The 115,015-nt window shown below is 72.6% G+C and carries 104 protein-coding genes and 1 tRNA gene (1 of these 105 cut by a window edge); 26 read left to right on the forward strand and 79 right to left on the reverse strand.

What is annotated here, in order from left to right; genetic code table 11:
* Positions 1-20: 20 nt before the first annotated feature.
* The 24 genes from CCO02nite_RS10445 to CCO02nite_RS10555 all read right to left on the reverse strand — a co-directional run bounded on the left by CCO02nite_RS10445 (position 21) and on the right by CCO02nite_RS10555 (position 21,615).
* Entirely contained in the window at positions 21-884 is an 864-nt protein-coding gene (locus CCO02nite_RS10445; protein ID WP_146843085.1) for a hypothetical protein, read from the reverse strand.
* Between the two features lie 177 nt (positions 885-1,061).
* A complete protein-coding gene (locus CCO02nite_RS10450) occupies positions 1,062-2,213 on the reverse strand; it encodes a site-specific integrase (protein WP_186812666.1) in 1,152 nt (383 codons plus the stop codon).
* Between the two features lie 116 nt (positions 2,214-2,329).
* A complete protein-coding gene (locus CCO02nite_RS10455; RefSeq protein ID WP_146843087.1) occupies positions 2,330-2,560 on the reverse strand; it encodes a helix-turn-helix transcriptional regulator in 231 nt (76 codons plus the stop codon).
* Between the two features lie 159 nt (positions 2,561-2,719).
* Positions 2,720-2,792, reverse strand: a tRNA-Ala gene (locus CCO02nite_RS10460).
* A gap of 116 nt (positions 2,793-2,908) precedes the next feature.
* On the reverse strand, positions 2,909-3,613 hold the full coding sequence (locus CCO02nite_RS10465) for a histidine phosphatase family protein (RefSeq protein WP_146843088.1): 705 nt from the start codon (positions 3,611-3,613) through the stop codon (positions 2,909-2,911).
* The gene (rsfS, locus tag CCO02nite_RS10470) at positions 3,610-4,002 is read right to left on the reverse strand and encodes a ribosome silencing factor (protein ID WP_146843089.1); all 393 of its coding nucleotides are present in this window, start codon (positions 4,000-4,002) and stop codon (positions 3,610-3,612) included. Before rsfS ends, CCO02nite_RS10465 begins: the two co-directional genes overlap by 4 nt.
* Before the next feature lie 142 nt (positions 4,003-4,144).
* Positions 4,145-5,689 (reverse strand): hypothetical protein, encoded by a 1,545-nt coding sequence (locus CCO02nite_RS10475; RefSeq protein WP_146843090.1) that lies wholly within the window; start codon positions 5,687-5,689, stop codon positions 4,145-4,147.
* Positions 5,686-6,273 (reverse strand): nicotinate-nucleotide adenylyltransferase, encoded by a 588-nt coding sequence (nadD, locus tag CCO02nite_RS10480; protein ID WP_146843091.1) that lies wholly within the window; start codon positions 6,271-6,273, stop codon positions 5,686-5,688. The genes CCO02nite_RS10475 and nadD overlap by 4 nt, the downstream gene beginning before the upstream one ends.
* 24 nt (positions 6,274-6,297) lie before the next feature.
* Positions 6,298-6,453, reverse strand: coding sequence for a hypothetical protein (locus CCO02nite_RS15740; RefSeq protein WP_186812667.1), 156 nt, complete (start codon positions 6,451-6,453; stop codon positions 6,298-6,300).
* Between the two features lie 76 nt (positions 6,454-6,529).
* On the reverse strand, positions 6,530-7,849 hold the full coding sequence (locus CCO02nite_RS10485; RefSeq protein ID WP_146843092.1) for a glutamate-5-semialdehyde dehydrogenase: 1,320 nt from the start codon (positions 7,847-7,849) through the stop codon (positions 6,530-6,532).
* Positions 7,850-7,961: 112 nt separating this feature from the next.
* A complete protein-coding gene (gene proB / locus CCO02nite_RS10490) occupies positions 7,962-9,119 on the reverse strand; it encodes a glutamate 5-kinase (protein WP_146843093.1) in 1,158 nt (385 codons plus the stop codon).
* Positions 9,120-9,250: 131 nt separating this feature from the next.
* Positions 9,251-9,991, reverse strand: coding sequence for an ATP-binding cassette domain-containing protein (locus CCO02nite_RS10495; RefSeq protein ID WP_146843210.1), 741 nt, complete (start codon positions 9,989-9,991; stop codon positions 9,251-9,253).
* 95 nt (positions 9,992-10,086) lie between these two features.
* Entirely contained in the window at positions 10,087-11,304 is a 1,218-nt protein-coding gene (locus CCO02nite_RS10500) for an ROK family transcriptional regulator (RefSeq protein ID WP_146843094.1), read from the reverse strand.
* Positions 11,305-11,341: 37 nt separating this feature from the next.
* The gene (gene mmsB / locus CCO02nite_RS10505) at positions 11,342-12,574 is read right to left on the reverse strand and encodes a multiple monosaccharide ABC transporter permease (RefSeq protein WP_146843095.1); all 1,233 of its coding nucleotides are present in this window, start codon (positions 12,572-12,574) and stop codon (positions 11,342-11,344) included.
* Positions 12,571-14,130, reverse strand: a complete 1,560-nt coding sequence (gene mmsA, locus CCO02nite_RS10510; RefSeq protein ID WP_146843096.1) for a multiple monosaccharide ABC transporter ATP-binding protein — start codon at positions 14,128-14,130, stop codon at positions 12,571-12,573. Before mmsA ends, mmsB begins: the two co-directional genes overlap by 4 nt.
* Before the next feature lie 120 nt (positions 14,131-14,250).
* Entirely contained in the window at positions 14,251-15,399 is a 1,149-nt protein-coding gene (chvE, locus tag CCO02nite_RS10515; RefSeq protein ID WP_146843097.1) for a multiple monosaccharide ABC transporter substrate-binding protein, read from the reverse strand.
* A 347-nt stretch (positions 15,400-15,746) separates the two neighbouring features.
* Positions 15,747-16,856: a peptide chain release factor 2 gene (prfB, locus tag CCO02nite_RS10520; RefSeq protein WP_146843098.1), complete on the reverse strand. Its 1,110-nt coding sequence runs from the start codon at positions 16,854-16,856 to the stop codon at positions 15,747-15,749.
* Positions 16,857-16,867: 11 nt separating this feature from the next.
* Positions 16,868-17,338: a hypothetical protein gene (locus tag CCO02nite_RS10525; protein WP_146843099.1), complete on the reverse strand. Its 471-nt coding sequence runs from the start codon at positions 17,336-17,338 to the stop codon at positions 16,868-16,870.
* A complete protein-coding gene (locus tag CCO02nite_RS10530; protein ID WP_246117484.1) occupies positions 17,335-17,805 on the reverse strand; it encodes a pilus assembly protein in 471 nt (156 codons plus the stop codon). Before CCO02nite_RS10530 ends, CCO02nite_RS10525 begins: the two co-directional genes overlap by 4 nt.
* Positions 17,802-18,200, reverse strand: a complete 399-nt coding sequence (locus tag CCO02nite_RS10535) for a TadE/TadG family type IV pilus assembly protein (RefSeq protein ID WP_281284595.1) — start codon at positions 18,198-18,200, stop codon at positions 17,802-17,804. The genes CCO02nite_RS10530 and CCO02nite_RS10535 overlap by 4 nt, the downstream gene beginning before the upstream one ends.
* Positions 18,197-18,499: a hypothetical protein gene (locus tag CCO02nite_RS10540; RefSeq protein WP_146843101.1), complete on the reverse strand. Its 303-nt coding sequence runs from the start codon at positions 18,497-18,499 to the stop codon at positions 18,197-18,199. Before CCO02nite_RS10540 ends, CCO02nite_RS10535 begins: the two co-directional genes overlap by 4 nt.
* Positions 18,500-18,583: 84 nt before the next feature.
* Complete coding sequence (locus CCO02nite_RS10545) at positions 18,584-19,528, reverse strand: type II secretion system F family protein (protein WP_146843102.1); 945 nt, start codon at positions 19,526-19,528, stop codon at positions 18,584-18,586.
* The gene (locus tag CCO02nite_RS10550; protein ID WP_146843103.1) at positions 19,525-20,385 is read right to left on the reverse strand and encodes a type II secretion system F family protein; all 861 of its coding nucleotides are present in this window, start codon (positions 20,383-20,385) and stop codon (positions 19,525-19,527) included. The genes CCO02nite_RS10545 and CCO02nite_RS10550 overlap by 4 nt, the downstream gene beginning before the upstream one ends.
* 3 nt (positions 20,386-20,388) lie before the next feature.
* On the reverse strand, positions 20,389-21,615 hold the full coding sequence (locus CCO02nite_RS10555; RefSeq protein ID WP_146843104.1) for a TadA family conjugal transfer-associated ATPase: 1,227 nt from the start codon (positions 21,613-21,615) through the stop codon (positions 20,389-20,391).
* A gap of 241 nt (positions 21,616-21,856) precedes the next feature.
* Between CCO02nite_RS10555 and CCO02nite_RS10560 the strand changes: the two genes are divergently transcribed.
* Positions 21,857-22,825 (forward strand): aldose 1-epimerase family protein, encoded by a 969-nt coding sequence (locus tag CCO02nite_RS10560; protein WP_246117486.1) that lies wholly within the window; start codon positions 21,857-21,859, stop codon positions 22,823-22,825.
* Between the two features lie 39 nt (positions 22,826-22,864).
* Here CCO02nite_RS10560 and CCO02nite_RS15745 read toward each other — a convergent pair whose 3' ends face one another.
* The 3 genes from CCO02nite_RS15745 to CCO02nite_RS10580 form a co-directional block, all read right to left on the reverse strand.
* The gene (locus tag CCO02nite_RS15745; RefSeq protein WP_186812668.1) at positions 22,865-24,484 is read right to left on the reverse strand and encodes a M15 family metallopeptidase; all 1,620 of its coding nucleotides are present in this window, start codon (positions 24,482-24,484) and stop codon (positions 22,865-22,867) included.
* A gap of 369 nt (positions 24,485-24,853) precedes the next feature.
* Complete coding sequence (locus tag CCO02nite_RS10575) at positions 24,854-25,897, reverse strand: hemolysin family protein (RefSeq protein ID WP_146843108.1); 1,044 nt, start codon at positions 25,895-25,897, stop codon at positions 24,854-24,856.
* Complete coding sequence (locus tag CCO02nite_RS10580; RefSeq protein ID WP_146843212.1) at positions 25,894-27,231, reverse strand: hemolysin family protein; 1,338 nt, start codon at positions 27,229-27,231, stop codon at positions 25,894-25,896. Before CCO02nite_RS10580 ends, CCO02nite_RS10575 begins: the two co-directional genes overlap by 4 nt.
* Positions 27,232-27,402: 171 nt before the next feature.
* On the opposite strand from CCO02nite_RS10580, the gene CCO02nite_RS10585 reads away from it, so the two are divergent.
* From CCO02nite_RS10585 to CCO02nite_RS10605, 5 genes are all read left to right on the forward strand, one after another.
* Positions 27,403-28,170, forward strand: a complete 768-nt coding sequence (locus CCO02nite_RS10585; protein WP_146843109.1) for a response regulator transcription factor — start codon at positions 27,403-27,405, stop codon at positions 28,168-28,170.
* Positions 28,171-28,181: 11 nt separating this feature from the next.
* On the forward strand, positions 28,182-29,294 hold the full coding sequence (locus CCO02nite_RS10590; RefSeq protein ID WP_146843111.1) for a sensor histidine kinase: 1,113 nt from the start codon (positions 28,182-28,184) through the stop codon (positions 29,292-29,294).
* 67 nt (positions 29,295-29,361) lie between these two features.
* On the forward strand, positions 29,362-30,312 hold the full coding sequence (locus CCO02nite_RS10595) for an ATP-binding cassette domain-containing protein (RefSeq protein WP_146843112.1): 951 nt from the start codon (positions 29,362-29,364) through the stop codon (positions 30,310-30,312).
* On the forward strand, positions 30,312-31,124 hold the full coding sequence (locus CCO02nite_RS10600) for an ABC transporter permease (protein ID WP_146843113.1): 813 nt from the start codon (positions 30,312-30,314) through the stop codon (positions 31,122-31,124). Before CCO02nite_RS10595 ends, CCO02nite_RS10600 begins: the two co-directional genes overlap by 1 nt.
* Positions 31,125-31,359: 235 nt before the next feature.
* Positions 31,360-35,208 carry a multifunctional oxoglutarate decarboxylase/oxoglutarate dehydrogenase thiamine pyrophosphate-binding subunit/dihydrolipoyllysine-residue succinyltransferase subunit gene (locus tag CCO02nite_RS10605; RefSeq protein WP_146843114.1) on the forward strand — a complete coding sequence of 1,283 codons (3,849 nt, stop codon included), beginning with the start codon at positions 31,360-31,362 and terminating at the stop codon, positions 35,206-35,208.
* Between the two features lie 55 nt (positions 35,209-35,263).
* Here the strand turns inward: CCO02nite_RS10605 and CCO02nite_RS10610 are convergent, their stop codons facing one another.
* Positions 35,264-36,226, reverse strand: coding sequence for a GlxA family transcriptional regulator (locus CCO02nite_RS10610; protein ID WP_146843115.1), 963 nt, complete (start codon positions 36,224-36,226; stop codon positions 35,264-35,266).
* Positions 36,227-36,319: 93 nt separating this feature from the next.
* Here CCO02nite_RS10610 and CCO02nite_RS15750 point away from each other — a divergent pair, with 93 nt between their 5' ends.
* The gene (locus tag CCO02nite_RS15750; RefSeq protein WP_186812669.1) at positions 36,320-36,478 is read left to right on the forward strand and encodes a hypothetical protein; all 159 of its coding nucleotides are present in this window, start codon (positions 36,320-36,322) and stop codon (positions 36,476-36,478) included.
* A 132-nt stretch (positions 36,479-36,610) separates the two neighbouring features.
* The gene (locus tag CCO02nite_RS10615; protein WP_146843116.1) at positions 36,611-37,204 is read left to right on the forward strand and encodes a GDSL-type esterase/lipase family protein; all 594 of its coding nucleotides are present in this window, start codon (positions 36,611-36,613) and stop codon (positions 37,202-37,204) included.
* A gap of 105 nt (positions 37,205-37,309) precedes the next feature.
* Here the strand turns inward: CCO02nite_RS10615 and CCO02nite_RS10620 are convergent, their stop codons facing one another.
* The 3 genes from CCO02nite_RS10620 to CCO02nite_RS10630 form a co-directional block, all read right to left on the reverse strand.
* Positions 37,310-37,912: a PadR family transcriptional regulator gene (locus CCO02nite_RS10620; RefSeq protein WP_146843117.1), complete on the reverse strand. Its 603-nt coding sequence runs from the start codon at positions 37,910-37,912 to the stop codon at positions 37,310-37,312.
* A complete protein-coding gene (locus CCO02nite_RS10625) occupies positions 37,912-38,721 on the reverse strand; it encodes a DUF4097 family beta strand repeat-containing protein (protein ID WP_146843118.1) in 810 nt (269 codons plus the stop codon). The genes CCO02nite_RS10620 and CCO02nite_RS10625 overlap by 1 nt, the downstream gene beginning before the upstream one ends.
* A 197-nt stretch (positions 38,722-38,918) precedes the next feature.
* Positions 38,919-40,007, reverse strand: coding sequence for a type IV pilus twitching motility protein PilT (locus tag CCO02nite_RS10630; RefSeq protein ID WP_146843120.1), 1,089 nt, complete (start codon positions 40,005-40,007; stop codon positions 38,919-38,921).
* 181 nt (positions 40,008-40,188) lie between these two features.
* Between CCO02nite_RS10630 and CCO02nite_RS16350 the strand changes: the two genes are divergently transcribed.
* Positions 40,189-40,263 (forward strand): 50S ribosomal protein bL37, encoded by a 75-nt coding sequence (locus tag CCO02nite_RS16350; RefSeq protein ID WP_118766687.1) that lies wholly within the window; start codon positions 40,189-40,191, stop codon positions 40,261-40,263.
* 126 nt (positions 40,264-40,389) lie between these two features.
* On the opposite strand, the gene rsrA is transcribed toward CCO02nite_RS16350, so the two are convergent.
* Together rsrA and CCO02nite_RS10645 are read right to left on the reverse strand one after the other, a co-directional pair.
* Positions 40,390-40,689, reverse strand: coding sequence for a mycothiol system anti-sigma-R factor (gene rsrA, locus CCO02nite_RS10640; RefSeq protein WP_146843122.1), 300 nt, complete (start codon positions 40,687-40,689; stop codon positions 40,390-40,392).
* Entirely contained in the window at positions 40,686-41,393 is a 708-nt protein-coding gene (locus CCO02nite_RS10645) for a sigma-70 family RNA polymerase sigma factor (RefSeq protein WP_371862501.1), read from the reverse strand. The genes rsrA and CCO02nite_RS10645 overlap by 4 nt, the downstream gene beginning before the upstream one ends.
* A gap of 153 nt (positions 41,394-41,546) precedes the next feature.
* On the opposite strand from CCO02nite_RS10645, the gene CCO02nite_RS10650 reads away from it, so the two are divergent.
* The 4 genes from CCO02nite_RS10650 (at position 41,547) to hisN (ending at position 45,373) form a co-directional block, all read left to right on the forward strand.
* Positions 41,547-42,056, forward strand: coding sequence for a DoxX family membrane protein (locus CCO02nite_RS10650; protein WP_146843124.1), 510 nt, complete (start codon positions 41,547-41,549; stop codon positions 42,054-42,056).
* A gap of 22 nt (positions 42,057-42,078) precedes the next feature.
* Positions 42,079-43,371 carry a 3-phosphoshikimate 1-carboxyvinyltransferase gene (gene aroA / locus CCO02nite_RS10655; protein WP_146843125.1) on the forward strand — a complete coding sequence of 431 codons (1,293 nt, stop codon included), beginning with the start codon at positions 42,079-42,081 and terminating at the stop codon, positions 43,369-43,371.
* A 46-nt stretch (positions 43,372-43,417) separates the two neighbouring features.
* The gene (gene rsgA / locus CCO02nite_RS10660) at positions 43,418-44,503 is read left to right on the forward strand and encodes a ribosome small subunit-dependent GTPase A (RefSeq protein WP_146843126.1); all 1,086 of its coding nucleotides are present in this window, start codon (positions 43,418-43,420) and stop codon (positions 44,501-44,503) included.
* Positions 44,504-44,572: 69 nt separating this feature from the next.
* The gene (hisN, locus tag CCO02nite_RS10665; protein WP_146843127.1) at positions 44,573-45,373 is read left to right on the forward strand and encodes a histidinol-phosphatase; all 801 of its coding nucleotides are present in this window, start codon (positions 44,573-44,575) and stop codon (positions 45,371-45,373) included.
* A gap of 26 nt (positions 45,374-45,399) precedes the next feature.
* Here hisN and CCO02nite_RS10670 read toward each other — a convergent pair whose 3' ends face one another.
* The 5 genes from CCO02nite_RS10670 to CCO02nite_RS10690 all read right to left on the reverse strand — a co-directional run bounded on the left by CCO02nite_RS10670 (position 45,400) and on the right by CCO02nite_RS10690 (position 51,501).
* Entirely contained in the window at positions 45,400-46,158 is a 759-nt protein-coding gene (locus CCO02nite_RS10670) for an HAD family hydrolase (RefSeq protein WP_146843128.1), read from the reverse strand.
* Positions 46,155-48,236, reverse strand: coding sequence for an acyltransferase family protein (locus CCO02nite_RS10675; RefSeq protein ID WP_186812670.1), 2,082 nt, complete (start codon positions 48,234-48,236; stop codon positions 46,155-46,157). The genes CCO02nite_RS10670 and CCO02nite_RS10675 overlap by 4 nt, the downstream gene beginning before the upstream one ends.
* Positions 48,237-48,302: 66 nt before the next feature.
* On the reverse strand, positions 48,303-49,814 hold the full coding sequence (gltX, locus tag CCO02nite_RS10680; protein WP_146843130.1) for a glutamate--tRNA ligase: 1,512 nt from the start codon (positions 49,812-49,814) through the stop codon (positions 48,303-48,305).
* A 44-nt stretch (positions 49,815-49,858) separates the two neighbouring features.
* Entirely contained in the window at positions 49,859-50,641 is a 783-nt protein-coding gene (locus CCO02nite_RS10685) for a fumarylacetoacetate hydrolase family protein (RefSeq protein ID WP_146843132.1), read from the reverse strand.
* Between the two features lie 44 nt (positions 50,642-50,685).
* Positions 50,686-51,501 (reverse strand): methyltransferase domain-containing protein, encoded by an 816-nt coding sequence (locus CCO02nite_RS10690; protein WP_246117487.1) that lies wholly within the window; start codon positions 51,499-51,501, stop codon positions 50,686-50,688.
* Positions 51,502-51,622: 121 nt separating this feature from the next.
* Here CCO02nite_RS10690 and CCO02nite_RS10695 point away from each other — a divergent pair, with 121 nt between their 5' ends.
* A complete protein-coding gene (locus CCO02nite_RS10695) occupies positions 51,623-52,651 on the forward strand; it encodes an acyltransferase family protein (RefSeq protein ID WP_146843135.1) in 1,029 nt (342 codons plus the stop codon).
* Here CCO02nite_RS10695 and CCO02nite_RS10700 read toward each other — a convergent pair.
* The gene (locus CCO02nite_RS10700) at positions 52,641-53,042 is read right to left on the reverse strand and encodes a DUF1304 family protein (protein WP_146843136.1); all 402 of its coding nucleotides are present in this window, start codon (positions 53,040-53,042) and stop codon (positions 52,641-52,643) included. The genes CCO02nite_RS10695 and CCO02nite_RS10700 overlap by 11 nt on opposite strands.
* Positions 53,043-53,149: 107 nt before the next feature.
* Here CCO02nite_RS10700 and CCO02nite_RS10705 point away from each other — a divergent pair, with 107 nt between their 5' ends.
* A complete protein-coding gene (locus CCO02nite_RS10705) occupies positions 53,150-54,094 on the forward strand; it encodes a 3-methyladenine DNA glycosylase (protein WP_146843137.1) in 945 nt (314 codons plus the stop codon).
* 429 nt (positions 54,095-54,523) lie between these two features.
* Here CCO02nite_RS10705 and rnhA read toward each other — a convergent pair whose 3' ends face one another.
* The 3 genes from rnhA to CCO02nite_RS10720 are packed head-to-tail and all read right to left on the reverse strand — an operon-like array spanning position 54,524 to position 56,872.
* Positions 54,524-54,958, reverse strand: coding sequence for a ribonuclease HI (gene rnhA / locus CCO02nite_RS10710; RefSeq protein WP_146843213.1), 435 nt, complete (start codon positions 54,956-54,958; stop codon positions 54,524-54,526).
* Positions 54,959-55,012: 54 nt separating this feature from the next.
* Positions 55,013-55,906 carry an oxygenase MpaB family protein gene (locus tag CCO02nite_RS10715; protein WP_146843138.1) on the reverse strand — a complete coding sequence of 298 codons (894 nt, stop codon included), beginning with the start codon at positions 55,904-55,906 and terminating at the stop codon, positions 55,013-55,015.
* A gap of 51 nt (positions 55,907-55,957) precedes the next feature.
* Positions 55,958-56,872, reverse strand: coding sequence for a LysR family transcriptional regulator (locus CCO02nite_RS10720; RefSeq protein ID WP_146843139.1), 915 nt, complete (start codon positions 56,870-56,872; stop codon positions 55,958-55,960).
* A 101-nt stretch (positions 56,873-56,973) separates the two neighbouring features.
* Here CCO02nite_RS10720 and CCO02nite_RS10725 point away from each other — a divergent pair, with 101 nt between their 5' ends.
* Entirely contained in the window at positions 56,974-58,167 is a 1,194-nt protein-coding gene (locus tag CCO02nite_RS10725; RefSeq protein ID WP_146843141.1) for a TDT family transporter, read from the forward strand.
* Here CCO02nite_RS10725 and CCO02nite_RS10730 read toward each other — a convergent pair.
* Positions 58,059-58,787: a glutamine amidotransferase gene (locus tag CCO02nite_RS10730; protein ID WP_146843143.1), complete on the reverse strand. Its 729-nt coding sequence runs from the start codon at positions 58,785-58,787 to the stop codon at positions 58,059-58,061. The genes CCO02nite_RS10725 and CCO02nite_RS10730 overlap by 109 nt on opposite strands.
* Positions 58,788-58,878: 91 nt before the next feature.
* Between CCO02nite_RS10730 and CCO02nite_RS10735 the strand changes: the two genes are divergently transcribed.
* The 4 genes from CCO02nite_RS10735 (at position 58,879) to CCO02nite_RS10750 (ending at position 63,526) form a co-directional block, all read left to right on the forward strand.
* A complete protein-coding gene (locus CCO02nite_RS10735; protein ID WP_246117488.1) occupies positions 58,879-61,437 on the forward strand; it encodes a DEAD/DEAH box helicase in 2,559 nt (852 codons plus the stop codon).
* Between the two features lie 103 nt (positions 61,438-61,540).
* Positions 61,541-62,101 (forward strand): VIT1/CCC1 transporter family protein, encoded by a 561-nt coding sequence (locus tag CCO02nite_RS10740; protein ID WP_246117489.1) that lies wholly within the window; start codon positions 61,541-61,543, stop codon positions 62,099-62,101.
* 43 nt (positions 62,102-62,144) lie between these two features.
* Positions 62,145-62,645, forward strand: a complete 501-nt coding sequence (ybaK, locus tag CCO02nite_RS10745; RefSeq protein ID WP_146843147.1) for a Cys-tRNA(Pro) deacylase — start codon at positions 62,145-62,147, stop codon at positions 62,643-62,645.
* A 182-nt stretch (positions 62,646-62,827) separates the two neighbouring features.
* Positions 62,828-63,526, forward strand: a complete 699-nt coding sequence (locus CCO02nite_RS10750; RefSeq protein WP_246117490.1) for a YggS family pyridoxal phosphate-dependent enzyme — start codon at positions 62,828-62,830, stop codon at positions 63,524-63,526.
* 238 nt (positions 63,527-63,764) lie between these two features.
* On the opposite strand, the gene lplB is transcribed toward CCO02nite_RS10750, so the two are convergent.
* The 3 genes from lplB to cimA form a co-directional block, all read right to left on the reverse strand.
* Positions 63,765-64,859 carry a lipoate-protein ligase small subunit gene (gene lplB / locus CCO02nite_RS10755; protein WP_146843148.1) on the reverse strand — a complete coding sequence of 365 codons (1,095 nt, stop codon included), beginning with the start codon at positions 64,857-64,859 and terminating at the stop codon, positions 63,765-63,767.
* Positions 64,860-64,898: 39 nt separating this feature from the next.
* Complete coding sequence (locus CCO02nite_RS10760; protein WP_146843149.1) at positions 64,899-65,786, reverse strand: sensor domain-containing protein; 888 nt, start codon at positions 65,784-65,786, stop codon at positions 64,899-64,901.
* Between the two features lie 123 nt (positions 65,787-65,909).
* On the reverse strand, positions 65,910-67,550 hold the full coding sequence (gene cimA, locus CCO02nite_RS10765) for a citramalate synthase (RefSeq protein ID WP_146843150.1): 1,641 nt from the start codon (positions 67,548-67,550) through the stop codon (positions 65,910-65,912).
* A gap of 302 nt (positions 67,551-67,852) precedes the next feature.
* Between cimA and CCO02nite_RS10770 the strand changes: the two genes are divergently transcribed.
* A complete protein-coding gene (locus tag CCO02nite_RS10770; RefSeq protein WP_222593191.1) occupies positions 67,853-68,425 on the forward strand; it encodes a DUF6069 family protein in 573 nt (190 codons plus the stop codon).
* A 33-nt stretch (positions 68,426-68,458) separates the two neighbouring features.
* On the opposite strand, the gene CCO02nite_RS10775 is transcribed toward CCO02nite_RS10770, so the two are convergent.
* From CCO02nite_RS10775 to CCO02nite_RS10830, 12 genes are all read right to left on the reverse strand, one after another.
* Positions 68,459-69,568 carry a branched-chain amino acid aminotransferase gene (locus tag CCO02nite_RS10775; protein WP_146843151.1) on the reverse strand — a complete coding sequence of 370 codons (1,110 nt, stop codon included), beginning with the start codon at positions 69,566-69,568 and terminating at the stop codon, positions 68,459-68,461.
* 108 nt (positions 69,569-69,676) lie between these two features.
* Entirely contained in the window at positions 69,677-70,735 is a 1,059-nt protein-coding gene (locus CCO02nite_RS10780; protein ID WP_146843152.1) for a 3-isopropylmalate dehydrogenase, read from the reverse strand.
* A gap of 76 nt (positions 70,736-70,811) precedes the next feature.
* Positions 70,812-71,222: an ASCH domain-containing protein gene (locus CCO02nite_RS10785; protein ID WP_146843153.1), complete on the reverse strand. Its 411-nt coding sequence runs from the start codon at positions 71,220-71,222 to the stop codon at positions 70,812-70,814.
* Between the two features lie 113 nt (positions 71,223-71,335).
* The gene (gene ilvC / locus CCO02nite_RS10790) at positions 71,336-72,364 is read right to left on the reverse strand and encodes a ketol-acid reductoisomerase (RefSeq protein WP_146843154.1); all 1,029 of its coding nucleotides are present in this window, start codon (positions 72,362-72,364) and stop codon (positions 71,336-71,338) included.
* Positions 72,365-72,439: 75 nt separating this feature from the next.
* Entirely contained in the window at positions 72,440-72,964 is a 525-nt protein-coding gene (gene ilvN, locus CCO02nite_RS10795) for an acetolactate synthase small subunit (protein ID WP_146843155.1), read from the reverse strand.
* A gap of 1 nt (position 72,965) precedes the next feature.
* On the reverse strand, positions 72,966-74,819 hold the full coding sequence (locus CCO02nite_RS10800; protein ID WP_146843156.1) for an acetolactate synthase large subunit: 1,854 nt from the start codon (positions 74,817-74,819) through the stop codon (positions 72,966-72,968).
* 250 nt (positions 74,820-75,069) lie between these two features.
* Positions 75,070-76,083, reverse strand: a complete 1,014-nt coding sequence (locus tag CCO02nite_RS10805) for an ABC transporter permease subunit (RefSeq protein ID WP_146843157.1) — start codon at positions 76,081-76,083, stop codon at positions 75,070-75,072.
* On the reverse strand, positions 76,080-77,066 hold the full coding sequence (locus CCO02nite_RS10810; RefSeq protein ID WP_146843158.1) for an ABC transporter ATP-binding protein: 987 nt from the start codon (positions 77,064-77,066) through the stop codon (positions 76,080-76,082). Before CCO02nite_RS10810 ends, CCO02nite_RS10805 begins: the two co-directional genes overlap by 4 nt.
* A 116-nt stretch (positions 77,067-77,182) precedes the next feature.
* Positions 77,183-78,178 carry a hypothetical protein gene (locus CCO02nite_RS10815; RefSeq protein WP_146843159.1) on the reverse strand — a complete coding sequence of 332 codons (996 nt, stop codon included), beginning with the start codon at positions 78,176-78,178 and terminating at the stop codon, positions 77,183-77,185.
* Positions 78,175-79,080: an ABC transporter ATP-binding protein gene (locus CCO02nite_RS10820; RefSeq protein WP_146843160.1), complete on the reverse strand. Its 906-nt coding sequence runs from the start codon at positions 79,078-79,080 to the stop codon at positions 78,175-78,177. The genes CCO02nite_RS10815 and CCO02nite_RS10820 overlap by 4 nt, the downstream gene beginning before the upstream one ends.
* Before the next feature lie 141 nt (positions 79,081-79,221).
* Positions 79,222-79,815, reverse strand: a complete 594-nt coding sequence (locus CCO02nite_RS10825) for a pyridoxamine 5'-phosphate oxidase family protein (protein WP_146843161.1) — start codon at positions 79,813-79,815, stop codon at positions 79,222-79,224.
* Positions 79,816-79,852: 37 nt separating this feature from the next.
* Positions 79,853-81,583: a glycoside hydrolase family 13 protein gene (locus CCO02nite_RS10830; RefSeq protein ID WP_146843162.1), complete on the reverse strand. Its 1,731-nt coding sequence runs from the start codon at positions 81,581-81,583 to the stop codon at positions 79,853-79,855.
* 193 nt (positions 81,584-81,776) lie between these two features.
* Between CCO02nite_RS10830 and CCO02nite_RS10835 the strand changes: the two genes are divergently transcribed.
* Positions 81,777-83,165 carry an HNH endonuclease signature motif containing protein gene (locus CCO02nite_RS10835; protein ID WP_186812671.1) on the forward strand — a complete coding sequence of 463 codons (1,389 nt, stop codon included), beginning with the start codon at positions 81,777-81,779 and terminating at the stop codon, positions 83,163-83,165.
* 239 nt (positions 83,166-83,404) lie between these two features.
* Here the strand turns inward: CCO02nite_RS10835 and ilvD (CCO02nite_RS10840) are convergent, their stop codons facing one another.
* The 10 genes from ilvD (CCO02nite_RS10840) to CCO02nite_RS10885 all read right to left on the reverse strand — a co-directional run bounded on the left by ilvD (CCO02nite_RS10840) (position 83,405) and on the right by CCO02nite_RS10885 (position 95,974).
* Positions 83,405-85,123, reverse strand: coding sequence for a dihydroxy-acid dehydratase (gene ilvD / locus CCO02nite_RS10840; RefSeq protein ID WP_146843164.1), 1,719 nt, complete (start codon positions 85,121-85,123; stop codon positions 83,405-83,407).
* A gap of 36 nt (positions 85,124-85,159) precedes the next feature.
* Positions 85,160-85,501 carry a type II toxin-antitoxin system PemK/MazF family toxin gene (locus tag CCO02nite_RS10845; RefSeq protein ID WP_281284593.1) on the reverse strand — a complete coding sequence of 114 codons (342 nt, stop codon included), beginning with the start codon at positions 85,499-85,501 and terminating at the stop codon, positions 85,160-85,162.
* Positions 85,498-85,746 (reverse strand): ribbon-helix-helix protein, CopG family, encoded by a 249-nt coding sequence (locus tag CCO02nite_RS10850; RefSeq protein ID WP_146843165.1) that lies wholly within the window; start codon positions 85,744-85,746, stop codon positions 85,498-85,500. Before CCO02nite_RS10850 ends, CCO02nite_RS10845 begins: the two co-directional genes overlap by 4 nt.
* 87 nt (positions 85,747-85,833) lie before the next feature.
* On the reverse strand, positions 85,834-86,826 hold the full coding sequence (locus tag CCO02nite_RS10855) for a glycerophosphodiester phosphodiesterase (RefSeq protein WP_146843166.1): 993 nt from the start codon (positions 86,824-86,826) through the stop codon (positions 85,834-85,836).
* Between the two features lie 30 nt (positions 86,827-86,856).
* Positions 86,857-88,719, reverse strand: a complete 1,863-nt coding sequence (gene ilvD / locus CCO02nite_RS10860) for a dihydroxy-acid dehydratase (protein ID WP_146843217.1) — start codon at positions 88,717-88,719, stop codon at positions 86,857-86,859.
* A 57-nt stretch (positions 88,720-88,776) separates the two neighbouring features.
* A complete protein-coding gene (locus CCO02nite_RS10865) occupies positions 88,777-90,366 on the reverse strand; it encodes a glycoside hydrolase family 43 protein (protein ID WP_146843167.1) in 1,590 nt (529 codons plus the stop codon).
* A gap of 1 nt (position 90,367) precedes the next feature.
* Entirely contained in the window at positions 90,368-92,641 is a 2,274-nt protein-coding gene (locus CCO02nite_RS10870) for a beta-xylosidase/alpha-l-arabinosidase (RefSeq protein ID WP_371862502.1), read from the reverse strand.
* 65 nt (positions 92,642-92,706) lie between these two features.
* Positions 92,707-93,612 (reverse strand): carbohydrate ABC transporter permease, encoded by a 906-nt coding sequence (locus CCO02nite_RS10875; RefSeq protein WP_146843169.1) that lies wholly within the window; start codon positions 93,610-93,612, stop codon positions 92,707-92,709.
* On the reverse strand, positions 93,609-94,646 hold the full coding sequence (locus tag CCO02nite_RS10880) for a carbohydrate ABC transporter permease (protein ID WP_246117491.1): 1,038 nt from the start codon (positions 94,644-94,646) through the stop codon (positions 93,609-93,611). The genes CCO02nite_RS10875 and CCO02nite_RS10880 overlap by 4 nt, the downstream gene beginning before the upstream one ends.
* A gap of 5 nt (positions 94,647-94,651) precedes the next feature.
* A complete protein-coding gene (locus CCO02nite_RS10885; RefSeq protein ID WP_146843171.1) occupies positions 94,652-95,974 on the reverse strand; it encodes an ABC transporter substrate-binding protein in 1,323 nt (440 codons plus the stop codon).
* A gap of 111 nt (positions 95,975-96,085) precedes the next feature.
* On the opposite strand from CCO02nite_RS10885, the gene CCO02nite_RS10890 reads away from it, so the two are divergent.
* Positions 96,086-97,117, forward strand: a complete 1,032-nt coding sequence (locus CCO02nite_RS10890; RefSeq protein WP_246117492.1) for a LacI family DNA-binding transcriptional regulator — start codon at positions 96,086-96,088, stop codon at positions 97,115-97,117.
* 257 nt (positions 97,118-97,374) lie between these two features.
* A complete protein-coding gene (locus tag CCO02nite_RS10895) occupies positions 97,375-97,959 on the forward strand; it encodes a DoxX family protein (RefSeq protein ID WP_146843172.1) in 585 nt (194 codons plus the stop codon).
* Between the two features lie 111 nt (positions 97,960-98,070).
* Here CCO02nite_RS10895 and CCO02nite_RS10900 read toward each other — a convergent pair whose 3' ends face one another.
* The 6 genes from CCO02nite_RS10900 to CCO02nite_RS10925 form a co-directional block, all read right to left on the reverse strand.
* Positions 98,071-98,616 (reverse strand): GNAT family N-acetyltransferase, encoded by a 546-nt coding sequence (locus CCO02nite_RS10900; protein ID WP_146843173.1) that lies wholly within the window; start codon positions 98,614-98,616, stop codon positions 98,071-98,073.
* Positions 98,617-98,765: 149 nt separating this feature from the next.
* The gene (locus CCO02nite_RS10905) at positions 98,766-103,184 is read right to left on the reverse strand and encodes an endo-1,4-beta-xylanase (protein ID WP_146843174.1); all 4,419 of its coding nucleotides are present in this window, start codon (positions 103,182-103,184) and stop codon (positions 98,766-98,768) included.
* Between the two features lie 259 nt (positions 103,185-103,443).
* Positions 103,444-104,952: an Asp-tRNA(Asn)/Glu-tRNA(Gln) amidotransferase subunit GatB gene (gatB, locus tag CCO02nite_RS10910; RefSeq protein ID WP_146843175.1), complete on the reverse strand. Its 1,509-nt coding sequence runs from the start codon at positions 104,950-104,952 to the stop codon at positions 103,444-103,446.
* Positions 104,949-106,463: an Asp-tRNA(Asn)/Glu-tRNA(Gln) amidotransferase subunit GatA gene (gene gatA / locus CCO02nite_RS10915; protein ID WP_146843176.1), complete on the reverse strand. Its 1,515-nt coding sequence runs from the start codon at positions 106,461-106,463 to the stop codon at positions 104,949-104,951. Before gatA ends, gatB begins: the two co-directional genes overlap by 4 nt.
* Complete coding sequence (gatC, locus tag CCO02nite_RS10920; RefSeq protein ID WP_146843177.1) at positions 106,460-106,759, reverse strand: Asp-tRNA(Asn)/Glu-tRNA(Gln) amidotransferase subunit GatC; 300 nt, start codon at positions 106,757-106,759, stop codon at positions 106,460-106,462. The genes gatA and gatC overlap by 4 nt, the downstream gene beginning before the upstream one ends.
* 81 nt (positions 106,760-106,840) lie before the next feature.
* Entirely contained in the window at positions 106,841-107,263 is a 423-nt protein-coding gene (locus tag CCO02nite_RS10925; protein WP_146843178.1) for a pilus assembly protein CpaE, read from the reverse strand.
* A 71-nt stretch (positions 107,264-107,334) separates the two neighbouring features.
* On the opposite strand from CCO02nite_RS10925, the gene CCO02nite_RS10930 reads away from it, so the two are divergent.
* Positions 107,335-107,676 carry a DUF2200 domain-containing protein gene (locus CCO02nite_RS10930; protein ID WP_146843219.1) on the forward strand — a complete coding sequence of 114 codons (342 nt, stop codon included), beginning with the start codon at positions 107,335-107,337 and terminating at the stop codon, positions 107,674-107,676.
* Between the two features lie 9 nt (positions 107,677-107,685).
* Here CCO02nite_RS10930 and CCO02nite_RS10935 read toward each other — a convergent pair whose 3' ends face one another.
* The 5 genes from CCO02nite_RS10935 to CCO02nite_RS10955 form a co-directional block, all read right to left on the reverse strand.
* Positions 107,686-108,687, reverse strand: a complete 1,002-nt coding sequence (locus CCO02nite_RS10935; protein ID WP_146843179.1) for a sugar phosphate isomerase/epimerase family protein — start codon at positions 108,685-108,687, stop codon at positions 107,686-107,688.
* Positions 108,688-108,689: 2 nt separating this feature from the next.
* Positions 108,690-109,844: a Gfo/Idh/MocA family protein gene (locus CCO02nite_RS10940; RefSeq protein ID WP_146843220.1), complete on the reverse strand. Its 1,155-nt coding sequence runs from the start codon at positions 109,842-109,844 to the stop codon at positions 108,690-108,692.
* Between the two features lie 161 nt (positions 109,845-110,005).
* Complete coding sequence (locus CCO02nite_RS10945) at positions 110,006-111,067, reverse strand: substrate-binding domain-containing protein (RefSeq protein ID WP_146843180.1); 1,062 nt, start codon at positions 111,065-111,067, stop codon at positions 110,006-110,008.
* Between the two features lie 87 nt (positions 111,068-111,154).
* Positions 111,155-112,159, reverse strand: coding sequence for an ABC transporter permease (locus CCO02nite_RS10950; protein ID WP_146843221.1), 1,005 nt, complete (start codon positions 112,157-112,159; stop codon positions 111,155-111,157).
* Positions 112,160-112,218: 59 nt separating this feature from the next.
* Positions 112,219-113,781 carry a sugar ABC transporter ATP-binding protein gene (locus CCO02nite_RS10955; RefSeq protein ID WP_146843181.1) on the reverse strand — a complete coding sequence of 521 codons (1,563 nt, stop codon included), beginning with the start codon at positions 113,779-113,781 and terminating at the stop codon, positions 112,219-112,221.
* A 126-nt stretch (positions 113,782-113,907) separates the two neighbouring features.
* Between CCO02nite_RS10955 and CCO02nite_RS10960 the strand changes: the two genes are divergently transcribed.
* Positions 113,908-115,015: the 5' portion of an ROK family protein gene (locus CCO02nite_RS10960; RefSeq protein ID WP_146843182.1), read on the forward strand. The gene runs 74 nt beyond the window's last position; only the first 1,108 of its 1,182 coding nucleotides appear in the window; the start codon lies at positions 113,908-113,910; its stop codon lies off the right edge, out of view.

A 115,015-nucleotide genomic window follows, 5' to 3' on the forward strand; every position in this document is an offset into this window, starting at 1 on the left:
ACCAGATCTGTGGACAACCACTACGCCGCCTCCGCCTGTGGACGGTCGGCGCCACCGAGCTCCGCGAGCCTCGCCGCGAGCGCCGGCGACCGGTGCCGGTGCACCTTCGTCGCCCGCAACGCTGCCCGCATCGGCAGGCTGTCCGCCGCCCTCGGACCGTCGGCCAGCACACAGGCGAACAGTCCCCTCCAGTCGCTCGAACCACGCAGCGCGACGCAGAGCCGGCGCGCCTGCCACGGCGGCAGCCCGAACTGCCGGGCCATCCGTCGCCACCCGAGCGCGCCGCTGCGAGGGTCGTTGCTCGGGTGTGGCAGCTCGATCACGGCGTCGACGACCCGAGCGGCGAGTTCGGGTGCCCAGCCGGCGGCGACGAGGGCACCAACGGCGACGCGTGTCAGGTCGGGGAGCGCGTGCTCGAAGGCTCGACCGTCGACAGAGGTGGGTTCCCATCCGCCGTCGACGAGCACGTCGAGGCTGATCGGGATCGGCATCGGGTCGCTGCCGTCCGTCGATCGTCGAAGACTCCACGCCCGACGGGGTTCGGTCCCGTAGCGTGCGGCGACAACCTCGGCGAGCACCGCTCGTCTCGCGGTCTGCCAGAGGATGCCCCACGGTGACTGTGCGCGCCGCAGGGCCGGCTTCGTCATCGACATCCACATCGCCTGCCACGCGGTCGCCTCGGCCTGAGCCGCTGCGGCGCCTCGCAGCCCGGCGTCGACGGCGAGGGGTCGCGCGATCTGCTCTCGCGCGAATCGGAGCAGTGCGCGGGCGCTGACGCCGTCCCATCCCTCGTCGTCGATCGCCTCAAGAAGCGCCAGGAGGCACGAGGCATCGCGAGTCACCACAGGCTCCTCGCCGAGCCGCACGTCGTCAGTCGTGGCCATGGCACGCTCCATCTCTCGGATGCGTGCCAAGGTCGCCGTTCGCGATCTACCGCCCGGTCACCGTGGCGGGTGAGCGCTACGGTGACCGGCTGGTGCGACGCGTCATCGACCGCGGTGACGCGTTGGTGACTGGCCGGAGCTCGCCGACAGCGATTTCGGCCGTGCCGTCGCGGGAACTCACGCCGCGTCGTCGTCGGCGGCGTCGATCCCTTCGAGCAGGTCCTCCTCGACCTCGCTCGCCGAGTCGGCGAGCAGGCGACCATCCGGCTTGACCGGCCGGAGCGTCCGGTCGAGGATCCGCGCCGGTGAGAGATCGACGGACGTATCCGGCTCGACGTAGTGCCCCTCGGTGACCGCCGTGCTCGTATGTCCGAGGAACGCCGCCGCGGCATCGATCCCCAGACCGCGGGCGAGCACCGTGGCGCCCGTCCGCCGGTACCAGCGCGGAGTGATCCCTGAGTCCTCTAGGCCGGCATCCTTCAGGAACTCACGAAACGTGCGGCGCAGGTTGTGCAGCGTGATCACGCCTCCGTCGCGGTTGTGGAAGATCGTCGTCTCGGCCTCCTCGAGAGCCATCTCACCGACACGGGCGCGGATCACTTGTGCGGCAAAGTCGGGCACCGCGATCCGCCGGGTCGACGCGTCGGTCTTGGGGTGGTCCTGCCGAAAGTCGGCGACACCCTTGCGCCGGACGACCGTCCCGCGCACGTGGACCACCATCCCGCCGGGCGGGTCGCTGACATCACACGGACGCAACGCCAGCACCTCTCCCGGTCGCATCGACGTCCCGAGCAGGACCTCGCAGATGTCCCGGACCTTGCCGTCCGGCCTCGGCCCCTTCACGTTCGGTCCAGTCCGCCATGCTGCTGCCGCCGCCCGGATCGCCTGGACCTGCTCCAGCGTCATCGCGTGGATGTCGTGCCTCGGGCGCGTCAGCTGCGAGGTCCCTTCGACCGGGTTGCGTGCCAGTGCGTCGTGACGCAGGGCGAACGAGAACATCTGGTTCAGCAGAGTGCGGGAGTGCTTGGCACGCGAGTAGGACACCGCGGCCTGTCGCTTGAGAAACAGCTCCACGCGTCCGGTCGTGATCTCCCCGAGGCAGTAGGGCTCGAACGCCGGGCGCACATGCAGTCGCAACTCGTCTCGATAGTTCTGCTTCGTGCCCTCGGAGATGTCGCGCAGGTCGAGGTCCTGCGACCACAACTCGCACAGTTCACCGAACGAGCTCGCGACGCTCAACAGTCCGCCGCTGCCGTAGCCCGCGCGGTCGACCAAGCGGGCCTTGAGGAGCGTCTGCGCCGCGCGGGCGCTCCGTGCGACCGCGGTCACACGGCGTAGTCGGCCGTCGAGATCTCGGAAGCGGGTGCTCGCCCTGTAGCGGCCCCCAAGGTCAGCGACTCCGATCTCGCCGAACGTCCCGATGGGGGTTCTCGGCCGGCCGCGTGTCATGTGCCACCCCCGGACGGGTGGCGCGTCCCATCGGCGGCCTCTAGTCGCGCGATCCACGCCTCGATCTCGCTGACCCGGAATCGCAGCTCGCGCCCGACCCTGAAGCCACGCGGGCCGCGGCCCTTGGAGCGCAGGTCGTACAGCGCTTGGTTGCTCACCGACAGGTAGGCGGCGAGCTCAGAGAGTGTCATCGTCGGCCCAGTGACGGGCATCAGGTTGCTGTCCATACCAGCAGGTGTGCGCCCAACGACCAGACGCGACGAGACATGCCCAGAGAGGGCGGCTCTGGCTCGATACCGGGCGAATATCTGGCTACTAAATGGCTAGTGGCCACGTGAGATCCTTACATTCAGGATCTCGACGTGGCCTCTGACCTGCGAAAACGGTGGAGCTGAGGGGACTCGAACCCCTGACCCCCTGCATGCCATGCAGGTGCGCTACCAGCTGCGCCACAGCCCCGTGTTCAGTTTGCCGACCCGCCGGAGCGGATCTCTCGCCCCTGCGGGCGCTCGGAGATTCTAGGCCGACGACGGCCTTCGACGCCAATCCGCTGCCCTGGGGTGGGTCAGGCTGGGTCAACGCGGGTCGCGCGTCTCCTCGTCGGCGTCACGGTCCTGCTCGGTGGGGTGGTCGGGTCCGGCGTTCCAGTCCGACGAGGCTCCGACCGGACCGAGGTTGTAGCCCGCGAGGCGCCAGCGCGGCTCGGTGCCCGCCGCCGAGGGGACGAGCTCGGCCCAGTGCGCGTTGTGCATGCCGGTGATCCAGCGCCAGTTGGCGGGCATGCCGAGCAGCTCGGCGACGGCCGACCCGATCGCGGCGCCGTGGGAGACGACGACGAGCAGGTCCGAGCGGTCGAGTGCGGCGGCGTGCTCCTCGATCGCCTCGCCCGTGCGGGCGGCCACGTCGGCGCGCGACTCGGCACCCACGCGCTGCGGCTCGCCGCCGGCGGTCCACACCGCGTAGTCGTCGGGCCAGCGCTCGTGGATCTCCGCGCCGGTCAGACCTTCCCACTCACCGAAGGCGCGCTCCTTGAGCCGGGCGTCGAACGTGACCACGAGCCCGGCGGCCTGCGCCAGGATCCGGGCCGTGTCGGCGGCGCGGCCGAGGTCGGAGCTGACGACGTGCGTCGGCGTGTGGGCCGCGAGCAGGGTCGTCGCCGCGACGCGCGCCTGCCAGCGGCCGACGTCGTCGAGCGGGATGTCGACCTGGCCCTGCAGCCGCGCGGACGCGTTGTAGGCCGTCCGGCCGTGCCGCCACAGGACGAGGCGACCCGCCGTCACTCCTCGTCGCCCTCGCCACGGCCGCCGCGCGCGTCCGGCGGGAGCTCGATGAGCGGGCAGTCCTTCCAGAGTCGCTCGAGCGCGTAGTACACCCGGTCCTCCGCGTGCTGGACGTGCACGACGACGTCTCCGAAGTCGATGAGCACCCAGCGGCCCTGCGCCTTGCCCTCGCGGCGGATCGGCTTGGCGCCCAGGTGGAACAACGCCTCCTCGACCGCGTCGACGATCGCGCCGACCTGGCGCTCGTTGGTGCCGGACGCGATCAGGAAGACGTCCGTGAGCACGAGCTGCTCCGAGACGTCGAGCGCGATGATCTCCTCGGCCTTGCGGTCGGACGCGGCGTGAGCCGCGGCCACGGCGAGCTCGATGGCTCGTTCGGTGGCGGGCACGGTCCTCCTCGGAACGTCAGGGGCACGACGAGCGTGCGGCCCCGTGGGTCGATGTCTCGGGTCTAGTCGCAGCCTGCCACAGCCGCGCGCCGTGGGCGTACGGAATCGGCGCCGCCGGACACGGCCCCGGCGGGGTGGACGGCTACGCGGACCAGCCCGGCGGGGTCGCGACGCCCGTGAGCGCCGAGACGTGCGAGAGCGCCGCACCCGTCGCCGTGTCGTCGCCGGACTTGCTGAGCAGCAGCACGATGAGGAACCCGAGCACGAAGGCCACGAGCGCGAGCACGATCAGGTGCAGCCACGTGTACGGGTGGCGCGGGCGCTGCGCGGGCTCGCCCTGCACGCCGTCGAGCTCGTCCTGGCTCTCCTCCGTCCCCGGGACCGGGTCGAACTGTGCGTGGCCGGCCCACGGGGCGTCGGTGACAGGGACCGCCTGGGCGTCGGCGATCGCCGCGGCGGGCCAGGCTCCCTGGGGCGTGGTGCCCGGCTGGATCGCGGGAGGGCCGGCAACGGGCGCCGGGCGGGGCGCTGCAACCGGGGCGGCAGCAGCCGGGGCGGCAGCAGCCGGGGCGGCCGCTGCTGTGGGCGTCCATCCCCCGGAGGGCTGCCACTGTCCCGTCGTGGGCGACGCCGCCTGGGCCGCCGGCTGCGGCGGGGCGGCGGGCTGAGCCGCCGGCTGCGGCGCGACCGTGGGCCGGACCTGCGGATGGGCGGGCGTGCCGAAGCCCGGCTGCTGCTGCCCGACCCCGGCGGGCGCGCCGAACTGACCAGAGGCCGGAGCCGTCGGAGCAGGGCGTGCGGAGGGGACGACGCCGGAGGCGCCGGCCGTCGCGGTGCTCGTCGGAGCCTGACCGGTCGAGGCGACCGCCTGCTCACCCGGGCGAGGTGTGTAGCGCGGGCCCCAGCCGGAGCGCGCCGCAGCGTCGGCGGAGGCCTGCCCGGCGCTGGGTGACGCGGCGGCGGCGCCCGCAACAGGTGCGACGGGCGACGACGGCCGCGGCCGCGCTGCAGAAGTCGCGGGAGCGCCCGGCGGCGTGATCGCGGACGCGCGCACGGGTGCGGCCGGTGCGGCGGGCGTCGGGTTCGGCGCGGCGGCGGACGCTGCGGTCGGCCAGGCCGACGGCGCACGGACCGGGGCAGATGCGGCAGAGCCGTTCGTCGGAGCCACCGGCCGGGCACCCTCGGACGGTGCGCCGGTCGCACGCGTGGGGATCCACGCGGGTGCAGGCGGGGGTGTCGACCGCGTGCTCGTCGGATCGAGCGCGACGTCGCGGGCCGAGCGCCGCGAGGGCGCCGCAGCGGGCTGCGGCTGCGCGGCGGCGGGGCGTGCGGACACGGGGGCCGCCGACGGGGTCGACGAGGGTGCGACGGACGGACGCTGCGGCTGGGGTGCCACCGCGGGCGCGGGTCGGGCTGCGGCCGGCGGCGCCGAGACGGAGCGCGGCGCCGGCGAGGCGGCGGGGGCGACGACGGGTACGTCCGCGACCGACCGCGCGCCCTGGGCCGGTGCGACCACCGGCGCGGACCCTGTCGCCTGTGCGCGCATCGCGCGCCGCGAACCGGGTGCGGGCGAGTCGCCCTCGCCGGGCGGTGGTGCGACCGACTGCGCCCCGGTGAGGGCGCTCGCACCGGACTCCTCGGCCCGGTGGATGTCGCGGCGGCGGGGCCGCGCTCCGGGTTCCGTCATGACATACCTCGATACAGCTGATGCTTCGCGATGTACTGGACTACGCCGTCGGGTACCAGGTACCAGACGGGCTTTCCGGCCCGGGAACGTGCCCGCACGTCTGTCGACGAGATGGCCAGGGCCGGGATCTCCACGACCTTCACCCTCTCCTCCGGCAGTCCCTCGACCGACAACGTGTGCCCCGGGCGGGTGACCGCCACGAACTGCGCCATCGAGAACAGCTCCTCCGCATCCTTCCACGTGAGGATCTGCTCGATCGCGTCCGCACCGGTGATGAAGAAGAGTTCGGCTCCCGGGCGGCTCACCTTGAGGTCCCGCAGGGTGTCGACCGTGTAGGTCAACCCCTCGCGGTCGATGTCGACGCGGCTCACGGTGAACTGCGGGTTGGACGCCGTGGCGATCACCGTCATCAGGTAGCGGTCCTCCGCGCGCGTGACGTCCTGGCCCTGCTTGAACGTCGGCTGGCCCGTCGGGACGAACACGACCTCGTCGAGCCCGAACGTCGCGGCGACCTCGCTGGCGGCCACCAGGTGTCCGTGGTGGACGGGATCGAAGGTCCCCCCCATCACCCCAAGGCGCGTCATCGGATCACCGGTTCCCGGGACGGATCAGTGCCGCGTCCCGACGCTGCGGAACGCGTAGGTGAACAGGAGCAGCGCGACGAGCCCGGCGAACGCGCCGAGGCCGAAGGCCCACGGCTCGACGGGGAGCTCGTGCGCCTTCTCGGCGGTCTCCTCGGCTGCGGCGATCAGGGCAGCGTGCACGTCGTCTCCTCCTGGGATGTCCGGGGTCTCGCCGGGATGGCCGGCGGGCTCGATTGTCGCACGCCAGGGTGTGGATTCATGGGCGCACGTGCCCATCACCGTGGACGACCCACTTGGTCGTCGTGAGCTCCGCGAGGCCCATCGGGCCGCGCGCATGCAGCTTCTGGGTCGAGATGCCGATCTCCGCACCGAGGCCGAGCTGACCGCCGTCGGTGAAGCGCGTGGACGCGTTGACCATCACCGCGGCCGAGTCGACCTCCGCGACGAACCGCTCGGACGCTGCAAGGTCGCGCGTCACGATCGCCTCGGTGTGCCCCGAGCTCCACTCGCGGATGTGCTCGATCGCCTCGTCGAGGTCGTCGACCACACGGACCGCCAGGTCGAGCGAGAGGTACTCGGTCGCCCAGTCGTCGTCGGTCGCCGCGACCACGTCCGCCTCCTCGGGCGCCAGGCGCCGCGTCGCGGCGTCACCGTGGATCGTCACGCCGCAGTCCGCGAGCGCCGCGATCGCCGCGGGCAGGAACTCGTCGGCGACCGCGCGGTGCACGAGCAGCGTCTCCGCCGCGTTGCACACGCCGACGCGCTGCGTCTTCGCATTGAGGATGATCGGCAGGGCCATCGCGAGGTCGGCGGTCTCGTCGACGTACACGTGCACGTTGCCGACCCCGGTCTCGATCACCGGGACGGTCGCCTCGCGCACCACCGTACGGATCAGGTCCGCGCCGCCGCGGGGCACGAGCACGTCGACGAGCCCGCGCAGCTGCATGAGCTCGACCGCACCCTCGCGCCCCCACGCGTCGATCGACTGGACGAGCGCCCCGGGCAGCCCCCGCTTCTCGAGCGCCTCGCCGAGCACCTCGACGATCACCGCGTTGCTGCTCGCCGCGGCCGAGCCGCCGCGCAGGATCACGGCGTTGCCGCTCTTGAGCGCGAGGCCGGCGGCGTCCACCGTGACGTTCGGACGGGCCTCGTAGATCATCCCGACGACGCCCATCGGCACCCGGAGCTGGCGCAGGCGCAGGCCGTTGGGCAGGGTCTGGCCACGCACGACCTCACCGACGGGGTCGGGCAGACCCGCGAGCTCGCGCAGCGCGTCGGCGATCGCGGCGATGCGCGCGTCCGTCAGCGTGAGCCGGTCGAGCAGTCCGGGCGTCAGTCCCGCCGCGTGACCGCGCGCCACGTCCTGCGCGTTCGCGGCCACGATGCGGTCGGCCTGCGCGACGAGCGCGTCCGCCATCGCGAGCAGCGCCGCGTCCTTCGTCGCCCGGTTCGCGTTCGCGAGCCGGCGCGAGGCGGCCTTCGCGCGCTGCGCGACCCGGGTCACCTGCTCGCGGACATCCGGCTGCGCACCCTCGTCGGGACCCGTGACGACCGTGGGCTCGAGTGACGTGGTCATCGACCCAGGCTACCCCGCGGCCTGTGGCCCGAACCGGCGCGCCCGACTTCGCTCCGGACGCGGCTCCGTACCCGGCTCCGGACCTGGCTCCGGACCTGGCTCCGGATCGGGCTCAGGGTGCGGGACGGCGGCGCCGGACGAGCACGAGGTCGTCGCGGTGCACCAGCGCGCGGTCGTAGCCCGGTCCGAGCTCCTCACGCAGCGCGCCCGTCGACCGGCCCAGCAGGTTGGGCACCTCGTCCGACGAGTACGCCACGAGACCGCGCCCGACGACGACGCCGTCCGGTCCGACCAGCTCGATCGGGTCGCCCGCCTCGAACTCGCCCTCGACGCCCACGACCCCCGCGGGCAGCAACGAGGTCCGCCGTTCGACGACGGCCCGCACGGCACCCTCGTCGAGCACGAGACGTCCGTGTGCGCGCGCGGCGTGCGCGAGCCACAGCAACCTGATCGACGTGCGCCGCCCCGTCGCCGCGAACCACGTGCCGACGTCCCGACCGGCGAGCGCGTCCGCCGCCTGCGCCGCGGACGTGAGCACCACCGGGATGCCGGACTGCGTCGCGATCGCGACCGACTCGAGCTTGGTGACCATCCCGCCCGTGCCGATCGCGCTCCCGCGCGAGCTCACGTCGATGCCGTCCAGCTCGCGCGGCGAGCCCACGTGCGAGATGCGGCGCGCACCGGGGCGCGAGGGCGGACCCGTGTAGAGCGCGTCGACGTCGGTGAGCAGCACGAGCGCGTCGGCGTGCACCAGGTGGGAGACGAGCGCGGCGAGCCGGTCGTTGTCGCCGAACCGGATCTCCTCGGTCGCGACCGCGTCGTTCTCGTTGATGACGGGGATCACACCGAGGTCGAGCAGCCGTGTCAGCGCGCGGTGCGCGTTGCGGTAGTGACCGCGGCGCACGGTGTCGTCCGCCGTGAGCAGCACCTGGCCGACGCGCAGCCCGTGGTCCGCGAACGCCTTCGTGTAGTGCGCGACGAGCAGGCCCTGGCCCACCGACGCGGCCGCCTGCTGGGTCGCGAGGTCGCGGGGCCGGGCGTTCAGGCCCAGGGGTCCGATCGCCGCCGCGATCGCGCCCGACGAGACGAGCACGACCTGACCTCCGTCGGCCCGCCGCGCGGCGAGCACGTCGACGAGAGCGCGCAGCCGGTCCGGGTCCAGACGGCCGTTCGCACTCGTGAGCGACGACGAGCCGACCTTGACGACGATGCGCGCGGCGGCGGCAAGCTCGGTGCGCGAGCCCAGCGCGGCGGCGGTCATGCAGCGCATTGTGCCGCGCCGGGGGTCGTGTCGGGGCGCGCGGACCAACCCTCGGGCATCGTTCGTCGGCTGCGGTGCCGCAGCGCAGCGGTGCGGTGGTGCGAGGGCGCCGGCGGTGCGGCGGTGCGGGGCGCGCGGGCTCAGCGCAGCGCGTGCATCCGGGACTGGCGTCGCGACGTCGCACCGGTGATCGCCGCGAGGATCTGCTCGTGCGACGTCGTCGCCGCGTCGAACACCCCGTTGTTGCGGCCGTGCCGCAGCACGACGATCCGGTCCGCGACCGCGAGCACGTCCATCATGTTGTGGCTGATGAGGATGACCCCGAGACCCATCTCGCGCAGCCGCTCGATGTGCGTGAGCACCTCGGCCGTGGCCGCGACCGACAACGCCGCGGTCGGCTCGTCGAGCACCACGAGGCGCGGGTCCCCGATCAGGGTCCGGGCGATCGCGACCGTCTGGCGCTGACCGGCCGAGAGCGTCGAGAGCTGCGAGCGCACCGACGGGATGCGGCTGGTGAGCGAGTCGAGCACCCGCCGCGCCGTGGCCTCCATGTAGCCGTCGTCGCGCAACGGCCCGACCCTGGCCTCACGGCCGAGGAACAGGTTGCTCGTCACGTCGAGGTTGTCGCACAGCGCGAGGTCCTGGAACACCGTCGCGACGCCGAGCGCATGCGCCGCGCCGGGGGTCGGGATCACCGTCGGCTCGCCGTCGATCTCGATCAGGCCCGTGTCCGGCGTGATGGCGCCGGCGACCATCTTCGCCAGCGTCGACTTGCCCGCTCCGTTGTCCCCGACGAGCGCGACGACCTCGTGCGCGTGGACGTCGAGGTCGACTCCGACGAGCGCCTCGACCGCCCCGAAGTTCTTGCTGATCCCGCGCATCGACAGCAGCGGCGGCGGCGGAACAGGGGTGGTCACGTCCTGGGCTCCTCTCGTCGTCGGCGTCGCGTGCACCGAGTCTCCCACCCCGACGGCGATCACAGGAGTCCTCCCACGTCCATGGTCTCCTCCACGGTCTCCTCGACGCTGAGCGGGACGTCGGTGGACTGGAGCGCGAGCACCAGCGCACCGACCATCTCCGCACGCAGGCCCAGACCCGCCCTGACCACGTCGAGCGGGGCGATGGTGTTCGGCAGCAGGCCGCGCAGCACCGCGGCACGCAGGGGTGCGAGGAACGTCTCGCCGGTCTCGGCCAGCTCCCCGCCGACGACCACGACCTGCGGGTTCACCGCCAGCCCGAGGCCCGCGACGACGGAGCCGATCGTCGTCCCGGCGTGCGCGACCACGTCGCCGAACCGTTCGTCGCCCTGGTTGGTGCGCTGCACCACGTCGCGCAGGTTGCCGAGGCCCGGCGTCGGGCCGAGCTGTTCGAGCAGGCCCGCGGCGCCGACGATCGTGTCGAGGCAGCCGCGCGCGCCGCAGCGGCACTCGGCACCCTCCGGATCGACGATGAAGTGGCCGATCTCGCCGGCGGTCCCCGCGAACCCGCGCAGCACCTGGCCGCCGACGATGATGCCCGCGCCGACCCCGTAGGACGCGCGGACGAAGATCGAGTCGGTGAACTCGCGCGCGGCGCCCAGCGTGCTCTCCGCGATCGCGCCGAGGTTGGCGTCGTTGTCGACGTAGACCGGCAGGTTCAACCGCTTGGAGAGCACCTGGCCCACGTGGACGTCGTCCCAGCCCGGCATCACGCCGTGCACCGAGATCATCCCGGTCGCGAGGTCGACGGGTGCGGGGACGCCGACGCCCATGCCCACCACGTCGTCGAGCGAGGCACCGACGCGCTCGAGGAGGTCGACGACGAGAAGCGCGACCCGGTCGAGCGTGGTGTCGACGCGATGCTCGATCGGCAGCGGCAGCGACTGCTCCACGAGGATCTCGTGGCTGAAGTCGCCGAGCGCCACCCGCAGGTGGCGGTGGCCCACCTGCACGCCGACCGCCAGCCCCACCCGGCGGGCGAGCGTGACCATCTGGGCACGCCGCCCGCTGCGGGTGGTGCTGGCGGTGTCGACGACGCCGGCCGCGAGCAGCTCGCGGACGATCGTCGAGACGGTCGCCTGGGACAGGCCCGTGGCGTCCGCGAGCTCGATCTGGGTCAGGCCCCCGTACCGCTTGACCGTCTCGACGACGAGCTGGCGGTTGGCTTCGCGGAGGGACGACTGAGAGCCGGCAGCTGCCGCTGCTCGTCTGCTCATCGGAGCACCCCGGGGACGACTGTCGTCAGTGGCTGCGTCAGCTCGTGCCGGCGCGCCGCTTGTTGATCAGGTCGAACGCGACGGCGAACAGGAGCACCAGGCCCTTGATCGCCTGCTGCCACGACGGGTCGACCGACAGGATCGACAGGCCCATGTTCAGTACGCCCATGATGAGAGCACCGACGATGGCCCCGGAGATCCGGCCGATACCGCCCGTGACCGCCGCGCCGCCGATGAAGCACGCCGCGATCGCGTCGAGCTCGAAGCCGTTGCCCGCCGCCGCCAGTGCTGCACCCGTACGGGCCGTCGTGACGATCGCCGCAGCACCGGAGAGCAGCCCGATGTTGACGAAGATGAGGAAGTCGACGCGCTTGGTGTTCACACCGGACAGCGCTGCCGCCGGACGGTTGCCACCGATCGCGTAGATGTGCCGGCCGAAGACCGTGCGCCCCATCAGGAACGAGTACGCGACGATGAGGACGCCGCAGATGATGAGGACGATCGGCATGCCGCCGGCCGACATCGACAGGATGACCGACAGGAAGCCGATCGCGACCCCGACACCGACGATCTTCGCGACGAAGGCGCCGGTCGGCTCGACCTGCAACGCGTGCTTGCGCATCGAGGCCCGCGCCCGGAACTGGGCGATGGCGAACGCGGCGATCGCGAGCCCGCCGATGACCAACGTGACGACGTCCATCTTCCCGATGAACCCCAGCCAGTTCGGGACCGAGCCCGTCGCGATCTTGATGAACGAGTTCGGCAGGCCCGCGATCGTCTCGGAGACGACGACGAGCGCCAGCCCACGGAAGATCAGCATGCCTGCCAATGTCACGATGAACGCTGGTACGCCTACATAGGCCACCCAGTAGCCCTGCCACGCGCCGACCAACGCCCCGAGGGCGAGGCCGATCAGCACGGCGACCACCCAGTTCAGGCCCCAGTCACGCATCGAGACCGCGACGACGCCACCGACGAACGCGACGACCGAGCCGACCGACAGGTCGATGTGCCCGGCCACGATGACCATCACCATGCCGATGGCGAGGATCATCACGTAGGCGTTCTGCTGGAACAGCGCGACGACGTTGTTCGGCTTGAGCAGCTTGCCGTCGGTGAGGATCTGGAAGAGCAGGACGATCAGGACGAGGGCGCCGAAGATGCCGTACTCGCGGGCGTTGCCCCCCAGGCCCGACAGGCGCCGGCCCATGGCGGAACGCTCGTTGTCGGCCGGCGGCAGCGCGGGGTCGAGCTTGATGTCGGTACTCATCGGGAGGTCACGTCCTTCTCCATGGTCATGTACTGCATGAGTCGCTCCTGGGTTGCGTCCTCACGGGCTACCTCGCCCGTGACACGGCCCTGCGACAGGGCGTAGATGCGGTCGCAGATTCCGAGCAGCTCCGGCAGCTCGGAGGAGATGACGATGACGGCCTTCCCCTCGTCCGCGAGCCGGTTGATGATCGTGTAGATCTCGTACTTCGCGCCGACGTCGATCCCGCGCGTCGGCTCGTCGAGGATCAGGACGTCCGGATCCGCGTAGATCCACTTGCTCAGGACGACCTTCTGCTGGTTGCCTCCGGAGAGCTTGCCGGCGAGGACGGCGACCGTCGGCGTCTTGATGTTCAGGTCACGTCGGTACAGCTCGGCAACCTTGAGCTCCTCGTTGCGGTCGATCACACCCATGCGCGCGACCTTGTCGAGCGCGACGCCCGAGATGTTCGCCTGGATCGTCGCGATGAGGTTGAGTCCGTAGTGCTTGCGATCCTCGGTGGCATAGGCCAGTCCGTGCCGGATCGCGTCGTGCACGGTGCGCAGCTGCACCTCCTGGCCGCTCTTGAACACCTGTCCGGAGATGTGCGAACCGTAGGAACGGCCGAACACCGACATGGCCAGCTCGGTGCGTCCGGCTCCCATCAGGCCCGCGAGCCCGACGATCTCGCCACGCCGCACGTTGATCGAGGCGTTCTCGACGACCGCGCGTGCCTGGTCGATGGGGTGGTGGACCGTCCAGTTCTCGATGCGCAGGACCTCTTCGCCGATGACCGACTCGTGGTCCGGGAAGCGCTGGTCGAGCGAGCGCCCGACCATGCCGCGGATGATCCGCTCCTCGGTGACCGGCTCGTCGCCGTGCATGTCGAACGTCTCGATCGTCTTGCCGTCGCGGATGACGGTCGTCGTGTCGGCGATCGACTCGATCTCGTTGAGCTTGTGGCTGATCATGATCGACGTGATGCCGTGATCGCGCAGGCCAGAGATCAGGCCGAGCAGGTGAGCGCTGTCCTCGTCGTTCAGGGCCGCGGTCGGCTCGTCGAGGATCAGCAGCTTGACGTCCTTGGAGAGCGCCTTGGCGATCTCGACGAGCTGCTGCTTACCGACGCCGATGTCGATGACGCGGGTGTCGGGTCGCTCGGACAGGCCGACGCGCTCGAGCAGCTTCGCTGCCTCGGAGTTCGTGGCGTTCCAGTTCACGAGTCCGCGCTTGGCGCGCTCGTTGCCCAGGAAGATGTTCTCGGCGATCGACAGGAACGGGGAGAGCGCGAGCTCCTGGTGGATGATGACGATGCCCAGGTGCTCCGAGTCACGCGTCGTCCTGAACTCGGCGGGCTGGCCCTCGAAGACGATGTCGCCCTCGTAGGTGCCGTGCGGGTAGACACCCGAGAGCACCTTCATGAGGGTGGACTTGCCGGCGCCGTTCTCACCGCAGATCGCGTGGACCTGCCCGCGCCGGACCTTCAGGTTGACGTCGGAGAGCGCGAGCACACCGGGGAAGCGCTTGGTGATGCCGTGCATCTCGAGGATGTAGTCGGGTGATGCGGTGGTGTCCATCTCGACCTCGGTTCTGTGTCCGCTGCACCGGCGACGGCGCGGCGGGCCGCCGGCGCGCACGGGGAGCGTGTCCCACGTGCGCGCCGACGGCTGCTGCTGTTGCGAACCTCGCGGGCTAGGTCAGAGACCCAGGTCCTCGGCCGAGTAGAAGCCCGACTCCACCAGGGCCGACTCGACGGTGTCGGGGGTGACGACCAGCGGGTCGAGCAGGAGGGTCGGAACGTTCTTGACACCGTTGTTGTAGGTGTCGGTGTCGTTCACGGTCACCTCGGCGCCGGTCACGATCTCGTCGACCATCTTGGCAACCGCGTCACCGAGGGCGCGGGTGTCCTTCCACACGGTCATCGACTGCTTGCCGGCGAGCATGTTCAGCACGTTCGCCTGGTCGGCGTCCTGACCGGTCAGCACCGGCCAGTCGCCACCCTCGCCGGGCGTGTAGCCGGCGCTCTCGAGGGCCTGGGCGATACCCAGGGCCAGCGAGTCGTTCGGCGACAGCACGACCTGGACCTTGGAGTCCGTGTAGAACGAGTTCAGGCGGTTCTCCATCTCGGCCTGGGCGTCGTCCGTGCCCCAGCCGAGGATGCCGATGCTCTGCCAGTCGTCGTTCGTGGCCGGGGCCTTGCCCGACTGCACGACGAGCTTGCCGCTCTGGACGTACTGGTTGAGGATGTCCCAGGCGCCCGAGAAGAAGAACTTGGCGTTGTTGTCGTCCGGCGAACCGGCGAAGGGCTCGAAGTTGTACGGGCCACCGTCGCCCTCGAGGTCGAGCGCGTCGCGGATGAACTCACCCTGCAGCTGGCCGACCTTGTAGTTGTCGAACGTCGCGTAGTAGTCGACGTTCGCCGTGTCGTTGATCAGGCGGTCGTACGCGATGACCTTGATGCCCGCGTCAGCGGCGGTCTGCAGCACCGGGCCGAGAGCCGTACCGTCGATCGACGCGATGACGAGCACCTTGGCGCCGTCGTTGATCATGTTCTGGATCTGGCTGACCTGCTGGTCGACCTTGTTGTCCGCGAACTGCAGCGACGTCTTGTAGCCCGCCTCCTTCAGCAGCTCGTCGAGGTGCGCCCCGTCACGGTTCCACCGCTCCAGCGACTTCGTCGGCATCGCGATGCCGATGAGCTCGCCACCGCCACCGCCGGTGCCGTCGGTCGCCTGGTTCGTCGGCGTGTCGTCGCCCTCGCGCTCGTCCGAGCACGCCGCCAGCGCGCCGGCGAGCAGGCCGGCCGTCGCCACGGCCACACCCAGCTTCTTCCACGTGAATGACATCGTCGTCAGCTCCTCTTGTCCCACTGTCCGGGTGGCGTCGCGCCGGCATCGATGCCGACGCGAGGGGGCTCGGACCGTCCGTGGCCCGCCTCCCGGTGTGACGATTGAATTCAAGACTCAAAGTCATGCCGAGCGCAAGCGGCGTTACCAAAGCGTGTCCTGAACGCGACCGCCGCGACATGGGACCCGAATCGGATGGCCATCGGGCAGGTCGCTGACTTCGCTTCGCGATGCGAAGTCAAGACTCGCCCGCGGTGTGTCGCAGCTCACACCAGGCTGCAGGCAGCCGCGTCCCCGTCGTCGACCGGGCGACCGAGCGGAACCGCAGGCCGACCGGGCGGAACCTCTCAGCCCACCGACTGCGTCCGACGCCAGCGGACGCCGGCCTCGATGAAGGCGTCGATGTCGCCGTCGAACACCGCGGCGGGATTGCCGACCTCGTGCTCGGTGCGCAGGTCCTTGACCATCTGGTACGGCTGCAGCACGTAGGAGCGCATCTGCTCGCCCCAGCTCGCCTTGATGTCCCCCGCGAGCTCCTTCTTGGCGGCCCGCTCCTCCTCCTGGCGCACCAGCAGGAGTCGGGACTGCAGCACGCGCAGCGCCGCGGCCCGGTTCTGGATCTGGGACTTCTCGTTCTGCATCGACACGACGATGCCCGTGGGGATGTGCGTCATGCGCACCGCGGAGTCGGTGGTGTTGACCGACTGGCCGCCCGGCCCGGAGGACCGGAACACGTCGACCTTGATCTCAGACTCGGGGATCTCGATGCTGTCGGTCTGCTCGATGAGCGGGATGACCTCGACCGCCGCGAAGGACGTCTGGCGCCGGCCCTGGTTGTCGAACGGGGAGATCCGCACCAGCCGGTGCGTGCCCGCCTCGACGGACAGGTGCCCGTACGCGTAGGGCGCCTTGACCTCGAACGTCGCGGACTTCAGGCCGGCCTCCTCCGCGTAGGAGGTGTCGAGCACGCTCGTCGGGTAGTTGTGACGCTCGGCCCAGCGCAGGTACATCCGCAGCAGCATCTCCGCGAAGTCCGCGGCGTCCACGCCGCCCGCGCCGGAGCGGATCGTCACGACCGCCTCGCGCTGGTCGTACTCGCCGTTGAGCAGCGTGCGGACCTCGAGCTCGCCCAGGTCCTTGCGGATCCCCGTCAGCTCGACCTCCGCCTCGGCGAGGCTGTCCTCGTCCTCCATCTCGGTGCCCAGCTCGACGAGCGTCTCGAGGTCGTCGATGCGCGCCCGCAGCCTGCTCACGCGGTCCAGCTCGGCCTGCGTCGCCGAGAGCGCGCTCGTGATCTTCTGCGCCGCCTCGGGGTCGTCCCACAGGTCGGGGACGGAGGCCTGCTCGGAGAGCACCGCGATCTTCTTCTCGAGCGCGGTCGGGTCGCTCACCGACTCGATGGAACCCAGCGTGGTGCGCAGGTCGCGGATCTCGGCGGGGAAGTCGGTGGTGGCCACAACCGTCCAGGCTACCTGGCCCGTGCCGTGGCGACCGCCGAGATCGTCACGCCGTCCGACCACGGCGCCACGAGCCAGCCCGCCGGCCCCGCCGGCAGGCACACCGCCACGAGCTCGACCCGTGCGACGTCCGCCTCCGGCACGTCCGCCGCGGCGCCGAAGTCCGACCAGTCGCCGACAGCCTCCGGATGCGCAGCGAGGTACTCGTCGACCGACGCACGCACGGACGCGTCCGTCAGCGCGATCCGCTGCGGTGCGCGCGGGTCGTAGTACACGTCGTCGGCCACCGCGTCCGACGCGTCGAGCGCGAGCACGTCCGCGAGCGCGAGCAACCGCTTGCGCTCGAGGTGCACCTGGGCCGCGGCCCCGACGACGGCGATCAGCGCGAGCGCGACCACCACGCACCCGATCGTGAGCACCGTGACGTACCCGTCGTCCCCGCGCGCCCGCAACCGGCCTCGCCACCACGAGGTCGTCCTCACCCGTCTCCCCCGGTCTCGCGGTACCGATCGACCACCGCGGTGCGCGACGAGCTCACCGGGACCTCGAGCGGGACCACCGAGCGGACGAACGACGGGACGAACGGCAGCGGGACGCGCACCTGGACGACGGCGGTCACGGCCGCGTCCGGCGTCACGCACGGATCGGCCTCGCACGTCACGCGCAACGCGTCGGCCCCGTCGCCGAAACCCTGGTCCTCGAGCGCGAGCCCCGTCACGACCTGCGCCCGCGCCAGCCCGCTGTCGTCGTCGTCGGCCGCGGACAGCACGCGGGCCGACTCCCGCGCCGCACCCTCGACCGCGAATGTCGCCGCCTCGAGCCGCCCGAGGACGAGCACGAGGTACACCAGCGGCACGAGCAGCACGAGGACGAGACCGAGGAACTCGATCACGGCGCTGCCGGCTTCCGGGTCGTCGGCCGTGATCCTCCTGATCAGCGCGTGGCTCACGGGAGCGCATCCTCGGCGACCGCGTGCCCGGTGACCGTCAGTCGCCCGCCCGGGCCCAGCAGCCCGACGAGCGGCAGCGGGGCCGACATCGTCACCTCGACGAGCTCCACGCCCCCGCGCTCGACGCGCCGGGCGGTCACCTCACCCGCGTACGCCGCCGAGAGCGACTGCTCGGCGAGCTCTGCCGCGCGGGCGGCCCCGTCCGAGGCGTCGTTGCCGTCGAGCGCGCCGTACCGGGCTCCCTCCGATGCACAGTCGGTCAAGGTGTTGCGCACGTGCAGCACGAGCGTGAGCTGCAGCAGCCCCATCGTGAGCAGCACGACGAGCCCGCCGACGAGCACGAAGTCGACGACCGCCGACCCGCGCTCGTTCCCGTGCCGACGATGCCGGGTCAGGAGTCCGGGCCGACCGAGTTGATCGCGTCCTCGAACATCGCGGACAGCTGGGGCTCGGCGATGAGCCACAGCGCGGCCACGACCGCGGCGGTCATCAACGTGACGAGCACCCATCCGGGCACGTCTCCCCGCTCGGAGGTGAGCGCTTCGGCCATGCGTGACCGCCAGTGCCAGGCGGCTCCCCACCCCCGGTCGACGGTGCGCCGGCCTCGCGCAGGCACCCCGCCCGGCGGCCGCCGTTGCTCGACCGGCACCTCGCTCGACCGCGCCGCCGTGTCCTGCCCGTGGTCCTGCAGCATCCGTGCCTCCTCGTCGGTGCCCGCGTGCGGGCGGAGCACCCTCGTCGTGCCGGCCGCTCGGCCGGTCGTCCATCTCCGTGCCGGTCACAGCCCCACCTGAAGCACGACCGAGCTCGGGAACACCGCGAAGACGACGGTCACCGGCAGGATCAGGAAGACCACCGGGACCATCATCAGCACCTCCTTGCGTCCGCCGGTCTCCATGAGCTCCCGGCGGCCCTCGTCGCGCACGTCCTGCGCCTGCGCGCGCAGCACGTCGGCGAGCGGGGACCCCCGCTCCATCGCGACCGCGACACCCTCGGCGAACCGCGCGAGCGCGGGCACGCCGGTCCGATCGGCGAGGTGGTCGAGCGCCGTCGTCAACGGCGCCCCGGCCCGGGCCTCGGACAGGGTGCGCGCCAGCTCCCCGGACAGCTCGCCGTGCGTGGTGCGCACCACTCGCTCGAGCGCCCCGACGACCCCCTCACCCGCGCCGACCGCGAGCGCGAGCAGCTCGGCAAGCGTCGGTAGCTCCGCGGCGATCCGCGTCTCGCGCTCGCGAACCCGCCTGGACAGGAGCCAGTCCGGCCCGACGAGCCCGAGGAAGCCGCCCACCAGCACGAGCACGACGAGCGCCGGCAGTCGCGTGCCGCGCGTCGTCGCCAGCACGAGCGCGAGCGCGAGCCCGCCCGCCGTCGCGAGGGACGCCGTGACCACCTGCCCGGCGCGGAACTGCTCGACGGTGCGCGCGCTGCCCGCCCGGCTCAGTCGACGGCGCAGCTCGACCGTCGGGGAGCCGACGCGCGCCGCGAGCGCCATCCCGTCGTTCATCAGCGGCGCGAGCACTCGTTCGAGCACGGCCAACGGGCCGCGTACGTCGGCGACGTGCAGCAACGTCGACGACGTACGCCGGGGACGAAGGTACGGCGCGAGACGTTGGTCGAGGGTGGTGCGCCTGCCGCGCAGCCGCGCGACCACGAGCCAGACCCCCAGGCCGACGAGCAGTCCGGCGCACGCCCCCAGGACCACGGGGTTCGGTGCGGCGCTCATCGCAGCACCCGCGGGTCCTCGGGCAGCCGCGCGATGCGCAGCATGAGCACGTAGGCGATCGCGGAGCACGCCGCGCCCGTGAGCAGCACGACGAACCCGGCCGCCGAGTCGTACGCGCGAGCCGCCTGCGGCCGGCTCGACAGCAGCGCGAGCACGAGCCACGGCGCCGCGACCGCGAGCCGCGCCGCGTACACGGTCCAGCTCTGCCGCGCCTCGAGCTCGTTGCGCGTGCGCACGTCGTCGCGCAGGAACCCGGACAGCGTCCGCAGCAGTCGTCCGAGGTCCGTGCCACCGACGTCACGGGTCAGGCGCAACGCCTCGACGATCCGGTCCGCGACGGGGTCCGCGAGCCGCGCCTTGAGCGCGTCGAGGCTCTCGCCGAACCGTCCGGTCGCGCGGTAGTCCTCGCCGAACGCACGAAAGGGCGCGCGCAGCTCGACCGGCCCGCGCTCGCCGATCTGGGCCACGGACTCGGGCAACGAGAGCCCCGCTCGGATCCCCGAGGCCAGGTGGTCGACCACCTCGGGCCACAGCTGTCGCAGCCTGGCCCGCCGCCGACGAGCACGCCCCCGCACCACCGCGGCGGGTGCGACCGCCGCGAACACCGCGAAGAACAGCGCGATCGTCGGGACCCTCGTCAGCGCCGCGCCCAGCACGAGCACCGCGAGTCCGAGCAGCACCGAGGCGAGCATCAGCCCGCCCGGACTCACCCCGAGCACCCCCGCCTGGACCAGCTCGTCCTGCAGCCGCTGCGACCACGCGGACCCGGACCGGCCGGCATCCGCCGCGCTCGGCCAGAACGACCACCACACGCACGCGAGCCCGGCCCCCAGCAGCAACCCCACGACGACGCCCACGCCTCACCCCCGCGCGCGCAGCAGCGCGGCCACGTCGATGCCGACCCGGGCGAAGCGATCCACGTGCGGCGGGAACCCCTCGAGACGCACGAGCCGCTCGCCGCGCCAGCCGTACAGGTCCGCCGTCTCGACGACCCCCTGCTCGACGCGGCCCGGCACGGCCACGATCTCCCGCACGCGGCGGCGCCCCCCGGCGTCGTGACCGAGGTGCACGACGACGTCGATGCACGACGCCACGGTGGGCACCACGAACCGGTCGGTCACGTTCTCGCCGGCGAGCAGCGGCAGCGTGCACAGCTTGGTCACCGCCTCACGCGCGGAGTTGGCGTGCAGCGTCGCCATCGCCGGGACTCCGGCGTTCAGCGCGATCAGCAGGTCGAGCGCCTCCGCCTCCCGGACCTCACCCACCAAGATGCGGTCCGGGCGCATCCGCAGCGCCTCCTTGACGAGCCGCCGCAGCGGGATCTCCCCCGTGCCCTCGAGGTTCGCCTGCCGGCACTGCATCGCGACCCAGTCCCGTGCGGCGAGCCGCAGCTCGAAGACCTCCTCGCACGTGATGACCCGCTCCCGCACCGGGATCGCCCCCGCGAGCGCGTTGAGCATGGTCGTCTTGCCCGCCTGCGTCGCGCCCGAGACCAGCACGTTCAGGCCCGCGCGCACCGCCGCCGCCAGGAACGCCGCCGCGTCCGGCGGCAACGAACCCAGCGCGACGAGGTCCTCGAGGTGGTCGGCGCGCACGACGTACTTGCGGATGTTGACCGACCAGTCGCGGCGCGTGACGTCGGGGATGACGGCGTGGAGCCGCTCCCCTCCCGGCAGCGTCGCGTCGACGAACGGGCTCGACAGGTCCAGGCGGCGACCGGACACCTTGAGCATCCGCTCGACGAGGTCGCGGACCGCGTCGGCCGTCAGGATCGTCGGCGTGAGCTCGGCCTCGCCGCCGCGCGCGATGAACACCTCGGTCGGTGAGTTGACCCAGATCTCCTCGATCGCCGGGTCGTCCAGGTAGCGCTGCAGGGGGCCCAACCCCGCGACCGCGTCGAGCACCGCCTTGTGCGCCGCGGCCTCGTCGGCGATCGGCGGCACGGCCCCGACGACCGACCGCGCCTCGTAGTCGGCCATCGCCGCGTCCACGAGCGCCGCGATCGCCGACCGGTCCCGCAGCGGGTCGACACCGCGGCGGCGGATGAGCTCGCGGACCTCCCGCTCCAGGATCACGACGCCGTCCACCGGTGCCCCCTCGTACGTTCCGCAACATCCGACATTTCGGACGCCGTCAGTCCGCGCACACTAGGGGATAACGCCCCCACCGCGGAGCCCTTCGTCCACAGGTCGAACATCCGGTACGCGCCGCTCACCCGATGGGATGGACCCGATCGGCCCAACGAACGCCCAGGGCACCCGAGTCCCCGGCTCTCCGGCGCGGCCGGGTCTGGGTGGGGTGGGGCGCGGGGGCCACTACGGTGTGAGCGTGAACAGCACGCCCGAGAGCACGCTCAGCGCACCGACGACAACCAGGGCCGCGCAGCGCGCCGGCGACGACCTGCCGACCGGCGCGCAGGTCGAGATCGCGCTCGGCGACCAGCACGCCTGGGTCGCCGCCGTCGGCGCCTCGCTGCGCGCGTACACGGTGGGCGGACGCGACGTCGTGCTGCCATTCGACGAGGGCGCGCTCGCGCCCGCGTTCTCGGGTGCGGTGCTGGCGCCGTGGCCCAACCGGCTCGGCGAGGGGGCCTACGACTTCGCGGGCGTGCACCACGAGGTGGCGCTCACCGAGCGCGAGCGGCGGACCGCGCTGCACGGGCTGGTGTCGTTCGCGCGGTTCGAGGTCGTTGCCGCCGACGCGTCGAGCGTGACGCTCGCGCACACGATCGTGCCGACGCCGGGGTACCCGTGGCCGGTGCGGATCGAGGTGTCCTACGCGCTGGGCGACGGCGGGCTCGTCGTGACGACCACCGCCACCAACCTCGGCGCGAGCGCCGCGCCGTACGGCGTCGGGTTCCACCCGTGGCTGTCCCCCGGCGGCGGCGCGGTCGACGAGTGCACGCTGCAGGTCGGCGTCACGCGGCACGTCACGGTCGACGACCGGCTGCTGCCCACGGGCGACGAGGAGCCCGCCGGCCCCTACGACCTGGCCGAGCCGCTGTCGCTGCGCGGCGTCCAGCTCGACGACGCGTGGCTCGCGCCGGTCCTCGACGACGAGGGTCGCTCCTGGGCACGGTTCTCGGCGCCCGACGGGCGCACCGTCGCGATGTGGGCCGACGAGACGTTCACCGCGTGGCAGGTGTGCACCGGTGACGGGATCCCGCGCATCGAACGCCGGGGGGTCGCGGTCGAGCCGATGACGTGCATCGCCGACGCGTTCCGCACGGGCGACCTGCTGATCACGCTCGAGCCTGCGACGACGCACCGGTGCGTCTGGGGCCTGCGCCTCGAGTGAGGCGGGCGCACGGCGGGCGATCAGCCCGACGAGGGCCGATCAGCCGTAGAACTCGCCGTCGGCCATGACGCCCTTGATGTACTCCCAGTGCCACGGCTCGTGCGGGCCGGAGCCGCCCGACAGCGCCCAGTTCGGGTTCACGAAGCCGTAGGTGGGCCCGTTCTCCTTGAGCCACGTCCAGCGTTCGCCCGACGTCATCGAGCTGCAGAAGTCGATCGCCAGGCCCCAGCCGTGGTTGCTCTTGCCCGGCGTCGCGGCCAGGCCGCCCTTCTGCGCCTTGAGGGCGTACTGCTGCGCGAGCGTGCGATAGCCCGACGAGAGGCACATGTTCGCGCCGAACCGCGCGATGTAGACCTGGTTGAGCTCGGCGAGCGCCGTGGCGGCGTCGGCCCGCATCTGCAGGTGGCCGTCCCACAGCGTGCACAGGTCGCCGGAGTCGAGCTGCCCGTTCTCGCCGGCCGCCTTCACGGTCGGGTCGCAACCGGGCAGGACCTCGCGGACCGCGCTGCGGCTCGTCAGGTCGGTGCCGCGCGCGGCGAGGATGCTGGTGTCGGCGGCGGCGAGCGACGGCGGCGGGGCGATCGCGTCCGGCAACGAACTGAGCGCCGAGACCGTCGTCGGCAGCGCACCCGTCTCGAGCGTCACGCCCGAGAGCACCTGACCGCCGGCGACCGCGCCCTTGCTCAGCGGCACCACCAGCGTCACCAGCGCGAGCGCGCCGAGCACCCCGACCCGTACGACGACGCGACCACGATGCGTGTGCGGGCGCATCCGCTCCTCGAGCTGGGACAGCGCCCCCGACGTCGTCGGAACGGACTCACGGGCCGGTGCAGCGGCCTTCGCGCGGGCGGGCCGGTGCAGCGCCGGGTCGGCCGCCAACGGGATCGCGCCGGAGTCGAGGTTCTCGGACTTCTGCGCGGGAAGACCCACCGGGGCGGTCGGCGCCTTCGCGCGAGCCGACGCGACGAACGACGCCGTCACCGCGGCGACGGGCGCTGTCTCGACGACCGGCGTGACAGCGACCGGCGTGACAGCGACCGGAGCAGCAGCGACCGGAACGGCAGCGACCGGAGCGGCGACGACCGGCGTGGCGGCGACCGGCCGGCTCACGGCGGGTGCGGCAGGTCGGGTCCCGACGACGTCGCGCGGCTGCGTCGCCGGCGTCGGCGCCGGGTTGCTCGTGCCGGGCCGGGTCGTGACGGACCGGGGCGCGCTCGGCCGGGTCGTACCCGGGTGACTCGTACCCGCATGACCCGCACCCGGGTGACTCGTGCTCGCGTGGCTCGTGCTCGCGTGGCCGGTGCTCGGGTGGCTCGCGGCGTGCGGAGCTGCGGGCGACGACCACGCAGCCGGCACGGGCGGCGTCGCGACCGTCCGGGGCGCCGTGGTGCGCGCTGCGGCCGCGCTCGGCGATGTCGCGGTGCGGTTGACCCAGTCCGGCGTTCCCGCCCGCACCGCACCGGGCTGCGCGGACACGTGGGTCGCGGGCGTCGACGAGGTCGTCGTCAGGCGGGGCGCCGTGGCGGTGGATCGCGCAGCCGCGTCACGCATCGCGGCGAGCTCGGCGGCGACCTCGATCGCGCGTTCCGCCTCACGACGCTCGCGGCGCGTCAGGCCGGAGAACGGGTCGGCGGAGGGCTTCGGGGCATCTCCTGCCACGACACCTCCCTCCTCCTCGGCGCGAACGCGCGTCGGAACGCTCTGCGGGCCGGACGATCACGAAACCATAACGGCACCGGCTGAGGTATCCAACCCCCCTTGGACAATCGTCCAGTCGGGCACGGCAAGCCACCTTCAAGGGTCAGAACGTCGGACGTTCACCCAGGTGGCGGCCGACACGCCGGACGACACGCCGACCACGCACGTGGCCTCCGTCACATTCCGGATCCGACAGATCGGACGAACCGGCGCCGCGGCGGCCCGATCACCGTTCTGTGAAGATTCCGTGCACGAAGCCCGGAAATCCCTCACGCCGCAGGACCCGGGACCAACGTCTCGATCTCGTGCTCCCACGGGCGTCGGCCGCGGTCAGCCGCCCGGCCCCCGCTGCATCGCGTCGCGCACCTCGCCGACGAGCTCCTCGAGGATGTCCTCGAGGAACACGACGCCCACCGGCGACCCGTCCACGTCGACGCGCGCGAGGTGCGCACCGGAGCGCTGCATCGCCGCGAGCGCGTCCTCCACCTCGTCGTCGGGCCCGACCACCGCGAGCGCGCGCACGCGCCACTCGGGCACGGGCGTCTCACGTGTCGCGGCGTCCGCGTAGAGCACGTCCTTGAGGTGCAGGTAGCCGACGGGCGCTCCCGCGTCGTCGACCACCGGGAACCGGGAGAAGCCGGTGCGCGTGACGAGCCGCTCCACCTCGTCGGGCGTGACCCCGGGCCCGAGCGTGACGAGCGCGTCCGGACGGACCATGACGTCGGCCGCCGTGCGGTCCGAGAACTCGATCGCGCCGGCCAGCAGACCCTGCGCGTCGTCGAGCAGACCCTCGGCCTGCGACCGCTCGACGATGGACTGCACCTCCTGCGCGGTGAACGCGGAGGAGACCTCGTCCTTGGGCTCGACGCCGAACAGCCGCAGCACGTGGTTCGCGATCCAGTTCAGCGCGAGGATGACCGGTCGCACCCCGCGCGCGACGAGCACGAGCGGCGGTCCGAGCACGAGCACCGCACGGTCGGGCCCGGCCACGGCCAGGTTCTTGGGCACCATCTCGCCGAGCACCACGTGCAGGTACACGACGACGAGCAGGGCGACGACGAACGCGATCGGGTGCGTCCACTGCTCGGAGACGCCCACCGCCTCCAGCGGGTCTGCGATGAGGTGGGCGATCGCGGGTTCGGCGACCACGCCGAGGCTCGTCGAGCAGACCGTGATGCCGAGCTGCGCGCACGCGAGCATGAGCGAGACGTGCTCCATCGCCCACAGCACCGTCCGTGCACGCCGGTCCCCCGCCTGCGCGCGCGGCTCGATCGCCGAGCGACGCGCCGAGATGATCGCGAACTCGGCGCCGACGAAGAACGCGTTGGCGGCCAGCAACGCGATCGCGACCACGAGGGCGACGGTGCTGCTCATGCGCGTCCCCCGTCCGGCTCGGTGTCCTGCGGCCGGGGCGCGACCGACTCGACGTGCACCTGCTCGACGCGCCGCCCGGCCATCCGCACGACGCGCAGCAGCACGCCGTCGACCACGACCTCGTCGTCCACGGTGGGCACCCGGCCGAGCTCGGCCATCACGAGACCGCCGAGCGTCTCGTAGGGCCCCTCGTCGGGGACGCGCAGCCCGGTGACCTCGTGCAGCTCGTCGGGTCGCGTGACACCGGGGACGCGCCAGCTGCCGTCCGCCTGCCGGGCCGCGTGCGAGCGGCGACGGTCGTGCTCGTCGGCCACGTCACCGACGAGCTCCTCGACGACGTCCTCGAGCGTGACGATGCCCGAGGTCCCGCCGTACTCGTCGACGACGACAGCGACCTGCATGCCGTGCGAGCGCAGCTCGACCAGGAGCGGCCCGAGCCGCACCGTCTCGGGCACGCGCGGGGCCTCGTCCATGAGTGCGGCGGCGGGCACCTCGCCGCGCCGCTCGTACGGCACGCCGATCGCGCGGCGCAGGTGCACGAGCCCGACGACGTCGTCGGTCGAGTCCCCGATCACCGGGAACCGTGAGTGCCCCGTGCGGCGGGCGAGGGCCACGACGTCGGCCGCCGAGTCCTCGCGCCGCACCGCGACCATGCGCAGCCGGTCCGTCATCACGTCGACCGCGGTCAGCCCGCCGAAGTCGAGGGAGTTGGTCAGCAGCGTGGCGGTCGACTCGTCGAGCGTGCCGACCTCGGCCGAGCGGCGCACCAGCGCGGCCAGCTCCTGCGGCGATCGGCCACCGGCCAGCTCCTCGCGCGGTTCGACTCCCACGCGCCGCAGCAGCCAGTTCGCGGAGCCGTTGAAGAACGCGATCACGGGACGCAGCGCGGTGGTGAACCTGCGCTGCAGCGGCGCGACCACACGCGCGGTCTCCCACGGCCGCGCGATCGCGAAGTTCTTGGGCACGAGCTCGCCGACGAGCATCGAGAAGCCGTTGACCAGCACGACCGCCAGGACGACGGCGATCGCGGTCACCGCGGTGGCCGAGAGCCGGGCGCCGTCGAACAGCTCCGCGACCAGGCGCTGCACGGCCGGCTGCGTCGTGTAGCCGAGCAGGACCGTGGTCGCGGTGATGCCGACCTGCGCGCCCGAGAGCTGCGTCGACAGCTCGCGCAGTGCGCGCAGCACGGAGTGGCCCCGTCGGTCGTCGGGGACGATCTGCTTCTCGACGACACCCGGGTCGAGCGTGACGAGCGAGAACTCGCCCGCGACGAACACGGCGGTTCCGAGCGTCAGCACCACTCCGAGGCCGACGAGCAACCACTCGGTCAGCACGTGCACGCCCGTCCGTGGGCAGCGGTGGCAGGCGGCGCGGCGGGCGCCTGCAGGTTCAGGAGGTGGCCGGCGTGGTCGGGCCCGGGCTCGTCGGCCCGGGCTGGACGCCGGCAGCGACTTGAGCTGCTCATGGTGCGCCCAAGCATAGGCGGGCTGTGCCAGTCTGGCCCCATGACGACGATGAGCGGTGCACGGACGCCCGCCGGAGCAACGACCGTCCTGGTCGTCGAGGACGAGCCCGCGATCGCCCAGGCGATCGCCCGCCGGCTCGCGGCCGAGGGCTGGACGGTCGAGGCGGTCGGCGACGGGCTGGCGGGAGTCGCCGCGGCGTCGCGGCTGCGCCCCGACCTCGTCGTGCTCGACGTGATGCTTCCGGGCATCGACGGGCTCGAGGTCTGTCGTCGCATCCAGTCCGAACGGCCCGTCCCCGTCCTCATGCTGACCGCGCGCGACGACGAGACCGACATGCTGATCGGGCTGGGCGTCGGCGCGGACGACTACATGACCAAGCCGTTCTCGATGCGCGAGCTCGTCGCACGCCTCAAGGCGCTGCTGCGCCGCACCGAGCGCGCCGCGCTCGCGCTCGAGCTCGCCGCCGCGGACGCGCCCGAGCCGCCGCTCGTCATCGGCGACGTGACGATCGACCGTGCGCAGCGGCGCGTCGTGCGGCACGGCGAGCAGGTGCACCTGACGCCGACCGAGTTCGACCTGCTCGTCGCGCTCGCCACCACGCCGCGCACGGTGCTCACGCGCGAGCGCCTGCTCGCCGAGGTCTGGGACTGGGTCGACGCGAGCGGCACCCGCACGGTCGACTCGCACGTCAAGGCGCTGCGCCGCAAGCTGGGCGCCGACCTCATCCGCACGGTGCACGGCGTCGGGTACGCGTTCGAGCCGGTGCAGGACGACGCGGCCGGCGGCGCCGCGGACGACGAGTCCTGAGCGGCCCGGACGTGTCGGCGCACGGTCCCGTCCCCCGGCACGTCCGGGGCGAGCGCCGGGTCGTGCTGCCGGACGTGCGTCCGCTGGACCGGTTCCGGTCCATCAAGATCAAGCTGGGCGTCCTCGTCGCCGCGACGGTCACGCTCGCGTCGTTCGCGACGTGGCTCGGGCTCTCGCGCTGGCACCTGGGCCCGACGAGGACGCTCCCGCTGGCCATCGTCGTCTCGCTCGTGCTCACGCAGCTGCTCGCGCGCGGCATGACGTCGCCGCTGCGCGAGATGACGGCCGCCGCCCGGCGGATGGCCGCGGGCGACTACTCGCAGCGCGTGCACGCGACGAGCAACGACGAGGTCGGTGAGCTCGCGCGCGCGTTCAACACCATGGCCGACGACCTGCAGCAGGCGGACACGTTCCGCCGCGAGCTCATCGCGAACGTCTCGCACGAGCTGCGCACGCCGGTCACGGCGCTGCAGGCGCAGCTCGAGAACATCGTCGACGGCGTGTCCGAGGCCGACCCCGCGACCATGGAGGCCGCGCTCGCGCAGACCGAGCGGCTCGGTCGCCTCGTGACCTACCTGCTGGACCTGTCCCGGCTCGAGGCCGGGGACGCGCCGCTCGAGATCACGCAGGTGCGGCTCGACGACTTCCTGCACGAGGCCGCCGACGGCGCCGCCCTGGTCGGCGCGGCCAAGCGGCTGCGGTTCCCGGTGGACGTCGAGCCGCCCGACCTCGTCGTGATGGCCGATCCCGAACGTCTGCACCAGGTGGTCGCCAACCTCCTGCACAACGCGGTCCGGCACTCCCCCGCGGACGACGAGGTGCGCCTCGAGGCCACCCGGGTGGGCAGCGACGTGCGCATCGACGTGGTCGACCACGGGCCGGGGATCTCCGCGGCGCAGCGTCCGCACGTCTTCGAGCGGTTCGTGCGCGGCAACACCCCCGCGACCACCGGACAGATCTCGACCGGGGGCACGGGTCTGGGCCTCGCGATCGTGCGGTGGGCGGTCGAGCTGCACGGCGGCACGATCGAGGTCGCGGACGTCCCCGAGGGCTGCACGATGCGCGTGACACTGCCCGGCTACGGGCGGCCCGCACCCGGCCGACCGCTGTTCTCCCGCACGTGACCCCACATGTGAGCCCGCACGTGACCCGGCACGTGACTCTCCCGCCCGCAGCCCCCAGAATGGTGCCGTGACCAGCACCGCAGCGGCAGATCGCAGCGTCCGCGTCGACCACCTGACGAAGATCTTCGGCTCGGGCACCACCGCCGTGCGTGCGGTCGACGACCTCTCGTTCGAGGTCGGCCCGGGTCGCGTGACGGGCTTCCTCGGCCCCAACGGCGCGGGCAAGACGACGACGCTGCGCTCGTTGCTCGGGCTGGTCCGCCCGACCTCCGGCGGCGCGACGATCGGCGGGCGCAGGTACGACGAGCTCGAGCGGCCGGCGGCCGTCGTCGGCGCCGCGCTCGAGGCCGCCAGCTTCCATCCCGGCCGCAGCGCACGCGACCACCTGCGCGTGTACGCACCGCAGGTGGGCGTCCCGGACCGCCGGGCCGACGACGTGCTCGAGCTCGTCGGCCTCGCCCCGGCCGCCGACCGCCGCGTGGGCGGTTTCTCGCTGGGCATGCGGCAGCGGCTCGCGCTCGCGACGACGCTGCTCGCCGACCCGCCCGTCCTGCTGCTCGACGAGCCCGCGAACGGGCTCGACCCCGAGGGCATCGCGTGGCTGCGCGGCTTCCTGCGGTCGCTGGCCGCGCAGGGCCGCACCGTGCTCGTCTCGAGCCACGTCCTGCCGGAGGTCGAGCAGACCGTCGATGACGTGGTGATCGTCGCGCACGGGCGGCTCGTGCACGCCTCACCGCTCGCCGACCTGCACCGCCTCGCGCGGCGGCGCGTGCGCGTGGCCTCGCCCGACCACGCCGGCCTCGACGCGCTCGTGCACCGGGCGGGCTGGGCCACCGCCGGCCCCGACGCAGGGGCTCCGCCCGGCGACCTCGTCGTGCTCGACCAGGACGCGGCGACCGTCGGCGCGGCCGCGTTCGAGGCGGGACTCGTGCTGCACCACCTCAGCGGGCAGGACGGCTCGCTCGAGGACGTCTTCCTGGCGCTGACCCGCCCGGCGCCGGACGGGACGGTCGCCTGATGCGCGCCGCCCTGCTCGTCGAGACCCGCAAGATCACCTCGACCCGGATGTGGTGGCTGCTGCTGGTCGTCATGGCCGGCTACATGGCGCTGCTCGCCGCCGGGCTGGCGTGGGCCCTCACGCAGGCCGACGCCGCACTGGGCGCGACCGACGGCCCCGCGGAGCCGCTCACGCCGGACGCCGTCGTGCGGTCCGTCTACACGATCGCGGTCTCGCTCGGCTACGTCTTCCCGCTGCTCATCGGGGGCCTGTCGTATCCCTCGGAGGTGCGGCACCAGACGATCACGCCGACCTACCTGTTCGAGCCGCGCCGCTCGGTCGTCCTGGCCGCGAAGCTGACGACCGGCGGCGCCGTCGGCGTGCTGTTCGGGCTCGTCGGGACGCTCACGTGCGTGCTCGCGGGCGGTGGCGTGCTCGCCGCGCTCGGGGAGCCGACCATGCTCGGCGAGCCGGGCACCTGGCGCACGATCGCGTTGTCCGCGCTCGCGCTGACCGTGTGGGCGCTCGTCGGCGTCGCGCTGGGCAGCGTCCTGACGAACCAGGTCGCCGTCGTGGTCGTCGTGCTCGCGTTCACGCAGCTCGTCGAGCCGGTGATCCGGCTCGTGCTCGGCCTGACGTCGTGGGGCGCCGACCTCGCCGCGTACCTGCCCGGCGCGGCCGGCGAGGCGATCTCGGGCGGGAGCCTGTACTCGGCCTCCGGCGTCGGCGGCGACCTGCTCGAGTGGTGGCAGGGCCTGCTCGTGCTGATCGGGTACGTCGCCGTGCTCGCGACGGTCGGGCGGCTCACGACGCTGCGCCGCGACGTGACCTGAGCCCGGCGCCGGCCGCGGCCGACCAGACCCCCCGTAGAGCGGCCTTTGGCCCCGGCCGTACGGCCGCGTTGCCGGGGTTTGACCCCGGCCACGCGAAGGCGTGGAGACCGGGTGAACAGGCGTGCCGAAAGGCCCTTGCGAGCACGGTCGCGACCCGTTCAGGCCGTAGTGTTGTCATCAACAGAACCGGCAACGACGCGGTCCCCCGGCCGCAGCGGAAGTGGGCGATCCTCGCGTGTCCCAGAAGGCTGAGGCCGACTCGACGCACGCCGTCTTCGGCGCGAACGAGTGGCTCGTGGACGAGCTGTACGAGCAGTACCTGAAGGACCGGAACGCGGTCGACCCCGCGTGGTGGGAGTTCTTCGAGGGATACCGCGGCGGCGGCACGCAGGACGCACCCGCCACGACCAACGGCGCGACGAGCACGGGCACGACGAGCAGTGGCACTGGCACGAGCACTGGCACTGGCACTGGCACGACGAGCACAGCGGCGGTCGACGCCCCCGCGCCCGCCCCCGCCGCCGCACCGGCTCCTTCACCCGCGCCTGTCTCGACCTCCGCCCCGGCACCGGCAGCACCCGCATCCGCGCCGGCAGCACCCGCCGGCGGCGAGCCCGCGACGCTCACGTCGCCGATCGCCACCGCGCAGCCGGCGACCGCGCCGTATGCGGAGGTCGCCCGGCGGGCCAGCACCCCGGACGACGAGGGCTCGGCCGACGACGTGCAGAAGCTGCGCGGTCCCGCCGCGCGCGTCGTGACCAACATGGAGGCCTCGCTCGAGGTCCCGACGGCGACGTCGGTGCGCGCCGTGCCGGCCAAGCTCATGGTCGACAACCGCATCGTCATCAACAACCACCTGTCGCGCGGCCGCGGCGGCAAGGTCTCGTTCACGCACCTCATCGGGTTCGCGCTCGTCGAGGCGCTGGCCGAGATGCCGTCGATGAACGCCTCGTACACGCTCGTCGACGGCAAGCCGGGCGTGCTGCAGCCCGCACACGTCAACCTGGGCCTGGCGATCGACCTGGCCAAGCCCGACGGCACCCGCCAGCTGCTCGTGCCGTCGATCAAGAAGGCGGAGACGCTCGACTTCGCGCAGTTCTGGTCCGCGTACGAGGACGTCGTGCGCCGTGCGCGCGCCGGCAAGCTCACGGTCGAGGACTTCCAGGGCACGACGATCTCGCTGACCAACCCGGGCACGATCGGCACGGTGCACTCGGTGCCCCGGCTCATGCAGGGGCAGGGCACGATCGTCGGCGTCGGCGCGATGGACTACCCCGCGGAGTTCGCCGGGACGTCGGAGGACCGGCTCAACCAGATGGGCGTCTCGCGCGTCCTGACGATCACGAGCACGTACGACCACCGGATCATCCAGGGCGCCCAGTCGGGCGACTTCCTGCGCTCCATGGCGACCAAGCTGCTCGGCGAGGACGGCTTCTACGACCGCGTCTTCGCGGCGCTGCGCGTGCCGTACGAGCCGGTGCGCTGGGTGCGTGACATCTCGACGGACCCGGACGCCGAGGCGGTCAAGCCGGCCCGGATCGCCGAGCTGATCCACGCCTATCGCTCGCGCGGCCACCTCATGGCGGACACCGACCCGCTCGCCTACCGCCAGCGCAAGCACCCCGACCTGGACATCCAGAACCACGGCCTGACGCTGTGGGACCTGGACCGCACGTTCCCGACGGGTGGTTTCACGGGTCGCACGCGCGCGACCCTGCGTGACGTGCTCGGCCTGCTGCGCGACTCGTACTGCCGCACCACGGGTGTCGAGTACATGCACCTGCAGGACCCGCGTCAGCGGCGCTGGCTGCAGGAGCGGCTCGAGTCCGGCTGGGCGCGCACCCCGCGCGAGGACCAGCTGCGCATCCTGCGCCGGCTCAACGCCGCCGAGGCGTTCGAGACGTTCCTGCAGACCAAGTACGTCGGGCAGAAGCGGTTCTCGCTCGAGGGCGGCGAGTCCGTGATCCCGCTGCTCGACGCGATCCTGTCGCGGGCCGCGAACAACGGTCTCGACGAGGTCGGCATCGGGATGGCCCACCGTGGCCGGCTCAACGTGCTGGTCAACATCGCCGGCAAGTCGTACGCGCAGGTGTTCAGCGAGTTCGAGGGCAACGCGGACCCGAAGTCCGTGCAGGGCTCGGGTGACGTGAAGTACCACCTGGGCACCGAGGGCATGTTCACCGCGGAGTCCGGCGCGACGACGCGCGTGTACCTCGCCGCGAACCCGTCGCACCTCGAGGCCGTCGACCCCGTGCTCGAGGGCATCGTGCGGGCCAAGCAGGACCGCATCGACCTGGGCGGGGACGGCTTCTCGGTGCTGCCGATCCTCATCCACGGCGACGCGGCGTTCGCCGGTCAGGGTGTCGTGTTCGAGACGCTCAACCTCGCGCAGCTGCGCGGCTACCGCACCGGCGGCACGATCCACGTGATCATCAACAACCAGGTCGGGTTCACCACGGGCCCGTCGTCGTCGCGCTCGTCGCAGTACGCGACCGACGTCGTCAAGGGTCTGCAGGTGCCGGTCTTCCACGTCAACGGCGACGACCCGGAGGCGGTCGTGCGCGCGGCCGAGCTCGCGTTCGAGTACCGCGAGCAGTTCGACCGCGACGTCGTGATCGACCTGCTGTGCTACCGCCGTCGCGGGCACAACGAGGGCGACGACCCGTCGATGACGCAGCCGCTGATGTACAACCTCATCGAGGCCAAGCGCTCGGTACGCAAGCTGTACACCGAGACGCTCGTCGCGCGTCGCGACATCACGATCGACGAGGCCGAGCAGGCGCTGCGGGACTACCAGTCGCAGCTCGAGCGCGTGTTCTCCGAGACGCGCGAGGACGGCTGGACGCCGCCGCCCGTGGGTGCCGAGGCCGTGTCCGGTCTGGAGCGCCCCGAGTCGCAGCTCGAGGACGCCGGCGTCATGGTCGGCTGGCAGACGGCCGTGCCCGCCTCGGTCCTCGACCGCATCGGCAAGGCGCACGTGCGACCGCCGGACGGCTTCACGGTGCACCCCAAGCTGCAGCAGCTGCTCCACAAGCGCGAGCAGATGGCGCGCGAGGGCGGCATCGACTGGGGCTTCGGCGAGCTGCTCGCGTTCGGCTCGCTGCTCGCGGAGGGCACCCCGGTGCGCCTCACCGGGCAGGACTCGCGCCGCGGCACGTTCGTGCAGCGGCACGCGGTGCTGCACGACCGGGACACCGGCGCGGAGTGGACTCCGCTGCTCTACCTGTCCGCCGACCAGGCCAAGTTCTGGGTCTACGACTCGTCGCTCTCGGAGTACGCGTGCCTGGGCTTCGAGTACGGCTACTCGGTCGAGCGCCCCGACGCGCTCGTGCTGTGGGAGGCCCAGTTCGGCGACTTCGTCAACGGCGCGCAGACGATCATCGACGAGTTCATCTCCGCGGCCGAGCAGAAGTGGACGCAGCGCTCGTCGGTCGTCCTGCTGCTGCCGCACGGGTACGAGGGTCAGGGTCCGGACCACTCGTCGGCGCGCATCGAGCGGTTCCTGCAGCTCGCGGCGCAGGACAACATGGTGATCGCCCAGCCGTCGACGCCCGCGTCGTACTTCCACCTGCTGCGCCGCCAGGCGTACACACGCCCCCGCAAGCCGCTGATCGTCTTCACGCCCAAGTCGATGCTGCGGCTCAAGGCGGCCTCGTCGCCCGTGGAGGACTTCACGTCCGGCACGTGGCGGCCCGTCCTTCCCGACGAGACCGCGGCCGCGCACGGCGGACAGGTCGACCGCGTCCTGCTGTGCTCGGGCAAGGTCTACTGGGACCTCGCCGCCCGGCGCGAGCAGTCGGGCGACCAGCGCACGGCGATCCTGCGGCTCGAGCAGCTCTACCCGCTCGACCCGGACGCGCTGCGCGAGGCGCTCGCGCCGTTCGGCGACGCCGAGCTCGTGTGGGTGCAGGACGAGCCGCACAACCAGGGCCCGTGGTCGTACCTGTCGCTGCACCTGCCGCAGCTCATCGAGCGGACGGTCCGGGTCGAGTCGCGGCCCGAGTCGGCCTCGCCCGCGACCGGCACGGCCAAGAAGCACCAGGCCCAGCAGGCCGACCTGATCGACCGCGCGTTCGCCCGCTGACGGCTGCGCTCACCGCCGCAGGTTCAGCCGGCCGCACGTCCAGCCCGCCGCACGTTCAGCCCGCCACCTCCTGGGGGCAGGCGAACGTGCGGCGGTAGGCCTGCGGGCTCGTGCCGAGCACGCGCCCGAAGTGGTGCCGCAGCACCGCCGCGGTGCCGAACCCGGCCAGGCGTGCCACCTCGTCGACCCCGAGCTCGGTGCGCTCGAGCAGCTCCTGCGCGCGCACGAGCCGCTGCCGCGCGATCCACGCTGCGGGCGTCGTGCCCGTCTCCGCGCGGAAGCGCCGCGCGAACGTCCGCTCGGACATCAGCGCCCGCGCCGCGAGGTCGGGCACGGAGTGCTCCTCGTCGAGGTGCTCGACGAGCCACGCGAGCAGCGGGGCGAGCGTGTCCGCATCGCACGGCAGCGGCGTCTCGACGTACTGCGCCTGACCGCCGTCGCGGTGCGGCGGCACGACCATCCGGCGGGCCACGACCGCGGCGGCCGCGGCGCCGAGTTCGCGGCGCACGAGGTAGAGGCTCGCGTCGATGCCCGCCGCGGTGCCGGCACTCGTCAGCACGCGGTCGTCGTCGACGTAGAGCACCGTGGGGTCGACGCGCGCGCCCGGGAACCGTCGGGCCAGCTCGGCCGCGTGCATCCAGTGCGTCGTGCACGCCCGGCCGTCGAGCAGGCCGGCCTCACCGAGCGCGAACGCCCCGGCGCAGATGCTCATCACCCAGGCGCCCCGCTCGTGCGCGGCCCGCAGCGCATCGAGCACGGGTTCGGGCACCGTCGCCGGCTGCGCGCCGTAGGCGGGCACGATGACGAGGTCCGCGTCGTCGGTCGCGCTCAGGCCGTGCTCGACGAGCAGGCTGAAGCCCGTCTTCGTCGGGACGATCCCCGGCTCCTGCGCGCAGACCGTGAACTCGAACGACGGACCGCCCGTGTCGGACCGGTCGATCCCGAACACCTCGCACGCGACGCCGAGCTCGAAGGGGGCGGTATTCGGCAGCAGGACGGCCGTGACGCGACGCAGCATGCGCCCAGTCTCCCCGAGAGTTGGCAGAAGTTCAACGGATACCGGCAGTTCTGCCACTAGTGGCACCATCGCGATGCGCAGAGACTTTCTGCCATGACCTTCTTCCTCATCCTGGTGGCGCCGGCCGTCGTGTGGACCGCCGCGCGTCTGGTGATCACGATCCGACGCGACGGGCTCGGCACGCGGGTCCCGCCACCTTCGCGGCCCGCGTGGAGCGACGCCGTGCAGCACCTCCCCAGCCACCGCTTCTGACCTGCTCGCCCCTGTGACGGGCGCACGGTTCCGACTCGCCGGGCCGCAGGCACCCGCTCCCGGGCCCGCCGCTGCGAGACTGGCGGCCACGGGCCGTCGACCGGACGCCCGCGGACGCGGAGGTGCGGTGCGGTGAGTGGGTTGCGGCTCGTGATCGTCGGCGACGAGCTCGTCGCGGGCACGGGTGACCCGAAGGCGCTCGGCTGGGTGGGGCGCGTCGCGGCCCGGACCCGTCCGGAGGGACGCTTCGACGTGCTCACGCTCGCAGTGCCCGGCGAGACCACGACGGACCTCGGCGCCCGCTGGGACGACGAGGTCGCACGGCGACTCGACCCCGATGCGGACAACCGGCTCGTGGTCGGGCTCGGCAGGGCCGATGCGGCGGCCGGGCTGTCGCTGGCCCGAAGCCGGCTCAACCTCGCGAACGTGCTCGACGTCGCCGAGCAGCGCCGCCTGCCGACGTTCGTCGTCGGACCACCTCCCGGCGCGACCGCGGACGGTGAGCGGCTCGCCGAGCTCTCGGCGGCGTTCGCCGACGTCGCCACGCGGCGCCGGGTGCCGTACGTCGACACCTACTCACCGCTCGCCGCCCACGACCAGTGGCTCGGCGACCTGGCCGCGGGCGACGGACTGCTGCCCAGCCAGGCGGGCTACGGACTCATGGCCTGGCTCGTACTGCACACGGGCTGGCACCCGTGGCTGGGCCTGCCCGAGGACGGCGCCTGAGCCGACCGGCCGCCGCGTGGCGCGCGGCGTGACCGCCGGCGCCAGCAGCGCCCGCCAGTGCCAGAGGATCACCTCCCGCTCCCCTTCCCGCGCACGTTCGTCGGGTCAGCGCAGCGTCGAACGGACGGCCGAGAGCGCCGAGTCGAGCACTGTGCGCAGCGTCTCCACCGTGAGCTGTTCGACCTTGCCCTGTGCGTCGGCGCGGCGCAGGTCCGCGCGGACCTCGTCGCGGAACCGCGAGACGAGCCGGTCGGCCTCGGCCCACCGCACGTGCGACATCGACCGCTCGTCGGGCACCGCCTGGTGCGGCACCGCGGCGGCGCGGGCCTGCTGCGCGGCGGCGGCCAGGTCGGCGCGCAGCCCGCGCATCGAGCCGCGCACGTCCTCGCGGACCTGGGCGGCCCGCTCACGCACCGACTCGGCGATGTCCGACTCGAGGCTCGACAGCTCGTCGCGCCGCTCCTCGAGCTCCGCGCGTCCGGCGTCCGTCAACGCGTAGGTGCTCTTGCGCTCCTCGTCGGACCGGGTGACCAGACCCTCCTCCTCGAGGCGGGCGAGGCGCGGGTAGATCGTCCCGGCGCTGGGCCGGTAGGTCCCGCCGAACCGGTCCGAGAGCGCGGTGATGAGCTCGTAGCCGTGCTTGGGCCCGGACTCCAGCAGCGACAGCAGGTAGAGGCGCAGCTGCCCGTGCGCGAAGACGGGAGCCATCACGCGTCCTGCACGCCGCGCAGCACGGTCACGTGCCCGCTGACGGTGCTCGCGGAGACGTAGCACGCGCCGTCACCCGTGAGCAGGTCGACCTTGCGCTGCCCCGGCGAGGAGCTCTTGTACTCCTCGCCGTCGACGACGAGCCGGCCGGAGACCGACTGCGCCTTGACGTGCACGCCCTTGCCGGCGGGCAGCCGCACCGTGACGTCGCCCGACACCGTCGAGGCCGTGACCGACGACGTCCCGGTCGTGACGTCCAGCGCGAGCGCGCCCGAGACCGTGTTGGCCTGCACAAGCGACAGCTCGCCCGAGGCGGCTAGCTCGCCCGAGACCGAGTGCAGCTTGAGCGGTCCGCCGTGGTCGCGCACGACGATCTCGCCCGAAACCGTGTTCGCCGACAGCCGCCCGCGCGTGCCGTCCGTGACCAGCGAGCCCGAGACCGTCGAGACCGACGAGTCCTCCACGACGCCGACGAGCAGCCCGTCCGCGCTCACCGTGCCGAGCTTCGCCGCGACCGAGCGCGGGATCGCGATGTGGACGTCCGCCCGGTCCTTGTCACGGAAGTTGCGGAACCGCTCCAGGAAGCCGTCCCAGCCGGTCAGCGTGAAGCTGTACCCGACGCGCAGCTCGCCGTTCGCGAGCCCGATCTCCAGCGGCCGCCCGTCGACCGAGTGCACCTCGATCCGGGCTCCCGGGTCGTCGTGCGCGACGACGTCCACCCTGCCTCCGACGAGCTGCACGCGCAGCGAGCTCACCTGCTCGACCTCGATGATCTGCGGGCCGGCTACGACCCAGGACTCCGTCGCCATCTCGACGCCTCCTCATGCGATATATCTTGACTCGCGACACGCTATATCGCGTTCCGCGGCGACGTCAAGCTATATCGCGTTCTGCCCGACGAACCGCCCGACGAACCACGCGAAGAACCACGCGACGCGCGCCCCGAGACGCCGAACGCCCCGACCGGGGGCTGGTCGGGGCGTTCGAGCAGGCGGGGCGACGGGCGTCAGGCGAGGATGCCCGCCTGCCGCAGCTCGACGGTGAGGTCGTGCGGGTTGGAGGACGCCGCGATCGCCTCGTCGTAGGTGATCATGTCGTCGCGCACCATCGTGAACAGGTGCTGGTCGAACGTCTGCATCTTGTAGAAGTCGCCGTCGCGGATGAGGTCGATCAGCGGCGGGTTGTTCTGCGGGTCGAGGATCGCCTCGGCCGTGCGCCCGGTGTTGACCATGACCTCGACCGCCGGCGCCCGGCCCGAGCCGTCCGCGCGACGCACGAGCCGCTGCGAGACCACGCCCCGCAGCGCCTGCGCGAGCGCGACCCGGACCTGCTTCTGCTCGTGCAGCGGGAAGAAGTCGACGATGCGGTTGACCGTCTCGGGCGCGTCGATGGTGTGCAGCGTCGAGAGCACGAGGTGCCCGGTCTCGGCGGCCGACAGCGCCGCGCGGACCGTCTCGATGTCACGCATCTCACCGACGAGGATGACGTCGGGGTCCTGCCGCATCGCGGCGCGCAGCGCGACCGTGAAGTCCGCGGTGTCCTGGCGCACCTCGCGCTGCGAGACGATCGCCTTCTTGTCGTGGTGCAGGATCTCGATCGGGTCCTCGATCGTGACGATGTTGACCTCGCGGTAGCTGTTGATGAGGTCGACCATCGACGCGAGCGTCGTCGTCTTGCCCGAACCCGTCGGCCCGGTCACGAGGACGAGGCCACGCGGCTCGAGCGCGAGCTCACCGACGACCTCGGGGATGCCCAGCTCCGACATCGACTGCGCACCCACCGCGACGCGGCGGAAGACGAGACCGTACGTGCCGCGCGCCTGGTAGGCGTTGACACGGAACCGGCCGACGCCCGACAGCGAGTACGCGAAGTCGGCCTCGTGCGACTCACGGAACGTCTGCACCAGGTCGTCCGGCAGGACCTCCTCGAGCATGCGCTCGGTGTCCGCGGGCTTGAGCTCGGGCACCTGGAGCTTGCGCAGGCGGCCGTCGACGCGCACACGCGGGGCCGACCCCACCTTGCAGTGCAGGTCGGAGCCACCCGTGCTCGCCAGGGCGTGCAGGAACGGGATCACTGACTGCGTCGGAGCGCTCACGGGGGGGAAATCGGTCGGACGGGCGTCCGACTTGAGGGTGATCGGCCTCGCTCATCCTTCGGTCTCGTCCTGCGGACGCCGCCGCGACGGCTCGCGCGCGCAGGCACGGTTCGGACGACGCGCCCGGGTGTGGGACCATGGCATGCGCTCCCGCAGGAGGTGCGCGACGAAAGGGACTGACATGAGCAAGCGTGGCCGCAAGCGCCGCTCCCGTGCCGGGAGCGCAGCGAACCACGGCAAGCGCCCCAACGCCTGAGCCCACGCTCAGCCCGGGCAGCTGCCGTCCGTAGACGTACGAAGGCCCCGCGCACCCCTGAGGGTGGCGCGGGGCCTTCGTCGTCCGGGTCCCTGCTCGGACCCGACGATCTGGTCGGGCCTCGGGTCAGTCCTCGTCGCGCGCGGTGATCGTGATCGTCGTGATCGACGCGTGGATCCGCGCGCGCAGCTCGTCGGGCGCCGCGTCGTCCTGGTAACAACGCCGGACCAGCTTCTTCACGACGAGCTCGACGTCGTGCTCCTCGAGGCAGCCGTGGCACCCCTCGAGGTGGGCGCGCACGCGCGCGGCCTCGAGCGCCTCGAGCTCCGAGTCGAGGTAGGCCCACAGCTCGGCGACCGCCTCGTCGCAGTTGCACGGACCGGTCACGGGCGCGTCGGCGGGCGTCGGGTCGAGTCGATCGCTCATCGCGCGTCCTCCCCCGTCGAGGCGGGCACGAGTCCGCGGTCGCGCGCGTAGTCGGCGAGCAGCTCCCGGAGCTGGCCGCGGCCCCGGTGCAGGCGGGACATCACCGTCCCGATCGGCGTGCCCATGATCTCGGCGATCTCCTTGTACGCGAAACCCTCGACGTCGGCGAGGTACACCGCGATGCGGAACTCCTCGGGAAGCCGCTGCAGCGCGTCCTTGACGTCGGAGTCCGGCAGGTGGTCGAGCGCCTCGGCCTCCGCCGAGCGCAGACCTGCGGACGTGTGCGACGCCGCTCGCGCGAGCTGCCAGTCCTCGATCTCCTCGGCGTGCGACTGCTGCGGCTCGCGCTGCTTCTTGCGGTAGGAGTTGATGTAGGTGTTCGTGAGGATGCGGTACAGCCAGGCCTTGAGGTTGGTGCCGGGCCGGTACTGGTGGAACGCCGCGAACGCCTTCGCGAACGTCTCCTGCACCAGGTCCTCCGCGTCGGCGGGATTGCGCGTCATCCGCAGCGCCGCGCCGTACAGCTGGTCCAGGTACACGAGCGCCTCGGCCTCGAAACGTGCGGCACGCTCGGCGTCGCCCTCGGTGCTGGGGGCGCGGTGGGTCTCGTCCGTCTCGCTCATCGAGGACGAGCCTAGGCCCCCGTGGCGTCCGGGGCCCCCGGCGACCACCGGGACGGGACGGGTCAGCACCGCACAGCTCATGACGTCCCTCAACACCGGGCCCCACCCCTCGATTCCCGCGCTGCTCCCCCGCGGCCCGCGGGCGGGTTCACGCGCGTTCGGCCCCGCGCGGCGTTAGCGTGCTGCCATGGCCTGCCGGCGATCGCCGCGGCCGTCAGCCGTGGAGGTCTCGAAGTGCTGCTGCGTCGCATCGCCCGCCCGCTGTTCGCCTCGTGGTTCGTGTCCGAGGGCCTCGACGCGCTGCGCCGACCCGCGCCGCACGCGGCGGCCGCGCGTGCGGCGCTCGACCGGGCCGCACGTGTCGCCGGCCCCGAGCTCCCGACGCTCAGCGACAAGCAGCTCACGCTCGTCGTGCGCGCACACGGTGCCGCCTGCGCGGGCGCCGGGCTCATGCTCGCCACCGGCCGGGCCCCCCGCACCGCAGCCCTCGTCCTTGCCGTGCTGACCGCGCCCGTGGTCGCCGCCAACCTCCCCGACCGTCGCGCGGACGGTCGCGACGGCGACCTGCGACGGCTGCGGCGCGAACGCCTGGTCCGCGCGCTCGCGTTCACGGGCGGCGCGGTGCTCGCCGCGGCCGACCGCGAGGGCCGGCCCGGGCTGCAGTGGCGCGTCGCCCACGCGCGTGACCAGCGCCGCGCGGTCGACGAGGCCGTCCAGCAGGCGATCGAAGCCACCGCGTCGTAGGCCCCCTACTAGCCTGGGCGCCATGACCGCCACGATCGCGCCCGCACCCTGGCCGGCCCCGGCCGCGCCCGGCCCGCTGGACGCCGTCGTCGAGGTGCCCGGCTCGAAGTCGCTGACCAACCGCTACCTCGTGCTCGCGGCGCTCGCCGACGGACCGGGACGCCTGCGCTCCGCGCTGCTCTCGCGTGACACCTACCTGATGGCCGGCGCTCTCGAGACGCTCGGCGTGGGGGTCGACCTCGGCCACGACGTCGCCGTCACGCCGGGCCCGCTGCGCGGGCACGTGACGATCGACTGCGGCCTCGCCGGTACGGTCATGCGGTTCCTCCCGGCGGTCGCCGCGCTCGCCGACGGGCCGGTGCACTTCACGGGGGACCGGGAGGCGCTCGCGCGGCCCATGGGCCCGGTGATCCGTGCCCTGCAGGCGCTCGGCGTGCGTGTCGACGAGCTGGGCGAGCCCGGTCACCTGCCGTTCACCGTGCACGGCCGGGGCGCGGTGCGCGGCGGCCACGTGGACGTCGACGCGTCGGGCTCCAGCCAGTTCGTCTCGGGTCTGCTGCTCGCCGCGCCGCGGTTCGAGCAGGGCCTGGTCGTGCGGCACACCGGGCCGACGCTGCCGAGCCTGCCGCACATCGAGATGACCGTCGCGACGATGCGCGCCGCGGGCGTGCACGTCGACGACTCACGCCCGGCGATCTGGGAGGTCGCGCCCGGTCCGGTCGTCGGCCGCGACGTGCGCGTCGAGCCCGACCTGTCGAACGCGGCACCGTTCCTGTGCGCCGCGCTCGTCGCAGGCGGCACCGTGCGCGTGCCCGGCTGGCCGACGCAGACCACGCAACCGGGCGCACTGCTGCCGGGCATCCTCGAGCGGATGGGTGCGACGACCCGGCTCGACGGCGACGTGATGACGGTGACCGGGACGGGCGACGTGCACGGCGTCGACCTCGACCTGCACGCCGCCGGCGAGATCGCGCCGACGATCGCCGCGCTCGCCGTCCTCGCGGACTCCCCCACCCGGTTGCGCGGCATCGCGCACCTGCGCGGTCACGAGACCGACCGACTCGCGGCGCTCGCCTCCGAGATCACCCGTCTGGGCGGTCAGGCCGAGCAGACCGCGGACGGCCTGGTCGTCACGCCGCGACCGCTCACGGGCGGCACCTGGCGCACGTACGCCGACCACCGGATGGCGACCGCGGGCGCGCTCGTCGGCCTGCGCGTGCCCGGCGTGCTCGTCGAGGACGTCGCGACGACGGGCAAGACGATCCCCGACTTCGTCGGGCTGTGGGACGCGATGCTGCGGGGCGTGGCGCGCTGAGGGCCCCCGCCGCCCCGCGTTCGCCCTCCCGCCCGGGACGGCGCGGATGAGCCCGCGCAGCGACCAGGGGCGCCGCTACGACGAGGGCGACGTGCGGGTCCGGCCCGGCAAGGGCTCGCGCCCGCGCACCAAGCAGCGCCCCGAGCACGCGGACGCCGATCGCGCGCTCGTGACCGGGGTCGACCGTGGCCGCTACACGGTCCTGGTGGACCCGGACGGCCCGGGCGAGCGCCGGGCGATCGCGATGAAGGCCCGCGAGCTCGGCCGTGAGCGCGTCGTCCCGGGTGACCACGTCGACCTCGTCGGGGACACGAGCGGGGACGTCGGTTCGCTGTCGCGCATCGTGCGGATCGGCGAGCGGCGCACGGTGCTGCGGCGCACGGCCGACGACACCGACCCCGTCGAGCGCGTCATCGTCGCGAACGCCGACCAGCTCGTGATCGTCACCGCGCTCGCGGACCCCGAGCCGCGCACGCGCATGATCGACCGCTGCGTCGCGGCCGCCTACGACGCGGGCATGGACGCGCTGCTCGCGCTGACCAAGGCGGATCTGGCCGACCCCGCGGCGCTCGTCGCGATGTATGCGCCCGTGGGCGTGCGCGTCGTCGTGAGCCACACGGAGGGCCCCCGCGGCGCACGCACGGTGCACGGGCTCGACGACGTGCGCGCCGCGCTCGCCGGGCGCACCTCGGTGCTCGTGGGCCACTCCGGTGTCGGCAAGTCGACGCTCGTCAACGCGCTCGTGCCCGACGCCCGGCGGGCGACGGGTGTGGTCAACGAGGTCACGGGCCGCGGGCGGCACACCTCGACGTCCGCGGTCGCGCTGCGGGTGCCGGGCACCGGCCGGCCGACGTGGGTGATCGACACGCCCGGGGTGCGCTCGTTCGGGCTCGCGCACGTCGACCCCGACCACCTGCTGCTCGCGTTCACCGACCTGGCCGAGGTCGCGCAGGAGTGCCCGCGCGGCTGCACCCATGCCGGCGACGCGCCCGACTGCGCGCTCGACGAGTGGCTCGAGGACGCGCCGGGCGCCGACGAGCGCGCAGCGCGCACCGCGCGCGTCGACTCGTTCCGCCGCATCCTCGCGAGCCGCCTCGGCACCGCGGAGCAGGACAACTCGCCCTCGTCGTGACCGGGACGGCGACGAGCGGGAAGGCGACGACCGGACCGCGAGCCCGACCCCGACCACTACGGTGAGCCCATGAGCCTGCGCACCGGGTACGACGACGACCTGCGGCTGGCCCACGTGATCGCCGACCAGGTGGACGCGGTGACCACCGAGCGCTTCAAGGCGGTCGACCTGCACGTGGAGACCAAGCCCGACCTGACGCCCGTCACGGACGCCGACCGCCACGCCGAGGAGATCGTCCGCTCGCAGCTCGCGCGGGTGCGGCCGCGGGATGCGGTGCACGGCGAGGAGATGCCGGACACGGGTCACGGGCCGCGGCGCTGGGTCATCGACCCGATCGACGGCACGAAGAACTTCGTGCGCGGCGTGCCCGTCTGGGCGACGCTCATCGCCCTGCTCGACGGCGACCAGCCGGTGCTCGGGCTCGTCAGCGCCCCCGCCCTGGGCCGGCGCTGGTGGGCCGCGACCGGCTCCGGAGCGTGGACCGGACGCTCGCTGTCGTCGGCGACGCAGATCCACGTGTCGAAGGTCGACCGGCTGGCGGACGCGTCGTTCTCCTACTCGAGCCTGTCCGGCTGGGAGGAGCGCGGGCGCCTGCCGCACGTGCTCGACCTGATGCGCACGGTCTGGCGCACGCGGGCGTACGGCGACTTCTGGTCCTACGTCCTCGTGGCGGAGGGGGCCGTCGACATCGCGGCCGAGCCGGAGCTCGCGCTGCACGACATGGCGGCCCTCGTCCCGATCGTCACCGAGGCGGGCGGCAGGTTCACGTCGGTGCGCGGGGTGCCGGGACCGTTCGGCGGCTCCGGTCTGGCGACGAACGGCCTGCTGCACGACGAGGTGCTCGCCCGCCTCGACCCGCTACCGGGCTGATCACCCGGTCCGTCGGCCTGCGCAGGTCACAGCCCCAGCGCGGCCGGCAGCTCGTCGAGCGAGGAGATGACGTGCACGCCGCGGACGGCGTCCACGTCGACCACGACGCGCCGGGCACCGGGCCGGTCCAGCCACACCCCGACGAGTCCGGCGTCGCGGGCGGCGAGCGCATCGATGTCCGCCTCGTCGCCCACGTACGCCGTGCGGGCCGGGTCGGTGCCGAGCCGGCGGCACGCCTCGAGGAACACCCGCGGGTCCGGCTTGCCGAAACCGAGCGTGTCGACCCCGACGAGCATCGGGACGCGGTCGAGCAGCCCGGCCTTCTCGAGCTTGGCGCTCTGGTAGGCCGTCGCGGCGTTCGACAGCGCCCCGACGACGACGCCCGCGTCGAGCAACGCCGTGAGCACGTCCTCGGTCTCGTCGTGCGCGGCCCACGCGGCCCGGAACCCGCCGTCGAAGACCTCGTCCCACGCGACGAACGCCGCGTCGTCGAGCTCGGGTCCGCCGAAGGCCGCGTGCAGCTCGTTGGCGCGCTGGTGCCGCTGGTGGACGTAGGTGTCCTCGCCGGCCGTGTACCGGCGGTAGTGACCGTTCACGTCCGCGCGCCACATCGCGACGACCGCCCGGTGCCGTTCGGCGGCTGACGCCGCGGGCAGCGGTGGCAGGTAGGCCTCGGCGACGGCGGTCAGCGCGTGCGCGAACGCCGCACGGGTGTCGACGATCGTGTCGTCGATGTCGAACAGCACGCCGTCGACGAGGGTGCCTGCGCGGCTCGTCGCCGTCACAGGCTGACCGCCTCGTCGATCCGGGCTCCGACGAAGCGGCCCATCGTCGTGCTGTAGGTGAACGTGACGTGCCCGGCCGTGTCCCGGTAGGCGAGGACGTTGCCGATCACCACGGGGCAGCGCCCGTCGACGCAGTACAGGTCGGTGATGTCGAGGTACGTCGCCTCCGGCGCCTGCTCCGTCGCGAGCAGCAGCGGGTCGGTGACGGCGAACGCCTCGTCGTAGGGCATCGCGCACTCGTCGAGGTCGGCGCCGATCCGCGCGACGCACGCGAGCGCGTCCTGCGAGACGATCGGCCCGTCGGAGAGCGCGACCACCTCGGTACCGCGCTTCTCGAGCTTGTTCATCATGTTCGACATCCCGGGGATGCGACCGAGGTTGTCGGCACCGCTCGCCGACCGGCTCGTCGTGGTGATCACGAGGTCGAACGGCTCCGGATCGTCGAGCAGCGCGCGCTTCATCACCTTGCCCGTCGGGATGCAGCCGCCGCCGATGTCCGTGCTCAGCGCGCAGCCGTTGCCGACGAACACGACGAGCCGCCACCCGCGCGCCTTGGCCTCGGGCGCGATCGCGGGGATCATCGCGGCCGCGTGCGAGTTCCCGACGAGCGCGACCCGCACGTCACCGCGCGGATCGCCGAGGATGCACGAGCGGCTGTCGGCACCCGCCGGGGCATAGCAGTCGTACGCGCCGCCGGTGTCGTCCTTCGCGTCGGCGGGCGCCGGCCGGACCGGGCCGGCGAAGACCACGTCCTCGCAGGCGCGCGGGCGGGCGAGCTCGGCGGCACCCCAGCACGCGCGTCGCTGCGCCGACGACGAGACGTCGGGGTGCGCGACGCTGCTGCGCAGCGCCTGCGCGGTGCCGGTGCACGTGAGCACCACGACGCACGCGATCGCGAGCGCCGCGGCGACAGGCGGCCACGCGCGCACGCGCCGACCGTCCGGCCGCGGACGGCCCAGGTGCCGCACGGGGTTCTCGACGAGGTGGTAGGCGGACAGCGCAAGGACGGTCGCGACCGCGAGCGCGAGCGGCACGAACCACGGCGAGGTCGCGGCGACCAGGGTGGGCAGCAGCACGACGACGGGCCAGTGCCACAGGTACAGCGAGTAGGACGCGTCGCCGACATAGTTCATCGGCCCGTTGGTGAGCACCCACGGGCCGCGCACCCCGGCGCCCTCGCCGGCCACGATCACGAGCGTCGTCGCGGCAACCGGCAGCAGGGCCCAGGGTGCCGGGAACCCGCCGTCCGCGCTGACCACGACGAGCGAGACGAGGATCCCCGCGATCCCGATCCAGGCCAGGACGGCCCGCCACCACTGCGGGTGCCGGACGAACCATCGTGCGACCGGCACGCCCGCGATCGCCGCGAGCGCGCCCGCGCCGAGCTCCCAGATGCGCGTGAGCGTCGAGAAGTACGCGAACGAGGGCTCGTGCGCGGTCTGACGCAGCGCCCAGAGGAACGAGACCGCGACCACCACGCCCATCGCGGACCCGAGCAGCCACCCGCGACGGACCCGGCCGCTGCGGCCGGCCGACCACCGGGCCGCGGCCGCGAGCAGGGCGAGCATGAGCCAGGGCCAGACGAAGTAGAACTGCTCCTCGACCGAGAGCGACCAGAAGTGCTGCACGGGCGAGGGCGGCAGCCCCTGCGCGAAGTAGTCGGTCCCCTGCGTGGCGAACCGCCAGTTGACGACGGTCAGGGCCGCGGCGACGGCGTCCTTGACGGTCTCGACCAGGCGCGTGCCGCCCACGAGCACCGCCGTCGCGGCGACCGTGGTGACGAGCGTGAGCAGCGCGTTGGGCATGATGCGCCGCACCCGCCGCGCGTAGAAGCCCGTGAACGAGATGGAGTCCGTGCGCGCGTGCTCGCGCAGCAGGAGCCCGGTGATCAGGTAGCCGCTGATCACGAAGAACACGTCGACGCCGACGAAACCGCCGTGCGGCCAGCCGACGACGTGGTCCGCGATCACCGCGAGCACCGCGACGGCGCGCAACCCCTGGACGTCGCGCCGCAGGTAGGCCCGGCCACCGCCGGGCGGCGCCGAGACCGCGACGGCTTCGGGGATCGCCGACGTCATCGGCATCCCCCTCGCGCGGACATGCTGGATCGCGTGCTCACGTGCACTCCCTGCGGGTCGGGCCGACTACAGGATCGCCCGCAGCGCCGCGATGCGCGCGAGAACGGGGCCTCGACCGAGCAGCTCCATGGACTCGAACAGCGGCGGCGAGACCCGACGACCGGTCACGGCGACACGCAGCGGCGTGTACGCGAAGCGCGCCTTGATCCCGAGCCCGCCCTCGTCGACGAGGGCGGCCGTGAGCACGGCCTGCGTGGCCTCGGTCGTGAACCCGTCCGCCGGTAGGTCGGCGAGCACGCGGGCGGCGACGTCGAGGACCTGCGCCGCCTCGGGCCGCAGCGCGTCGCGCGCGTCCTGTTCGACGTGCAGCTCGTCGTCGGCCACGAACAGGAAGCCGAGCATCCCGACGGCCTCGCCGAGCAGCGTCATGCGCTCCTGGACCAACGGCGCCGCGGCCGTCAGCAGGTCGCGCTGGGCCGCCGTGAGGTCGGCGAAGGAGTCGGCCGGCACCAGGCCCGCGGCGTGCAGGTACGGCACGAGGCGGTTGCGGAAGTCCTGCGGCTCGAGCATCCGCACGTGCGCGCCGTTGATCGCCTCGGCCTTCTTCAGGTCGAAGCGCGCGGGGTTCGGGTTGACGTCCGCGACGTCGAACGCGGCCACGAGCTCGGAGACCGAGAACACGTCGCGGTCCGCGGCGATCCCCCACCCGAGCAGCGCGAGGTAGTTGAGCAGGCCCTCGGGGACGAAGCCGCGCTCACGGTGCAGGAAGAGGTTCGCCTCGGGGTCGCGCTTCGAGAGCTTCTTGTTGCCCTCGCCCATGACGTAGGGCAGGTGACCGAAGACCGGCATCACGTCGGCCACGCCGAGCTCGAGCAGCGCCCGGTACAGCGCGACCTGACGTGGTGTGGAGGACAGCAGGTCCTCGCCGCGCAGCACGTGCGTGATCCCCATCAGCGCGTCGTCGACGGGGTTGACCAGCGTGTACAGCGGGTGCCCGTTGGCCCGCACGATGACGTAGTCCGGGACCGAGCCGGCGGGGAACCTCACCTCGCCGCGCACCAGGTCGGTGAACGTCAGGTCGTCGTCGGGCATCCGCAGCCGCAGGACCGGCTCGCGCCCCTGCTCGCGGTAGGCGAGGCGCTGCTCGTCGGACAGGTCGCGGTCGAAGCCGTCGTAGCCCAGCTTCGGGTCGCGGCCCGCGGCGCGATGCCGCTCCTCGACCTCCTCGGGCGTCGTGAACGACTCGTACGCGTAGCCGCCCTCGAGCAGGCGCCGCGCGACGTCGCGGTACAGGTCGTAGCGCTGCGACTGCCGGTACGGCTCGTGCGGGCCGCCGACCTCGACGCCCTCGTCCCAGTCGAGACCGAGCCAGCGCAGCGCGTCGAGGAGCTGCCGGTAGCTCTCCTCGGAGTCGCGGGCCGCGTCGGTGTCCTCGATGCGGAAGACGAACGTGCCGCCCGTGTGCCGCGCGTACGCCCAGTTGAACAGCGCGGTGCGGATCAGGCCGACGTGCGGCAGACCGGTCGGCGACGGGCAGAAGCGGACACGCACGGCGGAGCCGACGGCATGGGTGGTCACGCGCCCAGGCTAGTTCGGGATGCCGACAACGACCGCATCCGCGCTCACGCGCGGCGCAGCACCGGGTTGCGCAGCACGCCGATCTCCTCGATCTCGACCTCGACGACGTCGCGGTGGACGATCGGGCCCACCCCGGCGGGGGTCCCGGTGAGGATCAGGTCGCCGGGCAGCAGCGTGAACACCCCGCTCACGTACGAGACGAGGTACGCCGCGTCGAACACCATCTGCGAGGTCCGGCCGTCCTGGCGCTGCTCGCCGTTCACACGGGCCTGCACGCGTAGGTCGTCGACGTCGAGCCCCGGCACGATCCACGGCCCCACGGGGCACGAGCCGTCGAAGCCCTTGGCGCGCGTCCACTGCGCGTCGCTGCGCTGGATGTCGCGCGCCGTGACGTCGTTGGCCACGGTGTAGCCGAACACGTGGTCCAGCGCGCGTTCGACCGGCACGTCCTTGGTGACCTTGCCGATGACGATCGCCAGCTCGGCCTCGTGCTCGACGTGCTCGGACCAGTCGGGCAGCACGATCGGGTCGTCCGGTCCGATCACCGAGGTGTTGGGCTTGAGGAACAGCAGCGGCTGCGTCGGCACCTCCACGCCGTGCTCGGCCGCGTGGTCGGCGTAGTTGCGGCCCACCCCGACGATCTTCGAGCGCGGGATCACCGGCGCGAGCAGCCGCACCGCGTCGTCGAGCCGCACGCGCTCGCCCGTCGGCTGCACGGGCGTGTAGATCGGGTCGCCGGAGATGACGACGAGCTCCTCGGAGCCCGGCTCACCTTCGACGAGCGCGAAGCGGGGGTCGCCGCCGGTCGTGAATCTCGCGATACGCACCAGCACACCCTACGAGCCCGGGTCCGACGAGCGCGCGCGGCGACTCAGGCGCGAGCGAGCACCTCGCCGTGCAGCACCGCGAACCAGCCGTCGGGCGTGCGGCCCCACTCACGCCACGCGTCGGCGATCAGCTCGAGGCCCACCTCGTCGGCCAGGCCGTGCATGATCGCCTGCGCGGCGAAGTTCGACGCGAGGCAGCGCTCGGCCCACAGCTCGGCCCACCACGTGCGGTCCTCGGGCGTCGAGTAGCACCACACACCCGCACCCGGGACGGTCGTCGCGGGGTCGAAGCCCGCGGCGCGCACCCACGAGACGAGCCGGCGGCCGGCGTCGGCCTCGGCGTGGTTGGCCGACGCGACCTCGTGGTAGAGCTCCGACCACTCGTCGAGACCGGGCGACGTCGGGTACCAGGTCATGCCCGCGTAGTCGCTCTCCCGCACCGCGACGATGCCGCCGGGACGCGCGACGCGGCGCATCTCGCGCAGCGCAGCGACCGGGTCGGTGAGGTGCTGGAGCACCTGGTGCGCGTGCACGACGTCGAACGAGTCGTCCTCGAACGGCAGCGTGTACGCGTCGCCGACCTCGAAGGTCGCGTTCGGGACGCCCGCGTCGGACGCCGTCGTCCGCGCGATCTCGACGACCCGCTCGGAGGCGTCGATCCCGACGACCTCGCCGGGCGCGACCCGCCGCGCGAGGTCCACCGTGACCGTGCCGGGACCGCAGCCGACGTCGAGCAGCCGCATCCCGGGCTCGAGCGACGACAGCAGGTAGGCCGCCGAGTTCTCGGCCGTGCGCCACCGGTGGGAGCGCAGCACGGACTCGTGGTGGCCGTGGACGTAGACGTCGGAACGAGTGCTCACACGCGAGGGTAGGCGACTCACCGGTGAAAAGATCAACACACGGGACATATCTGTCCGACTGGCGAGATCGGGCGGGTCCGGTCCGTCGGTCCCTCGGACGAGCGGGCCATAGGGTCACGGCATGGTGCGCGTGGTCGGCGTCGACGTGGCCCGCGGCGTGGCCGTGCTCGGCATGATGACCGCGCATGTCGGGCCCGAACCGACCGGCGGCGGGCTGCCCGCACGGGCCGCGGGCGCGGTGCTCGGCCTGGCGCACGGCCGGCCGTCCGCGCTGTTCGTCGTGCTGGCCGGCCTCTCGCTCGCGCTGCTCTCGGGCGGTCCGCGGCTCGTCACCGGACCGGAGCTGATCCGCGCCCGCACCCGGATCCTCGTGCGGGCGGTGCTCGTGCTCGGGCTCGGCGTCGGGCTCGTCGCGCTCGACACCCCGGTCGTGGTGATCCTGCCGACCTACGCGGTCCTGTTCCTCGGCGGCTGCGCGGTCCTCACCTGGCCCCGGCGGGCGCTCGTCGCCGGCGCCGTCGTCGTCGCGCTCGTCGGACCCGTGGTGCGCGCGTCGCTGGCCCCGCGGCTGTCCGGGGACCTCGCGGACCTGTTCGTCGGCGACTTCTATCCCGCGGTGGTCTGGTTCGCGTACCTGCTCGCGGGGCTGGCGCTGGGCCGCAGCGACCTGCGCTCGGTCCGGGTCCGTGCGGTGACGGCCGCGACGGGCGCCGCGCTGCTCGTCGTCGGCTACGGCGGCGCCGCCCTCGCGTCGCACGTCGAGGTGGTCCACGACCTGTTCGGCGGACGCACGAGCACGCAGCCGCACTCGTCGACGACGTTCGAGGTCACCGCGAACACGGGCACCGCGCTGCTCGTCGTCGTCGCGTGCCTGCTCGCGGCCGAACGCTTCCCGCGGGCGACGAACCCGCTCGCCGCGGTCGGCGCCCTGGCCCTGACCGCGTACACGGTGCACATCGTCGTGATCGCGCTCGTCGGCCCGGAGGTGGTCTACGTGCCCTCGCCGCTCGCGTGGCTCGTGCTCCTCGCCGTGACCGTGCTCGCGTGCTGGGCATGGCGACGACGGCTCGGCCGCGGGCCCCTCGAACGCGTGCTGCACACGGCGTCGACCTGGGTCGCTGACCGGGCGGTCAGGGCCGTCAGGACGTGAGTGCGAGCACCGCCGCCACGACGGCGACCAGGGGAACGGTGCCCTGCATCGCGGCCGCGCGCGCCATGCGCCGGTCGGTCGCGAGCAGCACGAGCGAGGCCGCCAGCATCGACCCGCAGCCGGCGAGCACGAGCGCGAGCCCGACGGTCCGTCCGGTCGAGCCGTCCGCCCCCGCGAGCGCCAGCACGGCCCCGACGGCCGCCACGACCGCCAGGAACAGGTTGTAGAAGCCCTGGTTGAGCGCCCACGGCGCGACGGCGTCGACGTCCTGCGCACGCGTCGCGAACCGCGCGTGCACGGCGGGGCGGCGGAACAGCACGGCCTCCATCACGAAGATGAGGACGTGCAGGGCTGCGGCGAGAAGGGCCGCAACAGCGGCGACGACGACCATCACGACAGCCTCGCGCGCCTGCCCGCCGAGCGCCGGCTCCCACGCCGTCGCACCCGCCCACCTCCTCCTGCCGGTACCGCCGCCGCCGCGGAACCTACCCTGGAGGCGTGACCACCTCGCTCTCGTCGCGTCCCGCGGCGCCGCCGCGTGTCCTGGACGCCGCGACGTGGCAGGCACGGTCCGACGAGCACGCGGCGCGAGCCGATGCGCTGACCGCCGGCCACCGCGCGCGACGGGCCCGCGGCGAGCGTCACGCGATCGAGGACTTCCTGTTCGAGTACTACCCCGCCAAGCCCGCGCAGCTGCGCCGCTGGCACCCGGGCGCCGGCCTCGCGCTCGCCCCGGGCACCGACGCCCCGGCCCCGCACGGCGCCTGGCGCTGGTACCGCACGCACGACGACGGCGCGGTCGTCCTCGACCTCGACACGTTCCTCGCCGACCGTGGCGACACCGTCCGCTTCGTCGTCGGACTGCTCGACGCGACCCTCACCCGCCCCGCCGCGACCGGCTGCTTCGGCCTGCACGAGTGGGCCATGGTCTACCGCGAGGGCGACGACGAGCACCGCCACCCGCTCCCCCTGCGCCTGGGTGCGGCCGGGACGGACGCCGTCGTCGAGGCGCACCGCATCCGTTGCACCCACATCGACGCGTTCCGCTTCTTCACCCCGCAGGCCGCCCCGCGCAACACCCTGCAACCGACCCGCGCGACCCAGGCCGCCCTCGAGCAGCCCGGCTGCTTGCACGCCGCGATGGACTGCTACAAGTGGGCACTGAAGCTCGGCCCACTCGTCCCCGGCGACCTCCTGCTCGACTGCTTCGAGCTCGCGATGGAGATCCGATACACCGACATGCAGGCCTCGCCGTACGACGTGTCGTCCTACGGGCTCGACGCGATCGCCATCGAGACACCCGACGGCAAGGCCGAGTACGTCCGCCGCCAACGCGACTACGCGGTTCGTTCGAACGCGCTCCGGCACCGACTCCTTCGCGCCTGCGAGCTCGCGGGCGACGGCGCCATCAACCGGAACTCGCCCCCCGCATCACTCCCGTAGCGGCTACGGACCCCGCCAACGTCTACGGACACCGCAGACATCTACGGACCCCGCGCCGCAACGGTCCGCAGACACTCCAGGGGTCCGTGGATGCTCCAAGGGGTCCGCACGACCTTCGGCAACCCCTGGACGCACAGTTCGGTGCGTACGGCGATGAGCAATCCCGTGTACGCGGGCCGGGCTGTTTCCGGCAGGGAGATCGTCGGCTCGGGCGTCTGGGAGCCTCTGGTGGACGAGCGCAGTTCGAGACCGTGCAGGCGATCCTGGCCGACCCGGCCCAAGACGCACAACGGCAACGGCGGGCGCGTGTACCTGCTCCCAGGTCTGGCGACCTGTGGGTCGTGTGGTCGATGTCGGGCCACCAGCCCTGCGACGAAGCCCTCCGCGAGTCTTCGCGACCTGCGGGCACCTCGCCGTCGAGCGTTGAGCTCAGGGCAGGGCGCCGGCGCGGACGGCGTCGACGCCGCGGTTGGCCAGGGCGTCGGCGCGCTCGTTGCCGGGGTCGCCGGCGTGGCCCTTGACCCACCGCCAGGTGATGGTGTGCCGCGCGACCTCGGCGTCGAGGGCCTGCCACAGCTCCTTGTTCTTCACGGGCTTGCGGTCCCCCGTGAGCCAGCCGTTGCGCTTCCAGCCGACGATCCACTTGGTGACGCCCTGCATCACGTACGTCGAGTCGACGTGCAGCGTCACGTCGCAGGGTCGCGTCAGCGCGCGCAGCCCCTCGATCACGGCCGTGAGCTCCATGCGGTTGTTCGTCGTCAGCTGCTCGCCGCCGAACAGCTCACGTTCGCGCTCGCCCGAGCGCATCCACGCGCCCCAGCCGCCGACGCCGGGATTGCCCTTGCACGCGCCGTCGGTCCACATCTCCACGATCGACCGCTCGTTGTTCACGGGCACACGGTACGGCCCCTGGGCGGCTCACCGTGGCGTCGGGAGGGGCGGCCGGCTCCCGTGCGGGGCGATCCGGCGCGCGTCGTCGGGCCCGAGCAGGAAGCGGATGGTGCGCGTGACCGTGTGCCCGCCGAGCGCGGCGGTCGCGGCCCGCACGCGTGACGGCACGGGCAGGCCGAGCTCCGTGAGCGCCCAGGGCGGCAACGACGCCGCGGCGGCGTTCGCCAGCATTCCGTAACCGGCCCGCAGCGCGAACGGCACCGGCGGCTCGTCGAGCAGGAACCTCGCGGTGTCGCGCGCCTGCTCGCCGGCCGCGAGCGCGGGCCGGTACGCCTCGAGCGCGGCGTGCAGGGCCGGGACCGTCTCGGGCAGGTCGGTCGCACCGAGCGCGTGCCCGACGAACGCGGCGTCGTGCAGGTAGGCGTCCGCACCCTCATCGTCGAGCGGGTCACGGCCGTAGCGGCGGTGCGCGGTGAGGAACGAGTCGACCTCGGCGACGTGCACCCAGCGCAGCAGGTCCGGGTCGTCGGCGCGGTACGGCGTGCCGTCCGGCCCGCGGCCACGGATGCGTGCATGGACTGCGCGCACGCGGTCGACCGCGGCCTGCGCGTCGTCGGCCGTGCCGAAGGCGGTCGTCGCCAGGAACGTGCTCGTGCGCGCGAGGCGCCCCCAGGGGTCGCCGCGGTAGCCGGAGTGGCCCGCCACGCCCGCCATCGCCGCCGGGTGCAGCGCCTGCAGCAGGAGCGCCCGCAGCCCGCCGACGAACATCGACGCGTCACCGTGCACGCGGCGGATCGCGGCGTCGGGGGCGAACCAGCGCGGTCCCGGGGTCTCGTGGATGCGCGCGCGGGTCTCGATCCCGTCCGGCCCCGCCACGCGCAGGAACAGGTTCGTGCCCGCCCGCTGCCGCCAGTCGCTCATGCCCCATCGTGCGCCGATCGGGCGCCGGGCGCACGGACGCCGGCCGGCCGGTCAGGGCAGGTCGGCGGCTATGACGTCCATCAGCGCCCGGGCGGCGGCGGGGACGCGCGGCAGGTCGCGCGACCACACCACGCTCAGCGGCCGGCTCAGGTGCAGGTCGACGACCGGCACCCGCACGAGCGAGCCGTCGGCGATCGCGTCGCGCACCGCGAGCGCGCTGAGCACGGCGGGGCTGGTGCCGAGCGCGACGGTGGCGCGCACGGCGGCGGTCGTCGGCAGCTGGGCGGCGGGCCGTGGAAGGTCGCTCGGAGCGAGGCCGAGGTGGCGGGTGAGGGCCTCCTCGAGCGCCGCTCGCGTGCCGGAACCCGTCTCGCGGGTGACCAGCGCGGTCGCCGCGAGCTCGGCGGCGCGCAACGGCGTACGGCGCCGCGCCCAGGCGTGTCGCGGTCCGACGACGACGACGAGCTCGTCGTGCCCCAGGGTCCGTGCGGACACGTCGTCGGGCAGGTGAGGTGTCTCGACGAAGCCGACGTCGTGCGAGCCGTCCCGCACGAGCTCGAGCACCCCCGCGCTGTTCACCGCCGTGAGCTCGACCTCGCGGGCCCCGGCGCTCTCCCCCGCCCGCAACCGGACGAGCCACCCGGGCAGCAGGTACTCGGCGACGGTCAGGCTTGCGGCGACGCGCAGCGGCGCAGCGCCCGGTCCGTGCAGGCTCGCGACCGCGACGTCGAATCGGGTGGCCGCCTCCACGACGTCCGCGGCCCAGGTCGCGACGAGGCGGCCCGTGACCGTGAGGGCCGAACCGCGCGAGGAGCGTTCGACGAGATGCGCCCCCACCTCGCGCTCGAGGGCCCGTACCCGCTGGGAGACGGCCTGCTGGCTCAGTCCGAGCGTGCGGGCGGCGGCGGAGATGCCGCCGGCCGAGTCGATCGCGACGAGGATCCGCAGCCCGACGAGGTCAGTCACCGTGATTCCTTGTCACAGGGAGAGCCTGCCACAACGAAACCTTGTCACAGAACAACGAAGATCGTCTTCTGCGTGCGGGCGGCGGCGACCAGGCTGGAAACGTGCTCCACCCCGCCCCCCTCCGAACCCGACCCTCCGCCGCCGGCCTCACGCCCAACTGGTTCGCCGCGGTGATGGGCACGGGCATCGTCGCGACCGCCGGCGCGGGACTGCCCGTGCACGTCCCGGGCCTGCACACGGCCGCGAGCGTGGTCTGGCTCGTCGCCGCGACGCTGCTCGTCGTGCTCGTCGGCGCAACCGTGCGGCACTGGACGCACCACCGCGAGCGCGCCCGCCTCCATCACCTCGACCCGGTGATGGCGCACTTCTACGGCGCGCCGCCGATGGCGCTGATGACCGTCGGCGCCGGGTCGCTCGTGTTCGGCCCGGCCCTGCTCGGCGCCGAAGCGTCGCTCGCGATCGGCTGGATGCTGTGGACCGTGGGCACGGTGCTCGGGCTCGCCTCGACGGTCGTCGTGCCGGTCCTGCGGCTGACCCGCCACGACCGCGCGGCCCCCTTCGCGGGCTGGCTCATGCCGGTCGTGCCGCCCGTCGTGTCGGCCGCCACCGGCGCACTTCTGCTGCCCCACGTCCCGGTGCACCGGATGGCCGCCTTCGCCGCGCTGCTCGTCGCACTCCTGGCCGTCGGGGTCGTCGCGACCGCGCTCGTCCTGCCCGCGGTGTGCACGTCGGTGGTACGCGACGGGGTCGGGCCTGCGGCCCTCGTGCCGACGCTGTGGATCGTGCTCGGGCCGCTCGGCCAGTCGACGACCGCCGCGAACGTCCTGGCCGGTGAGGCCGGTCTGGTCGTCGCGGCGCCGCGGGCACTCGAGCTCGAGCGCGCCGCCGTGGTCTACGGGCTCGTCGCGACCGCGCTCGCGCTGGTGTGGGCGGCCTGGGCGCTGCTGGTGACGCTGCGGACCGCGCGCAGCGGGCTGCCGTTCGGGCTCCCGTGGTGGTCGTTCACGTTCCCGGTCGGCACGTGCGTGACCGGCCTGAGCGCGCTCGCGGTGCGCACGGGCTCGCCCCCGCTGACGGCCGCCGCCGCGCTCGGCTTCGTCGTGCTCGTCGGCGCCTGGGGCGTCGTCGCGGCACGCACGCTGCACGGCGTGCTCGTCGCCCGCACGCTGCTGGTCCCGCCGCCCGTTCAGGTGCGCGCGAAACGTCGGACGAACGCCGACAGGATCCGGCTCGGTGCCCACACGTCGCTCGCGGCGATGCGCGCGAGGACCTCGTCCAGCTCGCCCGGGTCGTAGTAGCCGTACCCGTCGTACACGCGCACGCGCGCGGCGATGGCCGCGGCGTCGAGCTCGGGGTGGAACTGCGTCGCGTACAGGTTCGAGCGCACCCGGAACATCTGGACCGGGCACGTGTCCGACGAGACAAGCAGCGTGGCCGAGGCCGGCAGCACGCTGCACGCCTCCTTGTGCCCGACGAACGCGTCGAACTCCTCCGGCAGCTCCGCGAGCAGCGGGTCGGACCGACCCTGCGCGGTGAGCCGCACCCGCACCGCGCCGATCTCCTCGCCGTACGTGGCGTCCACCACGGCGCCCTGGTGCACGCCGAGCGTGCCCACCCCGTAGCACGCACCGAAGAAGGGCGTGTCCCGGGCCACCACCTCGTCGAGCAGCGCGGAGACCTCCCGCTCGACGCGCACCTGGGTCGACGACTTGCGGGTGCTGCTCGTGTCGAACGGGCTGCCGCCGACGATCACGCCCGAGATCTCGTCGAGGTCGATCGACGGGAGCGGACCGGCCTCCATCCGCACGCGCACCAGCTCGTGCGGCGCGAGCTCGCACAGCGTGAGGAACGACGCGTACTCGGCATCGGCCGCGTCGTCCTGCGCACGCGACGCGAGCAGCACGAACGGCCTCATGGCACCGAGGCTGGCGCAGCCGCGGCCCGCGCGCCAGCCGACGAGCCGAGGCACTCGATCTTCGATCGCGCCGCGAGTGCGAGGATGCGACGTGCCCTCGACCCTTGCCGACCGGATCCCGGCGGACCCCACCGACCCGGACGCCCTCTACGAGGCGTTCGTCGGCTGGACCGACGACCAGGGCCTGAGCCTCTACCCGCACCAGGAGGAGTCGCTGCTCGAGCTCGTCACGGGCTCGCACGTGATCCTGTCCACGCCGACCGGCTCGGGCAAGTCGCTCGTGGCGATCGCCGCGCACTTCGTCGCGCTCGCCCACGGGCGGCGCACGTTCTACACCGCGCCGATCAAGGCGCTGGTCAGCGAGAAGTTCTTCGCGCTCGTCGAGGCGTTCGGCTCGGCGAACGTCGGGATGATGACGGGCGACTCGTCGGTCAACCCGACCGCGCCGATCATCTGCTGCACGGCCGAGATCCTGGCGAACCTCGCGCTGCGCGACGGCGCCGAGGCGGACGCCGGCCAGGTCGTGATGGACGAGTTCCACTTCTACGCGGACCCGCAGCGCGGCTGGGCGTGGCAGGTGCCGCTGCTCGAGCTGCCGCGCACGCAGTTCGTCCTCATGTCCGCGACGCTCGGCGACGTCGCGTTCTTCGCCGACGACCTGCGGCGGCGCACCGGCGTGGACGTCGCGCTCGTGACGCACGCCGAGCGCCCCGTCCCGCTGACGTTCTCCTACGTCGTCGAGCCCCTGCACGAGGTGCTCGACGAGCTCGTGACCACGCGACGCGCACCCGTGTACGTCGTGCACTTCACGCAGAAGGAGGCCGTCGAACGCGCGCAGTCGCTGCTCTCGACCACGCTCGCCTCCCGCGAGCAGCGCGACGCGATCGCCGCCGAGCTGGGCGGGTTCCGGTTCGGGCCGGGCTTCGGCGCGACGCTCTCGCGCCTGCTGCGCCACGGCGTGGGCGTGCACCACGCGGGCATGCTGCCCAAGTACCGGCGCGTGGTCGAGCGGCTCACGCAGCGCGGGCTGCTGCCGGTGGTGTGCGGCACGGACACGCTCGGGGTGGGCATCAACGTCCCGATCCGCACGGTCGTGCTGACGAGCCTGGTCAAGTACGACGGGCAGCGGATGCGCCACCTCACGGCGCGTGAGTTCCACCAGATCGCGGGCCGCGCCGGCCGCGCGGGCTTCGACACGATGGGCGAGGTCGTCGTGATGGCGCCCGACCACGTGATCGAGAACCGCAAGGCGCTCGAGCGCGCGGGCGACGACCCGCGCAAGCTCAAGAAGATCGTCCGCAAGCAGGCGCCGCAGGGCCACGTGAACTGGACCGACAAGACCTACGAGCGGCTGCGCGACGCACCGCCCGAGCCGCTGACCAGCAGCTTCGCGGTGACGCACGCGATGGTGCTGCACGTGCTGGCGCGCGGCTCGCGCGGCGAGGACCCGGTCGCCGCGATGACCCGGCTGCTCACCGACAACCACGAGCCCGAGGCTGCTCGCGGGCGCCACGTGCGGCAGGCGATCGCCGTCTACCGGTCGCTGCGCGCGGCGGGCGTCGTCGAACGCGTGTGGGTCGACGACAGGACCGCGCCGCGCGGTCGTCGTCGGACCGTGCGGCTCACGCGCGACCTGCCCGCCAACTTCGCGCTCAACCAGGCGCTGTCGCCGTTCGCGTTCGCCGCGCTCGACCTGCTCGACACGGCGGACCCCGGCTATGCGCACGACGTGGTCTCGGTCCTCGAGGCGACGCTCGACGACCCACGCCAGGTGCTCGCCGCGCAGGAGAACAAGGCGCGCGGCGAGGCCGTCGCCGCGATGAAGGCGGACGGCCTCGAGTACGACGAGCGGATGGCGCTGCTCGAGCACGTCACGTACCCGCGCCCGCTCGCCGAGGTGCTGGCCGCCGCGTTCGCCGCCTACCGCACGACCAACCCGTGGGTCGCCGACCTCGAGCTGTCCCCCAAGTCGGTGGTGCGCGAGCTGCACGAGCGCGCCGCGACGTTCGCCGAGTACGTGCGCCTCTACAGCCTCGACCGCACCGAGGGCGTGCTGCTGCGCTACCTCGCCGACGCCTACCGCGCGCTGCGCCAGACCGTGCCCGACGACGCGCGCACCGAGGAGCTCTGGGAGCTCATCGAGTGGCTCGGTGACCTCGTGCGCCGCACCGACTCGAGCCTCCTGGACGAGTGGGAGCGCCTGTCCAACCCGCTCGACGAGCACGGCGCGGACGCTCCGGGCGGCACCGACGACGACACCCCCGAGCCGATCACCGGCAACCCGCGCGTGCTGCGTGCGCTCGTGCGCGGCGCGCTGTTCCGCCGCGTCGAGCTCGCCGCGCGCGAGCAGTACGGCGCCCTGGCCGCGCTCGGCGATCTGGACGACGAGGGTGCGCCGTGGACCTCCGAACGCTGGGCGGCGGCCCTCGACCCGTTCTACGACGACCACGACGAGATCCTCACCGGCGCCCCCGCACGCGGTCCCGCGCTGTTCCAGGTCACGACGGGCCCGACGAGCTGGCGGGTGCGCCAGGTGCTCGACGACCCCGAGGGCGACCACGACTGGCGCATCGACGTCGTCGTCGACCTGCCCGCCAGCGACGAGGCCGGCGAGGTGGTGCTGCGGGTCCTCGAGGTGGGTTCGGTGTAGCCGACGACGGCACTGCGCAAGGGTAGGCAAACCTGCGTTTGTGCAGATCAGGCCAGCCTTTCCATGGATGACAGGCGGGCCGGACCGTGCCTACGGTGGCCCCGTGACGATCCTGAGCAGCGCCCTGCTGAGCCCCCCTGTCGCCGACCGCCCACTGGACGGCGCACGGCTCAACGGCCTGCGCGCCGGGGTGCTCGGCGCCAACGACGGGATCGTCTCGGTCGCCGCGATCGTCGTCGGCGTCGCGGGCGCGAACCCCGGCCGCACGGGCGTGCTCACCGCCGGGATCGCGGGCCTCGTGGCCGGGGCGCTGTCGATGGCGGCGGGCGAGTACGTCTCGGTCAGCTCGCAGCGCGACGCCGAGCGCGCCGGCAAGGTCGCCGACGACGAGCTCACCAACCCGTGGCACGCCGCGGTCGCCTCGCTCGGGGCGTTCCTCCTCGGCGGGTTCGTCCCGCTGCTCGTCGCACTCCTGCCGTGGCACGGCGCCGTGGTCCCCGCGGTGTTCGTCGCCGTGCTGGCGGCGCTCGCGCTCACCGGCGCCGTGAGCGCCCGGATCGGCGGGGCGCACGTCGCGCGGGCGGTGCGGCGCAACCTCGTCGGCGGGTCGGTCGCGATGGTCGTGACGTACGGGATCGGCACGCTCGTCGGGCTCGCGCTGTAGCCGCGCGCACCCGGGTGGGTGAGGTGTCTCCTACCCTGTGGCCGTGAGCAAGCACGCGAAGCACGCACCGACCGGGACGCCCGCACTCGTCGCGCTCGCCGCGGCCGGCGTCCCGCACACGGCGCACCCGTACGAGCACGACCCGTCCTCGGACCTCGGCTACGGGCTCGAGGCCGCGCACGTCCTCGGCGTGCCGCCCGAGCAGGTGTTCAAGACGCTCATGACCGTGGTCGACGGCGCGCTCACCGTCGCGGTCGTCCCGGTCACCGGCAAGCTCGACCTCAAGGCCCTCGCGGCGGCCGTCGGTGGCAAGAAGGCCACGATGGCGCCCCGGCCCGACGCCGAGCGCGCGACGGGCTACGTCGCGGGCGGCATCTCCCCGCTGGGTCAGAAGACGGCGCACCCGACGGTCGTCGACGAGACCGCGTGGCTGTTCGACACCGTCTACGTCTCCGCCGGCCGCCGCGGCCTGGACGTCGAGCTCGCCCCCGACGACCTCGTCCGCCTCACGGCCGCCACCGTCGCCGACATCGCGCGCGGCTGACCGCTCCCGGACCCCTCCGGCGCGCGGACCCTCCGTCGGCCACGGACCCCACAACTGCCGACGGACCCCGCCATGGCGCGGTCCGTGGACGCTGCCGGGGTCCGCAGACGCTGCGGGGGTCCGTGGGGGTCGCGGGGGTCCGTGGCGGACAGGCCCGCGTCGAGACGTTAGGTTGCTGCATCGTGACAAGTGGTGTGGTCCGCGAGCGGCTGGCGCGGGTGCGGGAGCGCGTGGCGGCAGCGTGCGAGTCGGCCGGGCGGGACGCGTCGGACGTGGCGTTGCTGCTCGCGACCAAGACGCAGGACACAGCGACGATCCGGGCCGCGCTCGTCGCGGCCGGGGACGCGCCCGTGCTGCTCGGGGAGAACCGGGTGCAGGAGCTCGTCGCGAAGGCGCCGCAGCTCGCGGACCTGTCCCCCACCTGGCACGTGATCGGGCCGCTGCAGTCGAACAAGGTGAACGCGGCGCTGCGCTGGGCGTCGTGCATCGAGTCGGTCGCGTCGATCGACCTCGCGCGGCGGCTGGCCGAGCGGGCGACCGGGCGGCTCGACGTGATGGTGCAGGTCAACGTCTCGGGTGAGCCGACGAAGCACGGCGTCACGCCGGCCGCGGCGGCCGAGCTCGCCCAGGAGGTGGCTGGGCTGCCGGGTCTTCGGCTCGTGGGGTTCATGACGGTGGGCGCACGCTCGTCGGACGCGTCGGTCGTGGCGGCGGGGTACGACGCGCTGCGCGCGGTGCGCGACGACGTGCTCGCGTCCGGCCTGACCGGCACGGGCGACGCGCGTCACCTCTCGATGGGGATGAGCGGCGACCTCGAGCTCGCGATCGCCTGCGGCGCGACCCTCGTGCGCGTCGGGACGGCGGTGTTCGGCAGCCGGTGACGCCCGCGCGCGGCCCGGCGCAGCGCAACCTGCTCGCGCGCGAGCAGCACCGTCATCCGCCGCAGCTCGCGGTCCAGCGCCACCGTATCGACCGACATCGCTCCCCCTCGTGGTCCCCTGCCCCGTCCATGTCGCGGGGTCGCCGGATCCTGCACGACAGGAACACCTCGATCCGGCGCAGATACGCGCACGTCGACCGCTCGTGCGCGCCGGCGGCGCCCGGCCGCGCGCGGCGGTGTCAGGGCACGCGCGCGGTCCAGGCGGGGTCGTCGAACTTCGTGCGGCGCAGCTCGGCCGCCCGCTCCAGCTCCGCGGCGCGCAGCCCGCCCGTGACGCTGGGGTAGCCGGCGCGGAAGTGCGCCTCGAACGCGTCGATCACCTGCTCGCGCGGCAGGTGCGTCTGCGAGCGGACCGGGTCCACGCGCCTGGCCGCGCTCGGCGTGCCCTTGTCCGAGACCTTCTCGCGCCCGATGCGCAGCACCTCGAGCATCTTGGCCGCGTCGATGTCGTAGGACATCGTCACGTGGTGCAGCACCGCGCCGCCGACGACGCGCTTCTGGGCGGATCCCGCGAGCTTGCCCAGGGGCGACGAGATGTCGTTGAGGCCCGTCAGTGAGGCCTGCACGCCGACGTCCGCGAGCGCGCCCAGCACCCACTGGTTGAGGAAGGCGTAGGACTCCTCGAACGTCATGCCGTCCACCAGCGACGCGGGCACCACCAGCGAGAACGTGATGCAGTTGCCGGCCTCCATGAACATCGCCCCGCCACCGGAGATCCGGCGCACGACCGTGATGCCGTAGCGCTGGGCGGCCTCGAGGTCGACCTCGTTGCGTAGCGACTGGAACGACCCGATGACCACCGCCGGCTCGTCCCACTCCCAGAACCGGAGCGTCGGCCCGCGCCGGCCCGCGGCCAGCTCCTCCGTGAGGACCTGGTCGAGCGCGGCGTGCAGCGCGGGCGGCAGCGACTCGGTGCGGATCACGTCGAACGTGTGGTCCGCCCACGTGGTCGAGCGGCCGAGCGCGCGCCGCACCGCGACGGCGACCGCACGCTCGTCGAACCCGACGAGCGCGACCGGTCCGACGAGGCGACCCGCGTCCTGCGCGGCGGCCAGACGCTCGCGCACCGCGTCCGCGAGCCGGCTCGTCGTCGTGTCGACGGGCAGGCCGTCGAGGGCCGCGTCGATCTCGCCGAGCGCCTCGTCGGGCTCGAGGAAGAAGTCCCCCGCGACACGCACGTCGCTCAGGAGGCCGTCGCGCACCGCCAGGTCGACCGTGACGAGCTTGCCGCCCGGCACCTTGTACTCGCCGTGGTGGCGGCCCGTCTCGCTCATCGCGCCAGCCTAGACATCAGCGCGGTGCCACGAGCACCGTCAGCCGAGGGCCGCGACCGCCGCCTGGGCGCGATCCTGCACCATGAGCGAGAGCGACTCCGCCGAGCCGAGCGTCGCGAGCTGACCGGGCACGTCGAGGTCCTCGTCGGCCGGCGCGCCCGCCGCCGACGCGGTCCACGAGACGATGACGTTCCCGACGAGCATGTGCCCCTCGTACTGCGGAGTGGCGTGACCCTCGGCGCTCTGGACGCGCTGCGCGACGACCGACGGGTACACGCCCTGACCCTCGATCGCGGGCTCGGCCACCCAGCTCGCGCCGTCGGTCGACGGGTTCACCTGCTCGTACCTCGGGCAGCCGTCGAGCGTGGACACGAGGTCGCGGAACGCCGCACGCGCGGTGGCCGCGTCGGGCAGCCGTGTCACCGTCTGGAAGAACTGCATGTCGTCGTTGCCCCAGGAGCGGGCGTCGAACCCGGTGGGCGGCTCGGGCACCACCGTCACCGCGGTGGTGCACCGCGCCGGCAGCACGGACGAGCCGGCGGGCAGCCCCCAGTCGAGCTCTCCCGACACGATGCGCGGTTCCACGCCGTCCTTCGCGGCCGGGACGTCGGCCATCAGCCGCTTCTCGCGCACGAAGAGCCTGGCTTGCGTCGCGCTGTCGAACACCGCGTCCTCGCCGGGCACCTCCGGTCCCGTCGGGGTGGGCGTCGGGGTCGGTGTCGGGGACGGGGTCGGCGGGTACGGGGGCGTCGGGCTAGGGCGGATCGACACCGTGCCCGAGTCCGTGGGCAGCACGGGTTCGGTCTCGTGCGGCGACCACGGCTGCACGACGAGCAGGAGCACCCCGGCCAGGAGTACGACGACCAGGGCCCACCACCACAGCGAGGGCCCGGCCGGCGCCGGCTCCTGCGGCTCCGTGCTCGTCACGCGTGTCCTTCCCGTCGTCGTGCCCCCGCCTCCGAGGCTAGGCCGAATCGGCCGACGGCGTCATCGCCCATACGGGCGCGTCGCGACCTGCTCGTTCTCCCGTGGCCGAGGCGTGGTGCGCGCTCAGCGCGGCATGACGCCGTGGTGCCGCAGCCCCCAGATCACGGCGTCCGTCAGCGCCTCCCACGACGCCTCGAGCACGTTCGGCCCGACGCCGACGGTGCTCCACGACTGCTTGCCGTCCGTCATCTCGATCAGCACCCGCGTCACGGCATCGGTCCCGTGCATCGCGTCGAGGATGCGGACCTTGAAGTCGATGAGCTCGAACGTCTCGAGCGTCGGGTAGACGCCGACCAGGGCCTGGCGCAGCGCGTGGTCCATCGCGTTGACAGGCCCGTTGCCCTCGCCGGTCGTGACGATCCGCTCGTCGCCCGCGTGCAGCTTGACGGTCGCCTCGGCGGTCGCGGGCGTCCCGCGGGGACCGACGCGCTCGACGATCGCGCGCCACGACTCGACCCGGAAGTACTGCGGCCGGGAGCCCTCGAGCTCCTCGACGAGCAGGAGCTCGAACGACGCGTCCGCGGCCTCGTACGTGTAGCCGCGCGCCTCGGCGTCCTTGACGCGCTCGGTCACCCGCGCGAGCACGTCGGCGCGTCCCGTCAGATCGATGCCCAGCTCGCGTCCCTTGAGCTCGATCGAGGCCCGCCCGGCCATGTCCGAGACCAGCATGCGCATGTCGTTGCCGACCGCCGACGGGTCGGCGTGCTGGTACAGATCGGGGTCGACCTTGATCGCCGACGCGTGCAACCCGGCCTTGTGCGCGAATGCGCTCGCGCCCACGTAGGGCGAGCGTGCGAACGGCGAGATGTTGGTGATCTCGCTGATCGCGTGCGCGATCCGCGTCAGGTCCGCGAGCCCGCTGCCGCCCTGCTCGTCGCGCGCGAGCACCGGCAGGCCGTACTTGAGCTCGAGGTTCGCGACGACGGCGAGCAGGTCGGCGTTGCCCGTGCGCTCGCCGTAGCCGTTGACCGTGCCCTGCACGTGCGCGCAGCCGGCCTCGACCGCCGCGAGCGTGTTCGCCACCGCACAGCCCGAGTCGTTGTGCGCGTGCATGCCCAGCACGGCGTCCGGGCCCACCGCGGCCCGGACCTCCGCGACGACCGCGGTCACCCACGGCGGCACCATCCCGCCGTTCGTGTCGCACAGGCAGACGACCTCGGCGCCGGCCTCCAGGCCCGCCAGCACGGCCTGCACCGAGTACGCGGAGTCGAACCGGAAGCCGTCGAAGAAGTGCTCCGCGTCGACCATCACGCGCCGGCCCTCGCGCACCAGCAGCGCGACCGTCTCGGCGATCATGGCGAGGTTCTCGGCGCCCGACGTGCGCAGCGCGCGCTCGACGTGGCGGATGTCGTGCTTGGCGACGATCGTCACGACCGGCGCCTCGGAGTCGAGCAGCGCACGCACCTGCGTGTCGTCGGCCGCCCGCGTCCCGGCCTTGCGCGTGGACCCGAACGCCGCGAGCTCGGCGTTGCGCAGGTCCAGCTCCTTGGCGGCACGCTTGAAGAACTCGGTGTCCTTGGGCACCGCGCCCGGCCAGCCGCCCTCGATGAACCCGACGCCGAGCTCGTCGAGCAGGGGGGCGATCGCGAGCTTGTCGGCGACCGACAGGTTGATGCCCTCCTGCTGCGCGCCGTCGCGCAGCGTGGTGTCGTACACCTGGAAACCGGTCGCGGAGGCGAGGCCGGTCGGGACGGGGCTGGTCACGGTCACGGTGGTGCTCTCTTCGGACGGACGGACGTCGACGCCAACAAAAAGACCCCCCGAGGTACGGGAGGTCTGCGCGCCGACGAGGGATCGGCGCGCTAGTCGATAATCGAGGTCCAGCAGGACATGGCGCCCATGGTGGCACACGTCACGCCCGCGGGTCACGCGGTCCACGTTCCGGACTGCCGGCCGATCACCGCTCCCCGGTCGGGTGGAACGGAGCGGCCGACGTGCGCGGCGCCAGGATCTCGCTACGTTGGCACTCGACGCCGGACACGGCTCCGACGGACAGGAGATCCGCGATGACCTACCCGACCGATCCCCCGCGTCACGCCGCCCCGGGCGGTGACCCCGCCGGGGTGCCACCCGTGCAGCCCCTGCCTCCGGCCGTCCCCCCGGCATCACCCTTCCCCACGGAGCCGGCCCCGGCCGCCGCGGGCCGCCCCGCGGTGGCGCGTCTCGTCGTGCGCGCGGGTCGCTACTGGGCGGGCGTCGCCGCCACGGCCCTGGTCGCCGCGCTCGTCGGGATCGTCGGCGTGCTCGTGTTCCAGGAGATCCTCGAGATCGACCTTCTCATCAAGGGCCCGTTCGCCGACGAGGGCGGCTACCTCGCGTACGCGTCGAGCGCGGTGCTGGCCACCGTCGCCGCGGGAGCGCTGCTGCACCTGTTCGCGCTCACCACGCCGCGGCCGACGTCGTTCTTCGGCTGGATCATGGCGCTCGCGACGCTCGTCGCGGCGCTGCTCCCCCTGAGCTGGGCGGGCGAGACGGACTCGAAGGTGTGCACGGGCGCCACCAACCTGCTCATCGGCATCGCGATCTGGTCGCTGCTCGCCGGGGTCCTGCACCGCACGTCTGCCTACACGACGTCCTGACCGCATCGCCGGAGGGTGCGGGCGGAGCGACCCTCAGGCGATGCGGTGCAGCCAGTCGTGCCGGTCGGTCGCTCGCCCGTACTGGATGTCGGTGAGCTCGGCGCGGATGCGCATCGTGACCGAGCCGGCCCCGCCGTCGCCCACCGTCAGGTCGAAGTCGTCGCTCGCGAGGCGCCCGATCGGCGTGACCACGGCGGCGGTGCCGCACGCGAACACCTCGGTGACGGAACCGTCGGACAGGCCCTCGCGGAGCTCGGCCAGGGAGATCGGCCGCTCGGAGACCTCGTGGCCCGCGTCCGTCAGGAGCGCCACGATCGACGCGCGCGTGACGCCCTCGAGGATCGAGCCCGAGACCGGCGGCGTGAGCGCCGAACCGTCCGCCTTCACGACGAACACGTTCATGCCGCCGAGCTCCTCGATCATCGAGTTGGTCGACGCGTCGAGGAAGCAGACCTGCTCGAAGCCCTTGTCGTACGCGTGGAGCTGCGGCAGCAGGCTCGCGGCGTAGTTCCCGCCGCACTTGGCCGCCCCCGTGCCACCGGCGCCCGCGCGGTGGTACTCCTGGTCGACCCAGATCGAGACCGGTCGCACACCGCCCGCGAAGTACGGGCCGACGGGCGAGGCGATGACGAGGTACTCGACCTCGAGCGACGGCCGCACACCGAGGAAGGGCTCCGAGGCGTACATGAACGGCCGCAGGTACAGGCTGGTCTCCTCGCCGCCGGGCACCCAGGCGCGGTCGGCCCGCACGAGCGCCTCGAGCGACCCGAGGAAGTCCGCCGCGGACAGCTCCGGCAGGGCGAGTCGGCGCGCCGAACGCGCGAACCGCGCCGCATTGGCCTGCGGTCGGAACGTCCACACGCTCCCGTCCGGGTGCAGGTACGCCTTGAGTCCCTCGAAGATCTCCTGCGCGTAGTGCAGGACGGCGGTCGCCGGGTCGAGCTGCAGCGGCCCGTACGGCTCCACGCGCCGCGCGTGCCAGCCCGACGACTGGTCGAAGCTCATCCGCGCCATGTGGTCGGTGAAGACGGTGCCGAACCGGGGCGACGCCAGCGCGGCGGCGCGCTCGTCGTCCGGGACGGGCGTCTGCGACCGGTGGAGCTCGAAGAGGTCGACCGACGTGGAGGAAGCGACGGTGCTCATGGGGGGCCTTTCACCTGGGACTGGTCTGACGGTACCCGGCGGCGGCCCCAGGGAGAACAGGTCGCGGCGTCGCCCGGACACCCGGTGGTACGGACGGCCGCGGTGGGGTCAGCCCGCGACGCGCGCGGCGAGGTCCTTGCCCACCTCGGCCGTCGACCGTACTCGCGAGCCCCGCTCCGCCAGGTCGGCCGCTACCGCGGACTCGACCGCGCTCGCCTGGGCGTTCAGGCCCAGGTGCTCGAGGAGCATCGCGACGGACAGCACCGTCGCGGTCGGGTCGGCCTTGCCCCGGCCGGCGATGTCCGGCGCCGAGCCGTGCACGGGCTCGAACATGCTCGGGGCGGTGCGGTCGGGGTTGATGTTCGCGCTCGCGGCCAGGCCGATGCCGCCCGTGATCGCCGCGGCGAGGTCCGTGAGGATGTCGCCGAACAGGTTGTCGGTCACGATGACGTCGAACCGGCTCGGGTTCGTCACCATGAAGATCGTCGCCGCGTCGACGTGCAGGTAGTCGACCGTGACGTCCGGGAACTCGGCGTTGACGGCGTCGACCGTGCGCCGCCACAGGTGGCCGGCGTGCACGAGCACGTTGTGCTTGTGCACGAGGGTGAGCTTCTTGCGGGGGCGGGCCGCGGCGCGCGCGAACGCGTCACGCACCACGCGCTCGACGCCGAACGCGGTGTTGACACTGACCTCGTTCGCGACCTCGTGCGGGGTGCCGACGCGGATCGCGCCACCGTTGCCGACGTACGGACCCTCGGTCCCCTCGCGCACGACGACGAAGTCGACCTCGCCCGGGTTCGCGAGCGGGCCCGTCACACCCGGGAAGAGCTTGCTGGGGCGCAGGTTGACGTAGTGGTCGAGCGCGAAGCGCAGCTTGAGCAGCAGCCCGCGCTCGAGCACGCCCGACGGCACCGTCGGGTCACCGATCGCGCCCAGGAGGATCGCGTCGTGCGTGCGGATCGCGTCCAGGTCGGTGTCCGTGAGCGTCTCGCCGGTCGCGTGCCAGCGCCGCGCGCCGAGGTCGAACTCGGTGGTCACCACGCCGACGCCGCTGCCCGACAGGGCCGTCTCGAGGACGAGCAGACCCTGCTCCACGACCTCGGTACCGATGCCGTCACCGGCGACGACGGCGAGCTGGATGTCCCGGGCGGTGGAGTGGCTGCTCATGCGCGGCAGCCTAATAGCCGTCCCACTCCCCGAAACGCCCGTCTCACCATCCGACCGCTACAGAGCGCCTGTCGGGTCAGTCGACCGCTGGTGTCGGGCCCGTCGTCGGGTAGACCAGCTCGTAGGTCTCGGTCACCGTGTCGCCGGTGTCCGCGACGTCGGTGGTGCGGATCAGCGCCCGAGGCTCGCCGGCGCTGTCCAGGACGATCGCCAGATCGCCGACGCGCGGGAGCTCGTCGTAGTCCGTCCGGGGCGAGCTGCCCGTCGTCCGCGAGCCGGCGAGGATCTCGGCCACCGCGGCGTCCGCCTCGGTCCCCTCGCCGTAGGAGAACGACGGCGGCGGGACGACGTCCAGCGGCGCACCGCCGACGATCGTCTCCATCTTCCCGAAGCCGACATGGCCCCGCGCCGCCTGCCAGAACGCGCTGAGCCGGTCGTCGCCGTCCGACGCCACCTCGGTGCCGTCGTAGCCCTGGTCCTCGCTCATGCGCACTCCCTCGTCGTCGCTGCGCTCATCCAACCACGTGGGCCGGGAACGCCGGTGGGGCCGGACCTCGTCGGCCCGACCCCACCGTGCGTGCGTACGCCGCACCCGCCCGATCAGCGGGCGGCGGAACCCTCGACGTAGTCGGAGTCCGAGGGCTTGACCCACGCGAACAGCTTGCGCAGCTCACGGCCGACCGGCTCGATCGGGTGGTTCTGGCCCTTCTCGCGCAGCTCCTTGAACTCCGGCGCGCCGGCGTCCTGGTCGTTGATGAAGCGCTCCGCGAAGGCACCGGACTGGATGTCCGCGAGGACCGCGCCCATGTTCGCCTTGACGTCCGGCGTGATGACGCGCGGGCCGGAGACGTAGTCGCCGTACTCGGCGGTGTCGGAGACCGACCAGCGCTGCTTGGTGATGCCGCCCTCGAAGATGAGGTCGACGATCAGCTTGAGCTCGTGCAGCACCTCGAAGTACGCGACCTCGGGCTGGTAGCCGGCCTCGGTCAGCGTCTCGAAGCCGTACTGGACGAGCTGCGAGACACCACCGCACAGGACGGCCTGCTCACCGAACAGGTCGGTCTCGGTCTCCTCGGTGAAGGTCGTCTTGATGCCGGCGGCGCGCAGGCCACCGATCGCCTTGGCGTAGGACAGCGCGAGCGGCCACGCGGCGCCCGACGCGTCCTGCTCCACCGCGACGATGACCGGCACGCCACGACCGTCGACGTACTCGCGACGCACCAGGTGGCCGGGGCCCTTGGGGGCGACCATCACGACGTCCAGACCCGGGGCCGGCTTGATGTAGCCGAACCGGATGTTGAAGCCGTGGCCGAACACGAGCGCCGCGCCGTCCTTGAGGTTCGGCTCGATCTCCTCGCGGTAGACGATCCGCTGGACCTGGTCGGGCGCGAGGATCACGACGACGTCGGCGTCGCGCACCGCGTCGGCGACCGACGCGACCTTCAGGCCCTGGTTCTCGGCCTTGGCACGCGAGGCGGAACCCTCGCGCAGACCGACGGTCACGTCGACGCCGGAGTCGCGCAGGTTCAGCGAGTGCGCGTGCCCCTGGCTGCCGTAGCCGACGACGGCGACCTTCTTGGACTGGATGATCGACAGGTCGGCGTCGTCGTCGTAGAACAGCTCGGCCACGATGGGTCTCTCCTTCAGATGGACGTTCGGGGATCGAACGCTGGTGCGGGAACGATGGTTCTGGGGACGGGTCTATCAGGCGGAGCGCGAGACGCGCTCGAGCGCCCGGTCCGTGATCGAGCGCGACCCACGGCCGATGGCGACGGTGCCGGACTGCACGATCTCACGGATGCCGAACGGCTCGAGCGCCGCGAGCAGCGCGTCGAGCTTGCCCGGCGAGCCGGTCGCCTCGATCACGACGGAGTCCGGCACCACGTCGACGACGTGCGCGCGGAACAGCTGCACGACCTCGAGCACCGAGGTGCGCTGCGTGACGTCGGCCTTGACCTTGACGAGCAGCAGCTCGCGCTGCACCGACGCCGCGTCCTCGAGCTCGACGATCTTGATGACGTTGATCAGCTTGTTGAGCTGCTTGGTCACCTGCTCGAGCGGCAGGGCGTCCACGTCGACGACGACGGTGATCCGCGAGATCTCGTCGTGCTCGGTCGGGCCGACGGCCAGGGAGTGGATGTTGAACGCGCGCCGGGCGAACAGGCCCGCGACGCGCGTGAGCACGCCTGGCTTGTTCTCGACGAGCACGGACAGGGTGTGGCGGGTCATCTCAGTCCTCCCGGTCCCACGCCGGGCTGATGCCACGGGCGTACTGGATGTCGTCGTTGCTCACGCCCGCGGCCACCATCGGCCACACCATCGCGTCGCGCGAGACGGTGAAGTCGACCACCACCGGCTGGTCGTTGATCTCGAGGGCGCGCTTGATCGTCGCGTCCACGTCGGCCTTCGTCTCGCAGCGCAGACCCACGCAGCCGTACGCGTCGGCGAGCTTGACGAAGTCCGGGATGCGCACCGTGCCGTGACCGGTGTGCAGGTCGGTGTTCGAGTACCGCGACTCGTAGAACAGCGTCTGCCACTGGCGGACCATGCCCAGCGAGGAGTTGTTGATCACCGCGACCTTGATCGGGATGTCGTTGATCGCGCAGGTCGCGAGCTCCTGGTTGGTCATCTGGAAGCAGCCGTCGCCGTCGATCGCCCAGACCGTGCGGTCCGGCTCGCCGACCTTGGCCCCCATCGCGGCAGGCACCGCGAAGCCCATGGTGCCGAGCCCGCCCGAGTTGAGCCACGACCGGGGTCGCTGGTACTTGATGAACTGCGACGCCCACATCTGGTGCTGGCCGACGCCCGCGACGTAGGTCGCCTCGGGCCCCGACAGCTCCCCGATGCGGGAGATCACGTGCTGCGGCGCGAGGTGGCCGTCCGCGGGCTCGTCGAACCCGAGCGGGAACGTCTCGCGCCACGAGTCGAGCTGCTGCCACCAGGCCTCGAGGTCCGGGCGGCCGTGCTGGCCGTGCTCGCGCTCGAGCTCGGGCAGCAGGTCCGCGATCACCTCACGCAGGTCCCCGACGATCGGCACGTCGGTCGTCATGTTCTTGCCGATCTCCGCGGGGTCGATGTCCGCGTGCACGATCGTCGCGTTCCTCGCGAACGACGAGAGCTTGCCGGTCACGCGGTCGTCGAAACGCGCGCCGAGCGCGACGATGAGGTCCGCCTTCTGCAGCGCCGCGACCGCAGGCACCGTGCCGTGCATGCCGGGCATGCCGAGGTTCTGCGGGTGCGTGTCGGGCAGGGCACCCCGACCCATCAGCGTCGTCACCGCCGGGGCTCCGGACAGGTCGACGAGCTTGTGCAGCAGTGCCGACGAGCCGGACCGGATCACGCCGCCGCCGACGAGCAGCACGGGGCGCCGTGCCGTCGCGAGCAGACGCGCGGCCTCGCGGATCTGCTTGGCGTGCGGCTTGGTCACCGGGTGGTAGCCGGGCAGCGCCACCTCCTGCGGCCAGGTGAACGTCGTGGTCGCCTGCATCGCGGACTTCGCGATGTCGACGAGCACCGGGCCGGGACGGCCCGACGCCGCGATGTGGAAGGCCTCCGCGATCACGCGCGGGATCTCGTCGGGGTCCGTCACGAGGTAGTTGTGCTTGGTGACCGGCAGCGTGATGCCGACGATGTCGGCCTCCTGGAACGCGTCCGTGCCGATCAGCGGCGCGGCCACCTGGCCGGTGATCGCGACCATGGGGATCGAGTCCATGTTGGCGTCGGCGATCGGCGTGACGAGGTTCGTCGCACCCGGACCGGACGTCGCCATGCACACGCCGACGCGGCCCGTCGCGTGCGCGTAGCCGGCCGCGGCGTGCCCGCCGCCCTGCTCGTGCCGCACGAGGATGTGCCGCAGCCGCGTCGAGTCCATGAGCGGGTCGTAGGTCGGCAGGATCGCGCCGCCGGGGATGCCGAACACGACCTCGGCACCGACCTCCTCGAGCGACCGGACGATCGACTGCGCGCCCGTGACGCGCTCGGGGCCGATCGTCGTCGCCACGGGCCGGGGGCCTGCGGCGCTCGGAGCGGCCTGACCCACCGGCGCGGTGGGCCGCGGCGGGGCCGGGTACGGACCCTGGGCCATCTCTGTCTCCCTTGGTGGTGCCGGCGTCGCGGACGGGGCGTCCGCGACATGAAAAACCCCTCGCACCGGACGAGCGTGGGGCGAGGGGCGAGCGCGCGGACGAGTCCAGGTGCGAGGGCCTCAGGCCGCGCGCTCAGGAAGTACTACGAGGATCGTCTGCACACAGGCGAGGCTACGCCGCCGTCGGTTCGATGTCACGTCGTCTCACATATTGGTTCACAAGTCCACCATGCGAGCACACGACGGCAGGTCACTGCACGTCGCGACGACGCATGACGAGCCAGCCCACCAGTGCGACGACGCCGACGACCACCCCGATCACGACCCCGCCGTGCGTCTGCGACAGGACGTGCTCGGTCGTCGTGCACACCCACTCCCCCGTGTCCGCGTCGTTGGCGCACACGTCGTCGTAGTACGTCACGCCGCCCTGGACCCAGGCCTGGAGGTTGGGCAGCAGTAGGTACGGGAACGCGGACCCCACCTGGCCGCGCACCAGGCCCTCGATCACCGCGAGCCACGCGGCCAGGGCGCCCAGCACCGCCGCGGTGTGCCGCATGATCACCGCGAGTGCGGCGCCGAGGGCCGCCACGGCCATCACGGCGACGACGAGCCGCCCGCCAGCGGCCACCAGCAGCTCGGGCGTCATGAGCACGGCCCGCTCGCCACCCATGTCCGGGTCGTCGGCCCACTGCGACGTGATCGAGTCGTTCAGGCTGTACGCGACCCACAGCCCCCCGACGAGGGTCGCGACCGACACCACCGCCATGGGCACGACGCCCGTGGTCGCGGCGACGACCTTGCTCCAGTACACCCGCCCGCGGCGCGGCGCGAACGTCAGCCAGTTGCCGATCGCCCCGGTCGCGAACTCCGCGGCGACGAAGCTCGCCGCCATCGCGACCCCGACGAGCAGGAGCGGGATCATGAACCCGTACAGGGTGGAGCCCGCGTCGTCCTCGAACGTCTGCCGCCAGGGCAGGTAGTTCTCGATGCGGACCTCGTAGTCGCAGCCGTAGTCCGCGTTCGGGTCCGTCTCGCGGGCCTCCTCCTGCTGCTCCAGGCACTCCTCGCGGTACTCGTCCTGCGCCTTCTGCTCCTCGTCGGCGTAGCGCTGCGCCTGCTCGATCTGCGCCGCCGTCGGCGCCTTCGAGCTCTGCCACGCCTGGAACGGGAGCAGCAGCGCGAGCCCGATCACGCACACCGACAGCACCCACAGCAGCACCCGGCACCGGAAGCGGGTCAGCTCGACCCGCAGCAGCCGCATCACGAGTCGCTCCCGGCGGCGCGTCGGCCGTGCGGGTGCTCGTCGGGCGGTCTCGTGCCCGGCCCCTGGCCCGCGGTGAGCTCGAGGAACACCGACTCCAGGTCCACCTTCACGGGCGTCAGCTCGTCGACGAACAGGCCCTGGCGGGCCAGGATCTCGGTGATCCGCGCCGGGTCGGGCGCCCCGTCGACCAGCAGCTGGTGGCCGTCGCGGCGCACGGTCCAGCCCTGCGCCTCGAGCAGGCTGCCTGCGGTGCCGGGAACCGCGACGCCCACGCGCACGGTGCGCGCGGCACCCGTCCCGAGCAGGTCGCTCACGCGTCCGTCGGCGATCATCCGGCCGCGCGCGATGATCGAGACCGTGTCCGCCACCTGCTCGACCTCCGCCAGGATGTGGCTCGAGACGAGCACCGTCTTGCCGCGCCCGGCCAGACCGCGCATCACGTCGCGGATCTCCCGGATGCCCGCGGGGTCCAGGCCGTTGGTCGGCTCGTCGAAGATCAGCAGGTCCGGGTCCTTGAGCAGCGTCGCCGCGATCGCGAGCCGCTGCTTCATGCCGAGCGAGTACGTGCGGTAGCGGTCCTTGGCGCGGTCCGCGAGGCCCACGTCACCGAGCACCACCTCGACGAGCCGGGAGTCCGCGCCGATCGCCCCGGCGAGCAGCAAGAGGTTGCGGCGGCCCGAGAAGTTGGGGAAGAACTTCGGCTGCTCGACGATCGCGCCCACGCGGCCCACGACGTCCGGGAGCCGCGCCGGCACCGGCTGGTCGAACACCCGCATCGTGCCCTGGTCGGCGCGGATCAGGCCGAGCAGCATCCGGATCGTCGTGGTCTTCCCGGAGCCGTTGGGACCGAGGAAGCCGTGCACACCGCCGACCGGCACGTCCAGGTCGAGTCCCTCGACCGCGACGTGCTTCGACCCGTTCAGCCTGCGATACGTCTTGCGCAGCCCACGCGTCGAGATCGCGAGCTCCCCTGTGAACGCCATTCGTCCCCCGCTCCGTCGCGCCGCTCGTCGGGCGCTCCCGAACCGTACCGACTCGGGACGCGGACACGGTCCTGCACACGCGGGTCCGTCGCCCCATCGGGGGACGCGCTCTGCCGTCAGGTCACGTCGCGCAGCCTGAAGACGAGCAGGCCGGTACCGAGCACGACGAGCGCGACGGCGAGCAGCACGAGCCCGCCCTGCGCGGTCGAGACGACGTGCGCCACGTCCTGGCAGACCTCGCCGGTGACCGTGGACGGGTCGGGAACGCACTCGGGCACGTCGTACGAGGTGCCGCCGGTGGTCCACGCGACGAGGTTCGTCGAGAGCGTGGCGCCGCGGGCCACGGGCAGCAGCACCGGCAGGGCGCTCTCGGTCGCCGCGACCCACCACACGGCCAGCCCGGCGACCGCGGCGGCGTGCCGCAGCGCGAACGCGAGCCCGACCCCCACGAGCCCGGCCCACAGCCCGGCCGAGATCTGGCGCGCGGCCAGGCCGAGGTACTCCTGCCAGAACCACGACCCGGGCTCGCCGAACGCCCCGTTCCACGTCGTGACCGCGACGATCCCGCCGGCGACCGTGCCGACGACGAGCACGCCGATCGGCAGACCCGCCACCAGCACCGCGCACGCCTTGGACGCGAACACGCGGCCGCGGCGCGGCGCGAACGTGAGCCAGGTGCTCATCGCGCCCGTCGCGAAGTCGGTCGAGACGAGGCTCACGCCGATCGCGAGCATCGCGAGCACGACGAGCACCGTCACCGGCTCGAGCCGCTGCACCCCGAGCTCCTCGAGCTGCGACTGGTAGGGCAGGAACTGCTCGACGACCGGCGCGAGCTGGTCGCAGAGCAGGTCGGCGTCGGGGTGCTCCTCGCGCGTCTGCTCCTCGACCTCACGGCACTGCGCGACGCGGTCGTCGCCCGTGCGGTCCCACTCGGCCTGGGCCCGCGCGAACTCGTCCTGCGCGGCCCGCACCTGCGCGGCCGTCGGCGGCCGCGTGTCGTCCCAGGCCATCGCGACGAACCCGAGCCCCGCGACCGCGGCGAGGATCGCGACGAACCAGACGAACGAGCGCGCGCGGGTCCGGGCGAGCTCCGCCCGCAGCAGCGGCCTCACGCCGCACCGTCCGCGGTGAGCTCCAGGAACACCTGCTCGAGATCGGGCCGGACGGTCCGCAGCGTGTGCGCGAACACGCCCGCCTCGGCGAGCGCCCGGTTGAGCGCGGCCGCGTCGGGTGCGCCACCGACCACGAGCTCGTCGCCGTCGGGACGGACCGACCAGCCGCGGGCGACCAGCAGCTCCCCCGCAAGCGCACGGTCCGCGACGCCCACCCGGACGTCCGTCGCCGCCCGCGACCCGATCAGGTCCACGACCCGACCCGCGGCCACGAGCCGCCCGCGCGCGACGATCGACACCGTGTCGGCAACCTGCTCGACCTCCGCCAGCACGTGGCTCGAGACGAGCACGGTGCGGCCCTCGTCGGCGAGCGCGCGCATCGTCTCGCGGATCTCCCGGATCCCCGCGGGGTCCAGGCCGTTCGTGGGCTCGTCGAAGATCAGCAGGTCGGGGTCCTTGAGCAGCGTCGCCGCGATCGCGAGCCGCTGCTTCATGCCGAGCGAGTAGCGCCGGAACTGCTCGCCCGCGCGCTCGCGCAGGCCGACGCGCTCGAGCACCTCCTCGACGCGGGCGTGCGGCACCTCGATCGCGGTCGCGAGGACGCGCAGGTTGCGGCGGCCGGAGAAGTTCGGCAGGAACTTCGGCTGCTCGACGATCGAGCCCACCCGTCCGACGACCTGCGGCAGCCGCTGCGGCACCGGCTCACCGAACAGGTGGATCGTGCCCGCATCCGGTCGCACGAGGCCGAGCAGCATGCGGATCGTCGTCGTCTTGCCCGCGCCGTTCGGCCCGAGGAACCCGTGCACGCCACCCGCGGGCACGTCGAGGTCGAGTCCCTCGACCGCCACGACGGTCCGCAGGTTGAGGCGGTGGTACGTCTTGCGCAGACCGCGCACGCGGATCGCGGGCTCACCGCGAGCGCAGTCGTGGTCCGGGGTGCGGGCAGGGTCGTCGACGGCGCCGGAGATGGTTCGGTCCTCCCGATGGGGTTCGGGTGTGTCCTCGGCGTCCCCGCCGCCCCACCGCAGTCGTCGGGGCGGATCTCACTCGACCGGGTGCACCGGCGACGGCATCGGATCCATGTCGAAAGCCGGGAGGCCGTCGATGCTCGTGCGGTTCTTGAGCCGGCGGTAGTCGGCGCGGCCCTCGACGCCCTTGCGCTCCATGAAGTCCGGCAGCAGGTCGCGCTCGCCCTGGTAGCCCATCAGCGGCACGCCGTACCCGCACGAGTCGCTCACGCGCTCGACGTCCACGACGACGACGGCGCGCGCACCGCGGTCCTCGTCGACGCCGCCCTCGAAGTGCGCGAGCAGCTCGTCGAAGCCCTCGTCGTACAGCGTGACGAACCGACCCCGTCCGTGCAGCCGGACGATGTTCGGCGGACCGTCGAACGCGCAGAACATGATCGTGATGCGGCCGTTCTCCCGCAGGTGCGCGATCGTCTCCGAACCCGACGCGGTCAGGTCGACGTACGCGACGGTGCGCTCGTCGAGCACCGCGAACGTCCCCCCGACGCCTTTCGGCGAGACGTTGACGTGCCCGCCCGGGCCCGAGGGCGCGGTCGCGACGAAGAACATGTGCTGCGCCTCGATGAACGACCGCAGCCTGCCGTCGATCTGCTCGTGCACCTTCCCCATCCGGGCACGGTAGCCCGGGCGCGCGGCCCGACGCGGGTCAGACCGTCCGGCGGACGACGAGCGACTCCCACGGCCGCAGCACCACGGGGGTCTCGACGACGCGCGCGTCGTCGTGGCTACCCAGGAGCACCTGCGCGTCGGTCCACACCGGGTCGACGAGCGCGAGCCGCTCCTCGCCCGAGACGTTGCCCAGCACCAGCAGCTCGACGTCGCCGAGCCGGCGCGTGAACGCGTACACGTGCTCGTCGTCGGGCAGGAGCATGGTGAAGTCACCGAGCGCCACCGTCGGCTCGTCGTGCCGCAGCGCGATCAGCCGGCGGTAGTGGTGGAACACCGAGTGCGGGTCCGCGCGCTGCTGTCGGGCGTTGATCTCGGTGTGGTTGGGGTTCACCGCGAGCCACGGCGTGCCGGTCGTGAAGCCCGCGTGCGGCGAGGCGTCCCACTGCACCGGGGTGCGCGCGTTGTCCCGGCTCATCGCCGCGAGCCCCGCGAGCAGCTCGTCGTCGGACCGGTACCCACGCGCATCGCGCACGTAGTTGAGCGTCTCGATGTCGCGGTAGTCGTCGAACGAGGTCAGGTGCGCGTTCGTCATCCCGAGCTCCTCGCCCTGGTAGACGTACGGCGTGCCACGGTGCAGGTGCAGGATCGTCGCGAGCGTCTTGGCGGACTCCGTGCGGTACGTGCCGTCGTCGCCCCAGCGCGAGACGATGCGCGGCTGGTCGTGGTTGTCCCAGTAGAGCGAGTTCCAGCCGACCTCCGCCAGGCCCGCCTGCCACCGCCCGAAGCTCGCCTTGAGGTCCGTGAGCCGCAGCGGCCGCGGGTCGAACTTGCCGCCCGGACCGTGGTCCAGGCCCACGTGCTCGAACTGGAACACCATGTCCACCTCGGCGCGCGCCGGGTCCGTGAACAGCTGCGCGTCCTCGAGCGTCGCGCCCGGCGTCTCCCCCACCGTCAGCAGCGCGCCGGCCCGGCCGGCGAACACCTCGCGGTGCATCTCCGTGAGGAACTCGTGGATGCGCGGCCCGCTCACGTAGTGCGGGCTGCCGTCACCGAGCCGGCCGTCGTGGCTGATGCCGTCCGGGAGTGCTCCGTCGGGGCGGACCGCCTTCGAGACGAGGTTGATCACGTCCATCCGGAAGCCGTCGACCCCGCGGTCGAGCCACCACCGCATCATCTCGTAGACCGCTGCCCTGACCTGCGGGTTCTCCCAGTTCAGGTCCGGCTGCTTGCGGCTGAACAGGTGCAGGAAGTACTCGCCGCTGTCCTCGTCGTACTCCCAGGCCGGCCCGGAGAAGAAGCTGCCCCAGTTCGTCGGCTCCGCGCCCGGCGTGCCGGGTTCCATCCCGGCGCGCGCCGGCCGCCACCAGTACCAGTCGCGCTTCGGGCTGTCCTTCGACGAGCGCGACTCGACGAACCACGGGTGCTCGTCGGACGTGTGGTTCACGACGAGGTCCATCACGACCTTGATGCCTCGCTCGTGCAGCGCGGCGATCACCTCGTCGAGGTCCTCGAGCGTGCCGAACAGCGGGTCGACGTCCTGGTAGTCGCTGATGTCGTAGCCGTTGTCGTCCTGCGGGCTGCGGTAGATCGGCGAGAACCAGACCACGTCCACCCCGAGCTCCGCGAGGTGGTCGACGCGCTGCAGCACGCCGCGCAGGTCGCCGACACCGTCGCCGTCCGAGTCCTGGAACGAGCGGGGGTAGATCTGGTACACCACCGCGCGCGTCCACCACGGTGCGTCGTCCGTCCAGCTTGCGCCCTCGGTCATGCCGTCACCGTACGACGGGTGGTCTCCCGTCCGCCTGCGGGGTGGTCTCCGCGTGCGGGGTTGTCTTCGCGAGCGAGGTCGTCTCCGCGTGCGGGGTTGCGTCTCCCATTGCGGTTGTGTCTCCGCCTGCGGGTTGTGTCCGGTTCGTTCCGCATGTACTATTCGTACAGGTGTTCGAGTGCAGGGGGCTGAGATGCGGGACGACGACGGGCTGGGCGGGCTGACGTCCGCGGCGCGTCGTGCCGCCGAGCGTGCGCTCGAGGCTTCGACCTGGGACGCGCCGATGCGCGCGCAGGCACTGGCCGAGCTCGACGAGGCCGCCCGGCTGGTGGCGGCGGCGCGCGTGCGTGTGCTCGCGGCGGCGGACGCGGCCCGTGACTGGGCGCGCTCGGGTGACCGCGACCTCGCCGCCTGGCACGCGCGCACGACGAGGGACGGGGCGCAGGTCGCCGGCGCCCGGGCGCGCGCCGCGGCGCTCGTCGCCGCGATGCCGGCGGTGGACGCGGCGCTCGGGGACGGCCGGCTGACCGAGGCGCACGTCGCCGTGCTCGCCCGCACGGCAGCGAGAGCGACGCCGGTCGTCGCGGCCGCGCTCGCGGACCCGCGCGTGCAGGACGGACTCGTCGCGCAGGGCGCGCGGCTGGACGCGCGCGAGTACGCACGTGCAGTCGAGCGATGGGTCGCCGCCGTGGACCCGCCCTCGGACGAGCGCGACCACGCCGAGCAGCGGGCCAACCGGTCGCTGTGGCTCACGGACTCGCCGTCGGGGACCCACATCAAGGGCGTCGTCGATGCGCAGGCGGGCAAGCGCCTGCGGCTCGCGCTCGAGGCGCTCTCGCCCCGCCCGGGCGACGACGACGACCGCACGCCCGAGCAGCGCCGGGCGGACGCGCTGGCCGCGATGGCGGATCACGTGCTGAGCGACCCGGGCACGACGCCCGGTGCGCTCGTGCGGCCGCACGTCTCGGTGGTCCTCAGCGAGCGAACGTGGCTCGCGCTGTGCGCCGGTGCTGCCGGCGTGGCGGGCGTCGCCCGGGTCCTGCAGGGCGTGCCGCCGGTGCGGGACGAGGACGGCGCACTCGTCCCGCCGGCCGAGCTCGCACGGCTCCTCTGCGATGCGCAGCTCACGCGGATCGTCGTCGATGCCGCGGGCGTGCCCGTCGACCTCGGCCGCACGCAACGCCTGTTCACGAACGAGATGCGGCGTGCGCTGGTCGTGCGCGACGGCGGCTGCGCCTGGAACGGCTGCGGCATCCCGGCGCGCTGGACCGAGGGGCACCACCTCGACTGGTGGGGTCGGGACGGCGGGGGCACGTCGGTGGAGAACGGCGTGCTGCTGTGCGCGTTCCACCACCACCTCGTGCACGCCGAGGACCTGCGCATCGTGCGCGTGTGGACCCCACCGCCTCGACGGCGGCGCGCGCTGCACGATCCCGACGAGGATGCGGCCGGCTCCGGGGATCACGCGGACGGCGATGCGCTCGCGGGCGAGCACGCGACCTACGAGTTCAGGAGACCCGACGGTCGGGTGAGGAGCGCGCCGCCGCGCGCGGTGGGACGCGAGGTCGATCGTGCGGCGTGAGGACCGACGCTCGGCCGCCGTTGCGCCACTCGGCGGCGGGTTGGTGATGCGCGGTGGTGGCTGGCGATGCGCGGTGGTGGCTGGCGATGCGCGGTGGTGGCTGGCGATGCGCGGTGGTGGCTGGCGATGCGCGGCGGCGGTTGGCGATGCGCGACGGTGGTTGGTGATGCGCGGCGGTGGCTAGTGATGGGCGGCGGTGGTTGGTGATGGGCGGGGAGGATCGAGGCGTGCGCCTCGGCTCACTCGAGGACGGCGCCTCGACTCGCGGACTGGACGAGCTTGGCGTACTTGGCCAGGACGCCGCGCGTGTAGACGGGCGGCAGCGGGGACCAGCCCTCGCGGCGCGCGGCGAGCTCGGCGTCGTCGACCAGCAGGTCGAGGCGGGCGTGGCCGACGTCGAGACGGATGCGGTCGCCGTCGCGGACGAACGCGACAGGGCCGCCGTCGACCGCCTCGGGGGCGATGTGGCCGACGCACAAGCCCGTGGTGCCGCCCGAGAACCTGCCGTCGGTGACGAGCAGGACGTCCTTACCCAGACCCGCGCCCTTGATCGCGCCGGTGATCGCGAGCATCTCGCGCATCCCGGGCCCGCCCTTGGGGCCTTCGTAGCGGATCACGACGACGTCGCCGGCCGCGATGGTGCCGTCCTCGAGCGCGTCGAGCGCCGCGCGTTCGCGTTCGAAGACGCGGGCGGTGCCCTCGAACACGTCGGAGTCGAAGCCGGCGGACTTGACGACGGCGCCGTCGGGCGCGAGCGAGCCGGACAGGATCGTGATGCCGCCCGTGCGGTGAATCGGGTTGTCGAGCGCGCGCAGGATCTTGCCGTCGGGGTCGGGCGGGTCGATCTCGGCGAGGTTCTCCGCGACCGTGCGGCCGGTGACGGTGAGGCAGTCGCCGTGCAGAAGACCCGCGTCGAGCAGCGCCTTCATGATGACGGGCACTCCCCCGACGCGGTCGACGTCGTTCATGACGTACCGCCCGAACGGTTTGAGGTCGCCGAGGTGCGGCACCCGCTCGGCGACGCGCGAGAAGTCGTCGAGCGTGAGGTCCACCTCGGCCTCGTGGGCGATCGCGAGCAGGTGCAGGACCGCGTTGGTCGAGCCGCCGAACGCCATGACCACGGCGATCGCGTTCTCGAACGCCTCCTTGGTCATGATCTGGCGCGCGGTGATGCCCTGCCGCAGCAGTCCGACCACGGCCTCGCCGGACCGGTGCGCGAACTGGTCCCGGCGCCGGTCGGCAGACGGCGGCGCAGCGGACCCCGGCACCGACATGCCGATCGCCTCGGCCACCGACGCCATGGTGTTCGCGGTGTACATGCCGCCGCACGCGCCCTCACCCGGGCAGATCGCGCGCTCGATGCGGTCGACGTCCTCGACGCTCATCAGCCCGCGCGCGCACGCGCCGACCGCCTCGAACGCGTCGATGATCGTGACGTCCTTCTCGGTGCCGTCCGAGAGCTTGACCCAGCCGGGCATGATCGAGCCGGCGTAGAGGAAGACGGACGCGAGGTCGAGGCGGGCCGCAGCCATGAGCATGCCGGGCAGCGACTTGTCGCAGCCCGCCAGCAGCACCGAACCGTCGAGCCGTTCGGCCATCATCACGGTCTCGACCGAGTCGGCGATGATGTCGCGGCTGACCAGCGAGAAGTGCATCCCCTCGTGGCCCATGGAGATGCCGTCGGAGACCGAGATGGTGCCGAACTCGAGCGGGTAGCCGCCCGCCGCGTGGACCCCGGCCTTCGCCGCCTTGGCCAGGCGGTCGAGCGACAGGTTGCACGGCGTGATCTCGTTCCACGAGCTCGCGACGCCGATCTGGGGCTTGGCGAAGTCCTCGTCGCCCATGCCGACCGCACGGAGCATCCCGCGCGACGCGGTGGCCTCCAGCCCGTCGGTGACCTGCCGCGACCGCGGCTTGATGTCGATCTCGGCGGCGGGGGGAACCGCTGTGTCCGTCATGGCCACACGTTAGGAGCGCCGCGCCCGCACCGCACCTCACACACCCAGGACGCGCCGCAGTCCTCTCCCGACGTCGTGCAGCAGCGCCGTCGGCAGAGCGCCCACGCGTTCGTCGAGCTCGGCCTTGTTCATCGTCACGAGCGCCGTCACGTTCACGACGCTGTCGCGCGACAGTCCCGCCGCACCGGCCGGCACCAGGACGTTGCCCGGCATGGCCGCGAGCGCGACGTTGCTCGTGAGCACAGCGACGAGCACGGTGGCCAACCGGCTCGCGTTGAACGCGTCGTCCTGCACGACGACGACGGGGCGCCGACGACCTGGTCGACTTCCCTGGGGCTCACCGAGGTCGACCCAGAACACGTCGCCTCGGGAGATCACCAGTCGTCGCCGTCCGCCTCGAGGACGCGGCGGCCCGCCGCCACGGCCGCGGACTGGCTCGCGTCGGCGGCGCCCACGTACTCGACCACCAGGTCGATGCGCTCGCGGACGCTGTCGCCGGCCGTTCGCTCGAGGAGGAGCTCGGCCCCTCGCGTGAAGAACTCCGACCGGCTCATCCCGAGCTCGTCGGCGCGCGCCTCGACTGCGCTGAACGTGTCGTCGGGGACGCTGATCGCCGTCTTCATCCGAGGAGTATAACCGGTATGACCCGTCATCGGACGGCTGGCCGGCCACAGCGATCAGCCGGCAACAGGGATCAGCGGGCCACAGGGTCAGGGGGTGGCGGCGACGGCCAGGTCGGGGTTGTCGGTAAAGACGCCGTCCATGCCCGCCGCGACGAAGGCCCGGATCTCGGCGGCGAGGTCGCCCACGTCGGCGGGGTCCGTGCTCGAGCGGAGCTCGGCCGGCAGGAACGCGTTCTCGCGGCGGAAGGTCCACCCGTGCACGGTCAGTCCGACCCGGTGCGCGTCCCGGACGACGGTCGTCGGCTCGCCCAGGGTGTCGTCCGCGCGACGAGGGATCATCCGGTCCTTGCACAGGCCCACCGCGTCGGCGTAGTCGGCGATCGCATGCAGCCCGTCCGGCGTCACCAGGTCGTCGTAGGTGCGGGGATCGCTCGCGGCGACCAGGTCGTACGGCGCGCCCGAGCAGTCGACGAGCTGCACGAGACGGACCTCGGTCACCTGCGCGAGCCGCCGCAGGCTGCCGGGCTCGAAGCTCTGGAGGTAGACGGGCGCGTCGGACCGGTCCATCCCGGCACGGCGCAGCGCCGCGACCAGCGGCTCCTCGAGCGCCAGCCCGATCGACGCGAAGTACGTCGGGTGCTTGGTCTCGGGGTACACGCCGACCGGCCCACCGGCTCGGGTCACCGACCGGCGCGCGAGGTCGAGCACCTCGTCGAGCGTGGGGATCCCGTAGCGCCCGTCGTGCACCGCGCCGGCGGGCCGCAGCCGCGGCAGGCGCTCGACCGCGCGCAGGGTCCGCAGCTCGGCGAGCGTGAAGTCCTCCGTGAACCAGCCGGTCACGGCGCGGCCGTCAATCGTCCGCGTGGTGCGCCGGTCCGCGAACTCGGGGTGCGCGGCGACGTCGGTCGTGTCGCCGATCTCGTTCTCGTGCCGCACGACGAGCACGCCGTCCCTCGTCGGGACCACGTCCGTCTCGAGGTAGTCGGCGCCCTGCGCGACGGCGAGCTCGTAGGAGGCCAGCGTGTGCTCGGGTCGGTAGCCGCTCGCACCGCGGTGCGCGATCACCGTCGTCGGGCTCATGTCGACCACCGCCCCGCCGGTCGGGCGTCGTCAGGCGCGGCGCAGGCGACCGACGTCGCGGACCGCGCCCCGGTCGGCGGACGTGGCCATCGCGGCGTACGCCTGCAGGGCCGGCGACACGTACCGGTCGCGGTCCTTCGGCTGCCACGGGTTCTCCGACGAGTCCATCTTGGCGCGCCGCTCGGCGAGCACCTCGTCGGGCACGTTGATCCGGATGAGGCGCGTCTCGACGTCGATCTCGATCTCGTCGCCGTCCTCGATGAGACCGATCGCGCCGCCGGCGGACGCCTCGGGCGAGACGTGCCCCACCGAGATGCCGGACGAGCCGCCCGAGAACCGGCCGTCGGTGATGAGCGCGCACACCTTGCCCAGGCCGCGGCCCTTGATGAACGACGTCGGGTAGAGCATCTCCTGCATGCCCGGGCCGCCCGAGGGGCCCTCGTAGCGCACGACGACGACGTGGCCGGGGTGCACCTGCTTGGTCAGGATCTTCTCGACGGCCTCGTCCTGCGACTCGCACACCAGCGCGGTCCCGACGAAGTGGAACAGCTCCGGGTCGATGCCCGCGGTCTTGATGATCGCGCCGTCGACGGCGAGGTTGCCGCGCAGCACCGCGAGGCCGCCCTCGACCGTGTACGCGTGCTCGACGGACCGGATGCAGCCGTTCGCGGCGTCGGTGTCGAGCGACTCCCACACGTTCGTCGTCGAGAACGCCTGTGTGGTGCGCACCCCACCGGGTGCGGCGTGGAACAGGTCGACCGCACGCGCCGTGGCCTTGCCGCCGCGCACGTCCCAGTCGTCGAGCCAGGCGCGCAGCGTCGGGGTGTGCACCGAGGTGACGTCGTGGTCGAGCAGCCCGCCACGGTCGAGCTCGCCGAGCAGCGCCGGGATGCCCCCGGCGCGGTGGACGTCCTCCATGTGGAAGTCCGGGTGGTTCGGCGCGACCTTCGACAGGCACGGCACGTGCCGGCTGATGGCGTCGATGTCGGCGAGCGTGAAGTCGACCTCGGCCTCCTGCGCGGCGGCCAGGATGTGGAGCACGGTGTTCGTCGAGCCGCCCATCGCGACGTCGAGCGTCATGGCGTTGGCGAACGCGGCCTTCGTCGCGATGCCGCGCGGGGCCGCGGTGTCGTCCTCGTCCTCGTAGTAGCGCCGCGCCAGGTCGACGATCGTGCGGCCCGCCTCGAGGAACAGCTCACGGCGGGCGGCGTGCGTCGCGAGCGTCGAGCCGTTGCCGGGCAGCGACAGGCCGAGCGCCTCGGTCAGGCAGTTCATCGAGTTCGCCGTGAACATCCCGGAGCACGAGCCGCACGTCGGGCACGCGTTCTCCTCGACCGCGTCGAGCGACTTGTCCGAGACGTTGTCGTCGGCCGAGTAGTTGATCGCGTTGATGAGGTTGAGGTGCGTCTTGGCGACGCCGTCGGCGACGACCGCCTTACCGGCCTCCATCGGGCCGCCGGAGACGAACACGACCGGGATGTTCAGCCGCAGCGCCGCGTTGAGCATGCCGGGCGTGATCTTGTCGCAGTTGGAGATGCACACGAGCGCGTCGGCGCAGTGCGCGTTGACCATGTACTCGACCGAGTCGGCGATCAGGTCGCGCGAGGGCAGCGAGTAGAGCATGCCCGCGTGGCCCATCGCGATGCCGTCGTCGACTGCGATGGTGTTGAACTCCTTGGCGACGCCGCCGGCCTCGCGGATCGCGCCCGCGACCAGGTCGCCCATGTCCTTGAGGTGCACGTGCCCCGGCACGAACTGCGTGTACGAGTTCGCGATCGCGACGATCGGCTTGCCGAAGTCCTCGCTGCCCATCCCGGTCGCGCGCCACAGCGCGCGGGCGCCGGCCATGTTGCGGCCGTGGGTCGAGGTCCGGGAGCGCAGCGGGCGGCTCATCGTGGTCAGCTCCTTCACGGCGTCAGGGGCGGCGCCGCAGGCCAGCCTACGTCCGTCTCAGCGCTCGGATCGTGGGGTGTCCACGGGGCGATCAGTCACCTGGGTGCTGCCGGTCGGCCGCAGGTCGAACGACGTCACGCGCAGCGTCGCGCCGCTCGACCCGGTCGCGTACAGCCCGATCCAGCTCCCCGTGAACGCGTGCGCGGCCCGGGGGTCGAGCCAGTGCAGGTCCAGGCCGACGAGGTCGAGCACCTCGCCGCCGGCCCCGTACGCACAGGTCAGGTCCCAGCCGCGGATGCGCAGCTCGAGTGTGACCGGCCCGGCGGCGGGGAGCGCCGCGGAGGCGACCTCGCGCTCGTCGTCGTCCTCGGTGCGCACGACGACGACGCGACGGGAGCCGTCGGCGCCCCGGGCGACGCCGAGGACGACATGGCGCGTGTCGGACAGCCGCACGACGAGCCCGCCGAGGTCGCCGGCGCCGGGCGACGGCTCGACCACGGCGCGCACGTCGAGGTCGTCGTGCTGCTGACGCCTCCCGACGAACGCCGGCGTGCCGCCCGCGCGCAACGGCCGGGACCGGTAGGCCAGCTCGAGCGTGCCGTCGACGACGCGCGCGACCGTGTCGACGGGCGCCCGCAGCGCGGTCCACCCGTGCGCGGCGAGGGGTTCGGCGAGCTCGGCCGGGTTCACGTCGCCGGCCGCCGCGGACGCCGGGTCCCGGTCCCACGGAAGGTCGACGTGCGGCGTCACCCGCCCGACCTCCGGCGCGAGGACGGGCCACCTGTCCTCCCACTCGACGGGGACCAGGAACGTCTCGCGACCGAGCAGGCCCGCGCGCCAGCCGAGCAGCACCGCCCACCAGGAGCCGTCGGGCATCTCGACGAGGTCGGCATGGCCGACGCCGACCACGGGCTCGCGTCGGCCGAGGTGCCGATGGGTGAGCACCGGGTTCGCCCGGTTGCCCTCGTACGGACCGGTGACCACGTCCGCGCGCGCGACGGACTGCGCGTGGTGCTCCTCGGTGCCGCCCTCGGCCGCCAGCAGGTAGTAGGTGCCCCCGACGCGGTACAGGTGCGGGCCCTCGGCCCACACGGCGCCCTCGAGCGCACCGTGCCAGAGCACGTGCTCGGGCCCGACGAGCCGCCCGGCGGCGAGGTCGAGCTCACGCAGCCAGACCTCGGTCTGGGCCGGCCATGCAGGCGAGCGGGCCGGCCGGCACCCCACGTACCAGGCGCGGCCGTCGTCGTCGACGAACAGCGAGGGGTCGAAGCCCTCGGCCTCCGGCAGCCAGACCGGGTCCGACCAGGGTCCGGCGGGGTCGGTCGCCGTGACCAGGAAGTTCCCGCGCGGGGTGCCCGCGGGCACGTCGTCGGGCAGCACCGCGGTGCACAGCGCGACGAACCGGCCGTCGTGGTGCCGCAACGTGGGCGCGTACAGCCCGCCCGTCGCCGCGACCGCGTGCGAGAGGTCGACCTGCCCGTGCACCGCGTGCCCCACGAGCTCCCAGCTCACGAGGTCGCGCGACCGGTACACGGGCAGGCCGGGGACGTGCTCGAACGTCGACGTCATGAGGTAGACGTCGGCGCCCACACGGCACACCGTCGGGTCCGGGTGGCAGCCCGGCAGGACGGGGTTCGCCGTGCGCACGTCAGCTGGGGTCGACGCCGGTCTCGGTGCGGCGGGCGTCCGCGACCGTGATCTCGTGCACCGGTCCGACGAGCTGGGCCGTGGACTGCGTCGCGCGGGTCTCGCTCGTCCCGGTCCACACCTCGAACGCGCCCGGCTCGACGACGCGCCGCAGGTCGCGTCCGCTGAACGCGAGCCGGGCCGGCGGCACCTCGAAGCGGACCGTGACGGCCTCGCCGGGTGCGAGGTGCACGCGGTGGTAGCCGACGAGCTGCGCGACTGGTCGTGTCACCGACGCCACGACGTCGCGCACGTAGAGCTGCACGACCTCGTCGCCGGCGAGCGCACCGGTGTTGGCGACGCGCACCGAGGCGACCAGGGGCGTGTCGGTGCGGCCGGCGGTCACGACGAGCTCGTCGTGCTCGAACGACGTGTACGACAGCCCGTGACCGAACGGCAGGGTCGGCGTGGTGCGCAGGTTCGTCACGTCGCCGTCCCCGCCGAGCGCGGGGTGCAGGTAGGTGTACGGCTGCGCGCCGGCCGAGCGCGGCATGCTCACGGGCAGCCGTCCCGACGGGTTGACCCGCCCCGAGAGCACGCCCGCGAGCGCCGGGCCGCCCTCCTCTCCCGGGAAGAACGACTGGACGACGGCCGCGCACGACGACAGCGCCCAGTCGATCGCGTAGGGGCGCCCGGTGACGAGCACGAGCACGACAGGTGTACCGGTCGCGACGACGGCCTCGACGAGGGCGCGCTGCACGCCCGGCAGCTCGAGGTCGTCGCGGTCGCAGCCCTCGCCGACCGTGCCGCGGCCGAACAGGGCCGCGTGGTCGCCGACGACGAGCACCGCGACGTCGCTGGCCGAGGCCAGCGCGACGGCCTCGTCGAACCCGCTGCGGTCGTCGTCGTCGACCGCGGAGCCCTGGGCGAAGTCGGCCGCGAACCCCTCGGTCCGGAGCGCCTCGAGCACGGTCGGCACCTCGATGCCGGTCTCCGCGTCGGGGTGGTGCGCGAGCACGTGGTTGACGAACGAGTAGCAGCCGAACAGCGCCTGGTAGCGGTCCGCGTTGGGGCCGATCACCGCGATGCGCCGGTCGACGGGCAGCGGGAGCGTTCCGTCGTTCGAGAGCAGCACGACCGACTCCGCGGCGAGCTGAGCGGCGAGCCGGCGGTGGAGCGGGCTGTCGAGATCGACGCCCGTGGGCGGCTCGCCCTCGAAGGTCGCCCCGAGCAGGCCGAGCTCCTCCTTCTGGCGCAGCGCCCGCAGCACGGCGCGGTCGACGAGGGCCTCGTCGACGGTGCCCGCGCGAACGGCGGCCGCGAGCGGCGCGAGGAACGCGTCACCCGTGGGCAGCTCGACGTCGAGCCCGGCGGCCAGCGCCGCACCCGCGGCCTCGCCGAGGTCGCCCGCGACGCCGTGCAGCAGGTGCAGGAACGCGACCCCGAAGTAGTCGCTCACGACGACGCCGTCGAAACCCCACCGCTCGCGCAGCAGCCCGGTCAGCAGGTCGGGGTCCATCGCGACCGGCAGACCGTCGATCTCGACGTACGCGGGCATCACGGACCGGACACCGCCGTCGAGGACAGCCATCTCGAACGGCGGCAGCAGCACGTCGGCCAGCTCACGCGGCCCCGCGGAGACAGGACCGAAGTTCCGACCGGCCCGCGAGCCCGAGTAGCCGACGAAGTGCTTGAGCGTCGCGTGCACACCCTCGGCCTGCAGGCCACGCACGTAGGCCGTGCCCAGCGTCCCGACGAGGTAGGGGTCCTCGGCGATGCACTCGTCGACCCGCCCCCAGCGCGAGTCGCGGATCACGTCGAGCACGGGTGCGAGGCCCTGGTGCACGCCGAGCTCGCGCATCGAGCCCCCGATCGCGGCCGCGACCTGCTCGACGAGCTCCTCGTCGAACGACGCCCCCCAGGCGAGCGGTGTCGGGAACGTCGCAGCGCGCCACGCGGACAGGCCGGTGAGGCACTCCTCGTGCACGAGCGCAGGGATGCCGAGCCGGGTCTCGGTGACGAGGCGGCGCTGCATCGCCCAGAGCCATGCCGCGCGCTCGTCGGGCTCGACGGGACGTGTGCCGTAGACGCGGGTGAGGTGCCCGAGCCCGTGCCGGACGGCCTCGTCGAGACCCGTCTCCTGGGTGAACTCACCCTGCAGGGGCGCGACGGCCTCACCGTCGGACTTCTCCCAGAAGCCGACGATCTGCGCGAGCTTCTCCTCGAGCGTCATCGCGGCCAGGAGGCTGCTCGCGCGGTCGAGCGTCGCGGGTGGACGCTCCTGCAGATCCGTCACGGATCGCTCTCCTTGTGGCGTGTGGGGTCGCCCGGCCGTGACGGCCGGGACCCTGGCGAGGTCGGTCATCCCTTCACGGCCCCCTGCAGGCCGCCGACGATGCGCTTCTGCATCGCCAGGAAGAACACGAGCGCGGGGATCATCGCGAGCGACGTGAACGCGAACACGCCGGCCATGTCGGACGAGTGCTCCGAGGAGAAGTCCGCGACACCGAGCGGCAGCGTCTTCATGTCGCTCTGCAGCAGCAGCAGCGGCAGGAGGTAGGCGTTCCACGACCCGACGAAGGCGAGCACGCCGACGGTGATCATGCCGGGGCCCGACAGCGGCAGCAGGATCCGCCAGAAGAACCCGACCCGGGAGCAGCCGTCGATCTGGGCCGCCTCCTCGAGCTCGTCGGGGATGGCCTGCAGGAACGGCCGCAGGATCACCACGGTGACCGGCAGGGCGAACGCCGCCTGGGGCAGTGCGATGCCCCAGTAGGTGTTCCCCATGTGCAGGTCCTTGGTGATGAGGATGAACAGCGGGATGATCGCCACCGTCGCGGGGAACAGCAGGCCCATCACGAACACCATGAACAGCGGCTCGCGCCACTTGAACTTGTAGCGGGCCAGCGGGTAGGCGGCCATGACCCCGAGGACGACGACGAGCAGCGTCGTGAGCCCGGCGACGATCGTCGAGTTCATGACGTAGCGCCAGAAGGTCGAGTTCTGCAGCACGCCCACGTAGTTGGTCAGGACCCACGGATCGGGCAGACCGGCCGGGTCGTCCGCGAGCTGAGGGTTGGTCCGGAACCCCGAGAGCACGCCGTAGAGCACGGGGCCGAGCGTGAGCGCGACGACGATCAGCGCGATGAAGTAGATCAGCGGGCTGCCGCCGCGCATCGCGTTGGTGGACCGGCCGGGCCGGCGAGTCTGCGCGAACTTGGCGGCGCTCGACGGCGCGCTGGACGGGGCTGCGGTTGCGGTGCTCATCGCGCGACCTTCTTCTTCTTGATCACGGTCACGGTGTTGTCCCGACGCATGATGAAGCGCTGGTAGAGGAGCGCCAGGATCAGTGCGACGACGAAGAGGATCACCGAGGCCGCCGAGGCGATGCCGTAGTTGGAGCGCTTCGTACCCTCGGTCACGAGGAAGGTCGCCATGGTCGTGGTCGAGTTGGCCGGACCGCCCTTGGTGAGGATCCAGACCATGTCGAACAGCTGCAGGGAGCCGATCATCGACAGGAACGCCCAGGTGCGCATGGTGGGGCCGAGCAGCGGGATCGTGATCTTGCGCTGCACCTGCCACCAGCTCGCGCCGTCGATCTGCGCGGCCTCGTAGAGCTCGTCGGGTACGCCCTGCAGGCCGGCGAGGAACAGGAGGATCGCCAGGCCCAGGTACTTCCAGGTCAGCACGACGATGACCGTCGCGAGCGCGTACTTCGGGTCACCCAGGAAGCCCTGCTCGGGGCCGTGCAGGCCGACCGCGTCGAGCCACGCGTCGATGACGCCGTACTTGGGCTGCAGGAGCTGGAACCACACGACGCCCGCGATGACCTCCGCGAGCACGTACGGGACGAAGATGATCGTCCGCAGCATCCCCTGGCCACGCATGCGCCGGTTGAGCAGCAGCGCGATCAGCAGTCCGAGGGGGAGCTGGATGGCGATGGACGCCACGACGATGATGAGGTTGTGCTGCAGCGCGCCGGTGAAGACGTCGTTGTTGAGCACCGAGACGTAGTTCTTCAGCCCCACGAAGTCCACCAGCGGGCCGTAGCCCTTCCACCGGTAGAACGAGAACTGGACGGCCTTGACGATCGGCCAGACCACGAAGAACACGAACAGGAGCAAGGCGGGAGCCACGAAGAACGCGATCTCGAGGCCCTTGCGGGTGTTGTTGCCTCCCGCGCGGCGCCCACCGGGGCCCCCCGCCGCCGACCGCATGGTGCGGCCGGCGACGGGGACCGTCAGGGTGGACGTCGCAGCCGAGGCGGAGGCGCCCTGCTGGGCGTTCGCTTCGTCTGCCACGTCGATCACTTCTCTGCGTCAGCCGCCGCCTGGGTGGCGTCGACGATGTCCTGCGGGGAAGCCTGGCCGGCGAACATCAGCGCGATCTCGTCGTTCATCGCACCACCGATCGCGGAGCCGAAGGCCGTGTCGAAGTACAGCTGCACGTACGGCGCCTTGTCACGGACGTCGAGCAGGGTCGCCAGCGCCGGGTCGGAGACGTACTGCGACGCGGTGTTGTTGGTCGGCAGACCCATGTCCAGCTCGGCGAAGCCCTTCTGGACCTCGTCGGAGAGCAGGTACTTCGCGAACTCGACGGCCTCGTCGGGGGCGTTGGCGCCCACGGCCCAGGCGTCGCCGCCACCGAGCGCGTCGGCGGGGTCACCCTCGCCGTCGTCGACCGACGGGAAAGCGAACCAGCCCGTGTTCTCACCCAGGCCCAGACCGTCCTCGGTCAGGCCCTGCATGACGCCCGGCTCCCAGTGGCCCTGCATCTCGATCGCGACCTTGCCCGTGGCGAGCAGGCCGGACGCCGAGGTGGCACCCGTCTGGGCCGGGGTGGTGAGGAAGCCGGCGTTGAACGGCTCCGCCGCGATCAGCTTCTCGAGGTCCTCGCCCGCCTTCACGAAGCACGGGTCGGAGAAGTCGAGCGACGTGACCGCGCCCTTGAGCGTGTCCTCCGAGCACTCGCGCAGCGAGAAGTAGTACCAGTAGTGCGCGGCCGGCCACTTGTCACCGGCGCCCACGGAGATGGGCTCGATGCCCGCACCCTTGAGCGTGTCGATGACGTCGTACATGTCGTCCCAGCTCGTCGGGACGTCGGTGATGCCGGCCTGCTCGAAGAGGGCCTTGTTGTACCAGAAGCCCACGACGCCCAGCGAGAACGGGAGCGCGTAGGTCTTGCCGTCGACCTGGAAGCCGCCGACCGAACCACCGAGCTTGGCGATCGTGTCCGCCGCCGAGTCGGAGATGTCCTTGGTCAGACCCGCGGCGACGTGGTCGGCGAGCTCACCGCCGCCACGCTCCATGTAGACGTCCGGCGCGTCGCCGGCCTGGAACGCGGCCTCCAGCTTGGTGACCATGTCCTCGTGCTGCATCGCGTTGACGTCGATGGTCACGCCGGGGTTGGCGGCCTCGAAGTCGGCAGCGACCTTGTCGTAGTAGGTCTTGCCGTCACCCGTGTTGGAGTTGTGCCACCACGTGATGGTGACGTCCTTGTCGCCACCACCGGAGGTCGTGGTCGAGTCGGTACCCGGCTCGTTGTCGTCTCCGCTGCTGCACGCAGCAGCCAGCAGTGCCACGGTGGTAGCAAGGGCGAAAGCCGCAGTCGCGCGGCGCATCCGTGCCATGTCAGTCCCTTCAGTCGTCGTTGACCCAGCCTGGACAGCAAGGAGTCTCACCCGCTCGGGGCCGCCCCGTCAATCGTTATCGATACCGTTATCGAAACCGTTATACAAACGATGCACTACGATCACCTCGTGGACCAGGGAGCCCGCGTCAAGATGTCCGACGTCGCACGAGCGGCGGGGGTGTCGGTCGCGACCGTGTCGAAGGTCGTCAACGGGCGCTACGGCGTCGCGCAGGGCACGACCGACCGTGTCCAGCAGGTGATCGAGGAGCTCGGTTACGAGGCCAGTCTGGGCGCCAGCAGCCTGCGCAGCCACCGGACGAACGTGCTCGGGATCCTCGTCGCCGAGTTCGAGCCGTTCTCCACCGAGCTCCTCAAGGGCGCGTCCGCGGCCGTCTCCTCGACCGGCTACGAGCTGCTCGCCTACTCGGGCGGCGCGCGCGGGGGCGACGTCGGCTGGGAGCGCCGCTACCTGTCCCGGCTGGGCGGCACCCTCATCGACGGCGCGATCATCGTCACCCCGACGGTCGTCGACGCCGCGCAGGGCATCCCGGTCGTCGCGGTCGACCCGCACACCGGCCCGTCCGGGCTGCCGACGGTCGACTCCGACAACCTCGAGGGCGCGATCCTCGCGACCCGCTACCTCGTCGAGCTCGGGCACCGGCGCATCGGCATGCTCGGCGGCCGGCCGGACCTCGAGTCCTCCCGGCTGCGCGAGGCCGGCTTCCGGCAGGCGATGGCGAGCGCCGGCATCCCCGTCGAGGAGCACCTGGTGCGCGTGGGCGGCTACCGGGCCGACACGGCCGACGCGCCCGCGCGCGAGCTGCTCTCGCTGCCCGACCGACCCACCGCGGTGTTCGCCGCCAACGACCTGTCGGCGATCCACCTCATCGACGTCGCGACCGAACTCGGCATCGCGGTGCCGGACGACCTGTCGGTGATCGGCTTCGACAACGTCCCCGAGTCTGCGCTGTGCAACCCCCCGCTGACGACCGTCAGCCAGCCCCTGCGGGACATGGGCGCTCGTGCGCTCGCCCTGCTCGTCGACCTGCTCGACGAGAACCGCACCGAGCCGGTGACCGCCACCCACGTGCGGCTGCCCACCGAGCTCGTCGTCCGCGCCTCCTGCCGCCGGCTCGCCTGAGCACCCGCGCGCTACCCCGCGCGGCCGCCCTCCCCCACGCTCGCCCGGCAGGTCCGACGAGCCTGCCCGACAGGTCCGACGAGCGCGCCCGACAGTTCCGACGAGCGCGCCCGGCAGGTCCGACGAGCCTGCGCGCCCGGATGTGAAGGACCTGTGAACGAAGTGAGGACAAACGTCCCGCGGCACAGCGGTGCGTGTGCACAAGAGTTCATGTGGGCGGCGCAGACGGCGCCGAACGCACAGGAAGAAGAATCGCCATGACCGCAATCTCGCAGGCGGCGGACACGACCTCGACCGCCGCGGTGGTCACCGAGGAGTCCGTCGTCACGTCGTCGAAGGCTCGCGTGATGCTGGCCGTCACCCGGCTCGCCACGGGCTTCATCTTCCTCTGGGCGTTCCTCGACAAGACGTTCGGCCTGCACTACTCGACGGGCGCCCCGGTCGCCGAGGGCGAGCCCTCCAAGTCGTGGCTCGAGGGTGGCACCCCCGCCCAGGGCTTCATGAAGTTCGGTGCCTCCGGCCCGTTCAAGGACTTCTTCGCGAACCTCGCCAGCCCGCTGGCGGACTGGCTGTTCATGCTGTCGATGCTCGGCGTCGGTGCCGCGGTGATGCTCGGTGTCGGCCTGCGCGTCTCCGCCGCCGTCGGCTCGTTCGTCATGGCGATGATGTGGCTCGCCGAGTGGCCGCTGGCCCAGGGCTCCACCAACCCCCTGGTCGACTACCACGTGATCTACGCGCTGGTCCTCGTCATCGTCGCGCTGACCTTCGCGGGCGACACGTGGGGCCTCGGGAAGAAGTGGGCGAACCTGCCGATCGTGCAGTCGCAGGGCTGGCTGCGCTGATCTGAGCTCCCGGCCATCCCTCAGGTCGGACAGGCGAGAGGCCCGCGGCTCCGTCGGGAACCGCGGGCCTCTCGCCTGTGCTGTGCCCGGCGCAGGCCGCCGACCGGGCTGTCAGTCCGAGCTCATCGCCCGGTACTCGTCCTCGAGCATCCCCATGCAGATCGCGTCGCAGAATCCCTCGCCGTCGCGGTAGGCGTCGCGCCGCCGGCCCTCGACCCGGAAGCCGATGTTCTCGTAGAGCGACTTGGCGCGGGCGTTGATCGCGAGCACGTCGAGCTCGACGCGGTGCAGCCCGAGCCCGTCGAACGCGAAGCCCAGCACGAGCAGGATCCCCTCGGTGCCGTAGCCACGACCACGGTAGGACGGCCGCATCGCGAGGCGGAGGTTGGCGCTGCGCGTGACCTCGTCGATCTCGTTCAGGACGATCTCGCCCAGGAAGTCGTCGTTGCCGTGCACGGTGACCGCGAAGTCGAACCGGCCCCCGGCCGTCGCACGGCTCGCGCACCAGGCGTCGACCTGCTCGCGCGTGTACGCCGCCGTCGTCCCGGTCAGGCGCGTGCCCTCGGCGTCCGTGACCAGGTCCCACATGGCCTCCGAGTCCTCGGCACGTATGGGCCGCAGCACCAGCATCTCGCCCTGCAGCGTGGGCTTGTCCATCGCGACCTCCCCGTCCGAGCCGAGCGCGTCCTGGCAGGCTATTGCACCCAGGCGACGACACGCCCGCGGCCCGCCGGTCGTCGGGAGGAGACGACGATCGGCGGGCCGCGGGGCGGGTGGTCCCGGGACGGGACCCCTGACGAGCCAGGTCAGGAGACCGTCAGGCGCACCGCCTTGCTCGTCGCCGTGCCGCTGTCGTTCGTCGCGACGACGCGGTAGAGCGCACCGTTACGCGTCGGCGAGGCGGTGACGTTCAGCGTGGCTGACGTCGCGCCGGCCAGCGGCGTCCACGCCGTGGCACCGGCCCGCTTCTCGAACCACTGCAGCCGCGGCTTCGGATAACCCGCGACGGTGACCTCGAACCGGGCCTTGGCCCACGCGGCGACCGTCGTCGACGAGGGCTGTGCGGTGATCGTCGGAGTCGTCCGCACGACCCGGACCGTGGCGACCTTCGTCACGGCCTGGCCCGAGCCGTTGGTGAACACGGCCCGCACCCGCAGCCCGTCGGTCGAGCCGTAGAGCTTGACCTTGAGCGTGCGGGACGTCGCGCTCGGGATCGCCACCCACGTGGACGAGCCGGGCACGCGCTTCTGCCACGTGACCTTCGGGTTCGGGTAGCCGCTCGCGGCCGCCGACACCGTCACGACGCTGCCGTACTCACCGCTCACCGAGACCGGCTGCGACGTGACGACCGGCTTGACCCGGGCCACGCGCACCGTCGCCGGTTGCGTCGTGACCGTACCGGCCGAGTTGGTGTACGTCGCGCGGTACGACGCACCGTCCAGGGCCGCCGTGAGCACGAGCGACCGCGAGGGCTTGCTGCCCGCGACCGCTGCCCAGTCCTTGCCCGGGCGACGGATCTCCCACGAGACGGTCGGTGCCGGCGTGCCGGACGCCGCCGTCACGATCGTCACCGTGCTGCCGAGCGGCGCGGTGATCGTCGTCTCCGGCTGCTGGGTGACGACAGGGGCCACGGCCACGGGCGCACCCGGGCCGACCAGCTCGACGACACCCCAGTGGCCGGTGGACTGGTAGCCCCGACCCGTCGGGTCGGCCCAGTTGGTGATCCCGTTGCGAACCCCACCCGAGGCGTCGTTGACCTGCAGGTCCAGGCCGTGGAACGTGCCGGTCCCGCCGTACTCGAGGAGGCTGATCGCCGCCTCGACGCGGTAGCCGTCGTCCGTGCGGACGACCGCCGAGGTCAGCCGGTTCCGCTGGAACGTCTCGTCGCCCGTGCCGAACGACACCGCTCCGTCCGCGTCGATGCGGATCTGGGTGTCGTCGTACCGGTAGGAGCCGTTCTTCACGTTGCCGCCGTCGACGTAGATCTCGACCGAGTCCTTCGTCCACGGGTCGGAGCCCGTCGTGTCGACGTCGGCATCGGTCACGTCCGCCAGGACGTAGAGCGTGCTGCCGTTCCACAGGGTCCGGAAGGAGCCCTCGGCCGTGCCCGAGCCCGACGTGTGCTTGGCGCTCACGAGCGTGCCCGCGGTGGACCACTGCGCGTCGACGTCACCGTCGATGCTCGGGGCGGTCGTCGCCTCGTGCACCTCGCCGAACGAGAGCGGCTCGGCCAGCGCGATGCTGCCCAGCACGTCCGGCGAGTTCCACGCCGTGGTCGTCGCACCGTCCACGACGCGCACGTCGAGGTCGACCGCACCGCCCTCGACGAGAGAGTCGACAGGCAGCTCGACGACGGCCGTCCAGCCGCCGGTGCGCTCGGTCGCCGTGCCGTCGACGTCACCCGTGCCGTCACGCCCGAACGACACCGCGCCGTCGGGGGTCTCGAGCACGACCGCGTCGGTGTCGTCCACCGTCGCGTCGTCGACGTCCACGTAGACCGTCAGACCCTCGGGCGTCCAGCGCAGCTGGAAGCCGGCCTTCTCCCCCACCGGGTTCAGCGGCAGTCGCTGCCACTGGCCCGACGAGCTCGAGTAGTCGCCGTCCTCGTCGGCCGCGAACGCCGTGGCGCTGCGGATCGCGGCCGGCAGACCGAGGTCGGCCGCCCCGAAGAACGCCGGCTTCGCGGAGAAGTTGTCGTTGAACAGCAGCGGCTTGCCGTTGCCCGACGCCCGCCACGAGCGGCCGTCCGTCAGGCCCCACACCGTCACCGAGAACAGGCTCGAGGCGTGCTCGCGGAACGCGTCGAACGCGGCCTCGTAGTAGTAGCCCTGGTCGATCGACTTCGCGGTGTCCGCCGAGCCGACGAACACGTCGAGCTCGGTGACGGCCTGCACCAGCGGTCGGCCGGACGCCGTCTCGATCCCCTCGAAGTCGGCGATCGCGTCGTCGAGCGAGCTCACCGGCGTCGAGAGCGCCACGTGGAACTGGTGGCCCACGCCGTCGATCGGGACGTCACGCGCGATCAGCCGCTCGACGAGCGCCTTGTAGCGCGCACGCTTACCGGTCTGCTCGGTGTTGTAGTCGTTGATGAAGAGCGTCACGGGGTGCTCGACGCCCTCGGCCGCGTACTCGTCGTTGAACGCCTCGTTCGCGTACTGGAAGGCGTCGTCGACGAACTCCTCACCGAGGATCTGGTACCACTTGCTCTCACGCATGCCGTCGGGGTTGGACGTGCCGTCGTTGACGACCTCGTTGACCACGTCGAACGCGACCAGCGGGTTGCCGTCCGAGCCGAACGCGCCGTACTCGTCGGACAGGGCCTGGGCGACGTTGAAGATGTGGTCGTGCAGCCGCTGGCGCAGCGCGTCGGGTGCCAGGTCGTTGCCCTCGTCGTCCTGGAAGAACCAGGCCGGCGTCTGGCTGTGCCAGGCGAGCGTGTGGCCGTAGACGTTCAGCTCGTTCTCGGCCGCGTAGTCCATGAGGGTCTTCGCCTCGGGGTGCAGGCGGAACGTGTCCACCCCCGTGCCCGAGTACCAGGCCTCGACCTTCATGTAGTTCTCGGAGGTCACCTGGTCGAAGTGCTTGAGCAGCAGCTGCGAGGCGGTGCCCGCGGTCTCCCGCGAGTCGATCGCCACGCCGACCGGGAAGTCGACCGTGTCCTTGAGCGGCGTCAGGTCCTCGATCGCCACGTCGGGGGTCGGCGTCACCGCGATGTCGTCGATCACGAACGTGGAGGTGTTGCCCAGGCCCGTGCTCGTGTACTTCGTCTCGAAGTAGAGCTCGGCCGCCGTCTCGAACGCCGGCATGGTGAACGTGCCGGTCACGTGCACCCAGCTGCTCGACGACAAGCCCGTGAACTGCACGAGGTTCGAGTACTTGGCGGTCTCACCCGTGAGCGTGCGCGAGGAGAGGGTCATGTCGCCCGGCGTGCCCTCGAACCGGACCCACGCCGAGACGTCGTACGACGCGCCGGCGACCGCGGTCTCCGTGACCGGGTACTGCAGGCCGGCGCCCTGCGAGGGGCGCTCCGAGACACGCGCGGAGTACGTGCCGCCGTGCGCGAGCTCGTCCGTGACCGCCACGACGGGGTCACCGTGCTCGTCGGCGCGCAGCGCCCAGCCCTCGAGCGTGCCCGTCTCGAAGTCGGTCTCGACGAGCGGCTCGGTGCCCACCGGGGGCTCGACCTCGCCGGCCGGGCCGAGGATCAGCACGTCGTCCACGAGGAAGCTCGGGTGGGTGGTGTCGATGTCCGCAGCCTCGAAGTAGAACACCAGCTTGGTGAGGTCCGCGGCCGGCGTGTACGTCCCGGTGAGCTCGACCCAGCCGTCCGCGGTCGCGGAAGGTGAGGTGGTCACGGCGTTGTACGAGTCGCCGTCGCCGGTGCTGGTGACGGCCGTGATCTTGATCGCGGACGCGCCGGCGGTCCCGGTCGGGAGCTTGACCCAGGCGGAGACCTGGTACTCCTTGCCCGCCTCGAGCGTGCTCAGGAGGTCGGCCTCCGTGCCGGCCCAGTTGGCGCCGCGGCCCGAGACCAGCAGGCTGTGCGCGCCGCCGTGCGCCTCGGTGTCCGTCGCGGCGACCGTCGAGTTGCGCGCACCCCAGGGAGCGGTCGACGACTCGAAGTCGTTCGACAGGACCACCGTGGGCTCGGGGGTGCCGGGCTCGCCCGGCACGGAGACGACGACGTCGTCGAGCTGGTAGGTGAAGTCGAGCGCGGGGGTGGGCTCCGGGTAGGGGCCGGTGCCGAAGAAGAACTGGGACTGCGGGCTCGTCTCGGGGATCGTGTACTGCGTCGTGACGGTCTTCCACTCGGAGGTCAGCGTCACGTCGGTGCCCAGCCACGAGTAGCCGGGCTTGGTGACCCAGCGCGCCGGGACGTTCGTGTCACCCGAGACGATGCGCGCCTGCGCCGAGACGGTCACGACCGTGCCGGCCTCGAGGCCGTCCAGCAGCCCCGCCGGGGTGTCCAGACCGTCGTAGCTCGCCGCGCGGTGGACCTGGTAGGCCTTGTTGCCCGCCCCGAGGTCGACGTACGTGCCCGCCGCCCCGGACTGCCCGAGCGTGCCCTTGGTCCCGTCGTCGAAGTTGACGGACAACAGCGTGGTCGTGCTTCCGTCTGCGGCGGTCGCGACGGTGGTCACCCCGACCAGTGGGGTGAGCACCAGCGCGACGGTTGCGGCCAGCGCAACTCCTCGCCTGCGGCGCACGGTGGTTCCAGTAGACATCAACGCTCCTTTGCGTGACCCGGCCGGTGTCGGTTGCGGCGAGGCTAACCCGGCTCGCTGTCATTTCGAAGAGTTTTCGGATAACGATTTCGATACCGTTATCGATGGGAGCGTGACCATCGTGGGGGATCGGGTGTCGAGGGCCCCGACCGGCCGGCTCCGCGCGGTGCTCGCGGGCACGACGAGGTCCCGACGACGACGCCCCGCCGCCCAGGAGGGCGAGCGGGGCGTCGTCGTCGGGACGGGTGGCGTCGGGGCGTCAGGCTCCGACGCGCTCGAGCACGAGCTCACGCACGCGCGCTGCGTCGGCCTGCCCGCGCGTGGCCTTCATGACCGCACCGATGACGGCGCCGACCGGGCCGAGGTTGCCGGACCGGATCTTGTCCGCGACGTCCGGCTGGGCGGCCAGTGCCTCGTCGATCGCGGCGAGCAGGGGACCGTCGTCGGAGACGATCTCGAGCCCGCGGGCCGCGACGACCGTGTCGGGGTCGCCCTCGCCCGCGAGCACGCCCTCGAGCACCTGGCGGGCGAGCTTGTCGTTGAGTCGGCCCGAGTCGACCAGACCCTGCAGCGCGCCGATCTGCGCCGGAGTGATCGGCAGGTCGGCGAGCTCGATCTCGCGCTCCTTGGCGGTGCGGGCCAGCTCGCCCATCCACCACTTGCGGGCCGCGGCCGGCGCGGCGCCCGCCGCCACGGTCGCCTCGATCAGCTCGATCGCACCCGCGTTGACCACGTCACGCATCTCGGCGTCCGCGTAGCCCCACTCCCCCTGCAGCCGGCGACGACGAGCCGCGGGCAGCTCCGGCAGCGCGGCGCGGATCTGCTCGACCCACGCCCGGTCCGGCGCGATCGGCACCAGGTCGGGCTCCGGGAAGTACCGGTAGTCCTCCGCGTCCGACTTCACGCGCCCGCTCGTCGTCGAACCCGTGTCCTCGTGCCAGTGCCGGGTCTCCTGCACGATCGAGCCGCCCGCGTCGAGCACGGCCGCCTGCCGGGAGACCTCGTAGCGCACGGCGCGATCGACCGAGCGGAACGAGTTGACGTTCTTGGTCTCGGTGCGCGTGCCGAGCGGGCTCGTCGGCGTCGCGCGCAGCGACACGTTGACGTCCGCGCGGACGTTGCCGCGCTCCATGCGCGCCTCGGACACCTCGAGCGCCCGGAACAGGTCGCGCAGCGTCTGCACGTACGCGCGCGCGACCTCGGGCGCACGCGCCCCGGCTCCCGTGATGGGGCGCGTCACGATCTCGACGAGCGGGATGCCCGCCCGGTTGTAGTCCACGAGCGAGTACTCCGCGCCGTGGATGCGACCGGTCGCGCCGCCGACGTGCGTGTTCTTGCCGGCGTCCTCCTCCATGTGCGCGCGCTCGACCTCGACGCGGAACACGGTCCCGTCCTCGAGCTCGACGTCGACGTAGCCGTCGTACGCGATCGGCTCGTCGTACTGCGACGTCTGGAAGTTCTTCGGCACGTCCGGGTAGAAGTAGTTCTTCCGCGCGAACCGGCAGGTCTGCGCGATCGAGCAGTTCAGCGCGAGCCCGATCCGGATCGCGTACTCGACGGCCGTCCCGTTGACCACGGGCAGGCTGCCGGGCAGCCCGAGCGAGACGGGCGTGACGGACGTGTTCGGCTCCTCGCCGAAGCCCGCCGGCGCACCGTCGAACATCTTGGTGCGGGTGCCGAGCTCGACGTGCACCTCGATACCGATGACCGGGTCGAACCGGGCCACGGCCTCGTCGTAGTCGACCAGGTCGACGGTTGCGCGGCTCATCGGGCGACCTCCAGCTCCGGGGCCTGCGCGAGCAGCGGACCGCCCCACTCGTCCTCGAGCAGCGCCTCGAGCGCCGCTCCCACGCGGTACAGCCGGTCGTCGGCCTTGGCCGGGGCCAGCACCTGGAAGCCGGCGGGCAGGCCGTCGTCCGACAGGCCCGAGGGCAGCGACAGCCCCGGCACGCCCGCGAGGTTCGCGGGGATCGTCGCGACGTCGTTGAGGTACATCGCCAACGGGTCGTCGAGCTTCTCGCCCAGCTTGAACGCGGTCGTCGGCGCGGTGGGCGAGACGAGCACGTCCGCCTGCTCGAACGCCGCGGCGAAGTCCCGCTGGATGAGCGTGCGGACCTTCTGCGCGCTGCCGTAGTAGGCGTCGTAGTAGCCCGCCGACAGCGCGTACGTGCCGAGGATGATGCGCCGCTTGACCTCGTCGCCGAAGCCCTGGCCACGCGTCGCGCCCATCACGCGCTCGGCGGTCACGGGGCCCTCGCTCGGCTCGACGCGCAGCCCGAAGCGCATGCCGTCGAACTTCGCCAGGTTGCTCGACGCCTCCGCCGGCAGGATCAGGTAGTAGGCCGCGAGCGCGTACGTGAAGTGCGGGCAGGACACCTCGACGACCTGCGCACCGGCACGCTGCAGCAGCTCGAGCGACTCGTGGAACCGCGCGAGCACACCCGGCTGGTAGCCCTCGCCCTGCAGCTCGGTGATCACACCGACGCGCACACCCGACAGGTCCCGGTTCGCGCCCAGGCGGGCCGCCCCGACGAGGTCCGGCAGCGGCTCGGCGATCGACGTCGAGTCGAGCGGGTCGTGCCCGCCGATGAGCTCGTGCAGCAGCGCGCTGTCCAGGACCGTGCGCGTGACCGGCCCGGCCTGGTCGAGGCTGCTCGCGAGCGCGATGAGCCCGTACCGCGAGACCGAGCCGTAGGTCGGCTTGACGCCGACGCTCCCCGTGACGGCCGCCGGCTGGCGGATCGAGCCGCCGGTGTCCGTGCCGATCGCGAGCGGCGCCTCGTACGCGGCGACGGCCGCGGCCGAACCGCCACCCGACCCGCCCGGGATGCGCGTCAGGTCCCACGGGTTGTGCGTGTTGCCGTACGCGGAGTGCTCGGTCGAGCTGCCCATCGCGAACTCGTCCATGTTCGTCTTGCCGAGGATCGGCAGGCCCGCGGCCTTGATCCGCCCGACGAGCGTGGCGTCGTACGGCGGCAACCAGCCCTCGAGGATGCGCGAGCCGGCCGTGGTCGGCACGCCCTTGGTCACCACGACGTCCTTGACCGCGATCGGCACGCCCGCGAGTAGGTGCAGCTCCTCGCCCGCCGCGCGGCGGGCATCGATGTCGGCGGCAGTCGCCAACGCGTCCTCGTCGGACACGTGCAGGAACGCGTGCACCGCACCGTCGACGGCCGCGATGCGGTCCAGGTGCGCGCGCGTCGCCTCGACCGAGGAGACCTCACCCGAGCGCAGCCGCTCCGCGAGCGCCGCGGCACTGAGCCTCGTCAGGTCGCTCATGCGTCCTCCCCCAGGATCTGCGGGACGAGGAACTTGCCGTCCTGCGCGGCGGGCGCCGCGGCGAGCACCGCGTCGCGGTCCACGGTCGGCACCGGCACGTCGGGACGGAAGACGTTGGTCAGCGGCAGGGGGTGGCTGGTGGCGGGCACGTCCGGCGTGGCGATCTCGCTCACGCGCGCGACCGACTCGACGATCACGTCGAGCTCGCCCGCGAGCCGGTCGAGCTCCGCGGGCGTCAGGTCGATCCGGGCGAGCCCCGCCACGCGCGCGACCTCGTCGCGAGAGAGGGAGGACATGCCCAGGAGTCTAGACGGGCCGACCGGCCGACCAGCGGGCCGTCCAGCCGGCCGACCGCGGGTTCCCCCGGCTCGGGCCGGCTACGACGGGCGGTCCACCGCGGCCGAGACGAGCGCGAGCACCGCGAGCGCGTAGGCCTCCGCGGCGGTGTCGCCCCAGAACGACTCCTCGAAGTGCCCTCCGCGCTCGACGACCACCTGGTAGGTGTCCATCGTCGACCGGGCCAGGCTGCGGAACGTCGCGCCGAGCAGGTCGCGGAGCTGGTCCTCGCGCGGCAGCCAGAGCGCGTCCTCCTCGGCCACCGAGTCGAGCGCCCACTCCGTGGTGCCGTTGAAGCCGAGCACCGTGCCCGTCGGGTAGTGGTGAGCCTCGATCGTCATCTCGCTGATCGTGAAGATCTCGTGGTCCAGCTCCGGCTGCAGCACCACGAACCGGTCGCCCGACTCGGGCCGCCAGCGCAGCCCGGTCTCCCGCAGCCGCAGGGCGAGCTCGACGCTGATCACCACCCCAGTATCGCCGAGCCGCCGCGGCTAGTCTCGCTCACATGGCGATGAGCACGGGAGCGAGCGCGAACATGAGGCGCGTCTTCCGCATGCCCGTGTCCGCGGTGTACCCGCACTACGTCACGAAGGTCGAGCGCAAGGGCCGCACGACCGACGAGCTCGACGAGGCGATCGGGTGGCTGACCGGGTACGACGGGCCCGCGCTGCACGCCCACCTCGACGCGGGCACCACGTTCGAGGACTTCTTCGCCGGCGCGCACCTGCACCCGCACGCGGCACGGATCACCGGCGTGGTGTGCGGCGTGCGGGTCGAGGACATCGAGGACCCGCTGACGCAGCAGATCCGCTACCTGGACAAGCTCGTCGACGAGCTCGCCCAGGGGCGCCCGATGACGAAGGTGCTCCGGACGTGAGCAGGCCGGTCAGCGCGCGCTGAACGCCGCGTCGAAGGCCGCCGCGGGCGCGTCGAACGCGTTGCGTCGGACGAACTCCAGCGCCTCGGGCGCGCCGACGAGCCGGTCCATGCCGGCGTCCTCCCACTCCACGGAGATCGGGCCGTCGTAGCCGATCTGGTTGAGCGCGCGGAACGACGCCTCCCACGGCACGTCGCCGCGACCCGTCGAGACGAAGTCCCAGCCGCGACGCAGGTCCGCCCAGGGCAGGTGCGACGACAGCCGCCCGTTGCGGCCGTTGCCGAGCCGGACCTTCACGTCCTTGCAGTCGACGTGGTAGATCCGGTCCCGGAACTCGAGGATGAAGTCCACCGGGTCGAGCTGCTGCCAGATGAAGTGGCTCGGGTCCCAGTTCAGCCCGAACGCCTTGCGGTGGCCGATCGCGTCGAGGGTCGCGACGGTCGTCCAGTAGTCGTAGGCGATCTCGCTCGGGTGCACCTCGTGCGCGAACCGCACGCCGACCTCGTCGAACACGTCGAGGATCGGGTTCCAGCGGTCCGCGAAGTCCTGGTAGCCGGCCGCGACCGCAGCCTCGGACACCGGCGGGAACATCGCGACGTACTTCCAGATCGACGAGCCGGTGAAGCCGACCACGGTGTCGACGCCGAGCCGCGCCGCGAGACGGGCCGTGTGCTTCATCTCCTCCGCGGCGCGCTGCCGGACGCCCTCGGGGTCGCCGTCGCCCCAGACGACGTCCGGCAGGATGTCGCGGTGGCGCTGGTCGATCGGGTCGTCGCACACCGCCTGCCCCTTGAGGTGGTTGGAGATCGCCCAGACCTGGAGCCCGTACCGCTCGAGGATCTCCCGACGGGACTCGACGTAGTCGTCGTCGTCCCAGCGCCACGGGTCCAGGTGGTCGCCCCAGCAGGCGATCTCGAGCCCGTCGTAGCCCCAGCCCGCGGCGAGCCGCGCGACCTCCTCGAACGGCAGGTCGGCCCACTGGCCCGTGAACAGGGTGATCGGTCGCGCCATGGTCAGCTCTCCTCGTTCGTCGTCGGTGTCCACAGGCTGTTCGCCGCGGCCGAGCGCTCGACCGCGTCCAGGACGCGCTGGACCTGCAGGCCGTCCGCGAACGTCGGTGCGGGCGTGACGCCCGCGGCGATCCCGCGCACCAGGTCGACGGCCTGGTGCGTGAACGCATGCTCGTACCCGAGACCATGGCCGGCGGGCCACCACGCCGCCACGTAGGCGTGCTCGGGCTCCGTCACGACGATCCGGCGGAAGCCGGCCGTGGCGACGGGGTCGTTCGCGTCGAAGAAGTGCAGGACGTTCATGTCCTCGAAGTCGAACGCGACCGAACCCTGCGACCCGTTGATCTCGAGGCGGATCGCGTTCTTGCGCCCGTAGGCGAACCGGGTCGCCTCGAACGACGCGAGCCCGCCCCCGGACATCCGGCCCAGGAACAGCGCGGCGTCGTCGACGGTCACCTCGCCGGTGGCACCCGTGCCCGACGACGTACCCGTCAGTCCGGTGAAGTCGTCGGCCACGGGACGTTCGCGCACGAACGTCTCGAGGACCGCCGACACGCCCGTGACCTGCTCACCCGTGACGAACTGCGCGAGATCGACGACGTGCGCGCCGATGTCCCCGAGCGCACCCGAACCCGCCTTCGTGCGGTCCAGCCGCCACGACAACGGGGTCTGGGGGTCCGCGATCCAGTCCTGCAGATACTGCGCGCGCACGTGCCGGATCTGGCCGATCCGGCCGTCGAGCACGAGCTGCCGGGCGAGCTGCACCGCCGGCACGCGGCGGTACGTGAAGCCCACCATCGCGACGAGGTCCGGCGCGGCCGACGCCGCCGCGACCATCGCCTCGGCCTCGGCGACCGAGTTCGCCAGCGGCTTCTCGCACAGCACGTGCTTGCCCGCGGCGAGCGCCGCGATCGCGATGTCCGCGTGCGTGTCGCCGGGTGTGCACACGTCGACGAGATCGACGTCGTCGCGGTCGACGAGCGCCTTCCAGTCGGACTCCGTGTCACGCCAGCCGAGCCGCTCGGCGGCCGCCCTGACCTTCGCCTGGTCACGCCCGGCGACGACCGCCATGTCGACCGCCAGCGGCAGGTCGAAGAAGCGGGGGGCGGTGCGCCACGCGTGCGAGTGCGCGACGCCCATGAACGCGTAGCCGACCATCCCGACGCCCAGACGCGGCCGGGCGGCCTCTGCGGTCGCGGATCCTTCTGCTGTCACGGTCCCTCCTCGTGGAACCTTGGCGCCGATCGGCGCCGTCGAGCTGTTCGTCGGGACGACTCACCGGAGGACGGGCGCCCCACCGCCCGCCCTCCGGCCGGCCGTCAGGACTCGAAGGCCGTCGGCAGGTACCGGTCGACGTTGTCCTTGGTCACCACGGGTGCGAACAGCTGGATCTTGCGCGGCACCTCGACCTCGACGAGGTCGGACATCGACTTGCCCTGCACGACGAGCCGCGCGAGCTTGATGCCGTCGGCCGCCTGCGTCGACGGGTAGATGACGGTCGCCTTGAGCACGGAGTCGTCGGCCTTGATCGACTCCATGACCTGCTTGGAGCCGGCGCCGCCGACCATGAAGAACTCGTCGCGGCCCGCGGCCTCGATCGCCGCCATCACGCCGACGCCCTGGTCGTCGTCGTGGTTCCAGATCGCGTCGAGGTGCGGCGCGGCCTGCAGCAGGTTGGCCGCGGCGGCCTCGCCACCCTGGGCCGTGAAGTCGGCGGGGACGCGGTTGCTCACCTCGAGGCCGCACGTCGCGAGCGCGTCGGCGAAGCCCTGGCTGCGGTCCTGCGTGAGCGGCAGCGAGTCGATGCCGGCGATCTCGGCGATCTTCGCGTCGGCCTTCCCGCCGAGCTGGTCGCAGATGTACGAGCCCGCGCTGACGCCCATGCCGTAGTTGTCGCCGAGGACCGTGACGCGTGCGGCGTTCGGGTCGGAGAACTCACGGTCGACGTTCACGACGACGATGCCCTTCTGCATCGCCTCGATCGCGATGTCGGTCAGGGCCGCGCCGTCGAACGGCAGCAGCACGATCGCGTCGACACCGTCGTTGATGAAGCCCTCGATCTGGCTGATCTGCAGGTTGGTGTCGTTGGTGGCCTCGGCGACGCGCAGCTCGACGTCCGAGTACTCCTCGGCCGTGGCCTGCGCGGCCTTGGTGATCGCGGCCATCCAGCCGTGGTCGGCGGCCGGTGCGGAGAACCCGATGACGACCTTGTCGCCCGGCTCGTCGTTGCTCGTCCCGCCGGGGGCGGGTGCCGCGGCCGTGTTCGTCGCGGTGTCCTCGGACTCCTCGGGCTCGTTGGACGTGCAGCCGGCGACGACGAATGCGAGCGCGACGGTGCCTGCCGCCAGGGTGAGCCACCGGCGACGCGTGGGTGCGGACATGACGATCCTCCTTGATCGGTACTGCTGGTCGAACGGGACGGGGACAGCGGAGGTGCTGGAGTGGTGTCAGGGGGCCGGGCGGACCGGTCAGGTGCCCGCTCGGGAGCGCGCGGCGACCCGCTGCTGGAGCAGCACGGCGCCGACGATGATCACGCCCTTGGCGATGGCCTGCGCCGAGATCGACAGGTTGTTCAGCGTGAAGACGTTGGTCAGCGTCGTGAAGATCAGGACGCCGAAGACGGTGCCGACGATCGTGCCGCGGCCGCCGGCGAGCAGCGTGCCGCCCACGACGACCGCCGCGATCGCGTCGAGCTCGTAGAGCATGCCGTTGGTGGACGTGCCGGCCGTCGTGCGGCCGAGCATCATCACCCCACCGATGCCCGCGGTCAGGCCCGCGAGCGCGTACAGGTACATCGTGTGGCGCTTGACCTTGATGCCCGCGAGGCGTGCGGCCTCCGGGTTGCCACCGACCGCGAGGGTGCGCCGACCGAACGTGGTCCGGTTGAGCAGGACCCACCCCGCGGCCGAGACGAGCGCGAAGATCCAGACGAGCACGGGGATGCCCAACCAGTCGTCCCGGAAGAAGTCGAGGAAGCCCTGGACCTTGACCCGCTGCGTCTGACGGTTCGAGATGATCTCCGCCAGACCGCGGGCGGCGACCATCATCGCGAGCGTCGCGATGAACGCGACGACGTTGCCGTAGGCGACGAGCACGCCGTTGACCAGGCCGCACGCGACGCCGACGAGCAGTGCGGTGAACACCATCACGATCCAGTGCGTGTCCTGCGCCATCGTCTGCGTCGCGAGCGTGCTCGCCCACACCGACGCGAGCCCGAGCACGGACCCGACCGACAGGTCGATCCCGCCGCCCGTGATCACGAACGTCATCCCGATGCTCAGCACCCCCGTGATCGCCGCGAGCCGCAGGATCGTCAGGATGTTGTCGATGCTCGCGAACCGGTCCCCCGCGGTCACCACGCCGACGACGCACAGCAGCGCCAGCGCGATCACGAGCCCCAGGTTGCGGGCAGCCGGGCCGTGCAGCAGCCCGCCGCGCTCGTCGCCGGACGCGGACTGCGCACGCTCTGTCACGACGACGGCGTCGGCCGTGGCCGCACCGCCCGGTTCGAGGCTCCGCTCGACGCCCTCGCTCACGCGGCACTTCCTTCCATCACCAGGTCGAGCACGCGGTGCTCGTCGATCTGGGCCGCGGGTCCGGAGTGGACCACACGCCCTTCGGACACGACGAGGACGTGGTCGGCCAGGCCGAGCACCTCGTCGATCTCGCTGGAGACGACCACCACGGCGGTGCCCGCCGCCGTGAGCCGCGCGATCAGCGCGTAGATCTCGGCGCGGGCGCCGACGTCGACACCCCGTGTCGGCTCGTCGAGCAGCAGCACGCGGCAGCCGTGCTCGAGCCAGCGCGCGAGCAGCACCTTCTGCTGGTTGCCGCCCGAGAGGGTGCGCGCGGCACGGTCCGGGCGGGCGGGCCGCACGTCGAGCGCCTCGATGTGCGCGACGGCCTGGCGGCGCTCCGCGCGCTCGTCGAGGAACCCGGCGTTCGCGGTGCGGGCGAACGTCGACAGCGTGATGTTGCGGTAGACGGGCTCGTCGAGCAGCAGGCCCTGGCTCTTGCGCTCCTCGGGGCACAGGCCGACTCCGGCGGCGACCGCGGCGGACACGTCGCCCGACCGGATCCGGCGTCCGCCGACCTCGACCGAGCCGGCGCTCGGGCGACGCGCGCCGAACACCGCCTCGAGGATCTCCGAGCGACCGGATCCGACGAGCCCCGCGAGCCCGACGACCTCGCCCGCCCGCACGTCGAACGACACGTCGTGGAACTCGCCGGGCACCGTGAGCCCGGCGACGCTCAGCAGCGTCGGCGCGTCCGGTGCGACCTCCGGGCGGCGCGGGATCGCGTACTCGACCGTCCGGCCGGTCATCAGCCGGATCAGCTCGGCGGTCGACGTCTGCGCGACCTCGAGGCCTGCGGCGACCGTCCGGCCGTCCTTGAGCACCGTGATGCGGTCGCCGATCTGGCGGATCTCCTCGAGCCGGTGCGAGATGTAGACGACCGCGACTCCCTGCTGCGTCAGGTCGCGCACGACCCGGAACAGGTTGCTCACCTCCTGCGAGTCGAGCACCGCCGACGGCTCGTCCATGACGATCACCCGGGCGTCGTGCGACAGCGCGCGGGCCATCGACACGATCTGCTTGCCCGCGGCCGACAGCCGACCGACCTCGCGCCGGGGCGAGATGCCCGGGTGGCCGAGTCGGCGCAGCAGCTCGCGCGTCCGACGGATCACCGCGCCGCGCTGCGTGAACCCCGCGGTGGACAGCTCGTGGCCCAGGAAGATGTTCTCCGCGACCGTCAGACCGTCGACGACGTCGAGCTCCTGGTACATCGTCGCGATGCCGAGCCGGAGCGCGGCCACCGGGTGCGGGATCGTCACCGGCCGGCCGTCGAGCAGGATCTCGCCCTCGTCGGGCTGGTGGGCGCCCGAGAGCACCTTGATGAGCGTGGACTTCCCCGCGCCGTTCTGGCCGAGGAGACAGTGCACCTCACCCGCCCGGACCTCGAGCTCGACGCCGTCGAGGGCACGGGCGCCGGGGAACTGCTTGACGATGCCGCGCATCTCGAGCAGCACGGGCTTCTCGCCGGGAACCGTGGGCACGCCCGGTTCGCCGGGTTGTGTGCGGTCTGCGTTGACCATGTCGAGGAAACTAAGCGCACTTCTGCCAGGCGTCAAGCAAAAGTTGCGTTGTACGTGGCATAGTTACGTGTCCGTGACCTGCGCAACACGCGCCGGAGAGCGCCGAAGGAGTGGTTCACTGTGCGCATGGACGAGCTGGTCAAGTTCGCCCCGAGGCCGACGGGCGCCGGGGAGATGTTCCAGCTCCTGCGCGACGGGCAGCCCCGGACCAGGTCCGACCTCGCCACCGTCACCGGTCAGTCCCGCTCGACGATCGCCGCCCGCGTCGACCTGCTGCTCGCGTCCGGGTACATCGCGCCCGCCGGCGAAGCGAGCTCGACCGGTGGCCGACCGCCCGCGACGTTCGCGTTCAACCCGGCGGCGCGCGTCGTGCTCGCCGTCGACCTCGGCGCGACGCACTCGCGCCTCGCGGTGACCGACCTGGCCGGCCGGGTGCTGGCCGAGCACGGTGAGCCGATCGCGATCGGCGAAGGGCCGGACCCCGTGCTCGAACGGGTCGTCGAGCTCGGCCACCGGCTGCTCGCCGCGAGCGGGCGGCCGCTCGACGACCTCGTGAGCGTGGGCGTGGGCCTGCCCGGGCCCGTCGAGCACTCGACCGGCCGACCGATCAACCCGCCGATCATGCCGGGCTGGGACGACGCCGACGTCCCCGGCCTGCTCGGCCGCCGCCTGCACGTGCCCGTCCTCGTCGACAACGACGTCAACCTCATGGCGCTCGGCGAGCACGCGACGCAGTGGAGCACGGTCGACGACCTGCTCTTCGTCAAGGTCGCCACCGGGATCGGCGCCGGGATCATCTCCGACGGCGCGCTGCGCCGCGGCGCGCAGGGTGCCGCGGGCGACATCGGCCACGTGGCCGTGCCCGGCGGTCCCGAGCTGCCGTGCCGCTGCGGCAACACCGGCTGTCTCGAAGCGGTCGCGAGCGGGCCCGCGATCGCCGCCGCACTGCGCACGCTCGACGTGTCGGCCGACGCCTCGGGCGACGTCGTCGCGCTCGTCCGGGCCGGCGACCTCGCCGCGAGCCGCCTCGTGCGCGAGGCCGGGCGGCACATCGGCGAGGTGCTCGCCGCGTGCGTCAGTGTGCTCAACCCGTCGGTCATCGTCATCGGCGGGCACGTCGCCGAGTCGGGCGAGCACCTCATCGCCGGCATCCGCGAGGTCGTCTACCGCCGGTCTCTGCCGCTCGCGACGCAGCACCTGCGCATCGTCGCGTCCCGCACCGGCGCCGCAGCCG

Source organism: Cellulomonas composti (assembly GCF_007990245.1).
GTDB classification, from domain to species: Bacteria; Actinomycetota; Actinomycetes; order Actinomycetales; family Cellulomonadaceae; genus Cellulomonas; species Cellulomonas composti.

Excerpts from the sequence above, each read along its gene's own strand:
- CCO02nite_RS10445 (WP_146843085.1), bottom strand. The coding sequence starts at position 884 with ATGGCCACGACTGACGACGTGCGGCTCGGCGAGGAGCCTGTGGTGACT.
- CCO02nite_RS10455 (WP_146843087.1), bottom strand. The coding sequence starts at position 2,560 with ATGGACAGCAACCTGATGCCCGTCACTGGGCCGACGATGACACTCTCT.
- CCO02nite_RS10475 (WP_146843090.1), bottom strand. The coding sequence starts at position 5,689 with ATGACGGAACCCGGAGCGCGGCCCCGCCGCCGCGACATCCACCGGGCC.
- nadD (WP_146843091.1), bottom strand. The coding sequence starts at position 6,273 with ATGACGCGCCTTGGGGTGATGGGGGGGACCTTCGATCCCGTCCACCAC.
- CCO02nite_RS10485 (WP_146843092.1), bottom strand. The coding sequence starts at position 7,849 with ATGACCACGTCACTCGAGCCCACGGTCGTCACGGGTCCCGACGAGGGT.
- proB (WP_146843093.1), bottom strand. The coding sequence starts at position 9,119 with ATGCGCTGCATGACCGCCGCCGCGCTGGGCTCGCGCACCGAGCTTGCC.
- CCO02nite_RS10495 (WP_146843210.1), bottom strand. The coding sequence starts at position 9,991 with ATGCGCGGGATCAGCAAGAACTTCGGGGCGGTCGAGGCGCTCGTCGGA.
- CCO02nite_RS10500 (WP_146843094.1), bottom strand. The coding sequence starts at position 11,304 with ATGAGCAGACGAGCAGCGGCAGCTGCCGGCTCTCAGTCGTCCCTCCGC.
- mmsB (WP_146843095.1), bottom strand. The coding sequence starts at position 12,574 with ATGAGTACCGACATCAAGCTCGACCCCGCGCTGCCGCCGGCCGACAAC.
- mmsA (WP_146843096.1), bottom strand. The coding sequence starts at position 14,130 with ATGGACACCACCGCATCACCCGACTACATCCTCGAGATGCACGGCATC.
- chvE (WP_146843097.1), bottom strand. The coding sequence starts at position 15,399 with ATGTCATTCACGTGGAAGAAGCTGGGTGTGGCCGTGGCGACGGCCGGC.
- CCO02nite_RS10540 (WP_146843101.1), bottom strand. The coding sequence starts at position 18,499 with ATGCTGCAGGACCACGGGCAGGACACGGCGGCGCGGTCGAGCGAGGTG.
- CCO02nite_RS10545 (WP_146843102.1), bottom strand. The coding sequence starts at position 19,528 with ATGAGCGCCGCACCGAACCCCGTGGTCCTGGGGGCGTGCGCCGGACTG.
- CCO02nite_RS10575 (WP_146843108.1), bottom strand. The coding sequence starts at position 25,897 with ATGAGCAGCACCGTCGCCCTCGTGGTCGCGATCGCGTTGCTGGCCGCC.
- CCO02nite_RS10585 (WP_146843109.1), top strand. The coding sequence starts at position 27,403 with ATGACGACGATGAGCGGTGCACGGACGCCCGCCGGAGCAACGACCGTC.
- CCO02nite_RS10600 (WP_146843113.1), top strand. The coding sequence starts at position 30,312 with ATGCGCGCCGCCCTGCTCGTCGAGACCCGCAAGATCACCTCGACCCGG.
- CCO02nite_RS10610 (WP_146843115.1), bottom strand. The coding sequence starts at position 36,226 with ATGCTGCGTCGCGTCACGGCCGTCCTGCTGCCGAATACCGCCCCCTTC.
- CCO02nite_RS15750 (WP_186812669.1), top strand. The coding sequence starts at position 36,320 with ATGACCTTCTTCCTCATCCTGGTGGCGCCGGCCGTCGTGTGGACCGCC.
- CCO02nite_RS10620 (WP_146843117.1), bottom strand. The coding sequence starts at position 37,912 with ATGGCTCCCGTCTTCGCGCACGGGCAGCTGCGCCTCTACCTGCTGTCG.
- CCO02nite_RS10625 (WP_146843118.1), bottom strand. The coding sequence starts at position 38,721 with ATGGCGACGGAGTCCTGGGTCGTAGCCGGCCCGCAGATCATCGAGGTC.
- rsrA (WP_146843122.1), bottom strand. The coding sequence starts at position 40,689 with ATGAGCGATCGACTCGACCCGACGCCCGCCGACGCGCCCGTGACCGGT.
- CCO02nite_RS10645 (WP_371862501.1), bottom strand. The coding sequence starts at position 41,393 with ATGAGCTGTGCGGTGCTGACCCGTCCCGTCCCGGTGGTCGCCGGGGGC.
- aroA (WP_146843125.1), top strand. The coding sequence starts at position 42,079 with ATGACCGCCACGATCGCGCCCGCACCCTGGCCGGCCCCGGCCGCGCCC.
- rsgA (WP_146843126.1), top strand. The coding sequence starts at position 43,418 with ATGAGCCCGCGCAGCGACCAGGGGCGCCGCTACGACGAGGGCGACGTG.
- hisN (WP_146843127.1), top strand. The coding sequence starts at position 44,573 with ATGAGCCTGCGCACCGGGTACGACGACGACCTGCGGCTGGCCCACGTG.
- CCO02nite_RS10675 (WP_186812670.1), bottom strand. The coding sequence starts at position 48,236 with ATGACGTCGGCGATCCCCGAAGCCGTCGCGGTCTCGGCGCCGCCCGGC.
- CCO02nite_RS10695 (WP_146843135.1), top strand. The coding sequence starts at position 51,623 with ATGGTGCGCGTGGTCGGCGTCGACGTGGCCCGCGGCGTGGCCGTGCTC.
- CCO02nite_RS10700 (WP_146843136.1), bottom strand. The coding sequence starts at position 53,042 with ATGGTCGTCGTCGCCGCTGTTGCGGCCCTTCTCGCCGCAGCCCTGCAC.
- rnhA (WP_146843213.1), bottom strand. The coding sequence starts at position 54,958 with ATGTGGACCGACGGCGCGTGCAAGGGCAATCCCGGCGTCGGCGGCTGG.
- CCO02nite_RS10715 (WP_146843138.1), bottom strand. The coding sequence starts at position 55,906 with ATGAGCGACTGGCGGCAGCGGGCGGGCACGAACCTGTTCCTGCGCGTG.
- CCO02nite_RS10730 (WP_146843143.1), bottom strand. The coding sequence starts at position 58,787 with ATGAGGCCGTTCGTGCTGCTCGCGTCGCGTGCGCAGGACGACGCGGCC.
- lplB (WP_146843148.1), bottom strand. The coding sequence starts at position 64,859 with ATGAGCGAGACGGGCCGCCACCACGGCGAGTACAAGGTGCCGGGCGGC.
- CCO02nite_RS10770 (WP_222593191.1), top strand. The coding sequence starts at position 67,853 with ATGACCTACCCGACCGATCCCCCGCGTCACGCCGCCCCGGGCGGTGAC.
- CCO02nite_RS10775 (WP_146843151.1), bottom strand. The coding sequence starts at position 69,568 with ATGAGCACCGTCGCTTCCTCCACGTCGGTCGACCTCTTCGAGCTCCAC.
- CCO02nite_RS10780 (WP_146843152.1), bottom strand. The coding sequence starts at position 70,735 with ATGAGCAGCCACTCCACCGCCCGGGACATCCAGCTCGCCGTCGTCGCC.
- CCO02nite_RS10785 (WP_146843153.1), bottom strand. The coding sequence starts at position 71,222 with ATGAGCGAGGACCAGGGCTACGACGGCACCGAGGTGGCGTCGGACGGC.
- ilvN (WP_146843155.1), bottom strand. The coding sequence starts at position 72,964 with ATGACCCGCCACACCCTGTCCGTGCTCGTCGAGAACAAGCCAGGCGTG.
- CCO02nite_RS10800 (WP_146843156.1), bottom strand. The coding sequence starts at position 74,819 with ATGGCCCAGGGTCCGTACCCGGCCCCGCCGCGGCCCACCGCGCCGGTG.
- CCO02nite_RS10810 (WP_146843158.1), bottom strand. The coding sequence starts at position 77,066 with ATGGCGTTCACAGGGGAGCTCGCGATCTCGACGCGTGGGCTGCGCAAG.
- CCO02nite_RS10825 (WP_146843161.1), bottom strand. The coding sequence starts at position 79,815 with ATGGGGAAGGTGCACGAGCAGATCGACGGCAGGCTGCGGTCGTTCATC.
- CCO02nite_RS10830 (WP_146843162.1), bottom strand. The coding sequence starts at position 81,583 with ATGACCGAGGGCGCAAGCTGGACGGACGACGCACCGTGGTGGACGCGC.
- CCO02nite_RS10835 (WP_186812671.1), top strand. The coding sequence starts at position 81,777 with ATGCGGGACGACGACGGGCTGGGCGGGCTGACGTCCGCGGCGCGTCGT.
- ilvD (WP_146843164.1), bottom strand. The coding sequence starts at position 85,123 with ATGACGGACACAGCGGTTCCCCCCGCCGCCGAGATCGACATCAAGCCG.
- CCO02nite_RS10850 (WP_146843165.1), bottom strand. The coding sequence starts at position 85,746 with ATGAAGACGGCGATCAGCGTCCCCGACGACACGTTCAGCGCAGTCGAG.
- CCO02nite_RS10855 (WP_146843166.1), bottom strand. The coding sequence starts at position 86,826 with ATGAGCCCGACGACGGTGATCGCGCACCGCGGTGCGAGCGGCTACCGA.
- ilvD (WP_146843217.1), bottom strand. The coding sequence starts at position 88,719 with ATGAGCCGCCCGCTGCGCTCCCGGACCTCGACCCACGGCCGCAACATG.
- CCO02nite_RS10875 (WP_146843169.1), bottom strand. The coding sequence starts at position 93,612 with ATGAGCACCGCAACCGCAGCCCCGTCCAGCGCGCCGTCGAGCGCCGCC.
- CCO02nite_RS10885 (WP_146843171.1), bottom strand. The coding sequence starts at position 95,974 with ATGGCACGGATGCGCCGCGCGACTGCGGCTTTCGCCCTTGCTACCACC.
- CCO02nite_RS10890 (WP_246117492.1), top strand. The coding sequence starts at position 96,086 with ATGCACTACGATCACCTCGTGGACCAGGGAGCCCGCGTCAAGATGTCC.
- CCO02nite_RS10895 (WP_146843172.1), top strand. The coding sequence starts at position 97,375 with ATGACCGCAATCTCGCAGGCGGCGGACACGACCTCGACCGCCGCGGTG.
- CCO02nite_RS10900 (WP_146843173.1), bottom strand. The coding sequence starts at position 98,616 with ATGGACAAGCCCACGCTGCAGGGCGAGATGCTGGTGCTGCGGCCCATA.
- CCO02nite_RS10905 (WP_146843174.1), bottom strand. The coding sequence starts at position 103,184 with ATGTCTACTGGAACCACCGTGCGCCGCAGGCGAGGAGTTGCGCTGGCC.
- gatB (WP_146843175.1), bottom strand. The coding sequence starts at position 104,952 with ATGAGCCGCGCAACCGTCGACCTGGTCGACTACGACGAGGCCGTGGCC.
- gatA (WP_146843176.1), bottom strand. The coding sequence starts at position 106,463 with ATGAGCGACCTGACGAGGCTCAGTGCCGCGGCGCTCGCGGAGCGGCTG.
- gatC (WP_146843177.1), bottom strand. The coding sequence starts at position 106,759 with ATGTCCTCCCTCTCTCGCGACGAGGTCGCGCGCGTGGCGGGGCTCGCC.
- CCO02nite_RS10930 (WP_146843219.1), top strand. The coding sequence starts at position 107,335 with ATGAGGCGCGTCTTCCGCATGCCCGTGTCCGCGGTGTACCCGCACTAC.
- CCO02nite_RS10935 (WP_146843179.1), bottom strand. The coding sequence starts at position 108,687 with ATGGCGCGACCGATCACCCTGTTCACGGGCCAGTGGGCCGACCTGCCG.
- CCO02nite_RS10940 (WP_146843220.1), bottom strand. The coding sequence starts at position 109,844 with ATGGTCGGCTACGCGTTCATGGGCGTCGCGCACTCGCACGCGTGGCGC.
- CCO02nite_RS10945 (WP_146843180.1), bottom strand. The coding sequence starts at position 111,067 with ATGTCCGCACCCACGCGTCGCCGGTGGCTCACCCTGGCGGCAGGCACC.
- CCO02nite_RS10955 (WP_146843181.1), bottom strand. The coding sequence starts at position 113,781 with ATGGTCAACGCAGACCGCACACAACCCGGCGAACCGGGCGTGCCCACG.